This window comes from Neorhizobium sp. PAMB6716, from assembly GCF_058242805.1.
On sequence record NZ_CM177835.1, the window covers coordinates 1,240,049 to 1,353,968 of the forward strand.

106 protein-coding genes and 1 pseudogene (2 of these 107 cut by a window edge) are annotated in these 113,920 nt (G+C 61.5%); 68 read left to right on the forward strand and 39 right to left on the reverse strand.

Going from position 1 to position 113,920, the window contains the following annotated elements; translation table 11 throughout:
* The 6 genes from AC4CWH_RS05985 to AC4CWH_RS06010 all read right to left on the reverse strand — a co-directional run.
* Positions 1–581: the 5' end (the start) of an amidase gene (locus AC4CWH_RS05985; protein WP_491320807.1), read on the reverse strand. 838 nt of this gene lie to the left of the window's left edge; the window shows 581 of its 1,419 coding nt (coding positions 1–581); the start codon lies at positions 579–581; its stop codon lies beyond the left edge, outside the window.
* Positions 578–781: a hypothetical protein gene (locus tag AC4CWH_RS05990; RefSeq protein WP_491320808.1), complete on the reverse strand. Its 204-nt coding sequence runs from the start codon at positions 779–781 to the stop codon at positions 578–580. Before AC4CWH_RS05990 ends, AC4CWH_RS05985 begins: the two co-directional genes overlap by 4 nt.
* Complete coding sequence (locus AC4CWH_RS05995) at positions 781–1,791, reverse strand: ABC transporter permease (protein WP_491320809.1); 1,011 nt, start codon at positions 1,789–1,791, stop codon at positions 781–783. The genes AC4CWH_RS05990 and AC4CWH_RS05995 overlap by 1 nt, the downstream gene beginning before the upstream one ends.
* Complete coding sequence (locus tag AC4CWH_RS06000) at positions 1,788–3,335, reverse strand: sugar ABC transporter ATP-binding protein (RefSeq protein ID WP_491320810.1); 1,548 nt, start codon at positions 3,333–3,335, stop codon at positions 1,788–1,790. The genes AC4CWH_RS05995 and AC4CWH_RS06000 overlap by 4 nt, the downstream gene beginning before the upstream one ends.
* Before the next feature lie 24 nt (positions 3,336–3,359).
* On the reverse strand, positions 3,360–4,460 hold the full coding sequence (locus AC4CWH_RS06005) for a sugar ABC transporter substrate-binding protein (RefSeq protein WP_491320811.1): 1,101 nt from the start codon (positions 4,458–4,460) through the stop codon (positions 3,360–3,362).
* Positions 4,461–4,739: 279 nt separating this feature from the next.
* Positions 4,740–5,960, reverse strand: a complete 1,221-nt coding sequence (locus AC4CWH_RS06010) for an MFS transporter (protein ID WP_491320812.1) — start codon at positions 5,958–5,960, stop codon at positions 4,740–4,742.
* Positions 5,961–6,088: 128 nt separating this feature from the next.
* Here AC4CWH_RS06010 and AC4CWH_RS06015 point away from each other — a divergent pair, with 128 nt between their 5' ends.
* The 4 genes from AC4CWH_RS06015 (at position 6,089) to AC4CWH_RS06030 (ending at position 11,103) form a co-directional block, all read left to right on the forward strand.
* Positions 6,089–6,898 (forward strand): GntR family transcriptional regulator, encoded by an 810-nt coding sequence (locus AC4CWH_RS06015; RefSeq protein ID WP_491284829.1) that lies wholly within the window; start codon positions 6,089–6,091, stop codon positions 6,896–6,898.
* A gap of 257 nt (positions 6,899–7,155) precedes the next feature.
* A complete protein-coding gene (gene rutA / locus AC4CWH_RS06020; protein WP_491284832.1) occupies positions 7,156–8,238 on the forward strand; it encodes a pyrimidine utilization protein A in 1,083 nt (360 codons plus the stop codon).
* 1 nt (position 8,239) lies between these two features.
* Positions 8,240–9,799, forward strand: a complete 1,560-nt coding sequence (locus AC4CWH_RS06025; RefSeq protein ID WP_491320813.1) for an amidase — start codon at positions 8,240–8,242, stop codon at positions 9,797–9,799.
* Positions 9,796–11,103, forward strand: coding sequence for an amidase (locus AC4CWH_RS06030; RefSeq protein ID WP_491320814.1), 1,308 nt, complete (start codon positions 9,796–9,798; stop codon positions 11,101–11,103). The genes AC4CWH_RS06025 and AC4CWH_RS06030 overlap by 4 nt, the downstream gene beginning before the upstream one ends.
* A gap of 256 nt (positions 11,104–11,359) precedes the next feature.
* Here AC4CWH_RS06030 and AC4CWH_RS06035 read toward each other — a convergent pair whose 3' ends face one another.
* A complete protein-coding gene (locus AC4CWH_RS06035) occupies positions 11,360–12,310 on the reverse strand; it encodes a helix-turn-helix domain-containing protein (RefSeq protein WP_491320815.1) in 951 nt (316 codons plus the stop codon).
* Positions 12,311–12,525: 215 nt separating this feature from the next.
* On the opposite strand from AC4CWH_RS06035, the gene AC4CWH_RS06040 reads away from it, so the two are divergent.
* The 9 genes from AC4CWH_RS06040 to AC4CWH_RS06080 all read left to right on the forward strand — a co-directional run bounded on the left by AC4CWH_RS06040 (position 12,526) and on the right by AC4CWH_RS06080 (position 24,570).
* Positions 12,526–13,398 (forward strand): FAD binding domain-containing protein, encoded by an 873-nt coding sequence (locus tag AC4CWH_RS06040; protein ID WP_491320816.1) that lies wholly within the window; start codon positions 12,526–12,528, stop codon positions 13,396–13,398.
* Positions 13,395–13,880: a (2Fe-2S)-binding protein gene (locus AC4CWH_RS06045; RefSeq protein ID WP_491320817.1), complete on the forward strand. Its 486-nt coding sequence runs from the start codon at positions 13,395–13,397 to the stop codon at positions 13,878–13,880. The genes AC4CWH_RS06040 and AC4CWH_RS06045 overlap by 4 nt, the downstream gene beginning before the upstream one ends.
* Positions 13,877–16,237, forward strand: coding sequence for a xanthine dehydrogenase family protein molybdopterin-binding subunit (locus tag AC4CWH_RS06050; protein WP_491320818.1), 2,361 nt, complete (start codon positions 13,877–13,879; stop codon positions 16,235–16,237). Before AC4CWH_RS06045 ends, AC4CWH_RS06050 begins: the two co-directional genes overlap by 4 nt.
* A 203-nt stretch (positions 16,238–16,440) precedes the next feature.
* On the forward strand, positions 16,441–17,421 hold the full coding sequence (locus AC4CWH_RS06055) for an AraC-like ligand-binding domain-containing protein (protein WP_491320819.1): 981 nt from the start codon (positions 16,441–16,443) through the stop codon (positions 17,419–17,421).
* A gap of 170 nt (positions 17,422–17,591) precedes the next feature.
* Entirely contained in the window at positions 17,592–19,619 is a 2,028-nt protein-coding gene (locus AC4CWH_RS06060) for a hydantoinase/oxoprolinase family protein (protein WP_491320820.1), read from the forward strand.
* A gap of 5 nt (positions 19,620–19,624) precedes the next feature.
* The gene (locus AC4CWH_RS06065) at positions 19,625–21,592 is read left to right on the forward strand and encodes a hydantoinase B/oxoprolinase family protein (protein WP_491320821.1); all 1,968 of its coding nucleotides are present in this window, start codon (positions 19,625–19,627) and stop codon (positions 21,590–21,592) included.
* A 345-nt stretch (positions 21,593–21,937) separates the two neighbouring features.
* A complete protein-coding gene (locus AC4CWH_RS06070) occupies positions 21,938–22,696 on the forward strand; it encodes a LamB/YcsF family protein (RefSeq protein ID WP_491320822.1) in 759 nt (252 codons plus the stop codon).
* A 360-nt stretch (positions 22,697–23,056) separates the two neighbouring features.
* Positions 23,057–24,439 carry an aspartate aminotransferase family protein gene (locus AC4CWH_RS06075; protein WP_491321364.1) on the forward strand — a complete coding sequence of 461 codons (1,383 nt, stop codon included), beginning with the start codon at positions 23,057–23,059 and terminating at the stop codon, positions 24,437–24,439.
* Complete coding sequence (locus tag AC4CWH_RS06080) at positions 24,439–24,570, forward strand: hypothetical protein (RefSeq protein WP_491320823.1); 132 nt, start codon at positions 24,439–24,441, stop codon at positions 24,568–24,570. Before AC4CWH_RS06075 ends, AC4CWH_RS06080 begins: the two co-directional genes overlap by 1 nt.
* Before the next feature lie 114 nt (positions 24,571–24,684).
* On the opposite strand, the gene AC4CWH_RS06085 is transcribed toward AC4CWH_RS06080, so the two are convergent.
* The 10 genes from AC4CWH_RS06085 to AC4CWH_RS06130 form a co-directional block, all read right to left on the reverse strand.
* A complete protein-coding gene (locus AC4CWH_RS06085) occupies positions 24,685–25,896 on the reverse strand; it encodes an ABC transporter substrate-binding protein (RefSeq protein ID WP_491320824.1) in 1,212 nt (403 codons plus the stop codon).
* A 40-nt stretch (positions 25,897–25,936) separates the two neighbouring features.
* Positions 25,937–26,878: a branched-chain amino acid ABC transporter permease gene (locus AC4CWH_RS06090; RefSeq protein WP_491321365.1), complete on the reverse strand. Its 942-nt coding sequence runs from the start codon at positions 26,876–26,878 to the stop codon at positions 25,937–25,939.
* Positions 26,879–27,022: 144 nt separating this feature from the next.
* Positions 27,023–27,928 carry a branched-chain amino acid ABC transporter permease gene (locus tag AC4CWH_RS06095; protein ID WP_491320825.1) on the reverse strand — a complete coding sequence of 302 codons (906 nt, stop codon included), beginning with the start codon at positions 27,926–27,928 and terminating at the stop codon, positions 27,023–27,025.
* Between the two features lies 1 nt (position 27,929).
* Entirely contained in the window at positions 27,930–28,664 is a 735-nt protein-coding gene (locus AC4CWH_RS06100) for an ABC transporter ATP-binding protein (RefSeq protein ID WP_491320826.1), read from the reverse strand.
* Positions 28,661–29,425 (reverse strand): ABC transporter ATP-binding protein, encoded by a 765-nt coding sequence (locus AC4CWH_RS06105; RefSeq protein ID WP_491320827.1) that lies wholly within the window; start codon positions 29,423–29,425, stop codon positions 28,661–28,663. Before AC4CWH_RS06105 ends, AC4CWH_RS06100 begins: the two co-directional genes overlap by 4 nt.
* Positions 29,426–29,682: 257 nt before the next feature.
* The gene (locus tag AC4CWH_RS06110) at positions 29,683–30,654 is read right to left on the reverse strand and encodes a 5-oxoprolinase subunit C family protein (protein ID WP_491320828.1); all 972 of its coding nucleotides are present in this window, start codon (positions 30,652–30,654) and stop codon (positions 29,683–29,685) included.
* On the reverse strand, positions 30,644–31,519 hold the full coding sequence (locus tag AC4CWH_RS06115) for a 5-oxoprolinase subunit B family protein (RefSeq protein ID WP_491320829.1): 876 nt from the start codon (positions 31,517–31,519) through the stop codon (positions 30,644–30,646). The genes AC4CWH_RS06110 and AC4CWH_RS06115 overlap by 11 nt, the downstream gene beginning before the upstream one ends.
* A gap of 12 nt (positions 31,520–31,531) precedes the next feature.
* Complete coding sequence (locus AC4CWH_RS06120) at positions 31,532–32,896, reverse strand: acetyl-CoA carboxylase biotin carboxylase subunit (protein WP_491320830.1); 1,365 nt, start codon at positions 32,894–32,896, stop codon at positions 31,532–31,534.
* The gene (locus tag AC4CWH_RS06125; RefSeq protein WP_491320831.1) at positions 32,896–33,129 is read right to left on the reverse strand and encodes an acetyl-CoA carboxylase; all 234 of its coding nucleotides are present in this window, start codon (positions 33,127–33,129) and stop codon (positions 32,896–32,898) included. Before AC4CWH_RS06125 ends, AC4CWH_RS06120 begins: the two co-directional genes overlap by 1 nt.
* A 72-nt stretch (positions 33,130–33,201) precedes the next feature.
* Positions 33,202–33,924: a LamB/YcsF family protein gene (locus AC4CWH_RS06130; RefSeq protein ID WP_491320832.1), complete on the reverse strand. Its 723-nt coding sequence runs from the start codon at positions 33,922–33,924 to the stop codon at positions 33,202–33,204.
* Positions 33,925–34,060: 136 nt separating this feature from the next.
* Here AC4CWH_RS06130 and AC4CWH_RS06135 point away from each other — a divergent pair, with 136 nt between their 5' ends.
* Positions 34,061–34,966: a LysR family transcriptional regulator gene (locus AC4CWH_RS06135; protein WP_491320833.1), complete on the forward strand. Its 906-nt coding sequence runs from the start codon at positions 34,061–34,063 to the stop codon at positions 34,964–34,966.
* 374 nt (positions 34,967–35,340) lie between these two features.
* On the opposite strand, the gene rhtA is transcribed toward AC4CWH_RS06135, so the two are convergent.
* Positions 35,341–37,596: a TonB-dependent siderophore receptor RhtA gene (gene rhtA / locus AC4CWH_RS06140; protein ID WP_491320834.1), complete on the reverse strand. Its 2,256-nt coding sequence runs from the start codon at positions 37,594–37,596 to the stop codon at positions 35,341–35,343.
* A 214-nt stretch (positions 37,597–37,810) separates the two neighbouring features.
* Between rhtA and AC4CWH_RS06145 the strand changes: the two genes are divergently transcribed.
* Complete coding sequence (locus AC4CWH_RS06145) at positions 37,811–38,758, forward strand: helix-turn-helix transcriptional regulator (RefSeq protein WP_491320835.1); 948 nt, start codon at positions 37,811–37,813, stop codon at positions 38,756–38,758.
* Here the strand turns inward: AC4CWH_RS06145 and AC4CWH_RS06150 are convergent.
* The gene (locus AC4CWH_RS06150; protein WP_491321366.1) at positions 38,730–39,932 is read right to left on the reverse strand and encodes a RhtX/FptX family siderophore transporter; all 1,203 of its coding nucleotides are present in this window, start codon (positions 39,930–39,932) and stop codon (positions 38,730–38,732) included. The genes AC4CWH_RS06145 and AC4CWH_RS06150 overlap by 29 nt on opposite strands.
* A 232-nt stretch (positions 39,933–40,164) precedes the next feature.
* Here AC4CWH_RS06150 and AC4CWH_RS06155 point away from each other — a divergent pair.
* A pseudogene (locus tag AC4CWH_RS06155) lies at positions 40,165–40,272 on the forward strand (short-chain dehydrogenase/reductase); the annotation flags it as partial.
* A 27-nt stretch (positions 40,273–40,299) separates the two neighbouring features.
* Here AC4CWH_RS06155 and AC4CWH_RS06160 read toward each other — a convergent pair.
* From AC4CWH_RS06160 to AC4CWH_RS06175, 4 genes are all read right to left on the reverse strand, one after another.
* Positions 40,300–41,307 carry a helix-turn-helix domain-containing protein gene (locus AC4CWH_RS06160; RefSeq protein WP_491320836.1) on the reverse strand — a complete coding sequence of 336 codons (1,008 nt, stop codon included), beginning with the start codon at positions 41,305–41,307 and terminating at the stop codon, positions 40,300–40,302.
* Positions 41,308–41,384: 77 nt separating this feature from the next.
* Positions 41,385–42,104, reverse strand: a complete 720-nt coding sequence (locus AC4CWH_RS06165; protein ID WP_491284882.1) for an SDR family NAD(P)-dependent oxidoreductase — start codon at positions 42,102–42,104, stop codon at positions 41,385–41,387.
* Positions 42,101–43,174 (reverse strand): 2,3-butanediol dehydrogenase, encoded by a 1,074-nt coding sequence (locus AC4CWH_RS06170; protein ID WP_491320837.1) that lies wholly within the window; start codon positions 43,172–43,174, stop codon positions 42,101–42,103. The genes AC4CWH_RS06165 and AC4CWH_RS06170 overlap by 4 nt, the downstream gene beginning before the upstream one ends.
* Entirely contained in the window at positions 43,174–43,707 is a 534-nt protein-coding gene (locus AC4CWH_RS06175; RefSeq protein ID WP_110801647.1) for a 2,4'-dihydroxyacetophenone dioxygenase family protein, read from the reverse strand. Before AC4CWH_RS06175 ends, AC4CWH_RS06170 begins: the two co-directional genes overlap by 1 nt.
* 257 nt (positions 43,708–43,964) lie before the next feature.
* On the opposite strand from AC4CWH_RS06175, the gene AC4CWH_RS06180 reads away from it, so the two are divergent.
* From AC4CWH_RS06180 to AC4CWH_RS06200, 5 genes are read left to right on the forward strand one after another with little or no spacing between them, the layout of a single operon-like run.
* Entirely contained in the window at positions 43,965–45,242 is a 1,278-nt protein-coding gene (locus tag AC4CWH_RS06180) for an ABC transporter substrate-binding protein (protein WP_491320838.1), read from the forward strand.
* The gene (locus AC4CWH_RS06185; protein WP_491321367.1) at positions 45,239–45,994 is read left to right on the forward strand and encodes an ABC transporter ATP-binding protein; all 756 of its coding nucleotides are present in this window, start codon (positions 45,239–45,241) and stop codon (positions 45,992–45,994) included. Before AC4CWH_RS06180 ends, AC4CWH_RS06185 begins: the two co-directional genes overlap by 4 nt.
* Complete coding sequence (locus AC4CWH_RS06190; RefSeq protein WP_491320839.1) at positions 45,991–46,725, forward strand: ABC transporter ATP-binding protein; 735 nt, start codon at positions 45,991–45,993, stop codon at positions 46,723–46,725. The genes AC4CWH_RS06185 and AC4CWH_RS06190 overlap by 4 nt, the downstream gene beginning before the upstream one ends.
* Positions 46,712–47,569, forward strand: coding sequence for a branched-chain amino acid ABC transporter permease (locus AC4CWH_RS06195; RefSeq protein WP_491320840.1), 858 nt, complete (start codon positions 46,712–46,714; stop codon positions 47,567–47,569). Before AC4CWH_RS06190 ends, AC4CWH_RS06195 begins: the two co-directional genes overlap by 14 nt.
* Before the next feature lie 11 nt (positions 47,570–47,580).
* On the forward strand, positions 47,581–48,582 hold the full coding sequence (locus tag AC4CWH_RS06200) for a branched-chain amino acid ABC transporter permease (protein WP_491320841.1): 1,002 nt from the start codon (positions 47,581–47,583) through the stop codon (positions 48,580–48,582).
* Positions 48,583–48,760: 178 nt separating this feature from the next.
* Here the strand turns inward: AC4CWH_RS06200 and AC4CWH_RS06205 are convergent, their stop codons facing one another.
* The gene (locus AC4CWH_RS06205) at positions 48,761–49,309 is read right to left on the reverse strand and encodes a TetR/AcrR family transcriptional regulator (RefSeq protein ID WP_491321368.1); all 549 of its coding nucleotides are present in this window, start codon (positions 49,307–49,309) and stop codon (positions 48,761–48,763) included.
* A 109-nt stretch (positions 49,310–49,418) separates the two neighbouring features.
* Between AC4CWH_RS06205 and AC4CWH_RS06210 the strand changes: the two genes are divergently transcribed.
* The 8 genes from AC4CWH_RS06210 to AC4CWH_RS06245 all read left to right on the forward strand — a co-directional run bounded on the left by AC4CWH_RS06210 (position 49,419) and on the right by AC4CWH_RS06245 (position 57,095).
* A complete protein-coding gene (locus AC4CWH_RS06210; protein WP_491284897.1) occupies positions 49,419–50,207 on the forward strand; it encodes an SDR family NAD(P)-dependent oxidoreductase in 789 nt (262 codons plus the stop codon).
* A 57-nt stretch (positions 50,208–50,264) separates the two neighbouring features.
* A complete protein-coding gene (locus AC4CWH_RS06215) occupies positions 50,265–51,356 on the forward strand; it encodes an alkene reductase (RefSeq protein WP_491320842.1) in 1,092 nt (363 codons plus the stop codon).
* A gap of 106 nt (positions 51,357–51,462) precedes the next feature.
* On the forward strand, positions 51,463–52,287 hold the full coding sequence (locus AC4CWH_RS06220) for an oxidoreductase (protein ID WP_491320843.1): 825 nt from the start codon (positions 51,463–51,465) through the stop codon (positions 52,285–52,287).
* Positions 52,288–52,336: 49 nt separating this feature from the next.
* Positions 52,337–53,200 carry an alpha/beta fold hydrolase gene (locus AC4CWH_RS06225; RefSeq protein WP_491320844.1) on the forward strand — a complete coding sequence of 288 codons (864 nt, stop codon included), beginning with the start codon at positions 52,337–52,339 and terminating at the stop codon, positions 53,198–53,200.
* Between the two features lie 29 nt (positions 53,201–53,229).
* The gene (locus AC4CWH_RS06230; RefSeq protein ID WP_491320845.1) at positions 53,230–54,234 is read left to right on the forward strand and encodes an NADP-dependent oxidoreductase; all 1,005 of its coding nucleotides are present in this window, start codon (positions 53,230–53,232) and stop codon (positions 54,232–54,234) included.
* A 74-nt stretch (positions 54,235–54,308) separates the two neighbouring features.
* Positions 54,309–55,319, forward strand: coding sequence for an aldo/keto reductase (locus AC4CWH_RS06235; protein ID WP_491320846.1), 1,011 nt, complete (start codon positions 54,309–54,311; stop codon positions 55,317–55,319).
* Positions 55,320–55,359: 40 nt separating this feature from the next.
* Positions 55,360–56,544 carry a thiolase family protein gene (locus AC4CWH_RS06240; protein ID WP_491320847.1) on the forward strand — a complete coding sequence of 395 codons (1,185 nt, stop codon included), beginning with the start codon at positions 55,360–55,362 and terminating at the stop codon, positions 56,542–56,544.
* Between the two features lie 173 nt (positions 56,545–56,717).
* Entirely contained in the window at positions 56,718–57,095 is a 378-nt protein-coding gene (locus tag AC4CWH_RS06245; RefSeq protein WP_491320848.1) for a LysR substrate-binding domain-containing protein, read from the forward strand.
* Between the two features lie 138 nt (positions 57,096–57,233).
* On the opposite strand, the gene hpaR is transcribed toward AC4CWH_RS06245, so the two are convergent.
* Together hpaR and AC4CWH_RS06255 are read right to left on the reverse strand one after the other, a co-directional pair.
* Positions 57,234–57,737: a homoprotocatechuate degradation operon regulator HpaR gene (gene hpaR / locus AC4CWH_RS06250; RefSeq protein WP_491284913.1), complete on the reverse strand. Its 504-nt coding sequence runs from the start codon at positions 57,735–57,737 to the stop codon at positions 57,234–57,236.
* Positions 57,738–57,809: 72 nt separating this feature from the next.
* Positions 57,810–58,736 (reverse strand): helix-turn-helix domain-containing protein, encoded by a 927-nt coding sequence (locus AC4CWH_RS06255; protein ID WP_491320849.1) that lies wholly within the window; start codon positions 58,734–58,736, stop codon positions 57,810–57,812.
* A 98-nt stretch (positions 58,737–58,834) separates the two neighbouring features.
* Between AC4CWH_RS06255 and AC4CWH_RS06260 the strand changes: the two genes are divergently transcribed.
* The 9 genes from AC4CWH_RS06260 (at position 58,835) to hpaI (ending at position 68,159) form a co-directional block, all read left to right on the forward strand.
* Positions 58,835–60,400 carry a 4-hydroxyphenylacetate 3-hydroxylase N-terminal domain-containing protein gene (locus tag AC4CWH_RS06260; RefSeq protein ID WP_491321369.1) on the forward strand — a complete coding sequence of 522 codons (1,566 nt, stop codon included), beginning with the start codon at positions 58,835–58,837 and terminating at the stop codon, positions 60,398–60,400.
* 10 nt (positions 60,401–60,410) lie between these two features.
* The gene (locus AC4CWH_RS06265) at positions 60,411–60,926 is read left to right on the forward strand and encodes a flavin reductase (RefSeq protein WP_491320850.1); all 516 of its coding nucleotides are present in this window, start codon (positions 60,411–60,413) and stop codon (positions 60,924–60,926) included.
* Between the two features lie 116 nt (positions 60,927–61,042).
* Entirely contained in the window at positions 61,043–61,435 is a 393-nt protein-coding gene (locus AC4CWH_RS06270; protein ID WP_491320851.1) for a 5-carboxymethyl-2-hydroxymuconate Delta-isomerase, read from the forward strand.
* A gap of 106 nt (positions 61,436–61,541) precedes the next feature.
* The gene (hpaE, locus tag AC4CWH_RS06275) at positions 61,542–63,059 is read left to right on the forward strand and encodes a 5-carboxymethyl-2-hydroxymuconate semialdehyde dehydrogenase (RefSeq protein ID WP_491320852.1); all 1,518 of its coding nucleotides are present in this window, start codon (positions 61,542–61,544) and stop codon (positions 63,057–63,059) included.
* Positions 63,060–63,122: 63 nt separating this feature from the next.
* Positions 63,123–64,103 carry a 3,4-dihydroxyphenylacetate 2,3-dioxygenase gene (hpaD, locus tag AC4CWH_RS06280; protein ID WP_491320853.1) on the forward strand — a complete coding sequence of 327 codons (981 nt, stop codon included), beginning with the start codon at positions 63,123–63,125 and terminating at the stop codon, positions 64,101–64,103.
* Positions 64,104–64,193: 90 nt separating this feature from the next.
* Positions 64,194–65,648, forward strand: coding sequence for an NADP-dependent succinate-semialdehyde dehydrogenase (gabD, locus tag AC4CWH_RS06285; protein ID WP_491320854.1), 1,455 nt, complete (start codon positions 64,194–64,196; stop codon positions 65,646–65,648).
* 13 nt (positions 65,649–65,661) lie between these two features.
* Positions 65,662–66,534, forward strand: a complete 873-nt coding sequence (locus AC4CWH_RS06290; RefSeq protein ID WP_491320855.1) for a fumarylacetoacetate hydrolase family protein — start codon at positions 65,662–65,664, stop codon at positions 66,532–66,534.
* Position 66,535: 1 nt separating this feature from the next.
* Positions 66,536–67,336 carry a 2-oxo-hept-4-ene-1,7-dioate hydratase gene (gene hpaH / locus AC4CWH_RS06295; RefSeq protein ID WP_491320856.1) on the forward strand — a complete coding sequence of 267 codons (801 nt, stop codon included), beginning with the start codon at positions 66,536–66,538 and terminating at the stop codon, positions 67,334–67,336.
* Positions 67,337–67,352: 16 nt separating this feature from the next.
* On the forward strand, positions 67,353–68,159 hold the full coding sequence (gene hpaI / locus AC4CWH_RS06300; RefSeq protein ID WP_491320857.1) for a 4-hydroxy-2-oxoheptanedioate aldolase: 807 nt from the start codon (positions 67,353–67,355) through the stop codon (positions 68,157–68,159).
* Between the two features lie 283 nt (positions 68,160–68,442).
* On the opposite strand, the gene AC4CWH_RS06305 is transcribed toward hpaI, so the two are convergent.
* Together AC4CWH_RS06305 and AC4CWH_RS06310 are read right to left on the reverse strand one after the other, a co-directional pair.
* Positions 68,443–69,921: an aldehyde dehydrogenase gene (locus tag AC4CWH_RS06305; RefSeq protein ID WP_491320858.1), complete on the reverse strand. Its 1,479-nt coding sequence runs from the start codon at positions 69,919–69,921 to the stop codon at positions 68,443–68,445.
* 75 nt (positions 69,922–69,996) lie between these two features.
* Positions 69,997–71,451 (reverse strand): APC family permease, encoded by a 1,455-nt coding sequence (locus AC4CWH_RS06310; protein ID WP_491320859.1) that lies wholly within the window; start codon positions 71,449–71,451, stop codon positions 69,997–69,999.
* A gap of 313 nt (positions 71,452–71,764) precedes the next feature.
* Here AC4CWH_RS06310 and AC4CWH_RS06315 point away from each other — a divergent pair, with 313 nt between their 5' ends.
* From AC4CWH_RS06315 to AC4CWH_RS06380, 14 genes are all read left to right on the forward strand, one after another.
* Entirely contained in the window at positions 71,765–72,532 is a 768-nt protein-coding gene (locus tag AC4CWH_RS06315) for an IclR family transcriptional regulator (protein ID WP_491320860.1), read from the forward strand.
* A 20-nt stretch (positions 72,533–72,552) separates the two neighbouring features.
* Positions 72,553–73,821 carry a Tm-1-like ATP-binding domain-containing protein gene (locus tag AC4CWH_RS06320; RefSeq protein ID WP_491284941.1) on the forward strand — a complete coding sequence of 423 codons (1,269 nt, stop codon included), beginning with the start codon at positions 72,553–72,555 and terminating at the stop codon, positions 73,819–73,821.
* A complete protein-coding gene (locus tag AC4CWH_RS06325) occupies positions 73,818–74,468 on the forward strand; it encodes an HAD family hydrolase (RefSeq protein ID WP_491320861.1) in 651 nt (216 codons plus the stop codon). Before AC4CWH_RS06320 ends, AC4CWH_RS06325 begins: the two co-directional genes overlap by 4 nt.
* Positions 74,469–74,485: 17 nt before the next feature.
* Positions 74,486–75,847, forward strand: a complete 1,362-nt coding sequence (locus AC4CWH_RS06330; protein ID WP_491320862.1) for an aspartate aminotransferase family protein — start codon at positions 74,486–74,488, stop codon at positions 75,845–75,847.
* A gap of 1 nt (position 75,848) precedes the next feature.
* On the forward strand, positions 75,849–77,132 hold the full coding sequence (locus AC4CWH_RS06335) for an aspartate aminotransferase family protein (RefSeq protein WP_491320863.1): 1,284 nt from the start codon (positions 75,849–75,851) through the stop codon (positions 77,130–77,132).
* 8 nt (positions 77,133–77,140) lie between these two features.
* On the forward strand, positions 77,141–78,145 hold the full coding sequence (locus AC4CWH_RS06340; RefSeq protein WP_491320864.1) for a phosphotransferase enzyme family protein: 1,005 nt from the start codon (positions 77,141–77,143) through the stop codon (positions 78,143–78,145).
* Positions 78,146–78,280: 135 nt separating this feature from the next.
* Positions 78,281–79,234: a helix-turn-helix domain-containing protein gene (locus AC4CWH_RS06345; protein WP_491284952.1), complete on the forward strand. Its 954-nt coding sequence runs from the start codon at positions 78,281–78,283 to the stop codon at positions 79,232–79,234.
* A gap of 115 nt (positions 79,235–79,349) precedes the next feature.
* Entirely contained in the window at positions 79,350–80,756 is a 1,407-nt protein-coding gene (locus AC4CWH_RS06350) for an aldehyde dehydrogenase family protein (RefSeq protein ID WP_491320865.1), read from the forward strand.
* A gap of 66 nt (positions 80,757–80,822) precedes the next feature.
* A complete protein-coding gene (locus AC4CWH_RS06355; protein WP_491320866.1) occupies positions 80,823–82,418 on the forward strand; it encodes a GMC family oxidoreductase in 1,596 nt (531 codons plus the stop codon).
* A gap of 75 nt (positions 82,419–82,493) precedes the next feature.
* Positions 82,494–83,753, forward strand: coding sequence for an ABC transporter substrate-binding protein (locus AC4CWH_RS06360; RefSeq protein WP_491320867.1), 1,260 nt, complete (start codon positions 82,494–82,496; stop codon positions 83,751–83,753).
* A gap of 11 nt (positions 83,754–83,764) precedes the next feature.
* The gene (locus AC4CWH_RS06365; RefSeq protein WP_491320868.1) at positions 83,765–84,640 is read left to right on the forward strand and encodes a branched-chain amino acid ABC transporter permease; all 876 of its coding nucleotides are present in this window, start codon (positions 83,765–83,767) and stop codon (positions 84,638–84,640) included.
* A gap of 1 nt (position 84,641) precedes the next feature.
* The gene (locus AC4CWH_RS06370) at positions 84,642–85,676 is read left to right on the forward strand and encodes a branched-chain amino acid ABC transporter permease (protein ID WP_491320869.1); all 1,035 of its coding nucleotides are present in this window, start codon (positions 84,642–84,644) and stop codon (positions 85,674–85,676) included.
* Positions 85,673–86,389, forward strand: coding sequence for an ABC transporter ATP-binding protein (locus AC4CWH_RS06375; protein WP_491320870.1), 717 nt, complete (start codon positions 85,673–85,675; stop codon positions 86,387–86,389). The genes AC4CWH_RS06370 and AC4CWH_RS06375 overlap by 4 nt, the downstream gene beginning before the upstream one ends.
* Positions 86,386–87,093: an ABC transporter ATP-binding protein gene (locus AC4CWH_RS06380; RefSeq protein WP_491320871.1), complete on the forward strand. Its 708-nt coding sequence runs from the start codon at positions 86,386–86,388 to the stop codon at positions 87,091–87,093. The genes AC4CWH_RS06375 and AC4CWH_RS06380 overlap by 4 nt, the downstream gene beginning before the upstream one ends.
* Before the next feature lie 110 nt (positions 87,094–87,203).
* Here AC4CWH_RS06380 and AC4CWH_RS06385 read toward each other — a convergent pair whose 3' ends face one another.
* Positions 87,204–87,518, reverse strand: coding sequence for a transposase (locus AC4CWH_RS06385; RefSeq protein WP_491321370.1), 315 nt, complete (start codon positions 87,516–87,518; stop codon positions 87,204–87,206).
* Between the two features lie 280 nt (positions 87,519–87,798).
* Here AC4CWH_RS06385 and dusA point away from each other — a divergent pair, with 280 nt between their 5' ends.
* Entirely contained in the window at positions 87,799–88,848 is a 1,050-nt protein-coding gene (gene dusA / locus AC4CWH_RS06390; protein ID WP_491320872.1) for a tRNA dihydrouridine(20/20a) synthase DusA, read from the forward strand.
* Here the strand turns inward: dusA and AC4CWH_RS06395 are convergent, their stop codons facing one another.
* Together AC4CWH_RS06395 and AC4CWH_RS06400 are read right to left on the reverse strand one after the other, a co-directional pair.
* Positions 88,849–89,256, reverse strand: coding sequence for a hypothetical protein (locus AC4CWH_RS06395; RefSeq protein ID WP_491320873.1), 408 nt, complete (start codon positions 89,254–89,256; stop codon positions 88,849–88,851).
* Between the two features lie 906 nt (positions 89,257–90,162).
* Positions 90,163–90,651, reverse strand: a complete 489-nt coding sequence (locus tag AC4CWH_RS06400) for a nuclear transport factor 2 family protein (RefSeq protein WP_491320874.1) — start codon at positions 90,649–90,651, stop codon at positions 90,163–90,165.
* Positions 90,652–91,050: 399 nt separating this feature from the next.
* Between AC4CWH_RS06400 and AC4CWH_RS06405 the strand changes: the two genes are divergently transcribed.
* Positions 91,051–92,808 (forward strand): AIPR family protein, encoded by a 1,758-nt coding sequence (locus AC4CWH_RS06405; RefSeq protein WP_491320875.1) that lies wholly within the window; start codon positions 91,051–91,053, stop codon positions 92,806–92,808.
* Positions 92,809–92,895: 87 nt separating this feature from the next.
* Here AC4CWH_RS06405 and uvrB read toward each other — a convergent pair whose 3' ends face one another.
* Positions 92,896–95,955 carry an excinuclease ABC subunit UvrB gene (uvrB, locus tag AC4CWH_RS06410; RefSeq protein WP_491320876.1) on the reverse strand — a complete coding sequence of 1,020 codons (3,060 nt, stop codon included), beginning with the start codon at positions 95,953–95,955 and terminating at the stop codon, positions 92,896–92,898.
* Between the two features lie 176 nt (positions 95,956–96,131).
* On the opposite strand from uvrB, the gene AC4CWH_RS06415 reads away from it, so the two are divergent.
* The 3 genes from AC4CWH_RS06415 to AC4CWH_RS06425 all read left to right on the forward strand — a co-directional run bounded on the left by AC4CWH_RS06415 (position 96,132) and on the right by AC4CWH_RS06425 (position 99,562).
* The gene (locus AC4CWH_RS06415) at positions 96,132–96,737 is read left to right on the forward strand and encodes a class I SAM-dependent methyltransferase (RefSeq protein WP_491320877.1); all 606 of its coding nucleotides are present in this window, start codon (positions 96,132–96,134) and stop codon (positions 96,735–96,737) included.
* A gap of 138 nt (positions 96,738–96,875) precedes the next feature.
* Positions 96,876–98,348, forward strand: coding sequence for a DUF1800 domain-containing protein (locus tag AC4CWH_RS06420; protein ID WP_491320878.1), 1,473 nt, complete (start codon positions 96,876–96,878; stop codon positions 98,346–98,348).
* A 2-nt stretch (positions 98,349–98,350) separates the two neighbouring features.
* Positions 98,351–99,562 (forward strand): DUF1501 domain-containing protein, encoded by a 1,212-nt coding sequence (locus AC4CWH_RS06425; RefSeq protein ID WP_491320879.1) that lies wholly within the window; start codon positions 98,351–98,353, stop codon positions 99,560–99,562.
* Positions 99,563–99,834: 272 nt separating this feature from the next.
* Here AC4CWH_RS06425 and AC4CWH_RS06430 read toward each other — a convergent pair whose 3' ends face one another.
* Positions 99,835–100,221, reverse strand: a complete 387-nt coding sequence (locus AC4CWH_RS06430) for an acyl-CoA thioesterase (RefSeq protein ID WP_491284989.1) — start codon at positions 100,219–100,221, stop codon at positions 99,835–99,837.
* A gap of 316 nt (positions 100,222–100,537) precedes the next feature.
* Between AC4CWH_RS06430 and AC4CWH_RS06435 the strand changes: the two genes are divergently transcribed.
* A complete protein-coding gene (locus AC4CWH_RS06435; protein WP_491320880.1) occupies positions 100,538–101,218 on the forward strand; it encodes an HAD-IA family hydrolase in 681 nt (226 codons plus the stop codon).
* 19 nt (positions 101,219–101,237) lie between these two features.
* On the opposite strand, the gene AC4CWH_RS06440 is transcribed toward AC4CWH_RS06435, so the two are convergent.
* On the reverse strand, positions 101,238–102,155 hold the full coding sequence (locus AC4CWH_RS06440) for a LysR family transcriptional regulator (protein WP_491320881.1): 918 nt from the start codon (positions 102,153–102,155) through the stop codon (positions 101,238–101,240).
* A gap of 108 nt (positions 102,156–102,263) precedes the next feature.
* Here AC4CWH_RS06440 and AC4CWH_RS06445 point away from each other — a divergent pair, with 108 nt between their 5' ends.
* A complete protein-coding gene (locus AC4CWH_RS06445; RefSeq protein WP_491320882.1) occupies positions 102,264–103,040 on the forward strand; it encodes an SDR family NAD(P)-dependent oxidoreductase in 777 nt (258 codons plus the stop codon).
* Between the two features lie 14 nt (positions 103,041–103,054).
* Positions 103,055–104,041: an aldo/keto reductase gene (locus AC4CWH_RS06450; RefSeq protein ID WP_491320883.1), complete on the forward strand. Its 987-nt coding sequence runs from the start codon at positions 103,055–103,057 to the stop codon at positions 104,039–104,041.
* Positions 104,042–104,149: 108 nt separating this feature from the next.
* Here the strand turns inward: AC4CWH_RS06450 and AC4CWH_RS06455 are convergent, their stop codons facing one another.
* The 4 genes from AC4CWH_RS06455 to AC4CWH_RS06470 form a co-directional block, all read right to left on the reverse strand.
* On the reverse strand, positions 104,150–104,716 hold the full coding sequence (locus tag AC4CWH_RS06455; RefSeq protein WP_491320884.1) for a hypothetical protein: 567 nt from the start codon (positions 104,714–104,716) through the stop codon (positions 104,150–104,152).
* Positions 104,717–104,801: 85 nt separating this feature from the next.
* Positions 104,802–105,002, reverse strand: a complete 201-nt coding sequence (locus tag AC4CWH_RS06460) for a hypothetical protein (protein ID WP_491320885.1) — start codon at positions 105,000–105,002, stop codon at positions 104,802–104,804.
* Between the two features lie 45 nt (positions 105,003–105,047).
* A complete protein-coding gene (locus tag AC4CWH_RS06465) occupies positions 105,048–105,314 on the reverse strand; it encodes a DUF1488 family protein (protein WP_491285003.1) in 267 nt (88 codons plus the stop codon).
* Positions 105,315–105,573: 259 nt separating this feature from the next.
* Positions 105,574–107,109 carry a sensor histidine kinase gene (locus AC4CWH_RS06470; RefSeq protein WP_491321371.1) on the reverse strand — a complete coding sequence of 512 codons (1,536 nt, stop codon included), beginning with the start codon at positions 107,107–107,109 and terminating at the stop codon, positions 105,574–105,576.
* 260 nt (positions 107,110–107,369) lie between these two features.
* Between AC4CWH_RS06470 and AC4CWH_RS06475 the strand changes: the two genes are divergently transcribed.
* The 5 genes from AC4CWH_RS06475 (at position 107,370) to AC4CWH_RS06495 (ending at position 110,102) form a co-directional block, all read left to right on the forward strand.
* On the forward strand, positions 107,370–108,026 hold the full coding sequence (locus AC4CWH_RS06475; RefSeq protein ID WP_491320886.1) for a thermonuclease family protein: 657 nt from the start codon (positions 107,370–107,372) through the stop codon (positions 108,024–108,026).
* On the forward strand, positions 108,023–108,667 hold the full coding sequence (locus AC4CWH_RS06480; protein ID WP_491320887.1) for a uracil-DNA glycosylase family protein: 645 nt from the start codon (positions 108,023–108,025) through the stop codon (positions 108,665–108,667). The genes AC4CWH_RS06475 and AC4CWH_RS06480 overlap by 4 nt, the downstream gene beginning before the upstream one ends.
* Positions 108,668–108,733: 66 nt before the next feature.
* Complete coding sequence (locus AC4CWH_RS06485; RefSeq protein WP_491285011.1) at positions 108,734–109,222, forward strand: Lrp/AsnC family transcriptional regulator; 489 nt, start codon at positions 108,734–108,736, stop codon at positions 109,220–109,222.
* Positions 109,223–109,285: 63 nt separating this feature from the next.
* A complete protein-coding gene (locus AC4CWH_RS06490; protein ID WP_491320888.1) occupies positions 109,286–109,486 on the forward strand; it encodes a hypothetical protein in 201 nt (66 codons plus the stop codon).
* Complete coding sequence (locus AC4CWH_RS06495) at positions 109,473–110,102, forward strand: ATPase (RefSeq protein WP_491320889.1); 630 nt, start codon at positions 109,473–109,475, stop codon at positions 110,100–110,102. The genes AC4CWH_RS06490 and AC4CWH_RS06495 overlap by 14 nt, the downstream gene beginning before the upstream one ends.
* An 11-nt stretch (positions 110,103–110,113) precedes the next feature.
* Here the strand turns inward: AC4CWH_RS06495 and AC4CWH_RS06500 are convergent, their stop codons facing one another.
* Positions 110,114–111,175, reverse strand: coding sequence for an NAD(P)-dependent oxidoreductase (locus AC4CWH_RS06500; RefSeq protein WP_491320890.1), 1,062 nt, complete (start codon positions 111,173–111,175; stop codon positions 110,114–110,116).
* Positions 111,176–111,274: 99 nt separating this feature from the next.
* Here AC4CWH_RS06500 and AC4CWH_RS06505 point away from each other — a divergent pair, with 99 nt between their 5' ends.
* The 3 genes in view from AC4CWH_RS06505 to AC4CWH_RS06515 are tightly spaced (at most 60 nt apart) and all read left to right on the forward strand, a layout consistent with a single transcriptional unit that may run on beyond the window.
* A complete protein-coding gene (locus AC4CWH_RS06505; RefSeq protein ID WP_491320891.1) occupies positions 111,275–112,240 on the forward strand; it encodes an aliphatic sulfonate ABC transporter substrate-binding protein in 966 nt (321 codons plus the stop codon).
* A gap of 26 nt (positions 112,241–112,266) precedes the next feature.
* On the forward strand, positions 112,267–113,442 hold the full coding sequence (gene ssuD / locus AC4CWH_RS06510; RefSeq protein ID WP_491320892.1) for an FMNH2-dependent alkanesulfonate monooxygenase: 1,176 nt from the start codon (positions 112,267–112,269) through the stop codon (positions 113,440–113,442).
* Between the two features lie 60 nt (positions 113,443–113,502).
* Positions 113,503–113,920, forward strand: the 5' portion of a protein-coding gene (locus tag AC4CWH_RS06515; protein WP_491320893.1) for an ABC transporter permease subunit. Its footprint extends 413 nt past the window's final position; the window shows 418 of its 831 coding nt (coding positions 1–418); the start codon lies at positions 113,503–113,505; its stop codon lies off the right edge, out of view.

Consider the following 113,920-nt stretch of genomic DNA (forward strand, 5'->3'; position numbering starts at 1 on the left):
GGCTTGATGCCCACGACGCCGCAGCAGGCGGCCGGCAAACGAATGGAGCCGCCGGTGTCGGAGCCGAGTGCGGCCAGCACCACACCACCGCCGACGGCCGATCCGCTGCCGGAGGAGGAGCCGCCGGTAATCCGCGCCGGATCAATCGGATTGAGCGCCCGGCCGTGATGAAAGTTGTGGCCGGTCGGCCCCATGGCAAATTCGCTCATGTTGAGCCGCCCGATTGACACCGCACCGGCCGCTTCAAGTCGCTGCATCACGGTCGAGGTTTCCGCAGCCTGATGGGTTGCGCGTATCTTCGAGCCGCAGCCGGTGACGAATCCCTTGCGGTCGTACATGTCCTTGTGGGCAAGCGGCACGCCGTGAAGGACACCCGTTGCCTCGCCGCGTGCCAGAGCCTCATCCGCGCGATGGGCCGCCTGCAAGGCTGGCTCCTCTTCAATGTCGATGAAGGCGTTCAGCCGCTCATGGCTTGATCTGGCGCGATCGAGTGCCGCTTTCGTCAGCTCCACGGCACTGATGCGGCGCGCCTTGACGGCGGCTGCCGCTTGCGCAAGTGAACCGGGATTATCAAGGCTCATCGGTCTGCCTCCGTCTGCAGGATCCGGTCGAAGGCTGCCGGTTCAACGGTGAACAGAGCGCCTCTCTGGCCTTCGGGGGATGCGGCGATTGCAGCAGAATCCCGGCGCATCTCACCGACCATGGCAACAAGTTCCGCATCAATGGCCGGGCGGCCCCAATAGGCTTCTGCGACCGCGTTCATGACGTCTTCGATATCCATCAGCTGAAATCCTGCGGTTGTCGGTTGCGGACCAACTGGCTGAGCGAGACAGCAATAACGAGCGCGCCGCCATAAAAAAGGTTCTGCACATAGGCATCGGCGCCCAGCATGGTCAGCCCGGTAATGCCGGTGACGAGAAAATAGACGCTGATCACCGCACCGAAGGCGTTGAACCGCCCAGGGGAGATTGTCGTGGCACCGAGGAAAGCGGCCGCGAAGGCCGGCAGCAGAAGGTTCAAGCCCGACAGCGGGTCGGCAGAACCGGTCATGCCGGCATAAAGCACGCCGGCGAAGGCCGAGATCAGGCCAGAGAGGATGAAGGAGGTGGCGCGCACCCGATCGACATCGATGCCGTTCAGGCGTGAAACCTCGCGACCGCGCCCGACAAAGAGCAGCTTGCGTCCGGGGATCGTGTATTCGAGCGCATACCAGAGGATCGCCGCCAGGATCATAGCATAGAAAAAGGCGAGCGGGATGCCGAGGAAGCGGTTGATGATCACCCACTCGACGAGATCCATGGAGACGCCTGAGATCGTCTGGCTATTGCTGACCCAGAGGATCAGCCCGTTGACGAAGGTGCCGATGCCGAGCGTCACGATCAGCGAATGGATGCGGAAATAAAGCACAAACACGGCATTGGCCGCACCGATGACGATGCCGCTTGCAAGCGCCACGACAATCACCGGGACGATTGGCCAGCCGAGCTTCACGTTCAAGACCGCGATCAACATACAGCTCATGGTGAGCGTGGAAGCGCCCGACAGGTCGAAGTCACCGGAGGTCAGCGGAATGATGATCGCAAGCGTGAGGACGACGAGGATGGCCTGAGAGCCGAACAGGGTGGAGAAACTGCGCCAGCTCAGGAAGGAATCCGGCATCAGAAATCCGAAGATGGCGATCAGCAGCAGCCAGGCAACAACGAGCGCGAAGCGTTCGGCCTCTGTCTTCAGCGTGAAGCGGCTCCTGGCCTTGGGGAGGGGTTTTGTCGTTGTCAGGTCGAGCGTCGTCATTCTGCAACCTCCGCTTCATGGCTGTGGAAACAGGCTTCGGTGATGGATTTGCGGGAAATCTCGGCCCCTTTCAGCTCGATGACCGGGCGTCCACGGGAAAAAACGATGATCCGGTCGCAGATCTGTTCGAGCTGTTCGTTGTCGGTGGAGGCGCAGAGGATGGCGGTGCCCTCTGCGGCCGCCCTGTCGAGCGCCTGGAAGATTTGCTGGCGGGCACCGAAATCCACGCCCTGCGTCGGCTCGTCGAGCATCAGCAGCTTGGGCTTGACCTGCAGCCACTTGGCCAGAAGAACCTTCTGCTGGTTGCCACCCGAGAGCGAGCCGAGCGGCAATTGCGGGTCCTGGGGGCGCACGTCATAGGCCTGGCCGAGGCGGCCTGCCTCCCTCACCATCCGGCGACGATCGAGCCCATAGGGTTTGAGCAGCCCATCCAGCACCGGGAGGGTGATATTGTCTGTCACCGACAGGCTGCCGATGCCGGCGGATCCCAGCCGGTCGCCCGGCAGAAACGCAATGCCAAGCTTTTGCGCCAGACGGGGGGTGATGGCGGAGAGGGCAACTGTCTGACCGTCGATCGAGATTGTGCCGGATCCTCTGAGCGCGCCGTAGAGCAGATATGGCAGCGATGCGAAACCCGAGCCGATCAGGCCGGTTACCCCAAGCGTCTCCCCCTCACGGATCTCGAAGTCGAAACCGGGCGACGTGCCGTCGCTGAGGTCGCGGACACGCACGGCTGCGGGAATGCCTTCCGTCGCCATGCGATCCTTTTGAAAATGATCGATGCGCGTGCCGACGATCGTATCGAGAATGGATTGGCGCTCGGCTGTTCTTGTGTCGAGGATGTCGATGAGTTCGCCGTCACGCAGCACGGCGACACGGTCGGTGATATCGCGGACTTCATCGATATCGTGGGTGACGATCACCACGGAGGCGCCGGTTTTGACGATGGAGCGGATCAGCGTGAAGAGCCTTTGAACGTCTTGCGCCGGCAGGAAGGGCGTCGGTTCATCGAGCACCAGGATGCCTTCGCCGCCATGGCCGGCATCGGAGGCACGTAGATCCTCGAAGGCCCTGATAATGGCAACGAAGGCGCGTTCAACCGGTGGCAGGCTGGCAATAGTCGCATAAGGGTCGATGTCGAGGCCGAACTCGGCAAAGAGGGTCGAGATCGCCTGCGCTTCCCGCTTCCAGTTTACGCCCCACGGTCTTTTCTGCCCGAGCGCCGTCACGCGCATGTTTTCAAGGACGGACAGCGAGGGGACAAGGCCGAGATGCTGATGAACGAAGGCGACGCCGCGTTTCTTGATATCCATCGGATCGAGAGGAAGGGGCAGCGCCTGGCCCCAGAGGACCACTTCGCTGCCCTCTTCGGGCTGATGGAAACCGGCGAGAACCTTGATCATCGTCGATTTGCCGGAACCGTTCTGGCCCAGCAGGCCGAACACTTCGCCGCGGCGGATAGAGAGCGATACGCCCTTCAGCGCATAATAGCTCCCGAACCGCATGCGAATATTGTTCATCCTGAGCACGGCATTTTCGGTCATCGCGCGGCTCCCGGTGACGTTGGGCTACTTCAGCATCCAGAGCTTGCGGAAACCGTCGAGATGGGCGTCGCCGTATCCGTCATTGAAATTGGCCGGGACACCGGCGGTCTTGATATTGTCCTTGTCGAAGACGAGAAGGGGCACGTTGAGCTTGGCCACTTCCGGCTTGCCGCAGAGCATGCGCATGATGTTGTCGATTGCCGCATACCCCGCCCAGCCAAGGCTTTCGCCGATATCCATCTCGACCTGCCCCTGGCGGATCATGTCGAGCACGAACGGCGTGCCGTTGAAGCTTGCAACCTTCACGGCCCCTTCGGAACCCGTGATGCGCAGGGCCGGAACGACGAACTGCGACATGGAATCATAGATCGGCAGGATGTAGTTGATCGACGGGTCGGCGAGCAGCGCCGACTGTGTGCCCGACTGGATCTTGGTTGCCCATTCGGAGACGGGGACATCGAGGTGCTTCTGCTTGCAATCAGGGCAAAGCGCTTTGAGCTGATCCTGGATCGACTTCACGAAGGGAATGGACGGAAGAACGTCGGAGGAGCCGATGATCAGCACGTTCGGCTTGCCTTTGGTCTGCTCATAAGCAAAGGCCGCCAGAAGCTTGCCGGCGCCGGTAAAATCGACCTTGCCGGAGTAGTCGACGCTTTTGATGGCGGGCTGTGTGACGTCGTAGAAGTGCGTGGTGCTGATCTTCAGGCCGGCCGCACGGGCCTCGGACAACTGCGGTCCCAGCACTTCCGGATTGAGGCCGCCCGCAAGGTCCACCACGTCGTATTTCTGGCTGATGGCCTGCGAGATGCCCTGAACCCACTGGTCGATCTTCAGCTGGTTGTCCCAGGTGGTGTAGCTGAAACCCACTTCGGCGGCTGCCGACGCCATGGCCTTTTGAAGTTCAACATTGAACGGGATTGTCATCGAAATCGGGATCGACAGAACCTTTTTGTTCGCCATGCAGGCCTTGGCATCGAAGGGCTCGCCGGGAGGGGCAAAGACCGGCATGGCGCGGTGCGCCGCGATAATGGCACTGGCATCGGCCATCGGATCTGCGGCGGCTGGCATGGAGGCGACCGCGAGTGTGGCGGCGGCCAAAAGCGAACTGGCAAGAATGCGGCGCATGATCGACGTTCCCCTGTCTGCGACCCGGGTTTCCCGGTGTCGATGATTGCGGTTCCCTTAACCGCTGACAGGTAATGTACGTACATAATCGAGATCAGGTCAACTCGATTTTGCCTAATTTTTTGCACTGCACATTTATTCGGCGAATGCCAAAAGGCCTGCCAACAGGGCGCTTACGCCATAGGCGCGTTCGGTGCGTTGGGTCGAGATTTGTCCATGCTTCGCAAGCGCAGCATCAGGGATGCTGCGCACTATGTCAGTACAAATGGAAGGCAATGACTAGCGGCTGGCCTTGTGGGCGCGCCAGGCGACAATGAGCCCTGCAAAACCGAAGAGCGAGAATGCCATGAAGCTGGCGCCGTAATGGCCGGTGAGTGCATAAACGCTCCCGAAGGTCGAGGGGCCCACGATGACACCGATGAAGGTATAGACCAGAACGCCGCCGGTAATCGAGCCGACCCGCCCCTCCGGTGCATTATGGGCGACCTCGGCCAGCAGGACCCCGTTCCAGCCAATGGTCACCGCGCCCATGGCGACGAACAGGATGACCTGCGCCACTGTCGGCAGATCCGTCAGCCAGAACAGCAGCGCATAACCGGTGCCGCCGAGCAGGCCGAGGAGGGCCAACGTCTTGAACCCGCCGCCGATCCGATCGGCAACGACGCCCCAGAAGATGCGGCCGACGGCGCCGGCAAGCTGCATGGCCGCTGCGACGGAGCCGGCCGACAGAAGCGACCATCCGGCGTCATGCACCAGCGTCACGACGGCAAAGGCGGAGACGGAAAGCTGCATGGCCGAATAGGCGAAACCCAGGCCGGAAAGCGCCCGCAATCGCGGGTTTTTCCAGATGATCGATTGTTCCTCGGCAAGCCCCTTCAGAAGCGACCGCCGTGGCGCCGGATTAACCGGCTCTGCGGCATGCGTCGCAGCCAGAAGTGCCATGGTGAGGAGTGGTGCGACCGCGCCGATCAGAAGTGCGATGTGCCAATCGAAGAAGCGCGTGAGAAACGGAAAGGCAAAACTTGCCAGGATGCCGCCCAGCGGCACGCCGGATTGTTTCAGCGAAAAGACGATGTTGCGCCTGTTGAAGGGGGTGACGCGGCTGAGCATTTCCGAAGAGGCCGGATTGTTCAGGCCGTAACCGATGCCGATAAAAAAGGAGGCGGCAATGATCAGCGGGATCTTGGCGCTGGCGATCCCCACGAAGCCGAGGGCGCAGCAGGCAAGTGCGACCTGCTCGATCCGCACCGGGCCGAAGCGCTGCACGAGTGTGCCGGCAACGGCCGAGGAAAACATGCCGGAGAAATAGATCAGGCTGATCTGATAGCCGATCCAGTAGGCGCCGATATCGAGGTCGGCCGCAACCGTCGGTGCGATGGCGGTCAGCGCAAGAACGCTGGCTGTCGCGACGATCTGGATCAACGTGGCTGCAAGGAGTGTCTGGGTGAGCGAGGAGGCGCGTCGCGCAGGCGAGGCTTCTCCGGCAATGAAGTCCGACATGGTGTCGCTGTCCCGGGGAGAGAGTCTAGAATAAGTACGTACTAATTGATTTGCGCGAAGTCTGCAAGTCGCCGCGGTTGTACGGCATAATCCCCCGGATTTCGTTTGCCTTTTGACTGGAAAGACGGTTGAAACACGGACAAGAGGAACTCGGCGTTGTGCCGATCGGGGTGTCGAGCTTGGATCAGAAGCGCATGGACTGGAAGCCGGAGGTGGACACGGCGCCGCTTTACCTGCAGGTCGCCCATCATCTGGAGAGCCGGATCAGCGACGGAGAGTTTTCGGTCGGCTCGCTTCTTCCGACGGAAAACGAGATCGCCGCTGCGCTCGGCGTCAGCCGGCAGACGGTCCGGCAGGCCATTGCCACGCTGCGCAACAAGGGGCGCCTTTCCGCCCGCAAGGGAGTTGGCACGCGGGTCGAGGCGGGATTTGATCCGGAAAAGAACCGCTTCATTGCCCATTCGCGCTCGGAGCTTTTCGAGATTGCAGCCGAGACGGAATTCGTCATCGACACCAAGGAAGAGATTTCCGCGCAGGGCAAGCTTGCCGTCGAACTGGGTTGCCGTCCGGGGCGCAAGTTCCTCCACATGGCCGGTATTCGTTATTCCGGCAATCGCAGTCGGCCATTCTCCTGGAACGAGGTCTATGTGGACGCCAAACTGGCGCCTGCCGTGAAGGATATCACAGTCGCGCGCAGTGCCATTTTCCATTACATCGAACAGTATACGGGCGAAAAGATCCAGGAGATCCAGCAGGATATTCGCCCGATGATCCTCGACGCCGAGGTTGCAGCCAGGCTGGATGTGAAAGCCGGCGATCTCGCCCTCGTTGTCACGCGGCGCTACTTCGGTTCGGGGCGACGGCTTCTCGAATACGCTTTCCAGGTGCTTCCCGCTGAACGTTTCACCTTTACCACGACGCTTCGCGCCGAGAGCTGAGCCTCTCGTTTCTGCTTTCCCGACCGACCCGAACTGCCGGTGCCTCCGGGTGCCGGTGTTGCCTTCGTGTGCCTCGATTGCTCAGCGCGCAACCGTTTGAACGGTTGATCGGCAATTTTCCCTGCGCGTGTTTTCGGCGGATGATCGAAAAATATGCAAGGCTAAACTTAGGGCATTTTTGTCTGGACAGCCTCAGAAAATTTTGCATTAGTTCGTACATACTGCTTGCGTGTAGGTCATACAAAAAGGGGAACCACATGGATATCGGTGTCTTCATTCCTATCGGAAACAACGGCTGGCTGATCTCGACGGCATCGCCGCAATACATGCCGAGTTTCGAGCTGAACAAGCAGATCGTCCAGAAAGCGGAAAAATACGGCCTCGATTTCGCACTCTCGATGATCAAGCTGCGCGGTTTTGGCGGCAAGGCTGAATTCTGGGATTACAATCTGGAGAGCTTTACCCTGATGGCGAGCCTTGCCGCCGTCACCGAGCGTATCAAGCTCTTCGCCTCCACCGCCGTCCTCACCCTGCCGCCGGCGATCGTCGCGCGCATGGCAACCACCATCGACAGCGTGGCGCCCGGCCGCTTCGGCGTGAACATCGTGTCCGGCTGGCAGATGGCGGAATACGACCAGATGGGCATCTGGCCGGGCAATGATTATTTCGGGTATCGCTACGATTATTCGACCGAATACGTGCACATCATGAAGGAGCTGTGGGCCAATGGCAGCTGCAGCTTCGAGGGCAAGCACTTCACCATGAAGGACTGCATGATGAAGCCGATGCCTGCGAACAAGATCGAGATCGTGGCGGCCGGTCAAAGCCCGCGCGGCATGGCATTTGCGGCCGAATATGCCGATTACAATTTCGTCATGGGCTCTGGCATCAACACGCCGACCGCCTATGCCCCGAACAACCGGACGCTGCTCGATGCAGCGGCAAAGACCGGCCGCGACGTGGGTGCCTATGTTCTCTTCATGGTGATTGCCGACGAGACGGATGAACTGGCCGAGGCGAAGTGGCAGACGTATCGCGAGGGTGCCGATGTCGATGCGCTCGCATGGATGGCCGACCAGGGCAGCAAGGATGCATCGGCAGACGCCAATTCGACCGCCAAACACATCAACCTCCCGGAAGGTGCGGTCAACTTCAACATGGGAACGCTGGTCGGCTCCTATGCAAAGGTCGCGCGCATGCTGGACGAGGCGGCCGACGTCGAGGGCACCAAAGGCATCATGCTGACCTTCGACGACTTCCTGTTGGGGCTCGACCAGTTCGGCGAGCGCATCCAGCCGCTGATGGCAAGCCGCACATCCACCCAGATCGCGGCGGAATGACGTGAAGGCCGATTTCCCGGCGCCGTTCGATGATCCTCGTCCGTCAGCGGGGGTCTCGTTCGATCCGATGTCGCTGGCCGACCCGACGCGTGTCGATCGCATCCATCGCGATGCGGCGACATCGGATGCGGACAAGGGTTCCGTGGCGCTTCCGCGGGCGTCTGCTCCGCTGGAGGGGCCTGCATTTGCCGCCGGGGTGACGGAACTGCTCTCGGCCTATGCCAGCGGCAGTTTGCGTCCTTCTCAGCTTTTGGGAGAACTCAAGGCCCGCATTGAAACCACACGGACGGGAGGAGAAGCGGTTCTCCGCTTCGTGCCCGACGCTGAAGAGGCGGCGCGAGACAGCGATCGGCGGCTAGTGGAAGGCCGTGCGCGGCCGCTCGAAGGCATTCCCTTTGGCGTCAAGGATATCATCGATGTCGCTGGAGCCACCGTCACCTCCGGTTCCCACTTCACGGGTGACCGTGTGGCGTCTATCGATGCGTCGGCGGTCTCCGCCTTGCGTGCCGCCGGTGCCATTCCCTTTGCCATGACCGCGACGACGGAATTTGCCGCCGGGTCGCCGCACAATCCGCGTTTCGGCACGGTCACCAATCCGCATGACCGTAGCCGCTGGACGGGCGGGTCTTCCACAGGGGCCGGTGCAGCACTTGCCGCGCGGCTGATGCCGCTTGCTCTCGGCACGGATACCGGCGGTTCGATCCGCGTTCCGTCCTGCTGGTGCGGCACAACCGGGTTGAAACCCAGCCGCGAACTGGTCTCGCGGCAGGGCGTTGCGCCGCTTTCCTGGACGCTCGATCATGTCGGCCCCATGGCACGCTCGGTCGAAGACATCGCCCGCGTTCTGCCCTTCATGATCTGGGACGGGGCGGGGCGGCTTGTTAGGCAAGTGGCGGCGCTGCTGGACAATGGCTCCATTCAGGGCCTCAGGCTCGGCGTGCCGGTCACCTGGTTTACCGAAACGGTGGATCAGCATGTGCTCGACAACTGGCAATCCGCCTTGCGGCAATTCGAGGCCCTCGGCTGTCGTCTGGTGCCGCTTGCACCGATCGATATGGAACCGTTGCATGAGGCCGGCTGGGTCATTTTGCAGAGCGAACTGGCAAGCCTTCACGCGGCACGCCTTGATCGCGCCGAACTTTTCGATGCCGGTCTTCTGCATCGCCTGAAAAACGGGCTTGGCTTTTCGGCCAGAGATTATGGTGAGGCCCTGCAGCGCCGGACCGTGGCACTGGAAACGTTTCTGTCGGCCATGGGTGAGGTCGATGCCATCGTCACGCCGGGACTGGGTGGCGAAGCCGGTGATCTCGACAATCTGACCGTGGATGTCGACGGCAAGCCCCATGCCTTCCAATCGATCATCTCGCGCAACACGATGATCTTCGATGTGACAGGGCTTCCAGCCCTGATGCTGCCGTCAGGTGTCGGCCGCTCCGGATTGCCGACCGGCATCCAGATTGTCGGCCATCCCGGTGCAGATGCGCTCTGCCTGCGTCTGGGGCGCGCATTTCAGGAGGAGACGGAGTTTCATCGAATGATGCCTGGGGAGGATGCGGCATGACCGTTCTATCGCCAATCAACCTGGATCCAGCCGCGCTGACGGCGACGGAAGCCTTGGGCCGGATGGCTGCGGGACGATTGACCGCTGGAGACCTCGTTGCGGCCTGCCTTGCGCGGATCGGCAAGCGGGATGCTGACGTCCGCGCCTGGCTCGCGCTCAGTGAGACGGCGCTTGAACAGGCAGACCAAGCCGACGCCGTGCCGCTGGCCGAGCGTGGAAAACTTCACGGCCTGCCGATCGGCGTGAAGGACGTCTTCGATACGTTCGATCTTGCGACGACGCATAACTCGCCGCTTTATGAGGGTTTTCGGCCCGCAGCCGATGCCGCTGTCGTCGATCTTCTGCGCAGTGAAGGCGCCATCATTCTCGGAAAGACCGATACCACGGAGTTCGCCGCTGCCGGACGCGATGCCAGAACCGGCAATCCCCATGACCTCGCGCATACGCCTGGCGGTTCATCCGCCGGCTCGGCGGCCGCCGTTGCAGACATGCATGTGCCGCTGGCACTGGCAACGCAGACCGGCGGTTCGACGATCCGCCCGGCGTCCTTTTGCGGTATTGTCGGCTTCAAGCCAAGCTTCGGGCGGGTAAGCCGCGAAGGGGTAAAGATCTATGCGCAGAGTTTCGACACTGTCGGCTGGTACGGCCGCTCGGTAGACGATGTGGCTTTGCTGGCCTCTGTGCTCGGGCTCGATGAAACGCTGGTATCGTCCGATTTGGCCGGGCAGTTCAGGATCGCGATCACGGCTGGGCCTTATCGCGACCGCCTGGCGCCGGAAAGTCTTGCGGCTCTCGACCTGTCGAAGGAGCGGCTTGAGAGGGAGGGCCATTCGGTACAGTCCATTGACCTGCCCGCCGGGTTCGAAGCGCTCGACCGCCACCACCGTGTGATCCTGCATCGGGAAGGGCAGGCGTCTTTCCGCAATCTCGCCCGGCGCCATGGGAAAACCCTCCATGATGATTTCCACCATCGGGTCGAAAATCGCGATGGTTCCAGCCTGCGAGAGCTTGCGCAGGCCTATGATGCGATGGCGCTGGGACGCATCGCATTTGACGCTTTGATGCAGGATTTCGACATTCTGATCGCGCCGAGCGCACCGGGTTTCGCGCCAGTTGGACGCCGCCCGGGCGACCCGGTCTTTAATGCGTCCTGGACCCTTCTCGGCGTTCCCTGCCTCAACATGCCGGTGCCGCTTGGCCACCCCACATTGCCTGTTGGCGTCACGCTGATTGCCACGCGTTTTGCCGACAAACACCTGATTGACGCGGCCAGACGTCTTGAGCCCATTCTCAATCCGATGTGAGCGCATCACCGAGAAAATGCCCTGTCCGGCACTGAAACAAAGCCTCGGCTCACTCCTGAAATAGAGGACGTGATCTCCGCATCTCGGCGCTGATCGCCCACCCGATAGGCTTCAAGGCGCTTTACGTCACCGGTGACGGGACCGTCACATCGACGTTTGGCATTCCGGATGCGGGGATTGCGACCGGGCGCGGCAGGATCAAGCGCATTGCCCAGATGACGAAGCTACCGGCACGCCCGCTATCGATGGATGATCTCTACTGCCTCGGGTTTGCACTCTTGCGGGTTTGCCGGGGCGTGCAGCCGTAATGATCCCGGTAGTGACGGCCAAACTGCGCCTGGTCGGCAAAACCCCAGCGATAGGCGATGACAGCGATCGTTTCTCTCGGTCCCGCTTTCTTCAGGTCTTCATGGCAACGGGCGAGCCGGCAGTCGCGGATGTAGCCGCTGACCGTCTGCTGCGCATCGCAGAATATCCGCTGCAGGTATCGCAGCGACAGGCCGCAGGCCTCTGCGACCTTCTGTGGCGAAAGGTCGGGATCCCTCAGATTGCGGCGGATATAGTCTTCTGCCCGATGGAGATGCGCGACCTGCGTTGTGCTGCTTTTGCTCTCCAGGAAACGCTCGTCCTCGGTCATCGCGATGCAGAGCAGTTCCAGAAGATGCGAACCGACCGCATCGCGCGCAGTGTCGTCGAGCAACGGCAAATGGTGTGCCGCATGACGCAGGCTCGAGAGGAAATAGGAGGCGACACCCTGGCGTGCATCGACCGTCAGCGCCACGAACCGATGCAGGTTGCCGATGCGTGCGGCCAGATGCACATAAGGCACCCTGACGACCGTCATCACGTCACCCTGCTTCTGGGTGAATTCGTAAGGGGCATCGCTGCGCTCGATGACGAAGCTGCCAGGCCCGCATTTCGCCTCGCGCGAAAACTGCCGGAACTCGATTTCTGACTGCGACGGCACGGTGATCAGCAGTGCGCTTTCCTGCTCATCGCGCACATGATTGGGCGTGCGCCGATAAAGAACGCTACTGCTGCGGATCTGCGTGAAGTCGATGACGCCGAGCGGGCAGATGTCGAGGCGCCCCCTGAAACTGGACGGTTCGGAACTCAGCGTATCCAGCGCGAAATAGGTGGACGAAATCGCCCGCGCCCATTGCTGCAGGCCGGTTGCAGACAGATGCTGTATCGCAGACGATGCCATGCACGACAGCCTTCCTGGCAACGCCCGAACCGCAGATATCCTAGTCGAGCCACTGTAGCCGGGTAAAGACTAGCGGAGGGTGGCTGGGCTGTCCAAACAAATCCGTCCTCTCAAGCGGCAGGCCGCTTACCTGCGAAAACTTGGGCGCAAAACACCATGAACCGGTCGCGCTGCGGTGGAATACTCCTGTTCCGACAGTGGCAGGGACGTTCCGCATGACAGACAATGCCGGCTTTACCGTTCAGGATACGGGGCTCAGGTCCCCGCAGACTGCGGAGGAGGCGCTGGCTCTTCTCGTGGCAAGCGACGGTTCAGGCCGCCTCGTCGCCGGTGCTACCTGGATCATGCGGGGCCATACGCGCGGCGAAATTCTGGCCCCCCATCTCATCGCCCTCCATCGGATCCCGGAACTGCACGGCGTTGAGTTTGGCGATGGCCATTGCCGGATCGGAGCGATGGCGACCCATGACCGGATTGCGCGCGCAATTCCGGCCGATGCCGGCGATCTCGCCGCGCTGAAGATCGCGACCGGCCACTCCGCCAATCCCGGCATCCGGCGGCTGGCGACGCTCGGCGGCAATCTCTGTTCCACCGGGTTTGCAAATGCCGACCTCATCCCGGCCCTGATGTGCCTTGATGCCCGTGTCGGCGTGCTGGACGCCGATGGCCGCCGCGCGTTCGACATTGAGGCATTCATGGCGCGCCGCCGCGAACCGGCACCATATATCGTCACCCATGTCGATTTTCGACGCCGCCGGTGGCTGACGGCGCATGCCCGCACGCCGGACCGTGACTATCCGGTCTGTATCATAAGCCTTGCCCTCACACTGGACGAAAGCGGCTGTCTGTCCGAACTGCGCCTGGCGGTCGGCGCCGTCGAGGCCGATGCGCGGCGGTGGCTGAGGTTCGAGGCGCAGGCGCTCGGCCGCCGCCCCGATCCGCTTGATATGGCGGAGATCGCCCGCGAACTCGCCGGTGAGTTCACCCCGGTTTCGGGCCTCGACGCGCCCGGCTGGTACCGGCTGCAGGTGCTTCCCGCCCTGGTGCGGCGCGCTTTCGAACACATCGCCATGGAGACGCGGACATGACGGTCGAATTTTTTCTCAACGGCGAGGACCGGGCGTTTTCCGGCGATCCGCGTACTCCGCTTCTCGACGTGCTGCGCGACAGTTTGCGGATGACCGGCACCAAAAGCGTCTGTCGCGCCGGTTTCTGCGGCGCCTGCACGGTGATGATCGACGGGGATGCGGTTCCTTCCTGCCAGCGGCCGATCGGCATGCTGGAGGGTGCGCGGGTGGTCACGATCGAGGGCCTTTCGCCGGCCGGCGAGCCAAACGGGATCCAGCGCGCGTTTCTGGAGTACGACGTCGTGCAGTGCGGCATGTGCTTTCCGGGCATGGTGGTGACGCTGACCGATTTTCTCGAACACAATACCGCCCCGACACGCGAAGACGTCAAGCAGGCGCTCTCCGGCAATATCTGTCGCTGCACCGGTTATGAGCGGATCATCGATGCGGTTCTTTCGGTAACCGCGCCCAGTATCATCCCGCAAGAGGTTGCCAGCCGATGAACATGAAGGTCGATCCGCACACTGCCGTCATGGACATGCCAAGGCGCGACGGGCGCGACAAGGTGACCGGCCGCACCCGTTATATGGTCGACATGGCGGCGAGCGACGTTCTGCGTGCGGTGACCGTACGCTCCACCGTCGGCTCGGCAAAAATCCTGCGCATCGATGTGTCTTCAGCTGCAAAACTGCGCGGCGTGCGGGCCATCGCAACGGCTGCCGATGCACCCGGCCTGCATGGCGTCGGCCTCAACGACCAGCCGCTGTTTGCCAGCGACCGCATCCGCTACAAGGGCGAGCCAATCTGTGCGATTGCCGCCGATACGCTGGCAATCGCACGGGCTGCCGCAGACCTCGTGGTGGTGGAACTGGAGGAAACGCCGCTTTCGGTAACCATGGAGGAGGCACTTGCGCCAGGCGCACCGCTCATCCACCCGCAGGTGAAGGCTTACGAGGCTCTCATCGACGGCGTGCCGCGTGGCGGCAATGTCGCCTGGGAGGCCACGGTGGTGCGCGGAGACGTCGACGCCGCCTTCCTGCGGCCGGACGTGACGATCGTCGAAAGCGCATTTCGCGTCGGGCGGCAAAGCCATTTCCCGTTTGAGCCGCGCGGTGCGGTCGCCTCCTACGAGGACGAGCGGTTCCACATCGTCACCTCGACCCAGGTGCCCTGGTCGGTGCGGGCAATCACGGCGCGCGTGCTGGGCGTCCACCCGTCGCAGGTGCGGGTCACCGTGCCGCCGGTCGGCGGTGCATTCGGTCTGAAGTTCGACACCTCCATCGAGCCGATGGCGGCGATCCTTGCAAAGAAGACCGGACGTTCCGTCTCGCTGGTCAATACCCGGGAGGAGGAAACGACCACCTGTCTCTGCCGGGAAAATGCCGATATCTGGATCCGTTCGGCAATCACCCCCGAAGGCGACATTGCCGGACGTGAGGCGGTGGTGCTGATGGATGCCGGCGCCTATAGCGGCGAGCAGGTCTTCCTGTCGACCATGACCGCGCATACGCTCGGCGCCAGTTACCGGCTGGGCTCGGCGCGGTTCCTGACCCGCGTCGTTTATACCAACACGCCGCCGAACGGCGCCTTCCGCTCCTGCAACGGTGCGTATAACGCCTTTGCGCTGGAGCGCCACACAGAGGAAATCTGCAAGGCGACCGGCATGGATCCGATGGTCTTCCGAAAACGCAACGTGCTGCGCGACAAGGATCTCGGCTCTACCGGTCAGGTCTTCGAGGGCGATGTACTCGGTCCCATGCTGGAGCGTATGGAGGCTTTGCGCGCCAAGGCTGAACCGAAGAAACATCTGGCCGGCAACCGGCTCTACGGCATGGCAACGACGGTCGGCACCTGGAACATCTTTGTCGGCCCGTCGTCGGCAACGATCAATCTCAACGCGGATGGATCGGTCACGCTGATCACCGCAAGCGTGGAAATCGGCTCCGGTTCGATCACGCAAGGGGTTCCGCAGATCGTTGCCGCCAATCTCGGCATTCATCCGTCCAAGGTCATCGTCAAGGCTGCCGATACCGACGCTGCCGGTTACGATATGGGCACCGGCGGCGGCCGCACCGTCGTTTCCATGGGGGCGGCGGCCACCGCTGCCTGTGCCGTCGTGCGTGAAAAGTTGTTCGAGACGGCCTCCGAACTGCTGCAGACCCGCCCCGACCAGCTGACGTTGCGGGAGGGACGGGTCGAGATCAAGGGCCGGCCGGGTTCTGGAGCCTCCATCGAAGCCGTGGTCGGCCGCGCCATGCAGACCAAGGGACCGATTTCCGGATCCGGCGCGTTTACCGCTCCAGGCATTGCCAAGGGAATGCCGGGATGCACGGCCGGGCATTTCTTTGATGCCATGGACATGCCCGTTTTCATCGTCCACGAGGCGGAAGTCGCCGTTGATCCCGAGACCGGCGAGACGGACGTGCTTGCCTACCGGGTCGTGCAGGATGTCGGGCGGGCCATCAATCCGCGCGCTGTGCGCGGCCAGATCCAGGGGGCCGTCATGCAGGGCATCGGCTACGGCATCCACGAAGAGATCACCATCGACGCCGACGGCGGGATCGAGCAGAACGGTTTCGAGACCTACCACCTGCCGCTGGCGCAGCATGCGGTGGATGTCGAGATCGACCTTTACGAAGGCGCTCCGTCCTGCGGACCTTTGGGCACCAAGGGCATTGCCGAAGTCGCGATCATGAATGGCGGCGCGACCATGGCCTGCGCCATCGCCAACGCGACGGGCAAACGCGTGCAGCAACTGCCGCTGACGGCGCCAAAGACCTTGGCACTGGTTTCCGACATGGAGCCGATGCTGTCCCATCCGCATATCCATCCGCGCTGGGCCGACAATCTCCTCACGTAAAGGCAATGGCCTTATCATGGGGACGGGCCGCGTCAGTATCATCTTTTCGTCGCGTTTTGACGAACTGCATTGGTGCTGTGCGCAAAAACAGCCCCGCCTGACGGCTAGGTTTTATGCGTTTTTTGCCAATACCGGCACCCGATTTGCTGTATTCTCACCTCAACAAGAAGAGACCGGCAAGCCCGGCGATAGGGGATCGAGGAATGAGATACGTCGTCGATAATATCGGCGGCCCGTCCGGCGGAGATGCCTGGCAGGCCGCAGTCACCGAAACCTATTTTCCGCTCGATACGGAATATCGCAACCGCCGCGAGTTTACCGGTGTGCTGGAAACCTGGTCGCTTGGCCTTGCCGGTGTCTCGAAGATGCAATGCGATGCCGTCGCCTATCGACGCCACCGCCGGCATTTCCTCAACGAGCGGGATGCCAGCCTGCTGATCACCATTCCGGAGGTCAGCGAGGTGAATTTTTCGCAAGGCTCCCGCAGCGTTCGTTGCAATCCGGGCGGGTTTCTTGTGGAGCGGGGCGATGCGCCCTACGAATTCTGGCATGGACGGCCAAACGCACTCTGGGTGCTGAAGGTGCCATCCGCCAGCGTCCGCTCTCGGATCGGCTCGACGGAACGGCTGAGCGCGCTTAGTTTTGATGCGACGCAAGGGGTCGCGGCGCTTTTCCTCGATACGGTTCGCTCGACGATCGGCCGTATCGGCGAACTGTCGGAGGCTGCGCGGGAAATGACCGGACGGCACATTCTCGAAATGCTGTGCCTCTCCATCGTCAGTGACGACCGTGTGCTCGACAGCAGCGTATCGTCGATCCGGGCGGGCCATCTGCACCGGGCCGAGCAATATATCCGCGACAACCTGAAGAATGTCAGCCTCGGGCCGCAGGCGGTGGCGGAGGCAGGTGGTATCTCCCTGCGGTATCTGCAGGGGCTTTTCCAGGACAGTCAGAAATCGATCAACGGGTTCATCCGCGACAGTCGCCTCGATCATTGTGCCGAGGATCTGATGGCGGTCACCAACACCGCGACCATCGCCGAAATCGCCTATCGCTGGGGGTTTGCAGACCAGTCGCAGTTCTGCCGACATTACCGGACGCGCTTCGGCTGTTCTCCAAGCGACACCCGTCGCGAAGCGATGCTGCGGGCCGGCCACGCTCCAGGAAGCCGCCGCCGGCACTGACCGCACCTCTCGGCGAAACCGCCATGGATCCGAAACCGGCCTGAGATGATCGGCCGGGACCGGCAGGGCATCCGAGCCCACCCCAACAAAACGACAACCAGAAACGCTGCCCGAAAGGGCGGGCGCCGCCCGGCTGTGGCCGGCAAAACCAGCCTGCAAGGGATAAGGATATGACGAAGACCAGAGTGGCCGTGGATGTGGGGGGAACCTTCACCGACATCTGCATCATGAACGAGGAGACCGGTGCAATCCGCATCGAGAAAACCGCATCGACACCCGACGACCCGATGCGGGCGATCCTCAACGGCGTAGAGCAGGGCGGCATCGACCTTTCAGAGGTGACGATGTTTTCGCATGGCACGACGGTTGCCACCAACGCGCTGATCACGCGCCGCCTGCCGCGGTCGGCCATGGTCTGCACGGAAGGATTTCGCGATGTGGTGGAAATCCGCCGCGCCAACAAGGAGGACCTTTGGGACACCTACAAGGATGTCGCCAAACCCTATATCCCGCGGCGCGACCGGCTGACGGTGCGCGAACGCGTTGATGCGGAAGGCGTGATCCTGCAGGCGCTCGACGAGGACGATGCGCGCCGCGTGGCCGACGTGCTGCGCCGGCGCGGGGTAAAATCGATCGCCGTGTGCTTCATGAATTCTTATGTCAACGGTGCCAACGAGCGGCGGATGCGCGAGATCCTGGCAGAGGCCATGCCCGACATTCCGGTCTCCATTTCCTGCGACGTCATGCCGGAAATCTTTGAGCACGAGCGGTTTTCGACCACCATGGCAAACGCCGTCTGCGCGCCTGTCGTGGTTGATTACGTGTCGCGGCTTGGAGAAAAACTGGCGGCGGGTGGTTACACCAGGGATTTGCTTCTGCTGCATTCCGGCGGCGGCGTGATGACGCCGGCCAGTGTGCGGGATTATTCCGCTCGCCTTGCCGGATCGGGCATTGCCGCCGGCGCCATCGCAAGCCGTTACATCGGCAATCTCTGCGGTTTCCCCAATTCCATCGGTTTCGACATGGGCGGCACCTCGACCGATGTGTCGCTCGCCTGGAACGGTCAGTCCCGCATCACCAAGGACTGGTATATCGAATATGGCTATCCGATCCGCTTCCCCTCGATCGAGGTTCTGACGATCGGCGCCGGCGGTGGCTCGCTTGCCTGGCAGGACGAGGGAGGTTCGCTGCGCAACGGTCCGCAATCGGCAGGCGCCACGCCGGGACCGGCCTGTTATGGCAACGGCAATCGCACCGCGACCAATACCGATGCAAACGTCGTTCTCGGCCGTCTCGGCACCAGCCTTGCCGGCGGCAAGATCACGCTTGATCCGCAGCGCGCGGCCGACGCCGTCGCCGAGACGGTGGCCGGACCGTTCAACATGCAATTGCATCAGGCGGCCGAGGCGATCATCGCTGTCGCCAATGCCAACATGGCAAATGCCGTGCGCCTGTTATCGATCAGCCGCGGTTATGATCCGCGCGATTTCGCTCTGGTCGCCTTCGGCGGCGCCGGCGCTCTGCATGGGGCAGCCGTTGCCAGGGAACTGTCCATCCCGACGGTCATCGTGCCGCCGAACCCGGGCGTCACCTCGGCGCTCGGCTGCCTGCTGGTCGATGTGCAGCACGATTTTTCCGAAAGCTTCATGACGGATGCCTCGACGGTGGCGCCGCAGGAGATGGAAGAGGCTTTTCGGCGGATGGAAGTGCAAGCCGCCGAACGGCTGGAGCATGAGGGCGTAGCAGTGGCCGACATGGCCCTGCAGCGCACGGTCGAGATGATGTACCAGGGCCAGTGGCGCTCGCTGTCCATCCAGGCGCCGGCCCACATCACCAGCATCGGCGCGCTGATCGAGGCCTTCCACGGGGAGCATGAGCGCGAGTTCAACTATCGCCGTGACGAGGCGCCGGTGTCGATCTTCCGGCTGGCGATCAAGGCGATCGGCGTTGTGCCAAAGGCCGACCTGCCGAAACATGCGGTGAGGGATTATGCGCCGGATCCGATTGGCCGGCGAAAGGTCTGGTTCGACGGCTCGGGTCATGATGCCGCCGTCTACCAGCGGGAAATGCTGGAGGCCGGCGCGAGGTTCACCGGCCCTGCCATTGTCGAACAGTTCGATTCCACCACAGTCGTTCCGCCGCACATGAGCGCTTCGGTCGACGCCTTCCGGAACATCGTCATCGCAACGAAAGGCTGATTTTCATGAATATCCAGGCAGATACGGAACGCAGTCTCGATCCGGTGACGTTCGAAGTGCTGAAAAATTCCTTCATCACCGCAGTCGACCAGATGGCCGAACAGATGTTGCGAACCTGCTATTCCTTCGTCATCTACAATCGCGATTTTTCCAACGCGCTGCATGATGCCGACGGCAATTCGGTCGCTCAGGGCAATTACGACATCGCCGTGCATGTCGGCACGCTGCACAATACCTGCAAGGACGTGATCCGCGTCTTCGAAGGCGAGATGGCGCCGGGCGACGTGTATGCCATCAACGATCCTTATGCCGGTGGCACCCATTTCAGCGATGTCCGGCTGGTGCGGCCGATCTTCGATGAGGACAAGCTGATCGGCTTTTCCCAGTCGAACGGCCATTGGTCGGATCTTGGCGGTTCCGTGCCCGGCTCCTTTGACGTGACCGCGCGCGACATGTTCCGCGAGGGCCTGCGCATCACGCCGATCCGTCTTTTTCGCGAAGGCCGGTTCTGCTTCGACGTGGCCAACATGATCGCCGCCAATACCCGCGATCCGGCCTCGATCATCGGCGACATCCATTCGCAGGCGCAGGCGACCCACGTGGCCGAACGCGAGCTGCTGCGGCTGGTTGGCAAGTACGGCCGCACACAGGTTACGCAGGGCATGGCGGAGGTGCAGGACTATGTGGAGCGGGCCGTGCGCAAGCGGCTGCTGGAACTTCCAGATGGCACCTGGGAAACGGTGGATTACATCGACCGCGATCTCGGCGGCGGCGAGGGGATGATCCCGATCCGTATCAAGATGACGATATCAGGCGACAGCATCCACTATGATTTCACCGGCAGCCATCACACCATTTCGTCGATGTATAATTCGGCGCCGGGTGCCACCTTCTCGGCCGTCGTCGCGGGCATGAAGACCTTCTTCCCCGACCTGCCGCTGAACAGCGGCTTCTACCGGATGATAAGGGTGACGGCGCCGAAGAACAGCGTCGTCAGTGCCGAATGGCCCGTTGCCGTCACCGGCTTTCTGATGCCGTTCGAAAAGATCATGAACGCGATCTTCGAGATGTGGTCGAAGATCATGCCGGAACGGGCAATCGCCTGCGCCTTCAATCTCGAATACCTGCTTGCCGGTGGCCGGGATGCGCGCAAACCCGAAAAGCCGATCTTCATGTTTTACGAATGGCTGCCGGGCGGCTGGGGTGGCCGCAATGGCAAGGACGGCGCCGACGTGACCACGGCCTGCTTCGGCACGGGGCTGATGTCGCAGCCCAATGAAGGCAATGAACGGGTCAACCCGACACGCACCACCGAATTCCAGATCAAGCAGGATTCGGCGGGGCCGGGAAAATGGCGCGGCGGCGTTGGCGTGCAGAAAACCTCGCTGCTTTTGGAAGCAGAAGGCGCTGTCATGTCCTATATCTGCGACCGTGAACGCGCCGTCGTCTGGGGCATCGAGGGCGGGCTGCCGTCCATGCCGCATGGCCTCACCATCCGGCGGGCCGGTTCCGAGGAAGCAACCTGGCTCGGCTCCGTCTTTTCCGACTATCCGGTCCATACCGGAGACGAATTTGCGCGGCCGACCGCCGGCGGCGGCGGATTCGGCGATCCGCTCGAGCGTGATCCGCAGAACGTGCTGGAAGACGTGATTGACGACTATGTCTCGATCCGGCGCGCCAGTCTCGATTATGGTGTCGTCATCCGGGAAATAGACCGCGATCTGTGTGCCTACGAGATCGACGTGGCGGCGACCGAGGTGGTTCGAAGCGAGATCCGGGCGAAGCGGACGGAATGGGCCCGGATGGACCCGGCCGAGGTGTCTCGCCAGTACAAGGCGGGCCAGATCGATGCCCTGGATGCGGTGCGCCGCCATGCGGTGATCCTCGAATGGGAGACCGGCGAGGTTTTGGAAAAAACCACCGCGCAGTTCCGCGAACGCTTTGAAAAGCGAACCGTCGCGCACTGGGCCTGACCCGACGGAACGGCACCGTGCTGCAGCCGGTGCCGTTTGCCCGTTGCTCAGGCAAGCCGCATCTGTTTTTTCGATAACGCTTTCCAAAAACAACTATTTCACACGTTTCGCGCCTTCGGACAGAATGTTGCAAGGCCGCAAAGACGGCACTTGAAGGGGTGAAGGACGATGGTGGAAGGGGCGCTGCGGTCTGTGGCCGTGACAGCATTCCGCGGCATGCGTCGCGCGGATGTCTGCCGATCTGTCAGAGGCTTTCGGCGCCGAGGACTACAGCCTCCAGCGATCACTGCCCCGCGCCCCTGCAAGGCTGGCCGGTGACACAGGAAGACGAGAGGATGCAATCTGATGACAACCGACACAGCTGACGTGCTGCAACAGGGCGCCGTGGTGACCCTGAATTGCGACATGGGCGAGAGTTTCGGCAACTGGCATTTCGGCGACGATGCCGGGATCATGCCGAACATCCATCTGGCCAATATTGCCTGCGGTTTTCACGCCTCCGATCCCTGGACGATGCTGAAGACGGTGCGACTTGCACTGGCGCATGGCGTCGAGGTCGGTGCGCATCCGTCGCTGCCGGATAAGGAAGGTTTCGGACGACGGGAGATGAAGCTGCAGCCGGAAGAACTGACGGCGGCCTTCCTCTACCAGATCGGCGCACTGTCGGGGATCCTTGCGGCGCAGGGCGGCACGCTGTCGCATGTCAAGCCGCACGGCATCATCTACGGCATGGCTGCGAGAGACCTCGATACGGCCCGCGCCATTGCGGCATCGGTTAAACCGTTCAACGTGCCGCTGTTCGGCATGGCCGGCACGTTTCACGAAGTGGCGGCCGCTGAATTGGGCGTCCCTTTTATTGGCGAATATTTCCCTGATTTATCCTATGCCCCGGATGGTTCTCTGATCATCCCGCGCGTACACAAAGCAGTCGATCTTGCCGCCATAGAGCAGCGCATGCGCCGTGCCTTGTTCGACGGCGAGATCGTCACCACGGATGGCAGCGTCCGGCCGATCCGGTTCGGCACCGTCTGCATCCATTCCGATCCCCCCAATTCGCGTGATGTCGCCGTCGTCATGCGCCGGGTCATCGAAGGCAAAGTGTAGAACGGCTGAGGACCACAGGGACTACGTTTCCCAAACCCTGCTGCCGAACGCGCAGTGCTCCTGATGGGCTGGACGGGTGCCATCCGTGCCCTCAAGGGCCGCTTGCCCCGATCTTCACGGAAAACAGGGCAAGGCACCGGGACGCAGGACGTCGAGTGAGCCAAAGTTATAAACGACGGGCTTGCGGCCTGTTTCAAAACAAGCGATGCGGACCGGATGTTTCGGGTTGCCGACCCGCTGGACACCGGCATGATCAGCATCAAGGAATGCGGTCTCGGGCGCGAGGGCTCCTCGCACGGGATCGAGGACTATCTCGACATGAAGCCCTTCACCATCAGCACCAAGATCCAGAGATCCGCCATGACACAGATTTCCAATTCCCTCGCGGCCATCGACATCGCGACCACGCTGCACCCCAACACCAACCTGCGCCAGCACGAACGCACCGGGCCGCTGGTCATCGACCACGGGGACGGCATCCGGGTCTATGACGACCGCGGCAAGGAATATATCGAGGGACTGGCCGGCCTCTGGTCGGTCGCCGTCGGTTTTTCCGAAAAGCGGCTGGCGGAAGCCGCCTACAAGCAGATGCTGAAGCTGCCCTATTACCACACCTTCTCGTCCAAGGCGCACGAGCCCTCGATCCGGCTGGCCGAAAAGCTGGTCGAGATCACGCCCGACAATCTCAGCCGCGTCTTTTACACCTCGTCCGGTTCCGAGGCCAACGACACGATCGTCAAGATGGTCTGGTACATGAACAATGCGCTCGGCCGGCCGCAGAAGAAAAAGTTCCTGTCGCGCATCAAGGGTTATCACGGCATCACGGTGGCGTCCGGCAGCCTCACCGGCCTGCCGATCAACCATCGCGACTTCGACCTGCCGGCCATCCCCGTGCATCACCTGACCTGCCCGCATTTCTATCGCTTCGGCACCGAAGGCGAGGACGAGGCGGCGTTTACCGCGCGGCTTCTGGCCGAACTCGAGGCGGTGATCGAAAAGGAAGGCGCCGACACGATCGCCGCTTTCATCGGCGAGCCGCTGATGGCGGCGGGCGGCGTCATGCCGCCGCCGGCCGGATATTGGGAGGGCGTGGAAAAGATCTGCCGCGCCAACGATATTCTCATCGTCTCCGACGAGGTCATCTGCGGTTTCGGGCGTCTTGGCACGCCGTTCGGTTGCCAGAAATACGGCTTCACGCCCGATATCATGACGCTGTCGAAGCAGTTGACCTCCTCCTACATGCCGCTTGCCGCCGTGATGGTTTCGGACAAGATCTACAGCGCCATCGCCGATAATTCCGAGAAGAACGGCGTTTTTGGTCATGGGTTCACGGCCTCCGGCCATCCGGTCGCGACCGCTGTCGGGTTGGAAAACCTCGCCATCATCGAGGAGCAGGACCTCATGGGCAACGCGGCGCGGCTGGAGGCAGAGTTTCAGTCAGGCCTTAAGTCCTTCGCGGACCATCCGCTGGTCGGTGAAGCCCGCGGTGCAGGCCTGATCGGCGCGCTTGAACTGGTCGCCAACAAGGAAACCCGCAAGCCGTTCGACAAGCTTGGCCGCGCCGGCGCCATCGCCAATGCCATCGGTCATGACGAGGGCCTGATCTTCCGCTCGATCGGCGACCAGCTGGCCTTGTGCCCGCCACTGATTGTGACGTCCTCGGATATTTCGGAGATCATGACGCGGCTTGGCCGCACCCTCGACCGGCTTCCGGCCGCGATCGCCGCCGAAGGTCTCGTCTGATGTCTGGGGGTGAAGACACGATGGAGCACCGCCGCCTTGCGGTGCTCGACCGGCTCTTCACTGCCAGGAATGGCCGGGACGTCGGCGACCTGATTGCGCTGAAGGGCACCGACCGCAAGATGCGGTCGTAAAGATCAGGCGACGTGATGCGCGGCACAACAAAGACCCCGGCAAAGCTGTCACGCTTTGCCGGGTTCTTTCGTTGAAGCCATCGGCCGGGAGCAGCCGATGGCGTCTGTCTCACATCACTTGACCAGTGCGCTCATCGGCACCGGTTCGGAAATCGTCCAGGAGCCGACGACGCCCGGCTTGCCCTTATCGACACCGACGATGAGGTAACGGGCCTTGTTCTGGTGGTGCAGTTCGGCTGTGAAGGTGCGCGGACCAAACAGGGTCGGCTCATCCTTCATCTTTTCCAGTTCGGCAACGACGCCATCGGCTTCCGTGGTCTTGGCACGCTCGACGGCCTTCGACCAGACGTCGATCATGGAATAGCCCGGATAGACATACTGGCTCGACGGATCGGTGCCGGTTGCCGTCTTGTAGGCGGCGTTGAATTTCTGCACGTCGGGGTTCGGGTCATCGCCATAGATCGAGCCCTGCACCGGGGTGTAGAAGTTCGACAGGTCCGGAACGGCCGACAGCCAGTAGCTGCCGTCGACGCCGGAGCCGTTGAGGATCATCGAGTTGATGCCGGCGGCGCGGATCTGCTTGATGGCGGAGACGGCGCCCGGCATCATCGTGCACAGCATGATCGCGTCCGGCTCCTGCGGCAGCGACTTGATGCGGGTGATCTGCGCGGCAATCGAGGCATCGTCGTTCTTGAACGTATCCTGTCCCAAGAGCTTTGCGCCCTCTGCCGTGATCTTCGGCATCATCCAGTCAAAACCGTCGCAGATGCCCTTGTTGTATTCGGTCCAGGTGTCGAGCAGGCGGTAGAAGGTCTTTGCCTTCTTTTCCTTGAAGGCCCATTCGGCCATCGTCGCACCCTGCACGGCGGCAAGAACCGAGGCGGAGAAGGAGTGGGGGCCGACGCCCTGGATACCGGCCTTCACCGATTCCGCGCAGAGAAAGAAGGAGACAAGGCCCGCATCTTCGGCGGCAAGCGCTGCCGGTGCGCCGAAATCGTAGTCGCACGAGACGACGACGATGTCGGCACCCTGGTCGATGACCGAAAGACCGGCCTTGGCGCCTTCGGCGCGGTCGGACTTGGTGTCGGCACTCACGACCTCGATCTGCTTGCCGAGCAGGCCGCCCGCGGCATTGATCTCGTTGATGCGGATCATTGCCGCATCCTGCGCCGGCTTGTCATAGGCTTCCATGAAGCCGGAGGCGGCGGTTGCAAAGCCGACGACGATCTTGCCGTCGTCCGCAAGCGCGGGGAACGCTGCCATAACGGCAGCCATGGCCATTGCCAGTCGTCGTGTCTTGCCCAGTATGCTTGTCTCGTATGCCATTGACGTCTCCTTTTTTGACCGACGGTTTCCTCTCCGTCGACTATTTGTTGCGTTTGACGCGGAACAGCGTGATTTCGCGATTGCCGATCAGTCCCGCCGGGCGTAGCGCGAGGATCACGATCATGATGACGCCCAGCGCGATCTCCTGGAGCCCCTTGGGAAGGGCGAAGGTGGTCGAACCGAGCGGAACGCCCGCCTCCAGCCAGCGCAGGGCCTGGATGAGGGCGGACAGCAGCAGCACCCCGATCACCGCCCCCGACAGGCTGCCCATGCCGCCGACGACAAGCATAGAGAGCGTGATGAAGGTGAGGCCGAGATAGAAGGTGTCCGGCGTAACGACGCCGATGGAATGCGCCATCGCCGCCCCGCCGAGACCCATGATGGCGCCGGAAATCGTGAATGCGACGAGGCGTTCCCTGGGGATGTCGACGCCGGAGGCTGCGGCTGCCGTTGGCTCGTCACGGGCAGCCCGCAGCGCAAGGCCTGAGCGTGAGATCGCGTGACCCCAGGCAATGAAGATCGCAACGACTGCAGCGCCCGCATAAGGCCAGAGGGTGCGCACGATCGGGATGCCGACGACGGACGAGGTGGCGCCGGTGACGCTTTCCCAGTTCGAATAGATGGTGTTGATCATCGCCAGAACCGCAAAGGTGGCAATCGAGGCGGCAATGCCCGAGAGCCGCATCAGGACCTTGCCGAAGATCAGCGCCGCAAGACCCGCAAAGAGCGCTGCGATGATTGCCGATTGCCAGTAGGGCAAGCGCGCCTCAAGCAGGAAGCTTGGCAGGCCGGGCAGCGAGGCCTTTTTCATCAGCGGATTGATCGTCAGCCATGCCGCCGCATAGGCGCCAAGGCAGGTAAAGCCGATATGGCCGAAGCTCAGCACCCCGGAATTGCCGATGAAGATATAGAGCCCGACGACGAGGACCACCCGCACCATGATGTCGATCATCGCCTGGTTGAAGGGGCGGGAGCCCAGCATTACCGTCAGCGCGGCAATGGCCAGGACGAGGAGCGACAGCAGGATCGGCGTGATGATCGTCTTGCGGGCAAGCGCGAACGGGGGCGGCTTGCGCGGATTGGCAAGGGTTGCGGGAAGGGTGGAGAGGCTGGCATCGGTCATGGGTCAGACCCTTTCCTTGGTGCCGCGGGCGGCGATCAGGCCCTGCGGGCGGAACAGGAGGACGAGGATGACGGCGCCGTAGACAAAGGCGTCGCGGAAGGGACGGGCATCCACAGGCAGCACGACCTGCATGATCACGGAGGCCGCGCCGAGCAGGAAGCCGGCGAGCACTGCGCCGGCAAGGCTGCCGAGACCGCCGATGACGGTGGCGATGAAGGCCATCAGCATGATCGAGGCACCCATCTGGATATCGACCGTGCCGGTTTGGCTGCCGAAGATCATGGCGATGGCGCCGGCGAGAGCCCCTGATAGTGCGAAGGCGCCCATGATGACCCGGTTGGCGCGCACGCCAAGCATGCGCGCCATCGAGAAGTTCTCAGCCGCCGCCCGCATTTCGAGCCCGAAGCGGGTCCGCCTCAGGAACAGCGTCAGGCCGACCAGAATGATGACGGTCGCGATGATGGTGATCAGCTGCAGGAGCGGCAGGCGGGCGCCAAAAATTTCCACCGGCTGCGACAGCATCGGCAGGAGCGAGATCGACTTCGGCCGGCTCGTAAACAGCATCAGCAGGAAATAGCGGATGACGAAGCCGAGCGCGAAGGAGGCAATCATCATCGTTGCCGGGCTGGCACGCCGGAAGCGGCGGAAGACGACGATCTCGCACAGCACCGAAAGCCCGGCGCCGATCAGCAGCACGAAGGGGATCAGCAGGTACCAGGGCAGTTGCCCGGCAAAGACGATCGCCAGCGCATCGGTTGATGGCCATAAAAGCGCGAAGATGGAAAAGGCGATGACGTCGCCATGAGCGAAGTTGACCAGCCGCATCACGCCAAAAATCAGCGCAATGCCGAGCGCGCCGAGGGCATAGAGCGAGCCGAGCGACAGGGAGTCGAAGACGATCTGCAGCATCTCAATGATCCTCGTAACCGAAATAGGCAGCTTGCACAGCCGCACTGTTGCCGAGTTCGCGGGCGTTGCCGTCGAGCACAATCTGGCCGCCGCGCATCAGCAGCATCCGACCGCCGACCAGGGTGGCGCGGGTGGAACTTTGCTCGACGATCAGAAGCGTCAGGGCCTTCTGGGATTGAAGCGCAATCAGCCGCTCGTAGACCTGGTCGGTGATATTAGGCGCAAGACCCAGCGACGGTTCGTCGATGGCAATCAGCCGCGGGTTGGTCATCAGCGCCCGACCGATGACGAGCATCTGCTGCTGGCCCCCGGACAAAAGCCCGGCCTGGCCGTGGCGCCGCTCCTTCAGGATCGGGAAGGTCTGGTAGACGGCCTCGAGATCCTCGGCAGTCTTTGCCTTCCAGCCACGATCCCTGGCCTTCATGCCCGTGCCGACCATGAGGTTTTCTTCGATCGTCAGCGAGCCAAAGACGTCGCGGCCTTCCGGCACCAGCGAGAAGCCGAGGCGGGCGATATCCTCCGGCGCCTTGCCGGTGATGTTGTAGCCGTCGAAGTCGATCGTGCCGCTGGAGGCTGGCGTGACACCGGCAATGGCGCGCAGCAGCGACGATTTTCCGGCCCCGTTTGGTCCGGTGATGAACACCGTGTCGCCATCCTTGATGGACAGCGAGACGCCGCGCACGGCGGTGAGGCGGCCGTAGCGAACCTCGATATTGGCAAGAACGAGCAGGCTCATAACAGCACCTCCGCAGCCGGCACGGCCGCATCTGCGGCGGTGCCCATATAGGCATGACGCACCTTTTCGCTCTGTCGGATCTCGGCGGGCGTTCCCTCCTCGATGACGGCCCCGGAATCGAGCACGACGATGTGGTCGCAAAGGCCGAGCACCAGCCCGACATTGTGTTCGATGATCAGCACACCGCAGCCGAGATCGCGCGCGATGCGCTTGACGAGTGCCGACAGCTCGGTCGCTTCCTGCGCGCTCATGCCGGCGGCCGGCTCGTCGAGCAGGATGAAGGCGGGCCGCCCCATCAGCGCCCGGCCGATGGCGACACGGCGTTCGTCGGTATAGGGAAGGGTGCCGGCGGTGCGGTGCCCGAGCGCCGAAATGCCGATCCAGTCGAGCATCGCCTCCGCCTCGGCAACCGCCGCGCGCCGGCTCATGCCGAGCCCGACGCCGGTGACTTCGAGATTGTCGATGACGGCAAGGTCGCGAAACAGCCGGCCGCCCTGAAAGGTGCGGGCAATGCCACGTCGCCGGACCAGATGCGGCTTCAGCTTGCCGAGCGGCGCGCCGTTCAGCTTCACCGCGCCTTCCGTCGGCATCTGGAAGCCGGTCAGCACGTTGACGAGCGTTGTCTTGCCAGCGCCGTTGGGTCCGATCAATCCGCTGATATGGCCAGGCTTGATGTCGAGCGTGACGGATGACAGGGCTTTCAGCCCCGCAAAGGCCACGGAGACGTTTTCCGCGCTGAGATGACCGCCAAGTTGAACCATGAACCCCTGTTCCTTTGTTGTAGACGGAAAAGGGCATGCGACATCGGGCCGTGTAGCGGCCATAAAACGTGTCGCGATGTTCCCCTTTTTCTCCGGCGATCTCTGCGGACCGCTCGGAGGTAAAATCACGCCGTTTGCCGGCGTCGTCTTGTCGTTGCGCGCGCCGGATCTTGATGCCCGGCGCGTCGGAGGGCCGGCATGCGCCGACCACTCCTCCCGATGCCTTCTCCGGTTCCTCTTCCGGAGATCCGACCGCCTCAGGCGGTCAGGGTGTCTTCCGCCTTGGCCAAAGCCGCGCGCCGTTCGGCGCGGGCGGTCAGCGCCTCGTCCAGCGTCACCGGCACGAAACGTGCCGGCGTATGCGGCTGCAGCTGGGCGATCCGGTCCATGTCGGCGGAAATGACCACGCCGAGCATCATGTAGCCGCCACCGGACACGGCGTCGCGGTGGAGCACGATCGGCTCGGTGCCGCTCGGCACCTGGACGGAGCCATAGGGGTAGCAGGCATCAACGATGTTGGACGGGTCAGAGCCGGCGCCGAAGGGCTGCTCGCGGGCGACGAATTCGAGCGGCGTACCACCCTTGAACCGGTAGCCGATGCGGTCGGCCTCGGGCGCCACTTTCCACGTATCTTCGAAGAAGCGCTTGCCGGCAGCTTCGGTGATGCGATGCCAGTAGATGCCGGGCAGCATTCGAAGTTCGATGGCGCCGGACACGCTGCCGCGAAGATCAGTCGGAAGCGACCGGCCGGGCGTGCCGGCGCCGGTGCCGACGGGGATTTCATCGCCAGCCTTTAGCACGCGTCCCTCAAAACCACCGAGTGCTCCGAGCATGTAGGTGGAACGCGATCCCAGCACGACCGGCACGTCGATGCCGCCGGAAACGGCGATATAGGCGCGGGCACCGGATTTCAGGTAACCGAAGGACAGGCGGTCGCCGGCTTTCACCGCAAAGCTTTCCCAGGTGGGGCGCTCTTCGCCGTTGACCTTGGGCGGCAGTTCGCCTCCGGTGACGGCGACCACGGCGGGTGCCGTAAATTCCAGCTCCGGCCCCATGAAGGTTGCCTCAAGGATTGCCGCACCCGGTTCGTTGCCGACAAGCAGGTTGGCGATGCGGGTGGCAAACCGGTCCATGCCGCCGCCTTCGGGAATGCCGACATGGTAATAACCGGGACGGCCGAGGTCCTGCACGGAAGTTGCAAGACCGGGAGTGATCACCTTAATGGCCATTGAGAAGCTCCATCAGGTTGGCGTTGGTGCCCAGCATGTCGCGGTTGAAATCGGTGAGGCTGAACGCGCAGTCGCGCACCGTCGGCTGCCAGCGGTTGGCATCGATCTCTTCCAGCGTCGCGTCATATTCGTCGCGGTTGATCGCCTTGAACTTGACGATGTCACCCGGCTTGAACAGTGCCATATCGTCTGTGAGGTAACGCACCGTGCGTGTCGGATCGTAGATCGGCGCAGGTGTGACGCCATACATCTGGTAACCGCCGGCACCGCGCACCGAATAGATCGCCGCAAAGCAGCCGCCGTGGCCAACCGTCAACTTGGGCGTATCCGTGCGGGGACGCAGGTATTTTGGCGCCTCGATCTGCTTCTTGCGCTCCACCATCTGATAGAGCCAGGGCAGGCCGGCAACGAACCCGACCATGGACACGAACCACGGCTGGCCGGAATAGGCGGCGATGAAGTCCTCGATCGTCGCATAACCGTTGATGCGCGCCGAATATTCAAGGTCTGTGGCACTCGGGTCCTGATGGCGCTCGCGAAACCGCATTTCCGTCTCATGCGTCCACGGATCCTGGAAATAGACCGGCAGCTCGATGATGCGGGTTTTCAGCGTCGCATCGGATTTCGACGCCGCATCCTCCATCGACTGCAATTCCTTCAGGAGGTCCTGCGGTGCGATGAGATCAGGATCGAAGCGGATCTGGAAACTGGCATTGGCCGGGCAGGTCTCGGTCACGCCGCGGATGCCGGCGGCGCGCACCGCATTGATCATCGACAGGCCGGTAAAAAATGAGGCGAGCGACATGTCCTCCGACACTTCGCCGAAGATATGCTCGTCACCGCCGAAATTGAAACGTATCGACATCGAACCTCCTTGTCAGCCGGCAAGCGCCGTGGCGTTGTCTTGAAGCCAGCCTTCCAGCCAGCGGGTATGCACATCTCCGGCCCGGACCGACGGATCGGCGGCAAGGGCCAAAAACAGCGGCTTGGTGGTTTTTACGCCGCCGATCTCCAGTTCACGCAATGCCCGCGTCAGCCGCATGATTGCCGCTTCGCGGGTCTCGGCATGGACGATCAGCTTGGCGAGCAGGCTGTCGTAGAAAGGCGGCACCTGGTAACCGTTGTAGAGCATGGAATCGAAGCGAACGCCGGGGCCGCCGGGAATGCGCAGGTCGCCGATCGTGCCGGGGAAGGGCGCAAAATCCTTGGCCGGATCCTCCGCATTTAACCGGACCTCGATGGCATGACCCTTGACGGTCACGTCATCTTGCGCGATCCGCAGCGGTTCGCCGCCGGCAATGCGCAGCATTTCGGCAACGAGATCAATGCCGGTGATCGCTTCCGTCACCGGATGCTCCACCTGAATGCGGGTGTTCATCTCGATGAAATAGAAACGGTCGGCTTCGTCGTCGTAGAGATATTCGACGGTGCCGGCGCCGGAATAACCGACCGCCTTGGCAAGCGCCACGGCCGAGGCGCAAAGCTCTTCGCGCAGGCTTGTGGAGAGCGCTCGCGACGGTGCCTCTTCCCACACCTTCTGGCGACGGCGCTGCAGCGAGCATTCCCGCTCGTAGCAATGGATTGCTTGCTTGCCATCGGCCAGAACCTGCACCTCAATGTGGCGCGCCTTGCCAATCACCTTTTCCATATAAAGGCCACCGTCGCCGAAGGCAGCCAGCGCCTCGGCTTGCGCCTGCGGGAAAGCCTGCTCGAATTCGGCCAGAGAATTGGCGATGCGAATGCCGCGCCCGCCGCCACCGGCGGCAGCCTTGATCATGACCGGAAATCCGGTTGCCTCCAGCACATGGCGCCCGGCCTCAATGCCATCGACGCGGCCCGTGGAGCCGGGAACGACGGGCACGCCAGCGGCAGATGCTGCCGTGCGGGCCGACACCTTGTCGCCCATTAGCCGGATCGCATCGCCCGACGGGCCGACAAAGGTGAGGCCGGCTGCCGTAACGGCATCGGAGAAACCGGCATTTTCGGCGAGGAACCCATAACCCGGATGGATGCTGTCGCAGCCTTTTTCCAGCGCTGCCGCAATGATCGCCTCGATGTTGAGATAGGATTTTTTGGCGGCGGGCGGGCCGATATTGACGGCTTCGTCGGCAAGTTGCACATGCAGCGCATCCGCATCCGCCGCCGAATACACGGCGACCGTGGCAATGCCGAGATCCTGCGCGGCGCGGATGACGCGCACGGCAATCTCGCCACGGTTGGCTATCAGCAGCTTCTTCAACATCAGTCGATATCCGCCAGCGGTGCGCCGGCCATGACCGGGTCTTCGTTCTCGGCGACGAAGCGGATGCTTTTGCCGGAAATTTCAGCCTTCACCTCGTGGAAGGACTTCATCACCTCGATCAACCCGATGACATCGCCGGCTGTGACATCGTCGCCATCCGCCTTGAACGGCGGCGTTTCGGGCGAGGAACTGCGGTAGAAAGTACCGGGAAGGGGAGAGAGAATCTGGGCCATGTCGATCTCCGGATCAGGCGATGAAGGAAAAGAGACGGGCATTAAAGACCGCCTTTTCGGCGGCTGTCGATGTCATTGCCAGGGCGCGATTGCGCGGCGCACGGTTCTCGCAATATCGATGGCATTCGGAGTGTCGGAATGCACGCAGATCGTCTTGCATCCGACCGGGAAGAGACTGCCGTCATTGGCAGTGCCCTGTCCATCGGTAAGGGCACGCAGGCACCGTTGCGCCATCAGGTCCGGGTCCATGGCGGGATGTTCGCGGGTGACGATCAAAAATCCCCCTGGCGCATAGTCGAGGTCCGCATAGAACTCGGGCACGAATTCGATGCCACGCTCGCTGTAGATCGTTTCGTGAAGCGTTGCGGTCATGCCGAACAGAGGCACACCATAGATCTCGGCGACGTCGCAGATCGCATGGGCGACCTCTTCCTGCCGTGCCGCCATGCCATAGAGGCTGCCATGCGGCTTGATATGGTTGAGTTCCAACCCCTCCGCCTTCAGGAAGCCAACCAGCGCGCCAACCTGGTAAAGCACCGAGTTGACCACTTCCGCACGGCTCATCTTCATCTCGCGGCGGCCAAAACCCTGGAGATCCGGCAGGGACGGATGGGCGCCAACCTTGACGCCATGCGCTTTGGCGCTCGCCACCGTGTTGCGCATATGATCGGGATCGGAAGCATGGAAGCCGCAGGCTACGTTTGCCACATCAATGAGTGGCATCAGTCCGGCGTCGTCGCCCAGCCTGTAAAGGCCAAAGCTCTCCCCCATGTCACAGTTCAACGTGACAGTCATCGATTTGGAACCCCTTGTATGCTGCCGTCTTTGCGGCGTTGCACAATTTTTGTCTCAGCTTGCTCCTCTTGTGAAATAGTAGTTTTTTGATTGTAATATCGAAAAAACAGATAACCAGAACAAGGGGGTGATTTCGATGAGCATCACGTTGAAACAGCTTGATTATTTCATTGCGACGGCAGAAAGCGGGCAGGTGAGCCACGCTGCGTTTAATCTCAACATTTCTCAATCGGCTGTCACGGCAGCGATCAAATCGCTGGAAATGGAGCTGAGCGTGAAGCTTCTGGAGCGGACCCATTCCGGGGTCAGGCTGACAATGGAGGGGGCCCGTTTCCTGGACCACGCGCGGGTCATCACGGGAGCGGTCGCTTCTGCCATGCGCAGCCCTTTGCGAGAGGAAGCGGGGCTTTCCGGAAAGGTCACGATCGGCATCACCTACACGGTCATCGGCTATTTCATGTCCAAATATTATGCCCGCTTCCGAAAGATCTATCCGAACATCGATGTGGAAATAAAAGAGCTATCCCGGCCTGCGCTCGAAGAGCAGATCAAGCGCGGCGATGTCGATATTGCCGTGATGCTGGTCTCCAATCTCGCCAGTTCCGATGTCATCGAGCAGGAGCTTTTGCTGCGGTCCAGCCGCCGGCTGTGGCTTTCGGCAGACCACAAGCTGCTGTCGCAGAGCGAGATCAGCCTCAAGGATGTGGCCGAAGAAGATTACATCATGCTGACCGTGGATGAAGCGAGCGCCACTGCCTCGCGTTACTGGGATGCGGTCGGGCTGTCTCCGCGAGCGGTCCTGACCACAAGTTCGATCGAGGCCGTCCGGTCTCTGGTTGCAGCTGGCGTCGGCGTGACGATCCTGTCCGACATGGTCTACAGGCCATGGTCGCTTGAAGGCCAGCGGATCGAGCTGCGCCGGCTGGTGGAGCCCGTACCGAGCATGAATGTCGGACTTGCCTGGGCTCGCAGCCATCCACTATCGCCGACCGCCACCACGTTCCGAGCCTTTATGTCCGTGACGATGGGCGGCGGTGGATGATCGCAGAGGGAGAGGGACGTCTCCCGTGCATCGAGAGCTAAAGTTCTTGTCCATGAAGGGAACAGCTGACGTACCAAATCATACCTTCAAGGTATAATAATGCACCGAAACGGTGTTGGACGAGCGGCGCGCCGACCCTCAATATCGCCCCATGAACGCAAACTTTCCATAGCCGATGACGGCACTAGCCGCAGCTCTTGGCAGGCCTGCATAGATGCCTATCTTGCTTTTTTGTATCTGGAAGACGATGGCGGGCTTGCCGCCACCCAGGTGTAATCCGGCGCCGCTGGCTGTGTGCCAAAACGTTCAATGGAGATACCACAGGTGAGGTCAGTCGTCCGGGCGCCGGGTCATTCCGGCGCCCTTGCCGATTTTCAAAATACCTTGGTGACCGAGATCGCGAAGGTGCGGCCACGGCCGTGGTAGTCGAAGACCGACTCGTCGACGAGGGCGCCGTAAAGCGCCTTTGCGCGTGAGCCCCAGACGGTGGTGTAATCGGTGTCGAACAGGTTCTGGATGCCGAAATTGATCGTGGTTGCCTGTTCGGCAAACGTGTAGCGACCGCCGAGATTGAAGAGGTTATAACCCTCGATCTCGTAGCCGGCATCGTCTTCAAGGCTGAAGACATGCTCGCCGGTCAAACGAACGGAAAAACGCTCGTTCCCCCAGCCGATGTGGCCGCCGGCCTTGGACGTGCTCGCCGTGCCGACCGATTCCTGGTACCAGCCGTCGGTGCCCTTCTTTTCCGACTTCACCCAGTGACCGAGGACACCGACATCGAAACCGTTGTCGAACTTGTAACCGGCCTCTGCCTCGATGCCGTAGACCCGGCGCTTCTCGTCCTTCATCTCGATGGTCAGTGTCGTGCGGTTGAGGCTGATCGAGCGGTCGGAGGTCGAATAATAGGCGGCGGCCGCGACATTCAACGCACCGTCGTCATGGCGGAAGCCAAGCTCGAAACTGTCGGTCTTGATTGCTTCGAGCGCCGAGGTGGAGACATTGACGCTGTCGGTCAGGACGTAGTGTCCATTGGACAGGGTGTAGGTGCCGACACCGTAATATTTGGCGGGATCCGGCAGTTCGAAGCCTTGCGAGAAGTTTGCATAGACCTGCTGGTCGGGGGTGACGTCAAAGGTCGCGCCGGCATTAAAAAGCAGCGCGTCGTAATCGACGTCCCCACCCGGGATGGCATCTGCCGAGGTGGCAGCACCATTAAGGATTGCCACCTGCTGGGCGGCGCCGACGAAATTGCCCACTTCCGTCTTGGTAAACTGGTAGCGCAGGCCGCCGTTCACGGTCAGCCGGTCAGTGGCTTCCCACGCGGCTTCGGCAAAACCGGCAACGGTGCTGACATCGATATCGGGATAGAGGCCGGTGATGCCGATCATGTCGAAATCCATGCCGCCTGATATCACCGCCGTGGTCAGGTTGAAGATCGACTGGCTGGCGGAGAAACTGTCACGGTCGGCATCCACGCCGTAGGTAAGCTTCACCGTGTCGGTCAGCTCCGACACCATGGCGGCCTTGAAACTGTAATAATCCGTCGTCTGCTGGCTGGCGCCGAAATAGGTGCCGGCAGCGCTGCCCGTGGAGGGGAAGGGATTAAAGACAATATCCTCTGATCGCACGGCTCCCTGCAGCAGCAATTGCTGGCCGAGGAAATCGGCATCGGTATAGCTGAGCGCCAGCATCTTGCGGCGGGTCTCAGGCTCGACATCGGACTGATAACCGGAGCGGGCTTCGAACAGGCTGGGATTGGAGAGACCCGATAGGAATGGTCCGTAATAGAGGCCGTAATCGCTGTCCTGGGCGCTGTCGAAATATTGCATGGTCGCGTCGAGGCGACGATCCTCGTCGATCTGAACGCCGACCGAACCCATCACGTCGATGCGCTTATTGAAGGCGGTCGAGGACTGGGTAATGTCAGGCGTGACCATGTCGCCCGCGCCATCGTAATAGGCGCCGGTGCGGTTGCCGGACACCGACAGGCGGGCGTCCCAGTCGGCGCTGTTATAGGTGACGGCGCCTGCCGCATTGCGGTCGAAATCCTTGCTGCCCTGGAAACCGCTGGCGACGCCGACCTGGGTTTCGGCATGCAGGCCGTCGCCCGCATCCCGGCCCTTTTTGGTGATGATGTTGATGATGCCGCCGGTGGCATTGCCGCCGTAAAGGGCGGTGGCGCCGGAGAGCACCTCGACGCGGGCGATGTTGAACGGATCGATGGAATCGAACTGGCGGCTGAGACCACGGGCGGAATTCAGCGAAACGCCGTCGATCAGGACGAGTGCTGTGCGGCCGCGCAGGTTCTGGCCGTAATTGGTGCGGGACCCTTCACTTGCGGCATCAAAGCTCGGCACGGTCTCAGCAAGGATCTGCTGCAGGCTCTTGCCCTGAAGGGCGGCAGCCTTGATCTCGGCCTCATCGACCACCTTGATGGTGCGCGCGATCTCGGAGATCTTTTCCGGTGCGCGGCTGCCGGTGACGACGATGCGGCCGAGAACGGTTTCGCCGGATGTTTCGGCAGCCGTCTCGGCATCGTTTCCGGCTGCATTCTGCGCAAGGCCCGCATCCGCTGCCCCCAGAAATGCCAGGACCGCAAGCGCCGTCAGCGACGTGGTCGAGTGTGCCAAGGCGCAGGTCCCGCTCAGTCCACGCTTTTGTTCCCCAAAGAATGTCATAGATCCCCTCATCACTCACATTTTCGAGACGCCCAAGACTTGAGCGAGTCGCGATAAAACATTACTGCTTCGGTCATGTTTAGAGCATGCCCGTGGCCCACGCTTGGATGGAGGCGAACGTGGCTTGGACCAGCGCGAAGTTCCCCAAGGAAAGTTGACCGTCCACATGAGCTTGATCCGCCCCTTGAAATTCGGCTCTGCAGCGCTTTCCGACACGGAGGCCCGCGCGCTCTGCGGCAGTATCCTGGTCGACATGATGGGGGGACTGAGCGTCAGCCTCGAGGGTGGCGACATCAGCGGATCGACGGGGCTTTACTGGCATGACCCGTCTCTGTTGCTCGCGACCCTCTATTTCCCGAGGACGCTTGTCCGCCTCACCTGCGAGGGCAGCGGCGACCGGGGCGTGGTTCTCCTGCGCTCGGTCGGCCAGTCGATGATCGTGGAGCATGGGCGATCCCGTATCGAGGCTGCCAGCGGAGATGTGGTCTTCCTTCCCGCGCAGAACGGATTGCGCATCATCATCTCCGAAGGCGGGCGCCTCGATTGCGCGTATCTGCCGGAACAGGCCGTTGACCAGCACCGGGCCTGCCTCGACGTGCTGATGCTGAAGACCGTGCCGGCCGCCTGCCTGCCTTTGCACATGCTGACCAGCTATGCCGGTTATCTCCTGCAACGCGAGCAGCAGACGGCCGAAGACGTGGCCATGATGGTCAGCCATTTCTACGATTTTCTGCCGCTGCTCTCGCAGGCCCTGGGTGGCGCGGCCAAGGAGGCGGCACCGGACAACCGGCTGGCGCGCATCCGGGCGCTGATAGACGCGCGCCTGGGCGACGGTGGCTTTTCAATCAATGACGTGGCGGAGGCCGAGGGCATTACACCCCGGGCCATCCAGAAACTGTTTTCGCGTGAAGGCACCACTTTTTCCCGCCACGTGCTGGAACGGCGGCTGGAGCGGGCAAAGGCGGTAATGATGGCCTCTGGCGAGCGCATGTCGATTGCCGAAGTCGCCTATCAATGCGGCTTCAACGACTTGTCCTATTTCAACCGGTCGTTCCGCAGCCGCTACCAGATCCGGCCGTCGGACCTCAAGCGGCAGGTTCGGCCGGCGGCTTAAGCCGACGCAGCATCGAAAGCGACAGCGCGATGCCGAGAACGGAGATGACCGTTGCCAGCGAGAAGAGTGAAGCGTAACCGACTCGATCGGCGATGATGCCGGCAATCGAGGTGCCGATGATATAAACCACCAGTTCTGCGCAGGCGAGAAGCGTGAAATCGGTGCCGGGCTGGTCGTTGGAGGCGGATTTCATGAAAAAGGAATAGATCGCCACCAGTTCCATATAGCGGATCAGCGTCTGGAAACCGGAGGCTGCGAGCGCCACGGCAATGCCGGGGGCAAGACCGAAGGCATTGAGCGAAAAGGCGAGGAAACACAGGCTGCGCAGTCCGCCGAGCAGAAGCAGCGTCGATCCGAGGCCGAGCCGGCGGATGACGAGCGCCGCGAGCAGCGCGCCGGCCATTCCCGCCGTAGCGGCCGCCGTGCCGGAGAGATAACCGATCCAGTCCGTGGGAACCTTGATATCGACGAGATAGGCGCCTTCCATGCCGCGCACCAGGCCTTCACTGGCCCGATAGCTGAGCGCAAAACCGAGGATCAGTAAGGCCTGGGGCCGCCGGAAGAAGGCGCCGAGACTGGGGCGCAGCCGATCGGCTGTTTCAACGCCTTCCTGCTGTTCCGCCATGAACAGGGTGGCGAGGAGCGGCAGGAGCGAGAGCACGGCGACGATGAGGATGGTCGGTGTCCAGCCGATCTGCTTGACGAGAACCAGAACCAGCGTGCCGCCGATGATGACCCCGAGCGCGACGGCTCCCGCCTGCACGGCATTGCCGATGGCCCGCGAGCCGCCCTTCAGGTGGCGCACGGCATAGCCGTCGGTTGCGATATCCTGCAGCGACGACAGAAGTGCGATCAAAAAGCCGAGGCCGAAGAGTGGCAGTGCCTGCGACGGATCGAAAAAGGCCATGGCGGCGATGGAAAGCGACACCAGCGCCTGCGTCGGCACGATCCAGCCCCGGCGATGGCCGAACCGCGGCATAAGCTTGTGGCGATCGACATAGGGCGCGACCGCGAATTTTAACACCAGCGGCAGCATCAGCAGCGAAAACAGCCCGATCGCCGTGCGCGAGGCGCCGGCTTCGCGCATCAGCGGCGGAAGCGCCACGAGCAGCAGATAGGTCGGGATCCCCTGCGCGAGATAAAGGCCGGCCAGCACGGCATAAAGCCGGACCATGGCACGGCGCGGGTGAGTGTCGGCCAGGCGCGCTGCGGACGGGGTCGATGATGAGGAAACGGAGAGTGACATGGCGGCTTCCGGCGGTCTTGCCTGCAAGAGAAAAGCGGAGTGCTTCGCTCTTCTTTAGCCGCCAGAAGAATTTCACGCTTGGACAAAAACGAACACGGTGCGGACTTGGGCGAACGGCCGGAGCCGGACGATTGCCCTATCCGCTGGCCGATTGCAGTGAACAGACAGGGTGATTGCGGACTACGACTGCCTCTTCGATCCGATCCGCGAGGCGCGTCAGGCCGTGAGCGGCCGTCAGCACTCCGACAGATTGGCAAGGGCCGTCCTCCTGCATACCGATCTGATGCGGTTTAAATCACCGCGCGTCGCAGGCCTGCGCTATTTCGGCGCATCTTGAGGGCGTTACACCGAACTCCTCCCTGAACCGTCTTGAGAAGTGGGACAGATTGCGGAATCCCCAGTTGAACGCGATGTCGGAGACACTTTTGGGGAAAGGACCCGGACGGGCGAGGTCTGCGCGACATTTCTGCAGCCGCCGCGTGAGGATGATCGAGGCAAGTGTGCTTGCGTCGCCTTCGAACAAGCGATTGAGCTGGCGCAGGCTCATTCCCATTTCATGCGCTATGCCCGTGGGACAGAGTTCGGGGTCCCGCAGATGTGATTCGATATAGTGACTGACGCGGGCGCGCACGGCGGTGTGATAAGATGAGCGCAACTTGCCATTCGAAAAGGCATGGGCGGTCTCAAGAACAGTCCACAGACGCTCCTCGAGAAATTGCCGCTGGGCGGGTGTCTCAACAAGGCTCAGATCGGTTTCCACGACCTCCCGGAGTGCCCGCGAAACGATCCGCGTGGGGTTGAGCAAGGCGTCGAAGCGGACGGCTTCGTTCAGTTCCCAGCGCGGAAATCTCCTGCGAAAATCCTCGCCCGGAATTTCGTAGATCACATGACGCATCTGGGCCGGGAAACCATGCATATAGGGCTTATTGGTGTCGTAGATGACCACATCACCCTCGCCGAGCAAGCTGCAGCATTCTGCCCGGTTAACGAATGCCGAGCCTCTGCGCAGGAATGTCAGGAAAACGCTGTCCTTCTCGAAGCGCCTTAACAGGGAAGGAGAGCGTTCGATGACGTGCTGATTGCCGGTGATGTCGATCATCTTGATCGAGCCGAAATCGCAATACTCGAAGCGTGCTTCCAAGCCGCTTTCGGACATGCTGGTACAACAGAGGCCGACGACGCGCTCCGCGCAACGCTCTTCCCAAAAACTGATACGATCGGTGATTGGGACATTTCTTGTGTCAAACGATATAGCCGGATGGGAGCCGGTCGTCCGCGGCACTACGTGCGTTCCATTGATCATTGCATCCTCCCCTTTATATACGGCCCTCCCAAGCCGCATCAGTTCTCATGATGATCATACTCAAAAACCAAAAGGGGTCAAACGGTGAGGTATCCTCCGTCAACCGGCAAAACTGTACCGGTGATATAGCTCGCGGCGGGGCTGGCGAGGTAGACGATCGCATCGGCAATTTCCTCAGCCTTGCCCCAGCGCGCAAAAGGAATACGCGCCATGATCGGGCCAGAGGCTGCCTCGTCGGCGAAGAGGCCTTTGCTCAGCGGCGTGACAATCCAGCCCGGCGCAACTGCGTTGACGCGCACGTCGGGTGCATATTCCTGTGCCAAGGATTTGGTCAGCTGGACGATAGCACCCTTTGAGGAGGAGTAGGCCGGCCGATCGGCGGCCCCGAAGGTCGCATACATCGAGGCGATGTTGATGATTGCCGAACCGCTCGCCATCTTCGGTCGTGCCAGTCGAGACGCTTCCATGACGGGGAAGAAGTTGATGGACATCACATCTGCAAACGTTTCGGGGTGCCACTCATTGCGGTCGCGACTGACGCCGGCGCAATTGATGAGCACGTCAATGCGTGGCAGCGGCTCGATGAGCCAGGCAATCGCTGCAGCGTCACGCACATCCAGTTCCGTCACAGAAACACGCGGTCCGGCAGGCACGTCCTTGCTGCCGGCGTTCAGACCGGCCGCATGCACCTCGGCACCCAGTTCCGCAAAGGCCGATGCCGCCGCTGCCCCGATACCCGATGTTCCGCCAATGACGACAACGGTCTTGTCTTTGAACAGACCCGGCACAAAGCTCATGGCCGCTCTCCTTTTGCGTGGGGATTGATAAGGATTTTCACGTCGCCGGTTGGCGCGCGCAGGCGCTCGAGACCGTCTGTCACGGCGTCAGTCAACGGGATTTCCCGCGTGACGATCCGCGACGGATCGAAGAGGCCGCTCGTGATCATCCCGATGAGGTCGGGGTATACGTCGCGGTAGCCGACGGAAGCGATAAGCTCCAGCTCGCGATTGACGATGTCGAAGCCATGGAGCGAAATCGGCCCATGGCTTAGGCCGACAAGGACAACGCGACCACCCTTGCGCACCGACGCAAGTGCCGCATCGAATGTGGATTGCAGGCCGACCGCCTCGAACGCGACATCTACGCCATTGGCAACCGTGGCTAGTTGCTGATCTTTGGCATTGACGATCTCGGTTGCGCCGAGATCGAGTGCCATCGCCAAACGGGCTTCGGAAACGTCGCTGACGACGACCCGTCTTGCCCCGGCAATGCAGGCAAGTTGTGTGATCAAGAGCCCGATCGGGCCGGCACCGGCCACCGCAACTGTTTCGCCGGCACGTACACGGCCGCGCCGCAAGGCATGAAGGGCAACGGCCGCCGGCTCCAGCACCGCCGCCTGGCGATCCGTGACGAGATCCGTCAGGGGATGCAGCATGTAGGCCGGGACGATAGCCTCCTCGGACATTCCTCCGGAACCCATCAGGCCGGCAAATCCCATGTCGACGCAGAGATTGTATTCACCCCGCCGGCAGGCTTCACAACTGCCGCAACGATATTCGGGCTCCACCGCGACCCGTGTGCCCACGGCAATAGTAACACCCGCTGCAGCTTCGGTTACTGTGCCGGCAAATTCGTGGCCAATCACAAGCGGTGCCGCTTCGCCGGAGAGACGATGCAGTTTTCTAACCGGGATCGCCTGCGGCCCATGGGTATATTCATGCAGGTCGCTGCCGCAAATGCCGCAATAGGACACGGCGAGGCGGACCTCGCCGCTCCGCAGCGGTCGGCGCTGGCGATGTTCGACCCGAACATCGCCAGCGCCGTGCCAGACAGCCGCCAGAAAGCCGGTGTCATTTTCCCTCGACATCAGCGTATCAGTGCATTGATGTAATCAGCGCCGAGCCCAACCTTTTCGTAATGCTCGCGGGCCATGCGGATGTAGTCATGGACGTCGAAATATCCGTTCGGCTCGCCGTCTTCATCCAGCCAGACCAGCGGCCCGGTGACCTTGAAATGTACCCGCATCGGCTCGTCGCTCTCGTAAGCGATCAGGGTGTGCCCTTCACCGGGCGTCTCGTAGACGAAGTCACCGGCTGTCGCGGTCCAGTCGTGTTCGAGGTAGCCCCATTTGCCGGAGATCGTGTAGGCAAACACTTCGTGCGGGTGATAATGGCGGTTCACCAGCCCAGCCTTCTTCGCCATGAGCACGTCGCACCACATGTTTTTCTCCGGAGAGATCCAGAGCGGTCTCGACGAAACCGTTTCCGTGAACGGAACGTAATATTTGTCGTCCTCGGTCGGAGCATTTGGAAGATAGACTTCCGGTTTCGCATCCGGCTGAAATACCTTCGTGATGGGCTTGATGTCGCGCCAAAACTCGCTTGTCGCTGCTTCGGGCATGGTGTTCCTCCCTGGATGCCTTCAAGAACGCGGCAAAACCGCCGCCAGTCATACAATAATGATCCTGATCAATCGGGCTTTGCTGAGAAGGACAGAGCTTTTTGCTCACAGGGAAGATTGCATTCCTGCGCCGCGACAAGGCGACTTTCTGGCGCTAACACCAAATTCGGCATGCATTGACGAGGGGGATGCGGGAGGAGCCCGGTCGCCGGGAACGTATCGTCTCGTCGGGCGAAACGCCGAAGGGAGGAACCATCATGACGATATCCAGGATACTGACGCGTCGCACGGCCCTGAAGGGGCTCGGCACCGGGGCGCTCGCCCTTTCTGCTCCGTCCTATCTGCGAGCAGCCTCCAACCCGACGATCCGCGTCGGCTTTGTCAGTCCGCAGACCGGTGCCATGGGCTCCTTCGGCGAGACGGACGCCTACGCACTGGAATTCATCCGCAAGCATATCGGTGCGCGGCTAGATATTCGCGGCAGGACCTATGCCGTCGAGATCATCGGGCGGGACTCGCAGTCAAACGCCAACCGGGCGGCGGAAGTGGCCGGCGAACTGATTCTCAACGAAGAAGTCCAGATCATCATTCCCGCCTCCACAACGGATGTGACATTGCCTGTCTCGGAGCAGGCGGAGCTGAACGGCGTGCCCTCCGTTTCCTCAACCGCGCCCTGGCAGGCGGTCATCATGCCGCGCGGTGGTGATAGCTTCGAATGGACCTACCACTTCTTCTGGGGTCTTGAAGACATCATTGCCTCCTTCGTCAACATGTGGTCGAGCGCCGAGACGAACAAGAAGGTGGGTCTGCTATTGCCGCGAAACACCGACGGCGAAGTCTGGGGCAGCGAGGAATTCGGTCTGCCACCCGCCTTGCGCGCTGCCGGGTTCGAGGTCGTCAAGCCATCTCTTTTCGAGCCGCGCACCAATGACTTCTCCGCCCAGATCTCCGCCTTCAAAAAAGTCGGCTGCGATATTCTCGGCGGGCTCGTCTTCCCCGGTGATCTGCGAACCGCAGCCATCCAGTGCGCGCAACAAGGCTTCAAGCCGAAGATCACCACGATTGCCGCAGGCCTTCTGTTCCCCTCTGCCGTCGAGGCGCTGGGCAACCTTGGCAATGGCATGTCGACGGAAGTCTGGTGGACACCGGCTTTCCCCTATGCGTCGACCCTGACTGGCGAAAGTTCGGCTGTCCTTGCGGCCACCTGGGAAGAAAGGACCCGCAAGCAGTGGACCCAGCCGCTGGGTTATTCGCATGCCATCTGGGAGGTCGTGCTCGATACACTGAAGCGCGCAGAAGATCCCCTCGATCGGACCTCGGTCCGTGATGCATTAAAGGCGACAGACCTCACCACGATAGTCGGCAAGATAAACTGGGCAAACGGCCCGCATCCCAATGTCTCCAAGACGCCGATCCTCGGCGGGCAATGGCGCAAGGGCGAGAAATGGCCCTATGATCTGAAGATCGTTGAGGCGAAGACCTATCCGATCATGGAACCTGAAGCCAAGCTGGAGATGATGTCTTGGCAGGGCTGACGTCTGCTGGTCCGGAGGGCCACGCCGGGAAAGCGGCGTTTTTTCACGCCAGAAGCCTTTGCAAGTCCTTTGGTGCCCTGCGCGTAACGCGCGACCTTTCGTTCGACGTGGGGCAGGGCGAAGTGTTCGGCATGCTCGGTCCGAACGGCGCCGGCAAAACGACGGTGTTCAATCTCATCAGCGGCGATATCACCGCTGATGAGGGGGCTTTGGTTCTGGACGGCCAAGACATGAGCGGAATTCCCGCTTTCAAGCGGGCGGCGCTGGGGATAGGCCGGACCTACCAGATCCCGCGCCCCTATGCACAGATGTCGACCTTCGAAAACCTGCTCGTTTCCGCAATGTTTGCAGGGCAGCTTCGAGGGCAGGCCGCCTACGATCATTGTGCGACAACGCTTGATGAATGCGGGCTTGGCGACAAGGCAAACCGCCCGGCCGGCAGCCTTACACTTCTCGACCGCAAGCGGCTGGAACTGGCCCGTGCCATGGCCGGCAAGCCGAAGCTGCTGCTGCTGGACGAGATCGCGGGTGGCCTGACCGATGGCGAAGCGAAGGATCTCGTGACGCTGATTGCCCGGTTGCGGGACCGCGGCGTGACGATCATCTGGATCGAGCACGTGCTGCACGCCATCATGGCTGTTGCAGACCGGATGATGGTGCTGAGCTTCGGCGAAAAGATTGCCGAGGGCAGGCCGGATGCCGTCATGCAGGATGCAGAGGTCCGTCGGGTCTATATGGGGATCGAGGCATGAACGAGGTGCTGTTGAAGGCCCGCGCGCTCTGCGGCGGCTACCGCGATTTCCAGGCGCTGTTCTCGATCGATTTCGATGTGGCCAAGGGCGAGGCCGTGGCGCTGGTCGGCGCCAATGGCGCTGGTAAATCGACCCTGTTCAAGACGATCGTCGGCCTGCTTCCGGTCAAGAGCGGGACGTTGACCTTCAATGGTCGCGACATTGCAGCCATGCCAGCCCACGCTCTCTCGGGACAGGGACTGGCGCTCGTTCCGGAAGGTCGTCGGCTCTTCAAGGGGTTGACGGTCGAGGACAATCTGCGTGTCGCTCTCGATCACGCGCGCACGATCGAACCGGGCGAAACCGTCTGGACCCTTGAGCGTCTGTACGATCTCTTCCCGATCCTCGCCGAGCGCCGGCGCCAGGCGGTGGAGAAGCTATCGGGTGGACAGCAACAGATGGTGGCCATCGGACGCGCACTCATGGCGCAGCCGAAGCTGCTCCTGTGCGACGAGATCAGCCTCGGCCTTGCACCGAAGGTCATCGGCGAGATCTACGCCATGATCCCCGAGATACGCGCGACGGGCACCGCCATCGTCATCGTAGAGCAGGACGTGTCCCTCGCGCAGCGGTGCGCCGACCGCATCTATTGCATGTTGGAAGGCCGAATCACGCTCACAGGCGCCTCATCGGAGATTTCCCGCGAGCAGATCACAGAAGCCTATTTTGGGGTGAAACATGCGGTGGATTGATGCCATCATCCAGGGCGCGCTGCTCGGCGGGCTCTACGCCCAGTATGCCATCGGCATGTCGCTGATGTTCGGGGTCATGCGGATCGTCAATATCGCGCATGGCGATCTCGTCGTCCTGCTGGCGCTCATCGGCATTTCCCTGGCGGCAGTCTGGGGGCTTGGCCCGGGGTTCCTGGTGCTGCTGCTGGTGCCGATCGGTGCACTTGTCGGGTGGGCGCTCCAGCGTTTCATCCTCAGTCGGGTTGTGGGTGAAGACCCGCTGCCCTCGCTGATCTCGACCTTCGGCATTTCGATTGCCCTGCAAAATGCCATGCTCGCCATCTGGTCCGCCGATACGCGATCGCTTGATGCCGGCGTGCTGGCCAGCAAATCGTTCCAGGTCGGCGAAATCTATATCGGCCTTCTGCCCGTTCTCGTGTTCGTGGCAGGCGTCATCCTGACGGCTGGCCTGTCCATTGTGCTAAAGAGTACGAAGTTCGGACGGGCATTGCGCGCATCTGCCGCCGACCGGGATGCTGCGACCCTTTCTGGTATCGATACGAAATCGGTCTACGCCAAGGCCACGGCGGTGGCGGTGGGCATTCTCGGTATCGCCGCCGTCTTCCAGGCCACCCGGACGACTATCGCGCCGGCCGATGGCGGCGGGCAGCTCATCTATGCCTTCGAGGCCGTCATCATCGGTGGCATGGGCTCCGTATGGGGCGCCTTCCTTGGCGCGATGGTTCTCGGGATCGCTCAAGTTGTAGGCTCCCGGATTGACCCCGGCTGGGGCGTTCTAGCCGGACATCTCGTCTTCCTCGTCGTTCTCGCATGGCGCCCGCAGGGCATCATGTCTCGCAAATAAGGTGGTGCGACATGACAGATCCTCATCTTGCGACGGTGCGCCGTCAGACACGCTCCAGCCGCATTGCCATCGCCTGCGGGCTTCTCCTCGTGTTGGCCATTCCGACCATGCCGTTCTGGGCATCTGGCGGTCATATTCGCTGGGCCATCGAACTTTCGTGTTTTATCGCCATTGCACAGATGTGGAACCTGCTTGCCGGTTATGGAGGCATGGTGTCCGTTGGACAGCAGGCGTTCATCGGTGTTGGCGGTTACGCACTCTTCGTTCTTGTCACCTTTCTCGGGATTGATCCTTTCCTCGCGGTGCCGCTTTCCGTCATCCTGCCTGCACTCGTCGCGGCTCTGGCCTATATGCTGCTGCGACGCCTCGATGGTCCTTACTTTGCCATCGGCACCTGGGTTCTTGCCGAAGTCCTCAGGTTGATAACTTCCAATATCGGGGCAGTGAATGCAGGCTCCGGCATGACGCTCAAGGCGATGGCGAAATACAGTGCCCATCAACGCGAGATCGGCCTGACGCTTCTGGTTGCGCTGCTGCTGTTGCTGACAATCGGCGGGACATATCTGCTGATGCGGTCGCGGCTTGGCCTTGCCCTCACAGCCATGCGCGACGATGCGGTCGCTGCGTCGTCGCAAGGTGTTGATGTCGGCCGCATGCGCTTTTCGGTCTATGTCTTGGCGGCTATCGGCACCGGACTGGCGGGCGCCATCTATTTCATGGCACAGTTGCGCATTTCTCCCACAAGCGCATTCGATCCTTACTGGTCGTCCATCTGTATTTTCACAGTCATGGTCGGTGGGATCGGGCGGCTGGAAGGCCCGATCATCGGCGCGCTTCTATACTTCTTCGCAACACGGCTTTTCGGCCAATACGGTTCCGCTTATCTGGTCGTTCTTGGTCTGCTGACCCTCGCAGCGGCAATATACGCACCAACCGGTCTCTGGGGCCTGATTTCGCGTCTAGGACAGTGGTCTTGGCTTCCCACTGGCTATATCCTTAAAAGGACGGATTGACGCGGTGTTGTTTTACCACTTTGCGGCTCGCCACCTACAGGATCGGTGGGGCGAGCTTGTCGATGTACACAGGCCATGAAATGCGCGAAACGGTGGTTTCCGATGGGCTCTCCATCGGTATGACACGTCAGGCAATGTCATCCCGTCGATCCTCGACTGGAGATCCAATCCTCAGGCTCTAGCCGGCGCTGGCATCGATCCATGCATGGGTCTGGTCCAGGATTTCATCGGAAAGCGTGGGGTCGTCTATAGCCCGCGACAGGATGACAGCTCCCACCATTGCTGCCCAACTTCCGATCGCTCGCCGGCGCTTGTCGGCCGGATCCTGCTCGGGGAGCGCCTTCTCGATGCGGGCTATCTGCGCGACGAGACCTTCTGTCATGGCGGCTTTCGCTGCAGGCGTCTGGTGACGAATTGCAGCGGCGAGACCTGCGGTCGGGCAGCCGCCGGCCGGGTTGTCACGATGGCGTGGCGCCAGATAGGAACGCACAAAAGCGCTGAAATCGCCGTCGCCGACGCTATCGGCGGCAAGGGCATTCGCCAGTGTCTGCGCTATCAGGTCGTCCTTCGAACTGAAATGACCATAAAAGCCGCCATGTGTCAGGCCCGCGGCCTTCATCACTTCCGCGACGCTGACGGCATCGAACCCCTTGTCCTTAAACAAGCGACTGGCGACGTCCAGGATTCGGCGTCGGTTCTCCGCCATCTGTTCTCGGCTGACCTTCATTGAAATTTCTCCGCGGCAATCGTTGACATTTACATGATGAGCATCATATAAAGAACCAATCATGATGTATGTCATGAATATAAGACCAATTACAGAAAAGAGCAATCCGATGAGCCAAATTCCTGCAGTTCTTGTGACGGGCGCCTCCACCGGCATTGGCGCCACCTATGCCGAGCGGTTCGCGCGGCGCGGGCACGACCTGGTGCTGGTTGCCCGCGACGTGGCGCGCATGGAGGCAGTTGCGAGCCGTCTGCGTCAGGAAACAGGCGTGGCGGTCGACATCCTTCAAGCCGACCTGACGCAGGCTGCTGATCTTGCCAAGGTGGAGGAACGGCTGCGCAACGATGCGCATATCGGCATCCTCATCAACAATGCCGGAACGGCAATGGGTGGATCATTCGTCCAACAGAGCACCGACGACATGGCCCGGCTTGTCGCTCTCAACACCACGGCCCTCGTGAGGCTTGCCAGCGCCATTGCTCCGAGGCTCGCCGCAGCAGGCGAGGGGGCAATCGTGAACATCGGTTCCGTGGTCGGTCTGGCGCCTGAATATGGCATGACGGTGTACGGTGCGACCAAGGCCTTCGTGCTGTTCCTGTCCCAGGGGCTCAGCCTCGAGCTTGGGCCGAAGGGCGTCTATGTCCAGGCGGTGCTGCCTGCCACGACCCGAACCGAGATCTGGGACCATGTCGGCGCCGACGTCAACGCGATGAAAAACGTCATGGAAGTGGGTGATCTCGTCGATGCGGCACTGGTTGGTTTCGACCGTCGTGAGGTGGTTACCATTCCGCCGCTTCCCGATGCCGGCCAGTGGGACGCGTTCGATCTCGCGCGCAAGACCATGATGGCCAATTTTGGCAATGCGCTTCCGGGCGAGCGCTACCGCAACCCTGCCTGAGCAATCGGATCTTGAGCCCGACACACACCGCTGTTGCGGTAACGATATAGGTATAGCATGACCAACAACACGCTTTTCGAGCCCTACACTCTCGGCTCCACGACTCTTTCCAACCGCGTCGTCATGGCGCCCCTCACACGCAATCGCGCTGGTGCGGGCCTCGTGCCGAGCGAGTTCGCCGCGCAATATTATGCCCAGCGCGCAAGCGCCGGTCTCATCATTACCGAAGCGACGCAGGTCTCCCGGCAGGCCCAGGGCTACCAGGATACGCCCGGGCTTTATACAAGCGAGCAGATCGCCGGCTGGCAGACAGTGACAGACGCGGTGCATGCCAAGGGCGGACGGATCTTCGTTCAGCTCTGGCATGTTGGTCGCGTCAGCCATGTCGATCTTCTTGGCGGTGAGGCACCGGTCGCCCCTTCAGCGATCCGTGCCGCAACCAAGACGTTCGTGAACAACGGTTTTGCTGACGTGTCCGAGCCGCGTGCGCTTGAGCTTGATGAGCTTGCAGGCATTATCGACGATTTCCGGCAGGCGGCAGCCAACGCCATCAAGGCTGGTTTCGATGGTGTCGAAGTCCACGGCGCCAATGGCTACCTGCTCGAACAGTTTGCCAAGGATGGCGCCAATGTTCGCACAGACGCCTATGGCGGCTCTGTGGAAAATCGTGCCCGCCTGATGCTGGAAGTCACTGCGGCGGTTGCACAGGAAATCGGCGCTGCCCGTACCGGCATCCGGATTTCGCCGGTCTCGCCCGCCAACGGGATTTCCAGCAGCGATCCACAGGCCCAGTATGACTATATCGTCGATCAGCTGGAAGCGCTCGGCATTGCCTATATTCACGTCGTTGAAGGTGCCACGGGCGGACCGCGCGATGTTGCACCTTTCGACTACGGCTCGTTGCGCCGGCGTTTCAGCAAAACCTACATCGCCAACAACGGTTATGATCTCGAACTCGCGACCTCGCAGCTTGCTGAAGGCAAGGCGGACCTGTTTGCATTCGGCAAACCGTTCATCGCCAATCCCGATCTGGTCGCACGTCTGCAGGGCGGGGCACCTCTCAACCAGATCGATCCTGCCACGATCTATGGTGGTGGCGCTGCAGGCTACGTCGATTATCCCACCCTTGCCGACGCATCTGGCAAGTGAAGTTTGGGCCGCATTTCGGTGCGGCCCCGCATCTGCGGATCATCACTCTTCGACAACTCCAACGGCACGGCGGCCAGATGCTGCGCGCCAGATCGAGAAGAAAGCTATGGCGCCCTTCGCATCGCAAGGACAGAAGACGGCTTTTGTAACCGGAGCTTCCAGTGGTATCGGCAAGGCGACCGCCTTTGCGCTTGCGCGTGCGGGCTATCGTGTCATTGGGACCAGCCGCAAGGTGGCATCCGGCGAGATCCGCGATGGCATACGCATGATCGCTTGCGATGTGACCTCTGACGCGTCTGTGTCTGCTGCTGTGGCGGCGGCCCATGCTGAACTGGGGCGCATCGACCTCCTGATCAACAATGCCGGTTACGCCGTGTCAGGGGCCGCAGAGGAAAGCTCGATAGAGCAGGTCCGTGCGCTGTTTGACACCAATTTTCTCGGCGTGGTGCGCGTGACGAATGCGGTTCTTCCGATCATGCGTCAGCAGGCCTCCGGCCGGATCCTCAACATCGGCTCGGTCGTGGGGCTGATACCGGGGCCTTTCGGTGCCTATTACACGGCGAGCAAGCACGCGATCGAGGGTTATTCGGAATCGCTGGACCATGAGGTGCGGCCGTTCGGGATCCGGGTTGCCGTGATCGAGCCTTGGGCCACAAAAACGTCCATCGAGGCCAACTCGCCGCAGGGTGATCGTCCGGTTGCAGCCTATCGCCAGACATTTGCCCGATACCAGGCCGCGTTTGAGGCTGCCATGGCGGCTGGCGACACGGCGGATGATGTCGCGGCAACCATCGTGAAGGCTGCGCAGGCCAGGGTGCCGCGGCTGCGCTACCCTTCAGGCAACGCTGCCCGCCAAACCTCGTTTGCAAGGCGTTTCCTGCCGCGCGCCCTATTCGACCGTATCTTGCGCAAGCAGTTCAATATCGCCTGAGATCTCAAGTCCCATTTGAAGGCCCGATTGCGGGCAATGCAGGACCAACATGACAGACGTATCCACATCGCCGCCGCCGGCGGCCCGCTACATCGATGCCCCGAACCGCTTCGTCACCGTCGGGGAAACCCGCTTTGCCTATCGTGAACTCGGTCCACGCGGCGCAGTGCCATTGGTGCTGCTGAACCACTGGGGCGCAGTACTGGACAATTTCGACCCAAGGATTGTCGATGGACTTGCGGTCTCCCATCACGTGATTGCAGTTGACTACCGGGGGATCGGCCATTCCGGCGGGTCTTCTCCGGTGACGATAGACGAGATGGCCCGCGATGCGATCGAGATGATCGGCAAGCTGGGTTTTGGCACGGTGGACCTGATGGGCTTTTCGCTGGGCGGCTTTGTGGCGCAGGATGTTGCGCTGAAAGCCCCCGGTCTGGTGCGCAAGCTGATTTTGACCGGCACCGGTCCAGCAGGAGGAGCCGGTATTGCAAGGGTGGGGTCTGTGTCCTGGCCGTTGATCCTCAAGGGCATGCTGACGCTGCGCGACCCGAAAACCTATCTGTTCTTCACCTCGACCGCCAAAGGTCGCCGGGCAGCCAGGGATTTTCTGGCGCGTTTGAAAGAGCGTAGACTGGATCGCGACAAGGGGCCGACACCCCGTGCCTTTCTGCGCCAGCTTGCCGCTATCAAGGCTTGGGGCCGTCAGGCACCACAGGATCTGGGCCGCATTCGGATTCCCGTTCTTGTGGCCAATGGCGACAATGACATTATGGTGCCGACGCTCAACAGCCACGATATGGCCCGACGCATCCCGAATGCTGAACTGTTGATCTATGACGATGCCGGCCATGGCGGCATCTTCCAATATCATGCTGAGTTTGTGCCGAAGGCCTTGGCGTTCTTGGCCGCGTGACCCGATAAATTTCAAACCGGAGAAAGCCTGTGAAAGCCTTCGTTGTCGACAAATACAAAAAGAAGGGCGCTTTGCGTCTGGCCGACATGCCCGATCCCCGCATGGGTGCGAACGATGTTCTGGTTCGGATCCAGGCCACAGCGATCAACCTGCTGGATTCCAAGATACGGGACGGCGAGTTCAAGCTGTTTCTGCCCTATCGCCCGCCCTTCATTCTAGGCCATGATCTGGCCGGAACGGTCGTTCGCGTCGGCGCCAATGTGCGGCAATTCAAAGCGGGTGACGAGGTTTACGCGCGTCCTCGTGATCAGCGCGCTGGCACATTTGCTGAGTTCCTTGCGGTTGACGCCGCCGACTTGGCGCTGAAGCCTGCCAACCTTTCCATGGAGCAGGCAGCCTCGATCCCGCTGGTCGGACTGACCGCCTGGCAGGCTCTCGTCGAGGTAGGCAAGGTCAAGCCCGGCCAGAAAGTGTTTATTCAGGCCGGCTCCGGCGGTGTCGGAACCTTCGCCATCCAGCTTGCCAAGCATCTCGGTGCTGTGGTGGCCACCACGACCAGTGCGGCGAATGTCGAACTGGTCAAGAGCCTCGGCGCCGATGTGGTGATCGACTACAAGACACAGGACTTCGAGCAGGTGCTATCGGGCTACGACCTGGTGCTCAACAGCCAGGATGCCAAGACGCTGGCAAAGTCGTTGAACGTGCTGAAACCGGGTGGGCGATTGATCTCGATCTCCGGACCGCCGGACGTTCCCTTTGCCAAGTCGCTGAAGCTCAACCTGTTCCTGCGTTTTGTGATGCGAATGCTGAGCCGGGGCGTGCTGAAGAAGGCAAAAAGCCGCGGCGTCGACTATTCCTTCCTGTTCATGCGGGCTGAAGGGCAGCAACTGGGCCAGATCGCCAAGCTGATAGAGGCAGGCGTTATCCGCCCGGTCGTGGACAAGGTGTTTGGCTTTGCGCAAACGGCTGAGGCTTTGGCCTATGTCGAGACCGGACGCGCCAAGGGCAAGGTCGTGGTCAAGGTCGCAGATTGAGGTTGCAGTCGAGATTGCAAATCATCACCAGGCGGGCAGGGCCATCACTATCTTTTTGAGGAGAGGAACAGTTCGTGAAATATACGCCATTCGGAAAAACCGGCCTTCGGGTCTCGCAAATTGCACTCGGCACCGGAAACTTCGGCACAGGCTGGGGATATGGCGCTGATCTCGACACGAGCAGGGCGGTCTTTGACGCTTATGCCGAGGCTGGCGGCAATTTTATCGACACGGCCGATATCTATCAGTTTGGGCAATCGGAAGAACTTCTGGGTTCCCTGTTGCAAGGTCGGCGTGAGAACTTCGTGCTCGCCACGAAATTCACGAACGGGGCGGTGCCCAATGCGGACCGGCTTGTTACCGGCAACAGCCGCAAGGCCATGATCGCTTCTGTGGAGGGCAGCCTCAAGCGCCTGAAGACAGATCGCATCGACATTTACTGGGCGCATCATCCCGATGGCGTGACGCCTGCTGAAGAGATCGTCCGGGGGTTCGAAGACCTCGCTCGCGCAGGCAAGATCCTTTATGCGGGCCTGTCGAATTTCCCGGCCTGGCGGCTTTCGCGCGCCGTCACGCTGGCGGAACTCACTCGTGCCGTTCCAATCGCCGCCGCCCAGTTCGAGCACAGTCTTGTGCATCGCGAACCGGAAGCGGATCTATTTCCGGCGTCCGAGGCTTTTGAGCTTGGTGTCGTGACATGGTCGCCGCTCGGAGGCGGCATGCTGACAGGCAAATACCGGCAAGGAGAGAAGGGACGCGCCGAGGGGCTGGGCGGTAATGTTTTCCAAGCCGAGAATACCGCGCAGCGCACGAAGATCCTCGACACCGTCCTTGAGATCGCCAAGGAATTGGGTGCCAGTGCCGATCAGGTGGCGATCGCCTGGGCGGGGAGCCATGGTGCTGTTCCGATGATCGGCCCCCGCTCGTTGACGCAGCTGTCGAGCAATCTCGGCGCGCTTGCTGTCGAGCTATCAGCCGACCAACTCGACAGGCTTGATACAGTCAGCAGCCTTGATCCGTCTGCACCCGCACGGAGGCCGCAGCCATGGGCGGGCGAGGAAAGCGCACGAAAGGTTGTCGCCTGAACTGCGCCAGTTCACCACCATTTCGATCGGGAGATCAGCCATGAGCAAACGTGACATCGTCCTCGCCCACCCCGTCCGGACAGCGATTGGCGCCTATAATGGAGCGCTGAAGGGTGTGCCAGCCACCGAACTGGGCGCGGTCGTTGTGCGAGAAACCTTGCGTCGCTCCGGGCTTTTGGCTGACGACATCGGCTCGGTCGTGATGGGCAACGTCATCCAGGCAGGAAACCGGATGAATCCGGCAAGGCAGGCGGCGATCGGCGGCGGGATTCCGGTTTCCGTCCCGGCCTTGACCGTCAATCGCGTCTGCGGGTCGGGTGCGCAGTCAATTCTGAGTGCTGCACTGGAAATTGCCGCCGGCGACACCAATGCGGCTATTGCCGGCGGCATGGAGAACATGGATCGGGCGCCCTATCTGATGGATGGCGGACGCTGGGGCTACCGCATGGGACCGGCCCAGATCCTCGATAGTCTGCTGACAGACGGGCTGAACGATGCCTTCTCCGGCGAGCATTCCGGCTGGCATACGGAAGACCTCGTCACGAAGTTCCAGATTACCCGTGAAGCGCAGGATGCGTTTGCGGCGCGGTCGCAGCAGCGTTTCATCGCTGCGCGGGATGCCGGCCGGTTCGCAGACGAGATCATTGCGGTGGAGATCAAGGGTCGCAAAGGTCTGGAAAACTTCTCAGTCGATGAGGCGCCGCGTCCGGATACGACGGTTGAAACACTCGCACGGCTCAAACCTGCCTTCCGTCCGGGCGGAACGATTACCGCCGGCAATGCGCCGGGGCTTAACAGCGCGGCAGCAGCCGTAATTGTGGCGGAACGCGGCTTTGCCGATGCCAAAGGCCTTGAACCGATGGCCCGCCTTGCCGGCTATGGGGGTGCCGCCGTCGAACCGGGTCTGTTCGGGCTTGGCCCGGTTCCGGCTGTTCGCAAGGCGCTGGAAAAGGCCGGATGGGCGCTTGGTGACATTGAGCGTATCGAGATCAACGAGGCCTTCGCCGCCGTACCGATCGCAGTGCTGCGCGAACTTGGGCTGCCGGAGGATATCGTCAATGTCGAAGGCGGCGCTGTTGCGCATGGTCACGCGATTGGTGCTACAGGGGCTATCCTCACCACACGGCTTCTCCACTCCATGAAACGCGACGGGCGCTCGAAAGGCATCGTCACGCTTTGCATCGGCGGCGGCCAAGGTATCGCCTTGGCGCTGGAAGCGCTGTAGTCGCGGTGTCTGCGGAAGAGCTAATGCTGCACGGCTTCACGAGCCTGCTTGCTCAAAGCCCTGCGAAGCCAGGCATAAAAGCCGATGGAATGGATGCGCAACGGCCGGCACACCGTCCGCGCGAGGGTTCGTCTGGATATAGAAACCCGGGTCGGACAGGAGAGCTTCGACCTTTGGATCAGCATCATGCCCCTCTCGCATTCGGCTTTCGAGACGGAAGGCTTTTGCGGGGCGATGCGATGGTTGCGATGCGTTCCGAACATGCCCTGGCGCGCCTCGATGTCGTGACCTTCGAGGACGATGTCGCGACTGATGTCATTGCCACCCATCCCCGCTCGATTATTCGCCAGCATCTTGAAAGGCGGTGTCGCGAATCCGGCAATACGCTCAAAATCCGGTTTGAAGCGACCAATGGTGTCATCGCCTGTCAATTTGCCGAACGGGGTTTGGTGTGCTGCCTATCCGACCTATTCGTCGCCCGTTCCAGCGGCACGCGCCACCTGATCCTGCGCCTTCGTGCCGTCTATCTCACTTGTGTATGCGCGTGCTGATGCGTCTGGGGCAGGGGATGAGGGGTTCATAAAGGCGCCGAATTGTACAAGTCTGCGCGCAGTCAGGCACCCCCAACGACTTTAGACCTGAAAGCCCAGCCGCCTCCCTCTGATGGGGCGGTGAATTTCCCCCGTATGTCAATCGTCGCCCAGCGACATGTCCCCTTCGCTGCCATAAGAAGCCAGTTCGTCGAGAAGTTCGAGCAGTATGTCCATGCGCTCGCGTCCGAAGCGGCTTTCGAGATCCTGGTAGATTTTGCGGCTGTCGGGCATAACGGCGCGGATGATGGTCTCTCCGGCCGGTGCGATCCGCAGGAGGACGCGGCGGCCGTCGGAACTGTCCTTGTGTTTCGAAATGAAGTCGCGCTCTTCCAGTGAGCGGATCATCCGTGTCAGGCTGGGCGCGAGGATGAAGGCGCGTTCGGCCACCTCCGAGGCATCAAGGGTCCCGGCTTCATGGAGAACGCGAATAACGCGCCATTGCTGCTCCGTCACATCATGTTTTGCCAGCATCGGGCGGAAATGGCTCATCACGGCCTCGCGAGCGCGCAGAAGCGTGATGGGAAGCGATCGCCGCGTGGCACGGGGCGCGGCCATGCCCTCCACCGGTCCAGCCTCCTCTTTCAGAGGTCCGTCAGCCATTCCAATCCGCTCTTTGCTGATGTCGTAATCAGGTTCATTGTTCTATTCTGCTGCGGTTCGCAAGCGTTTCCGTCATCTTTGTTGCGGTTTCTCGCCATTGACGGAATTTCCAACCGGAGCAGACGTCTGCGCCATCGATGCTTTGGGTCGGTTGGCTTGTTCATCGCGCCATTCACCTGGTGGCAAGCCGGTTCGTGTGCGGAAAAAGCGGGAAAAATACGCGGGGTCGTGAAAGCCGATCTCGTATCCTATGTCCTCGACCGATCGGACGGTGAAGAGCAGTAGGCGCTTGGCCTCCAACTGCCGGCGCTCATCGATATAGGCCTTGACGCTGAGCCCGAAGGCCTCTCTGCATGCCTTTGCGAGCAAATGCTGCGTGGTGGCCAGCGTCATGAGATACCGCTCCACCGGCCAGTTGTCGCGAAAATTGCGATCGACCAGACGGCGAAAGGATTGGGCGAGATCATTGCTGGTCTGGGTCTGCGTGTGTGCCGTCCGGGCCAGGGTCGCAATGTCGTTGGTCGCCACGGCCAGGAGCGCGGTCAGGGCTGCCGGCATGCCGCAGCGATAGTCGTCGTGCAGCCGTTTCATTATGTCGTGCAATTTCGCCCAGGCCGGATCTTGAGATTGGCCGGATACCAGGACAGGTCGGTCGAAAGGCAGTGTTGAGAGGGCGGAGATGGGGCCCATGGCACTGTCCGCGACGGAGGCAACAAGGGCATCCGTCTCATCCGGTTCGACGGTGAACCCATGCACAATGCCACTCGGCACGAAGCTCACGGCGGGTGCGACAAAGTCCAATCTTTGGTCTTCGATAAAATACATGCCGCGACCGCTGGTCCAGAAGGTGATCTGCGCCATTCTATCGTGCTTGTGGGCCGCAACCGCGCCGGAATGCAGCTGTCGCCGCTCCATCACCGTTTCCACATGCAGGAAGCCGATATCGAGCGGTCGGTCCGGTTCGCCGTAGACGAAAAAACTTGGAACGTTCTCGGCCATGCAATTCCTGAAAAAGTGCAATCGATTTCCCCATTCTGTCCATGGATGACCCGCTTGGCAAGGTCTAGGCTTTGATCATCGTCAAGGGAGGATAGATGATGAAAGCCGAAGATTTTCGCTCGGACAAGACGCGCCCGTTCACCGGTGCAGAATATCTGGCATCGCTGCGCGACGACCGCGAGGTCTATATCAACGGCGAGCGCGTGAAGGATGTCACGACGCACCCGTCGATGCGCAACTCCGCTCGCTCTTTGGCGCGGCTCTACGATGCCCTGCACGATCCGGCGAAGAAGGAAATCCTGACGACGCCGACGGATACCGGCAATGGCGGCTATACGCACAAGTTCTTCAAGCATGCCCGGTCTGTGGACGATCTCGTCGGTCAGCAGGCGGCGATCGCCGAATGGGCACGCATGTCTTATGGCTGGATGGGGCGTACGGCCGATTACAAGGCCTCGCTGATGAATACGCTCTCGGTCAATGCCGAATGGTATGGCGATTATGCCGGCAATGCCCGGACATGGCATGATCGGACCCAGGAAGCCGGGCTTTTCCTCAACCACGCCATCGTCAATCCGCCGATCGACCGCCACAAGCCGGCTGAACAGGTCAAGGACGTCTTCGTCCATGTGACCCGCGAAACCGACGCCGGCATTTATGTCTCAGGCGCCAAGGTGGTGGCGACCTCTTCGGCCCTGACGCATTACAACCTGCTCGCCCAGGCCTCGGCCACGGTCACCGAAGATCCGTCTTTGTCGCTCACCTTCATCGCGCCGATGAACGCGCCTGGCGTCAAGATGTTCTGCCGGACCTCGTATGAGGAAACCGCAAACCTGACGGCGCATCCGTTCGATTATCCGCTCTCGTCGCGCTTTGACGAAAACGACGCGATCCTGGTGCTCGACAATGTCTTCGTGCCCTGGGAAGACGTGCTGATTTACAAGGATGCCCGCCGCATCCTGTCATTTACCGTCCTGTCCGGCTTCATGCAGGGCTTCTGCTTCCAGGGATGCGGGCGTTTCGTCGTCAAGCTCGAATTCCTTGCCGGCCTGCTCGCCAAGGCGCTGCGGGCCACCGGCGGCGACGCCTTCCGGGGTAATCAGGCGATGCTGGGCGAAGTGATTGCGCTTCGCCACAAGTTCAAGGCCTTCTCCGACACGATGGCCCGCAACCCGGTCGACTGGGTGGGGGGGGGCAAGCTTCCGAATCTCGAGGCGGCGCTGTGCTACAGAACCTTCATGTCCGAAGCCTATCCGCGGATCATCGACATCGTCCGCCGTTCGATTGCCTCCGGTCTCATCTACCTGCCGTCCTCGGCCAAGGATTTTGCCAACCCGGAAATTGATCGCTATCTGGCGCAATATGTCCGCGGCTCCAATGACATGGGCCATATCGAGCGCATCAAGATCATGAAACTGCTCTGGGATGCCACGGGCACGGAATTCGGCGGTCGCCACGCACTTTACGAATTAAACTATGCCGGTTCGCCGGAGGACGTGCGCCTGCAGGTGCTCAAGGGTGCGGAAAAGGGCACGATCCTGCGCGACATGGAAGCGCTCGTCGACACCTGCATGGGTGACTATGACGAACACGGCTGGACCGGTGACACCTGGCTGCAGCCGCTCGGTGGCGACCGTGCCAGCTTGCTTGACGCAGCTGAGTGAGGGCGGGCCCATGACACACGTTCCTGTTGCCCGCAGCGAATTTCGTGATGCGATGGCGCGCGTCTGTGCGCCGGTCAATGTCGTCACCACCAATGGACCCGCCGGGCGCGGCGGGTTTACCGCGACTGCTATGTGTTCGGTGACGGACGAGCCGCCGTCACTGCTGGTCTGCATGAACAGTGGTTCGTCGCAGGCGGGGCTTTTCCTCGAAAACCGCCGCTTCTGCGTCAATGTGCTGGCGGGCGACCATAAAGAACTCGCTGGTTATTTCGCGGGTCGCGAAGCCGACATGGCGTCGCGTTATGCGGCCGCCGAGTGGGTAGACCTCTCTTCCGGCAACCAGGCGCTGGCGGACGCCATCGTGTCCTTTGATTGCCACCTGAAGGAGGCGCGGCTCATCGGAACGCACAATATCCTGATCGGCGAAGTGACGGAGATCCGGTCTCGGCCGGGGGGCAATGCGCTCCTCTATTTCGACCGCAGCTTTGTCAATGTCTCGTCGCCTTCCGTCTCACTCGCGGGCTGAAAAAATCGCCGCCGCCGCTTGACAGGCCCGCCAATATATTTAACATGCTAAGTATATTGGCGGGAGGCCAATTGGCCCGGCATTTTGGACAGGATGCCAGTCAGCGTGGAGGATACATGCCGCATTTCGTCTTCGAATATTCCTCCAACCTGGATGGGCAGGTGGATTTCGACGCCCTGTGTGGGCGCGTTCTCGAGACGATTCTTGAGAGCGGGCTGTTCGAAATCGGGGCCGTCAGGGTGCGCGCAGTGCGCTGCGAGGCCTATGCCATAGCCGATCGACTGCCGGAAAATGCCTTTATCGATATGTCGTTCCGCATGGGGGCGGGCCGCAGCATCGACGATCGCAAGCGTCTCGGCGATCGGATCTTTGCGGTGGTGACGGAGCACTTGTCGAGGCTGTTTGCCACGCCGCATTTTGCCCTGACGCTGGAGATCCGCGAGATCGATCCCGATCTCAGCTGGAAAAAGAACGCCATCCATCCGCGCCTGCGACAGGTATCCAGCTGACAACGGCTTTCAGGGGCTGATTTCAACACACGCACACAGAACATGACGCGGCACCGGCGGCGAGCCTGCACGCCAGTGCCTGGCAGAACGAAATACGGAGAGACCCATGTCGAAGCTCGAAGACAACATCAAGAAGGCGCAAGCCTATCTGGCCCGTTTTGCGCAGGACGGCGTCCTCAATCACATCAACGGCCAGGCCGTTGCAGCACTCGATGGCGCGAGTTTCGAGACCATCTCGCCGGTCGATTTAAAACCGCTCGGGCGCGTGGCGCATGGCAAGGCTGCCGATATCGATCTGGCCGCAAAGGCCGCACGTCAAGCCTTCCCGGCCTGGGCTGCCATGGGGGGAGATGCGCGCAAGAAACTCCTGCACAAGATTGCCGACGCCATCGAGGCGCGCGCCGAGGAAATCGCCTTCGTCGAGGCGATGGACACGGGGCAGTCGCTGAAGTTCATGGCGAAGGCTGCTCTGCGTGGCGCTGAAAACTTCCGCTTCTTTGCCGATCGGGCTCCGGAAGCGCGCGATGGCAAGAGCATTCGTGGACCCGGCCAGGTGAACATGACGACCCGTGGTCCGATCGGTCCGGTCGGCATCATCACGCCCTGGAATACGCCGTTCATGCTGTCGACCTGGAAGATCGCGCCGGCGCTTGCTGCCGGTTGCACGATCGTGCACAAGCCGGCCGAATTTTCGCCGCTGACCGCGCGTCTCCTGGTCGAGATCGCCGAAGGGGCCGGCCTGCCGAAGGGCGTGTGGAACCTCGTCAACGGGTTTGGCGAGGATGCCGGCAAGGCGCTGACCGAACATCCGCTGATCAAGGCCATCGGCTTCGTTGGTGAAAGCCGCACCGGCTCGATGATCATGAAGCAGGGTGCCGATACGCTGAAGCGCGTGCATTTCGAGCTGGGTGGCAAAAACCCGGTGGTCGTGTTTGCCGATGCCGATCTGGAGCGCGCAGCCGACGCTGCCGTGTTCATGATCTACTCGCTGAACGGCGAGCGCTGCACTTCCTCGTCGCGCCTGCTGGTCGAGGCGAGCGTCTACGACACGTTCACCGCTCTGGTGGCGGAAAAGGCAAAGCGCATCAAGGTCGGTCACCCGCTTGACCCGGAAACGGTCATCGGTCCGCTCGTACATCCCGTGCATGAAAAGAAGGTTCTCGAATATATCGCCATCGGCAAGTCCGAGGGTGCGACGGTCGCGGCCGGCGGTGCGAAATTCGATGGTCCGGGCGGTGGTTGTTATGTCTCGCCGACGCTGTTCACCGGGGCCAACAACAAGATGCGCATCGCCCAGGAAGAAATCTTCGGGCCGGTGCTGACGGCGATCCCGTTCACCGACGAAGCCGAAGCGCTGGCGATAGCCAATGACGTTCAGTATGGCCTCACCGGTTATCTCTGGACCTCTGACGTGACGCGTGCCTTCCGGTTCACGGAAGCGCTTGAAGCCGGAATGATCTGGGTAAATTCGGAGAATGTGCGTCATCTGCCGACCCCGTTCGGCGGCATCAAGAATTCTGGCATCGGTCGCGACGGCGGTGACTGGTCCTTCGATTTCTACATGGAAACGAAGAACATTGCCTTCGCCACCACGCCCCACGCCATCCAGAAGCTCGGCGGCTGATCATCAATCCAGGCACCAAGACATGTGTCCGCTTCTCAAGACGGACAGACGGAGGAGAACATCATGGCACTACCGCAACCGAACCTCTACCCGCCCTTCAACATCGTGCGCCTCAGCCATGTCGAATTCGGCGTCAAGGACCTCGCAAAATCGCGGGCGTTTTATGTCGATACGCTTGGCCTGCAGGTGACGGACGAGACGCCCGAAGTCATTTATCTGCGGGCGATGGAGGAGCGTGGACATCACTGCATCGTGCTGCGCAAGTCCGAGGTGTCGGAAGCACGCGACCTTGGGTTCAAGGTCTATGGCGAGGAGGAACTCGACAAGGCTGCACATTTCTTCAAGGGCAAGGACCTGCCGGTCGAATGGGTGGAGCGTCCCTATCAGGCGCGGACCTTCCGCACCCGTGACCCGCACGGCATTCCCCTGGAATTTTATGCCCGCATGGACCGCCTGCCGCCGATCCACCAGCAATATGCCCTCTACCGGGGCGTGAAGCCGCTACGCATCGACCATTTCAACTGCTATTCGTCGAATGTCGATGAATCTGTCGCCTTTTACAACGAGATCGGCTTCCGGGTGACGGAATACACGGCCGAAGAGGAGACGGGTCGTCTCTGGGCCGCCTGGACGCATCGCAAGGGCGGCGTTCACGACCTCGCATTTACCAACGGAACGGGCCCGCGCCTGCACCATACGGCCTTCTGGGTGCCGACACCGCTCAACATCATCGATCTGCTCGACCTGATGGCAACGACCGGCTGGGTGAAGAACATCGAGCGCGGCCCGGGCCGTCACGGCATTTCCAATGCCTTCTTCCTCTATATCCTCGATCCTGATGGCCATCGGATCGAGATATACTGCTCGGACTATCAGACGGTCGATCCGGACCTCGAACCGATCAAATGGGATCTCAAGGATCCGCAGCGCCAGACGTTATGGGGTGCGCCTGCGCCAAAATCCTGGTTCGAGCATGGCAGCCTGTTCGCCGGCACGGCCGTGCGGGCATCCGACCTCAAGGGGCAACCGATCATCGCGCCGTGATCGCGACGCTTGACAACGGGGAGGGGTGCTGGCGCAGGTTTCCCTCCTTGAACCCCTATTGTTCCTCACCGCAAGCGATGGATCCTCCCGATGACCTTGAACGACCCCACCCTGTTTCGCCATGCAGCGCTGGTCGGCAGCGACTGGATCGAGGCTGATCCGGCCAACGCCATTGCCGTCACCAATCCGGCGACCGGCGCCGTCATCGGCCACGTTCCAAGGCTTGGCACGGCGGAAACGAAAACCGCCATTGCCGCAGCAAAGGTGGCGCAGGCTGAGTGGGCAGCGCGGACCGCCAAGGAGCGTGCCGGCATCCTGCGCAACTGGTTTAACCTGATGATGGAAAACCAGGAGGATCTCGGTCGCATCCTGACGCTGGAGCAGGGCAAGCCGCTGGCGGAGGCCAAGGGTGAGATTGCCTATGGGGCAAGCTTTATCGAGTGGTTTGCCGAGGAGGCGCGTCGCGTCTACGGCGATATCATTCCCGGCCACCAGAAGGATAAGCGCATCCTCGTGATGAAGCAGCCGATCGGCGTGGTGGCGGCGATCACGCCCTGGAATTTCCCGAATGCCATGATTACCCGCAAGGCCGGTCCGGCCTTCGCAGCCGGCTGCGCCATGGTGCTGAAGCCGGCTTCGCAGACGCCGTTTTCGGCCATCGCGCTCGCGGTGCTGGCCGAACGTTCCGGTTTGCCGAAAGGGCTCTTCAGCGTGCTGACCGGGTCTGCGCGCGAGATCGGCGCCGAAATGACCGCAAACCCCATCGTGCGCAAGCTGACCTTTACCGGCTCGACCGAAGTCGGCGCCGAGCTTTACCGTCAGTCGGCCCCGACGATCAAGAAACTCGGGCTGGAGCTGGGCGGCAATGCGCCGTTCATCGTGTTTGATGATGCGGATCTTGATGCGGCCGTCGAAGGGGCGCTGATTGCCAAGTTCCGCAACAATGGCCAGACCTGCGTCTGCGCCAACCGGCTCTATGTGCAGGACGGCGTTTATGACGCCTTTGCCCAAAAACTTGCTGCCGCCGTCGGCAAGCTGAAGACCGGAAACGGTTTCGACGAAGGCGTGGTGCTCGGTCCGCTGATCGATGAGGCTGCCCTCAAGAAGGTCGGCGAGCATGTGGCCGATGCCGTGTCCAAGGGCGCGACGATCCTGCAGGGCGGCAAGTCGCATGCGCTCGGCGGAACCTTCTATGAGGCGACCGTCCTCGCGAATGTCACGCAGGAGATGGCTGTCGCCACCGAGGAGACCTTTGGTCCCGTCGCGCCGCTCTTCCGCTTCAAGGACGAGGCGGATGTCATTGCCAAGGCCAATGACACGGAATTCGGCCTCGCCTCGTATTTCTACGCCAAGGATCTCGCCCGCGTCTTCCGCGTCGCCGAAGCGCTGGAATACGGCATGGTCGGCGTCAATACCGGCCTCATCTCCACGGCCGAAGCGCCCTTCGGCGGGGTCAAGTCCTCGGGGCTTGGACGCGAAGGCTCCAAATACGGCATCGATGACTTTATCGAGATCAAATATGTCTGCCTCGGCGGTATCCAGTAAAGGAAGCCCATCCATGACCTATCCCCGGTTTGCCAGTTTTTCCACATCCACGCGCAAAGGTTATGGCCTGATCGTTGGCGATGGGTTGATCGACCTGTCAGCCCGGTTCGGCGCGAAATATCCGACGCTGCGCGAGGTGGTGGAGGCCAATGCCTTCACCGAGCTTCTGGACGCGGTCGCAGGCCACGCACCGGACTTTCCGGTAAGCGAGATCACCTATGAAATCCCGGTGCTGGCGCCGGAAAAGATCATCTGCGTCGGCGTGAATTTTCCGGACCGCAATGAGGAATACAAGGACGGGCAGGCGGCGCCGCCGAACCCGTCCTTGTTCATCCGGTTTCCGCGTTCCTTTACCGGCCATGGCCGGCCGCTGATCCGTCCGCCGGAAAGCCACCAGCTCGATTATGAGGGCGAAATCACCATCGTCATCGGCAAGGGTGGCCGGCGCATTCCGGAACAGGAGGCGCTTTCGCATATCGCGGCACTGACGCTCTGCAATGAAGGCACGCTGCGCGACTGGGTGCGCCACGCGAAGTTCAACGTCACGCAGGGCAAGAATTTCGACGCCTCCGGCTCGATTGGGCCGTGGCTGGTGCCCTTCACCGACGAAAGCCAGCTTGCTGACATCAAGCTCGAGACCCGCGTCAACGGCGAGGTTCGCCAATCGGATCGCACCAGCCGGATGATCTTCTCCTTCGCCAAGATCATCAACTACATCTCCACCTTCACAACGCTGGTTCCCGGCGACGTCATCATCTGCGGGACGCCGACGGGGGCCGGCGCACGTTTCGATCCGCCGATCTGGCTGAAACCGGGCGACGTGGTCGAGGTCGAGGCTGACGGGATCGGCCTGTTGCGCAACACCATTGCCGACGAGGTGTTTTGACATGACCCCAGAGCACATCGAAGCGGCAGCCGCAGCGCTGGACGAAGCCGAGCGTAGCCGTGTGCAGACCGGCCTTTTGTCCCTAAAACACCCCACCATCGGCATGGACGACGCCTATGCCATCCAGGGGGCATGGGTAAAAAAGAAGATCGCGGCCGGTCGCAAGGTGATCGGCTGGAAGATCGGACTTACCTCCAAGGCCATGCAATACGCCCTCAACATCAATATCCCCGATTCCGGCGTGCTGTTCGACGACATGGTGTTCGAGGATGGCGCGACTGTCCCCAAGGACCGCTTCATCCAGCCGCGCATCGAGGCGGAAATCGCCTTCGTCATGAAGGCGCCGCTGAAGGGGCCGGGGGTGACAGTCTTTGACGTGCTGAACGCCACCGATTACGTGACGCCGGCGCTGGAAATCCTCGATACTCGAATTCTTCGTGTTGATCCCGAGACGAAGAAGACGCGCACCGTCTTCGACACGATTTCGGACAACGCCGCCAACGCCGGCATCGTCACTGGCGGACGCGCCGTGCGCCCCGACCAGATCGACATGCGCTGGATGGGTGCCATCGTCTCGCGCAACGCGGAAGTCGAGGAAACCGGCCTTGGTGCCGGTGTCCTCAACCAGCCGGCGCGCGGTATCGCCTGGCTTGCCAACCGGCTTGCGCAGTATGGCGATGGCATCGAGGCGGGGCAGGTGGTTCTGGCCGGGTCCTTCATTCGCCCGATCGAGGCCCGGCACGGGGACACGATTGTCGGCGACTTTGGCCCTTACGGTACCGTCAGCCTGTTTTTCGCGTAAGGATAAGGATTAGGCAATGCCCGCACCGCAAAACACCTTCAAGCTGGCGCTCCGGGAAAAACGGACCCAGATCGGTTTCTGGCAGGCGCTCGCCAATCCCTATACGGTCGAGATCTCGGCGGATGCCGGTTATGACTGGCTTCTGCTCGACGCCGAACATGCGCCGAACGATATTCCGCTTCTGGTCGCGCAGTTGCAGGCGATGAAGGGCTCGTCGAGCCATGCAATCATCCGTCCGCCGATCGGCGAGACCTGGATCATCAAGCAATTGCTCGATATCGGCGCGCAGACGCTGCTCATTCCCATGGTCGAAAGCGGCGCGCAGGCGGCCGAGCTGGTCAAGGCGACGCGGTATCCGCCGCATGGCGTGCGCGGCGTGGGGGCAGCGCTGGCGCGCGCTTCGCGCTTTTCCCGCATTCCGGATTACCTGCAGACGGCAAATGATGAGATCTGCCTGCTGTTGCAGATCGAAAGCCGGGCCGGCCTTGCTGCCCTCAACGAGATTGCAGCAACCGAGGGCGTCGATGGCGTCTTTATCGGCCCGGCTGACCTTGCCGCCGACATGGGGTATCTCGGCAAACCCGGGGCGCCTGAAGTCCAGGCTGAGGTCGAGCGGGCACTTTTGAAGATCCAGTCGCATGGCAAGGCCGCCGGTATCCTCATCGGTGATCTGGCGCTGGCAAAACGTTATGTCGACCTTGGAGCCACCTTTGTTGCCATCGGCAATGACGTTACACTTTTCGCAAATGCCACCAGCAAGCTGCTTGCCGATTTCAGGGGTGCTGAACCGACCAAGGGCGCCGGGGAGGCCAAGGTTTATTGAGAAGCCTCATGCTCCGGCCGGTGTGGCGGTTGCAGCATTGCGCCTTGTCCGTTCGAAACCGGTGGATGCCGGCAGAGGCTTGCACTGTTGTCGTGGATGCGACGCGACTGCGACCCGCTGACGAAAACGGCAACCGTGTGCTTGCTGGTTTCTCTCGCTGACACGCCGCCTGGCCGATGCGAAAATTCTCCGCATGACATGCCATGGATGCCGGGCGCGGTGGAGAGGAAATAAATGGGGCCGCCCGTAGCGGCAGCCCCTTCTCTTGTCGTCACTGCAGCGTTCACAGCTGAAACCAGGCGGTCTTCAGATCGGTGTATTTCTCCAGTGCATGCAGTGACTTGTCATGGCCGTTGCCGGATTGTTTGACACCGCCGAGTGGCACGGTGTTATCAGAGCCGCCATAGGTGTTGACGTGCACGACGCCGGCCTTGATGCCACGCACCATGGTGTGTGCGCGGGAGAGATTGGATGTCCAGACGGCAGAGGCCAGACCGTAATCGGTGGCATTGGCCATCTGCAGCGCCTCTTCTTCCGTCTCGAAGGGGATGATCGAGAGGATGGGGCCGAAGACTTCTTCGCGCGCGAGCGTCATGTCCGGGGTCACGTCGACCACGGTCGGCTGCATGTAGAAACCGCCGGTCTCCTCGAGAATGCGTTTTCCGCCGGTCCGCAGGCGAGCACCTTCCGACACGGCCTGCGCGGCAAAACCGAGATCCTTCTTGAGCTGGATTTCGCTGGCGATGGCGCCGGATTCGGTTGTCAGGGACAAGGGATCACCGACCCTGATGGCGGCGGCGAGCGTGGCGAGCTTTTCCGCAAACTCCTCGTGAATGGATTTTTCCACCAGCAGTCGTGACCCTGCCACGCAGACCTGTCCGGAATTGCGGAAAATGCCTGAGGTCGAAACCTTTGCCGCCTTGTCGAGGTCGGGTGCGTCGGCAAAGACGATGTTGGGCGATTTGCCGCCCAGTTCCAGATAAACCCGCTTCAGATTGGAACGCGCCGAATATTCTAGCAGGCGGCGGCCGACACCGCCCGAGCCGGTGAAGACCAGCACGTCGATATCAGGGTGCAGGCCGAGCGCTTCACCGGTGACGGCGCCGCGGCCGGTGACGACATTAAGGACGCCCTCTGGAAGCCCGGCCTCGGCGCAGAGGCTGGCAAGCCTGAGGAGCGTCAGCGATGCGCCTTCGGCCGGCTTCAGCACGACGCAATTGCCGGCGGCCAGCGCGGGGGCAATTTTCCAGGCGCCGATCATCATCGGGAAATTCCAGGGCACGATGGCGGCGACCACACCGACCGGTTCGCGCTGGATCAGGCCGAGCACGTTCGGGGCGGTCGGTGCAATCTCACCATAGACCTTGTCGATGGCCTCGGCATAATAACGGAAGGTTGCGGCGGCACTGCCGGGTTCGGCCTTCAGCGCCATGCTGATCTCTGTGCCGTTGTCGCGCACGCCCAGAACGGCGAGATCCAGCGCGTCGCGCTCGATCAGTTCTGCAATGCGCAGCAGCACCTTCTTGCGCTCGGCGGGAGCGGCCTTTGACCATTGGCCCTTGTCGAAGGCCTTGCGGGCGGCTTTGACGGCGAGATCGACGTCGGCTGCTGCCGCATCGGCAATGGTGGTGACTTTCTGGCCGTCGATCGGCGAAATGACATCCATTGTGGCGCCAGTTTGTGGCTCTCGCCACGCGCCATCGATGAACAGTGCCTGCGGGGCGATGTTAAGCACCCGACGCTGATTGATCTTGTCCTGCATACGTGTTCCTCGCGCCTGGAAATCTGGCGGGCAAGATGCCCGCCAGGCGTTGTCATTCAATCCGTCATCCACCGATCAGGCGGACTGACCAGCCCCAAGGCGGGCAAAGCGGGCGGCGTCAGTCGACTTCAGACGCGCTGCCGCGATGAAGCCGATGATGGCGGCGATTGCGACCAGGCCCGGCAGGAACACCGCAAGGAAGCCGCTTGCACCGGCGATGCCCCCGAAGTTGAGGGCGATGTAGATGACCAGGGCCAAAAGGATGGCGCCGGTGACGACCGGGAGCACCTTGGTGACCAGAACATTGTTTTCCAGGCCTGGGTTGCGGCTGAAGAAGGCCACGATGGCAAACGCCGTAAAGGCCATCAACAGGATGATTGCCAGTGTTCCGACATTGGTCAGCCACGAGAACAGCGCCAGTACCGGATCCTGGCCGGTGGCGGCAAACAGCGCGATCACCAGGACGGCAATGACAGTCTGGATCACCGAGCCGACATGCGGGCTCTGGAAAAGCGGGTGGGTGGTACCGACTGCCCTGGGCAGCAGGCCTTCACGACCGGCAACATACATGTAACGGGCAACGCCATTGTGGAAGGCGAGCACGCCGGCAAACAGGCTGGTGACGAAGAGCGTGTTCATGATCGGGATGATCCAGGCGCCGACATACCGCTCGGCCAGGCCGAAGAGGAAGGTCGTCGGATCGGCAAGGCCTTGCAGTTCCGGCACGAGCTTGTCGACACCGGCACCGACGACCATCAACCACGAGGTCAGCATATAGAAGAGGCCGATGATCAGAACGGAATTATAGGTGGCACGCGGCACGGTCTTGTGCGGCTCGCGGGCTTCCTCGCTGTAGATCGTGGTTGCTTCGAAGCCAATGAACGCGGCAAAGCAGAAGAGGATGCCGATGGCCGGCGTTCCGCTCATCATCGCCGTGGGCGTGAAGGGCACGGTCGAAAGGCCGCTGTTGCCACCCTTGAAGAAAATGGCCGCATCAATGACCAGGACGACGAGGTATTCCAGGATGACGAGAACGGTCAGAACCTTGGCCGACAGATCGACGCTGCGATAACCGAGAACGGCGACGATGGCGATGCCGATATAGGTCCAGACCCACCAGGGGAGTTCCAGTCCCATGCCGGCAAAAAAACCGGATGTGGCGGCACCGAAGAGGCCGAAAACGCCGATCTGCATGGCGTTGTAAGCGAGGATGGCAATCAGGGCTGCCGCCCCACCCATCATGCCGCCGAGACCCTGTGCGGTATAGGCATAAAAGGCGCCGGCGTTGCGGATATGGCGTGCCATGGCGACATAACCGACGGCAAACAGGATCAGGATGCCCGTGACCAGAAGGAAGGTCAGCGGGATGCCGGCTCCGTTGCCGAGCAACATGGACAGCGGAACGCCACCGGCAACTGCCGTCAGGGGTGCCGCGGCCGAAACCACCAGGAATGTGACGGCGCCTACGCCGAGGCTATTCTTGCGCAGCTGGTTTTGCCCGCCTGCGCTCTGCGAGAATTGATTGTCCATGTCGCTAACGTTCCCCTTGTTGCGATAACCAGACGTTGCCCCGGCAGTGCCGAAGCCATTTCCTCATTCGAAGCCTCCTCCGATGCATGCCGATCATTTTTGTTGTGGTTTTCGGCTGTTCGGGCTATCGGTTCGTATAGTGAACCATAGCTTCAAATATAGACTTGCAAACATCGATCAACCCTGTCAAGTTAATTCGCATGTTAAGTAGATTGCGTCCGCCGCTTGGGTGGAATAGCGATCGACATGCGATGAGGAACGGAACTCAGGTGTTTGGCGTGCGGGTCTGGGGAAGCGAACAAGGAGAGACCTTATGAGCACCGTTGGCAAAGCCCTGTCCCTGCTGGACAGCCTCTCGCAATTGACCACAGATTCGGGACTGACGGACATCGCGCGGCTGTGCAATCTGGACAAGGCAACAGCCCGCCGCCTGCTGGTGGAGCTGGAAAAACACGGCTTCGTCGAGCAGGACACGGAGACCCGCAAATACCGGATTGGCGCGGCACCGGTCCGTCTGGCCCGCATCCGGGAAGCGCGATATCCGCTGCTGCGCGTAGCCGTTCCCTTCGTCAAGGCGTTGGTGGAGGCAGCGGAAGAGACGGTCCACATGTCGGAATTTGCCAGCGGGCGATTGGCGACGATCCATGTGGAGGACTCGCCGCGCGCGCATCGGGTGATCGTCGAGGTCGGCACCTATTTGCCGTTTCACGCGACCGCATCGGGTCTGGCCTTTCTGGCGTTTTCGTCGCCCAGCCTGATTGAGGCCGTTCTGGCCAAGCCGCTTCAGAGCTTCACCAGCCACACCGTGACGGATGCAGCCGTCCTGCGACGGATGCTGCAGGAGACGGTCGAGCGTGGATATTCGGTCGGCGACCAGGGCATGGAGGTCGGTGTTGTCAGTACGGCGGCACCGATCCTTTCTCCGAGCGGTCAGCCGATCGGCACGATCACCATCGCGGCGCCCGTTGCGCGGGCCAAGGCAACGACCCTTGCCCGTTTCGGTGCCTCCGTCACGGACGCCGCTAAGCGCATTTCAGAAAAATACTACGGGTCGGAAAGACCCTCGGGAACACGACAATAAAAACATGGGAACCGAGTTGAATGAGCCCTGGAGCACCAACCGCCAGCACGCATACACCGAATATCCTCGTCATCGGAACGGGTGACACGAAATCGGACGAGTTGCAGTTCATGGCCGATATCATCCGTCAGGCCGGCGGCGAGCCGGTCATGGTCGATGTCAGCGTCCTCTCGGACCCGCCGTATCGGCCGGATTATTCGCGCCATGACATTGCAGCCGCCGCCGGCACCACGATCGAGGCGATCATTGGCAGCGGCGACGAGCATTCGGCGATGGAATTGATGTCGGCTGGTGCCGCGACGCTTGCCAAGGCGCTGCATGCCGCCGGCAAGGCGGATGCGATCATTGCACTCGGCGGCTCCATGGGCACTGATCTTGCGCTGGATGTGGCGGCGGCTCTGCCGCTTGGCGTGCCGAAATTTGTCGCGTCCACCATTGCCTATTCGCACCTTGTTCCGCCTGAGCGTATTGCGCCGGATCTGATGATGATCCTGTGGGCGGGCGGATTGTATGGGCTGAACGGCATTTGCCGCGCCGTGCTCTCCCAGGCCTGCGGCGCTGTTGTGGGGGCTGCGCGCACCAGCGTCAGACCGTCGCAGGAGCGCCCTCTCATCGGCATGACCTCGCTCGGCGCGAGTTGCCTGCGCTACATGAAACATCTGCGTCCGGAACTGGAGCGTCGGGGCTATGAAGTGGCCGTGTTCCACTCCACCGGCATGGGTGGGCGGGCCTACGAGGCGATAGCCGCTCAGAAGGGTTTTGCCGCCGTTTTCGATTTCTGCATGCAGGAAGTCGTCAATCACCAGAACGGTACGGTGGTCACGTCAGGCCCGGATCGGCTGGAAAACGCCGGGCGTTTCGGCATTCCGCAGCTGGTAGCGCCGGGGGCCATGGACATGGTGGATATGCCTTCCTGGCAGGTCCGCCCGCCTGCGCTGGCAGAACGGCCCTATCATGCGCATAACCGACTGATCGGCTCGGTTACCACATCGCAGGACGGGCGACGGGCGACTGCGGCCCTGATCGGCGAAAAACTGTCGCATGCAACGGCGCCTGTTGCCTTTCTCCTGCCCCTGCATGGGGTGCAGGCCTGGGATCTGCCGGGCGAGCCGCTGCACGATCCGGATGGCCTGGCGGCCTTCAACGTCGCCATGCGCAGCGCGATCCCGGCTGGCGTGACGCTGCACGAGGTCGAGGCCCATATCAATTCTCCTCTTTTTTCTGAACGGGCCCTTGCCGTCTTTGACGCCTGGGTTTCCGAAGGCATTATTCCGGAAGGCAGACCATGACAGGCAACCGTGCTCTCATCCTCGATTTCGGCGGCGTTGTGACCCGCACGCTGTTCGAGACCCACGACATTACCGAGCGGGCGCTCGGTCTGCCGGCCGGCACGCTCTGCTGGCGTGGTCCTTTTGACACGACAACCGATCCGCTCTGGGTCTCCATGCAGAACCGCGAGATCACCGAGCGTGACTACTGGATGACGCGGACCGCCGAAGTCGGTCGTCTCGTCGGCGAAGACTGGACCGACATGAAGACCTTCGTACAGCGGGCCCGCGGTGCCGAGGCCGAACTTGTCCTGCGCCCCGAAGCGCGCGAGGCGATCACCCGGGCGAAGGCGGCCGGGTTGAAGCTCGCCATCCTGTCAAACGAACTCGACCTGTTCTACGGCGTCGAGTTCCGCAAGCGTTTTCCGCTGATCGATCTCTTCGATGTGATCGTTGATGCGACCTATACGAAGATCCTGAAGCCGGATCCCCGTGCCTATGAGCAGGTGATCACCGAGGTCGGCCTGGATCGCCAGGCCTGCGTCTTCGTCGACGACCAGTTGAAGAATATCGAAGGTGCGCAGGCGGTTGATCTGCCCTGTGTGCATTTCGACGTCACACGCCCCGCGGACGGTTATGCCCGCGCCCTCTCCATGCTTGGACTTTGAGAAAAAAGGACGGCGCCATGCGCGAAACCAACTTTCTGACTGAAAACAATGCTCGTCACGCCTGGCATCCGATGGCGCATCCGGCCGACATGCTGGCCAATCCGCCCCGCATCATCAAGGCGGCATCCGGTGTCGAAATCACTGATATAGATGGCAAGACGGTGCTGGACGGTGTTGGCGGGCTGTGGAACGTCAATCTCGGCTACTCCTCGGAGCCGATCAAGCAGGCGATCCGTGAGCAGCTGGAAGAACTGCCCTATTATTCGGCCTTTCGTGGCACGACGCATCCGCCGCTGATCGAGCTTTCCTATGAGCTTGCAGAATGGTTCAAGGCGGACGGCTTGACCCGGGCGTTCTTCACCTCGGGCGGTTCGGATTCGGTGGAGACCTGCCTCCGGCTCGCCCGCCAGTATCACAAGGTCAATGGTCAGCCGGAACGCACCAAGTTCGTTGCGCTGAAAAAGGGCTATCACGGCACGCATTTCGGCGGCGCCTCGGTTAATGGCAATGCCAACAACCGGCGCAACTACGAGCCGCTTCTGCCCGGCGTCTCGCATCTGGCCGCGCCTTACGCTTATCGCAACCCCTTCGGCACAGACGATCCGGCCGAGATTGCTGCTGCCATCGGCCGGCAATTCGAGGACGAGATCGCCTTCCAGGGCGCTGATACCATCGCGGCCTTCATCATGGAGCCGGTGCTGGGTGCTGGCGGCATCATGGTGCCGCACGAAACCTTCATGCCGCTGATGCGCGAGATCTGCGACCGACACGGCATCCTGTTGATCGCCGACGAGGTGATCACTGCTTTTGGCCGCACCGGTGCATGGACTGGGTCGCGCCTCTGGGGCGTGAAGCCGGACATGATGTCGACGGCCAAGGCCATCACCAATGGCTATTTCCCCTTCGGCGCCGTGATGATCGCCGACAAGATCGCCCAGGCATTCGAGGCGAACAAGAATACGCTCGGCACGATTGGCCATGGCTATACCTATTCCGGCCATCCGGTGGGGGCCGCAGCCGCGCTCGCGACGCTGAAGGAGACCAAGCGTCTCGATGTCGCGACCAATGCCGGGGCGCGTGGGGAGGAACTGCTGGCGGGCTTGCGCGAACTCCAGACCCGGCATGAATTGATCGGTGACGTGCGCGGCAAGGGGCTGATGTGCGCACTCGAACTGGTCAGCGATCGCGCGACAAAAACGGGTGCTTCAAAGGGCGTGGTCCAGACCGTGCAGGACAAGGCCTATGAGGCCGGCGTCATGGTGCGCACGTCCGGGACCAACGTCATCGTCTCCCCATCCCTGATCATCACCACCGAGCATGTGAACCGCATTCTTGCGGCTCTCGATGCCGGATTGACTGCGGCCGCGGGAGGTAAGTGAGATGACCGATAACGCAACCCTGCTGGCACGCCGTGAGCGGCTTTTGGGCCGTAACATGTCGACGTTCTATCAGGATCCGGTCCAGTTGGTGCGCGGAGAGGGCGTCTGGCTCTGGGATGCCGATGGCCGCAAATATCTCGACTGCTACAACAATGTGCCGCATGTCGGCCATTGCCATCCGCGCGTGGTCGAGGCGATCACCCGCCAGGCCTCGACGCTGAACACGCATACGCGCTATCTGCACGAGGGCATCCTGAATTATGTCGAGCGGCTGACGGCCACCTTCGACAAAAGCCTCGACACGGCGATCATGACCTGCACCGGCAGCGAGGCCAATGACGTGGCCTTGCGCATGGCGCAGGCCGTGACCGGCAAGACGGGTGTCATTGCCACCGACTTCACCTATCACGGCAATACCACGGCCGTGTCGCAGCTCTCGATCCGCATGCCCCCCGTCGGCGGTTATGGCGGCCATGTCCGCCATGTTCCGGCGCCTGACAGCTATCGCCCGCTTGGTGGCGAGCCCGGTGACGCCTTTGCGAAAGCCTTTGCCGCAGAGGTGGAAAAGGCGATCGCCTCGCTGCAGGAAAGCCCGTTCGGCTTTTCCGCGCTGATCATCTGCCCGTATTTCGCCAATGAGGGTTTTCCGGATCTGCCGGCAGGCTTCCTCGACAAGGCTGTCGCTGCCGTGCGCAAGGCGGGCGGTCTCGTCATCTGCGACGAAGTTCAGCCGGGATTCGGCCGGACCGGCGGTCACATGTGGGGTCACCAGCGCATCGGCATCCTGCCCGACGTGGTGACCCTCGGCAAACCGATGGGCAATGGCCATCCGGTCGGCGGCGTTGTCGCCAATGCCGATACGCTCAATGCCTTCCGCAAGGCCTTCCGTTATTTCAACACGTTTGGCGGAAATCCGGTGTCGAGTGCGGCGGCCATGGCGGTTCTCGATGTGATCGAGGACGAGAAGCTGATGGAGAATGCCCGCATCGTCGGTGCTTACGCCAAGGATGGCTTGAAGCGGCTGGCCGCAAAACACGACATTATCGGCGACGTGCGTGGCAACGGTCTGTTTTTCGGTGCGGAACTGGTGCTCGATCGGGAAACGAAAGCCGGTGCCGCCGATATCGCCACACGGGTGATCAACGAGATGCGTCAGCGGGGCGTGCTGATGGGCAAGCTCGGCATCCACCAATGCGCCACCAAGATCCGGCCGCCCATGCCCTTTTCCAAGGACAATGCCGACCTGATGCTCTCCACTCTTGACGACGTGTTGGCGGGGCTGTGACAGCGCAGATGGAACACAAGAACAGCGTTCCGACGCTTGAGGCACTGACAGCGCGCGCCCAGCAGGCGCTCGCTGCCTGGGGGCTTGCCGCACAAACGCCGGAACTTCTCAAATATCGCGAAAATGCAGTCTTTCGCATCCGCCTTGCCAATGGCGAGCCGGCGGCTCTTCGGCTGCATCGGCCGGGTTATCACGGTCAGCCTGCACTCGTTTCGGAACTGGCCTGGATGGCTGCCTTGGGCGAAGCCGGTCTGCGGGTTCCGGTGCCCGTGGCGACCACGGATGGACGTCATATCATCGGCCTGGATGAAAGCCATGATTTCGCCAGCCAGCATGCCGATATCGTCAGCTGGATGCGGGGGGCACCACTCGGTCGGTCTGGTGTGCCACTGTCCCATACACCGGATGCGCTCGTCGGGATCTTCCGGGCGCTGGGTGACGCCATGGCGCGGATGCATGCGATCAGCGATGCCTGGGCGTCGTCTGCGTCCTTTGTCCGTCCCGCCTGGAATGTTGACGGGTTGCTCGGGGAGACGCCGCTCTGGGGACGGTTCTGGGATTGCCCCGGCTTGTCGCCAGAGGAGGCACGACGCCTAAGCGAGTTGTGTGACAGTCTACGAAAACGAGTGGAGGAGAGCGGCGCCCTGGGGCTCGACTACGGTCTGATCCACGCAGATCTGGTGCGGGAAAACGTGCTCATCGACGGCGACAAGATCGAGATGATCGATTTCGATGATGGCGGCCATGGCTGGCGCATGTTCGACATCGCGACGGCGCTGTTCAAGAACCGGGACGAACCGGCCTATCCCCTGATGGCGGCGGCGTTGATCGAAGGTTATCGCACCGTCCGATCGCTGCCGGATAACCACCTCGAGACGCTGCCCCTGTTCATGTTGTTGCGCAGCGTCACCTATATCGGCTGGGCCGGGCATCGCTTGGACATGCCGGATACGGCCGAGCGGCTCAAGCGTTACGTCGCCGATACATTGGCATTGGCGGGTGAGGTCGCCTGACGTCTGGCGACTTTGGTCAGGCAAATTTGCGATGGGCCGTCGCCCGCCCCATTGCGGGCGCGGGAGGATTTGACATTCGCCAAAAATTGTTAACATGCTCACTAAATACGAAACCGGCTTTGGGAGGAGGCGGATATGTATCTGGAGAGCTTTGCGGGAAAAATCCCGCAGCAATGGCCGAGCCTGCATTTCGATGATTGGTCGGCGAACCTGAAATCGATCTGCGGCACTTTCAATCCAAGCCGGCTTGATCGCCGTGATCGCGTCGTTGGAGGAGCGGAGGTCTCGAATGCCGGTGGCATGGAAGTCGCCCAGGTCGCCAACAATCTCGATTTCATCCGCCGCGATCCTGACGATATCCGGGCGGACCATGGGGACAACCTTTTCCTGTTGCTGCAACTGGAAGGGTCCTGCGGGATAGAGCAATCCGGCCGCCAGGAGCGGCTCGACCCCGGGGAATGCATTCTGGTCGATTCGGCACGGCCTTCGATGTTCTATTTTGGCGGCTCGTTTTCCAACCATCTCTCCGTTCACATGCCGCGCCAGTTCCTTCTGTCGGACAGGTCCACGCGCATGTCGGTCAGCCGCAAGATCGGCGCCGACGATCCGATGTCGGTCATGCTCGGCGCGCTCATCGCAAAGCTGATGAAGACGTCGAACCACGACAGTCGGGCGCCCCATCTGCGCGAACTGCTGTTCAACACGACCCGTCAGGCCTTTGCTTCCGATCCCGGCGAAGAGCTTTTCCTGCGACCAGACAGCATGACCGGGCGGATCGAGGTGGTGCAGGTGCTCATCGACGAGAACCTGACGGAGGAATGGCTGACCCCGCAATGGCTGGCAAACAGGATCGGCGTGTCGCTCCGCACCCTGCAGGAAGACATGAATGCCCAGGGCACGACGGTGACCGGCATGATCAAGCTGAAGCGATTGCATCTGGCACGGGCCCGGCTCGAGAGCCTGCGTGGAACGCGCCAGCCGGGGGCCATCGCCGATGTCGCCTATTCAGTCGGGTTCAACGATATCTCCTATTTCAACCGGAGTTTCCGCAAGCTGTTCGATTGCTCGCCGAAGGATGTCGCATCCTGATTGTCGATTGCGCGGGTCGTCGCGTTTTTGTCCAATTCGGGCCGCGTCCCGTTCCAAGACGACGGCTCTGACGGGCGCTAACCTCCTCCCATGATCGTGCATGGGAGGATGCCTCGTGAAGGAATACGGACTCGTCATCGATGGACAGTCGATCGCTACCGCGCGCCACAGACAGGTAAAGAACCCGTCGACGGGTGAGGTGGTCGGGCTGTCGCCGCTCGCATCGCTCGATAACCTGGAAGCGGCCATCGCCGCCGCCAAGCGGGCCTTTCCGGGTTGGGCCGCGACCAGTTCGCAAGAGCGCGCCGCCTTGTGCGCGAAGATTGCCGAGACCATCGAGGCTCACGCGGATGAACTCTCCCACCTTCTGACCCTGGAGCAGGGCAAGCCGCTGAACGGCCTCGGCTCACGCTTCGAGATCGGCGGTGCGGTCGCTTGGGCCCGCTATACCGCCTCGCTCGAACTGCCGGTCGAGATCGTGCAGGATGGACCGGAAGGCCGGGTCGAGCTGCACCGCAAGCCCATCGGTGTCGTTGGCGCAATCACGCCGTGGAACTGGCCGGTGATGATCGCCTGCTGGCACATCATTCCCGCCATTCGCACCGGCAACACCGTCGTCATCAAGCCTTCACCGAACACGCCGCTGTCGACCATCCGGCTGGTGGAACTGCTCAACACTGTCGTTCCGCCGGGCGTGGTCAACGTCATCACCGATGACAATGATCTCGGCAGCGCGCTGACAACTCACAAGGATATCGCCAAGGTCACCTTCACAGGGTCGACGGCCACCGGTCGCCGGGTCATGGCGTCGGCGGCCGACACATTGAAGCGCCTGACGCTGGAACTCGGCGGAAACGATGCCGGCATCGTGCTGCCGGATGCGGATCCCAAGGCGATTGCCGAGGGCCTGTTCTGGGGCGCCTTCATCAACAGTGGCCAGACCTGCGCCTGCCTCAAGCGCCTCTACGTCCATGACAGCATCTATGATGCCGTTTGCGAAGCGCTTGCCGCCTATGCGGAGCAGATCAAGGTCGGCGACGGGCTGGCAGATGACAGCGTGCTCGGACCGCTTCAGAACGCGCAGCAGTTCGCCATCGTGTCCGATTATGTCAACGACGCGATCGAAAAGGGCGGACGGGTGCTGACGGGCGGACAACCGACCGCGGGGGCGGGTTACTTCTATCCCGTCACGCTGATTGCGGACCTGCAGCACGGCGCCAAGCTCGTCGATCTCGAGCAATTCGGTCCGGCGCTGCCGATCGTCCGATACCATGACATCGAAGAGGCCATCGCCATGGCCAATGACAATCCGAGCGGTCTCGGCGGGTCCGTCTGGTCCAGCGACGTGGCGCAGGCCAAAGCGGTCGCGAGCCGCCTCGAATGCGGTTCGGTCTGGATCAACAAGCACGGTGCTATCCAGCCCAATGCGCCCTTCGGCGGCGTCAAGCAATCCGGCGTCGGGGTGGAGTTCGGCGTCGATGGGCTGAAGGAATTCACGGTCATCCAGACCGTCTTTTCCTGATTTTGACCGGCAAGACGAAGTTGCTGGCTTGGCGAAACGGAAGCCTGCTTCCGGGAGGGGAGTTCCATGCGTGAATTTGACTATATCGTGGTCGGAGGCGGTTCATCGGGTTCGGTGGTCGCTGCCCGCCTGTCGGAAAATCCGGCCAACCGCGTGCTGCTGATCGAAAGCGGCCAGAAGGACAGCGATCGCTTCATCCACATTCCGGCGACCTTCTTCAAGGTCATCGAGAAAGGACGCGACGTCCATTTCTATACGTCCGAGCCGGATGCGGGTCTTAAGGGCAAGCCGAACATCGTGCCCCAGGGCAATGTGCTCGGTGGCGGCAGTTCGATCAATGCGATGATCTATATCCGTGGCCAGCGCCAGGATTACGACACCTGGGCGCAGATGGGCTGCCGATCCTGGTCCTATGACAAGGTTCTCCCGGTGTTCCGGGACATCGAGGGCAATCAGCGGCTGGCGGGCGAATTTCATGGCGGCGAGGGGGCCCTGAAGGTCTCAGACCGCAGGTTCGGCCATCCTCTGTCCTGGGCCTTCGTGCGTGCCGCCCAGGAAGCGGGTCTGCGCTACAACGAAGACTTTAATGGCCAGCTGCAGGAGGGCGTCGGTTTCTACCAGACGACGACCAATAACGGTCGTCGCTGGAGTGCGGCTCAGGCCTTCCTGCGCGACGCGGAGAACCGCTCCAACCTTGAGATCCTGACCGGAACCAAGGTTCACAAGGTGTTGTTCGAAGGGCGGACGGCGGCCGGCGTCCAGTTGTCGACGGGCGAGCGCATCAAGGCCCGCGGCGAGATCGTGCTGACGGCCGGGGCCATCGCGACGCCAAAAATCCTGCAACTGTCCGGCATCGGTGCTGCAGCGCAACTGGCTGCCCACGGCATCGACGTTGTCACTGACCTGCCGGGCGTTGGCGAGAATTATCAGGATCACCTGGAAGCCACGGTGCAGGCCGAGGTGCGTGACCCGATCTCGCTGTTTGGGCAGGATCGTGGTCTGCCTGCCGTCGGCCACATGCTGCAATACATGCTGACCAAGACCGGGCTTCTCACCTCCACCGTGGTCGAATCCGGTGGTTTCGTCGACACCGCGGGCACGGGGCAGCCGGATATCCAGTTCCATGTGCTGCCAAGCTTCAACGGTTTCGGCGAGCGTGAGGCGCACCCAGGACACGGCATTTCGATCGGGCCGTGTTTCCTGCGACCCCAGTCGCGCGGCACGGTGAAGCTGCGCTCGTCCAATCCGGACGATCCGGCGCTGTTTAATGCCAACAGCTTTTCAAACCCGGCCGATCTGGAGACGCTGGTTCGTGGCGTGGAACTTGCCATCCGGATCACCGAAGCACCATCGCTCGCCAGGCTAATCAAGCGGCGCGTTCTGCCCGAGCCGGGTGTCGAGAAGGATCAGGAGGCCTTGCGCGACTATATCCGCAGCGTGTCGAAGACCGTGTTTCATCCGTCTGGTACCGCCAAGATGGGGCCTGCCGATGATCGCATGGCCGTAGTCGGCGAGGATCTTAAGGTGTTCGGCGTCGACCGGTTGAGGGTTGCTGACGCCTCCATCATGCCGACGCTCGTGTCCGGTAACACCAATGCACCGACGATCATGATCGGGGAGCGGGCAAGCCGCTTCATTCTAGGAAAGGATCTTGCCGCCTGAGGAGGAGCGAGGGCGGCATTGATCGGCCATTTGGCCACGCGCCGGGATCATCCGGCTCCCATGGGAGGAAACAACATGCAGAGTGCGCATTTTCTTTATGGTGCGGCCGCAGTCGCGGCCCTGTTTTTTGCCAATGTCGGAACGGCTGTCGCTGCACCGAGCTGCGGTTTGAACACTGGTCAGGTGGCAAGCGGGGCGCCGATAAAGGTCGGTGCGATCGTCGGCCAGACGGGCCCGGACGACTTTTCGTCTGCATCAAAGGCGGCAAAGGCCTATTTCGACTGCATTAATGCCAATGGCGGCATCAATGGGCGCCCGGTGGAATATCTGGTCGAGGACGATCAGTGGAACCCGGAAGTCGCCGCCCAGGTGGCAACCAAGCTTGTGAAGGACAAAAAGGTTGTCGCCCTGGTCGGCAATGCCTCCTTCGTCGAGATGGGCGTCAACGCTAAGCTCTACGAAGAAGAAGGCGTGATGGCGATGGCCTCCGGCTGCGCGGTGGCGGAATGTTTTGAATCGCGCAACATCGTGTCGACCAATGAAGGCCCGCTTCCTTCGTCGGTCGGGGCTGCGCAGTGGGCGGTGGGTAATCTCGGCTCGAAGAACGTCGTCTGCATCGGTCTGACCATCCCGAGTGTGGGGCCCTATTCCTGCGGCTGGACGGAAAAATATATGCAGTCAAAGGGGCTTTCTGGCTCCAGCGTGCTGCTCGATCCATCTGCGGCCGACATGAACTCCGCCTTCCTGGAAGCCGTTGCATCGGGGGCCGATACCATCCTCGTCAACCTGCCTGCCGGCATGGCGGCTGCGCTGTTAAAAGTCGTGCAGGAATCGGGCCAGCGGGACAATTACAAATGGATCTCCTCCACCCCGCTTTATGATCGCGATGTGCCCGCCATGCTCGGCGACGGCTGGGCGGGTGTCTTGTATGTCAACGCCGAACTGACGCCGATCGACGGCACGGGTCCGGATGCCACCAACTGGCGCGATGTGCTCGATACCCATGGCAAACCCGAGGACCCGCGCGACACCTTCAGCCAGGCCGGTTATCTCTCGGCGCGCTTCTTCGTCGATGCGCTTTTGAAACAGGATCCGGCGAAGCTCGATCGTGCCAGCGTCACCGCGGCAATCCGCGGCATCAAGAACTATACCTCCGATCTGCTCTGCGGCCCTTATTATGTCGGCAATGGCGACCGCCACATGCCGAACCATGCCAATACAATGGTCCAGATGGTCGCGGGCGGCTACAAGGTGGTCGGTGAGTGCGCCGACGTCGACAGCGCCTATCTCGAGCCTTACCGCGCCGACGAAAAAGCGCTCGGCATTGGCAACTGAGGATGTCAGGTATGTTGGGCGCCTATGGAATGTTCCTGGTTTCGGGGCTTGCCGTCGGCGCCCTTTATGCGCTGGGCGGCGTGGGATTGGTGATCCTCAACCGCGCCACCGGTGTGCTTAACTTTGCCTATGGTGCCATCGGTGCCATGGGCGCCATGACGGCTTGGCAGATCCTCGAATGGCATTTGCCCGAACCGCTGGCCTGGGTTGCTGCGATATCGGTCAGCTTTGCCCTGTCGCTGGGGTTCGGGCTTCTCGTCGCGCCGAAACTGTCGCATCGCGAACCGGTCATCAAGGCCGTCGCGACACTTGGCTTTGCGCTCTGCCTGCTGGGGCTGATGAACCTGATCTGGGTGGTCACCTCCCGCAAGCTGGGGCTGTTTTCGGATCCGGTCGGGGTGCAGCTTCTCGGACTACGCGTCAATGGCACACGGCTGATCGCCTTTGGCGGCGGGTTTTTTGCCACGGTCGCCATGGGCATCTATCTCACCCGCACTCGCACGGGTCTCTTGATGCGGGCGCTTGCCGACAATCGCGAGGTATCCGGCGTGTTGGGTGTGCCCGTTCGCAAGGTCGAGGCGATCGCCTGGGGTATTTCCGGTGCTCTCGCCGGGTTCACAGGGCTGCTGTTCGGCGATCTTGTCCGGCTGGATCCGGCTGTGCTGACCTTTCTCGTCATCCCCGTCATCGCCACCACGATTATCGGCCGGCTGACGTCCATTCCTGTCACCTTTTCGGCGGGACTGGTCATCGGGATCACGGAAAGCATGCTGACCCTTGTCAAGCCGATCGCGCCGTTCCGGGTTGCCGCCCCCTTCGTCATCGCCACGCTCGCCCTGATGTGGCTGCAGCGCAGCCGCCGCCTGACTTTTGCCGGGGAAGATTGATATGTCCTTGCCACACGACCTGTCCTTCTCCGCGGCTGCCCCGTCAGAAAAACCCGCGATTGCGCGATCCACCGTTCCGGTGATTGCCTGTGTGCTTGCTCTGGCCTTCCTGCCGCCGCTCTTCCTGGCGGCACTCTGGCTTAAGGTTCTGACGGGCGTTGCCATCTACACGCTGACATCTGCGTCGATCGCGTTGCTTTATCGGCGGCTGGGCCTCGTTTCGCTGGCGCATGTGGCGCTGATGGGGGCTGGCGGCTGGGTTGGGCTGCGGTTTGCCTATGGTTTCGGCACGCCGTTCGAGGTCAACCTTTTGGCCGGCGGTATCGCGGCTGCCATTTTCGGCATGATCTTCGCCTATCCGGCGCTTCGCATGCGGGGCCTTTATCTGGCGCTGGTGACGCTGATGATCGCCGGTGCCTTTGCCATCCTGGTCAATGTCATTCAGTTCCCGAATGGCGGGGAGGGGGTTTTAGGCTTTGCGGTCAAGGCTGCCGGATACATGCCGCGCCCGGTTTTTGCGGGCTCGGACGCAGGGTATTTTAGCTACTGCGTCATTGTTGCGGCGCTCGGCATGGGGCTGATCCACTGGCATGAGAAGGCCAGACCCGGCAGGGCCTGGGCGATGATCCGCCGTTCGGAAGCCGCCGCCATGTCGGCCGGCGTCGATGTCACCCACTACAAGATCTGGGCTTTTGCATTGTCCGGCTTTCTGGCCGGCGTCGCCGGGGTGTTGCTCGCCGGCAATCTGCAGATGCTCGACGCGAGAAGTTTTCCGGCGGCGGAATCGGTGATGATTTTTGCGCTCACCATTGTCGGCGGGGCCTGGACCCATCTCGGGGCGATCGTTGCTGCTGGCCTCTATCGATTCGTGCCGGCGCTGCTCAACGATCTCGGGGTGAATGGCGATGCGGCCTATATCATTTTCGGCGCAGCGCTCATTCACGCCTTGGCCACGGCGCCCCGCGGCCTGGCCGGCCAGATCGAGGACCGCGCGCGTGGCCTCATTGCCCGGGCCAGAAAGGATCAGTCGCGATGATCGAGATCGACAATCTCACCGTCAGTTTCGGCGGCGTGACCGCGCTCCGGTCAGTTTCGGTTTCGCTCGATGCGCCGGTCGTCGGCATTATCGGACCGAACGGCGCGGGCAAGACCACCTTTCTCAACGTCCTGTCGGGCTTTGTTCGGCCCCAGGCCGGCCGTATTCTGGCCTTTGGCGATGACCTTACCGGGCTTTTGCCGCATCAGCGCGCGCGCTGGGGTCTGCGGCGTTCCTTCCAGAAGGAGCAGGCCGTCGATGAACTCACCGTCGAGGACAATGTGCGCGTGGTTCTCGACGCCTTGCCGCTGTCGCGCGGCGAGGGGGAACGCTTCCTGCAGCAGGCGCTGGAGTTCACCGGCATGACTGCCTTGCGCCGGCAGCCGGTCGCCACACTCAATTCCTTCGAACGGCGGATGACGGAACTGGCGCGATGTGTGGCCGGCCGTCCGAAGCTGATCCTGCTTGACGAGCCCGGTGCGGGCTTTTCACAAATTGAAGTTGCGCGGCTTCGCAGCGTGATCACCGAGATTGCGGGTACGATCGGCGCCAGGACATTTCTGATCGACCATGACGTGGATCTGATCCAGGCAACCTGTCAGCATACCATGGTGCTCGATTTCGGATCGCTGGTCACCTATGGCGAGACCGCGACGGTTTTGGCCGACGATCGCGTTCGCGCTGTTTATCTGGGAACGGAGGAGGTGGAATGAGCGTGCTTGAAATCCGCAACCTGTCGGTCCGTCGCGGCGTCAAGCGGGTCGTCGACGACGTGACCATGCAGCTTGCGCCCGGCAAGGTGACGGCGCTGCTGGGGCCGAATGGCGCGGGCAAGAGTTCGCTGGTGCTGGCCCTGGCCGGGGCGTTACCATTGGAAGCGGGAACCATCATGTTCGCCGGTCGCTCGCTCGGTGGCGCGAGCACGCAGGTCGTACGCTCTGCCGGCATCGCGGCTGTGCCTGAAGGCCATCGCGTGCTGGCGGGCCTGTCGGTCGAGGACAATCTGATGACCGCCGGCCACGGGCATTCGACGGCGGCACTCACCCAGGCTCTCGACGAGATCTATGCGATCTTCGGGGAACTGGCCGAACGCCGGAACCAGCGGGCAGGCTCCATGTCTGGCGGGCAGCAGCAGATGCTGGCGCTGGGTCAGGCGCTGATCTGCCGACCCAAATTTATCCTTGCCGACGAGATGTCGCTCGGCCTTGCACCGCTAATCGTCAAGCGCCTTATGGGCGTGGTCGCCCGTCTGGCCCGCGAAGGAACGGGTATCCTGCTGATCGAGCAGTTCACGGCCGTCGCACTGTCGCTGGCTGACGAAGCCCATGTCATGGCGCGAGGACGTCTCGCCTATAGCGGAGATCCGCATGTGCTCGTCAAGGATCCGGAAATCCTGCACAAGGCTTATCTGACGTAGCGCAGCACACATTGATGAGAGCCAGAAAATGACGGTAGCGGCGGTGCAAATTGCCGAAAAGAAGGTGTGAGCACAGAGGTCGTAGCGGGTAGTGATGCGCCGTCAGTCTTTCAGTTTGCGAACACGTTTTCGGGTTTGTGGCGCTGGCGATAGAGAGTTTCGTTGTAATCGATTGACTTGTTGCGGCTTTTTGTCGGCGGGATGTACGGTTCGATGCCCTTGTCGAAAAGGGCATGGCGGAACCAGTTGCTGTCATAGCCTTTGTCGCCAAGCAGGCTCGAAGCGGTTGGCAAGGCGTCGATCATGAGCCGATCGCCCGTGTGGTCGCTCATCTGCCCCTCACTCAGAAGCAGGATGAGCGGGCACCCTTCGCTATTGCGGGCCGCGTGCAACTTCGAGGCCAGGCCACTTTTGGTTCGCCCGATACGGCGACACCAGCCCGAGGTTCACTCCGGGCTTGTCGCCTGTGAAGCTGTCAGGGATCGAGTCTGCGCCTCAGTGTGCACCTTCACGCCATCTCGCATGATCCGAATTTGTGCGGTATAAGCGCGCGAACCATGCTTGCGCCGTCGCTCGACGATCGTGCCCATGTTTTGCTACAAAGCCTCTGCCGTTTGCTACGCCGTAGCAATAGCATGATCAAAACGGGCGTCAAAGGGAGCAAACGGCTGCAAACGATACAAATCTGAAAGAGCTTAAGCCCCTATGGTAAAAGGAAAATCCCTGCATTCTAAGGCACCCATCTTCGCCGTCGCACCCATGATCGACTGGACGGATCGGCATTGCCGGTTCTTTCATCGGCAGCTGTCGGCGCGGGCGGTGCTCTATACCGAGATGGTGGTGGCGGATGCGATCATTCATGGGCCGCGGGAGAGGCTTTTGGGGCATGATGCGGTGGAGCATCCTGTCGTGTTGCAGCTTGGAGGGTCGAGCCCGCAGAAGCTTTCCGAGGCGGTGAAGATTGCGGCGGATTTTTCCTATGACGAGATCAACCTCAATGTCGGTTGCCCCTCGGACCGGGTGCAGAGCGGCACGTTTGGGGCCTGCCTGATGAAGACGCCGGAGCTGGTCGCCGAGTGCGTTTCGGCGATGAAGGCCGTCTCGAGTGTGCCGGTGACGGTGAAGTGCCGCATCGGTGTGGATGACCAGCAGCCGGAAGAGGTGTTGCCGGCCTTTGTTGCTGAGATGGCGGATGCAGGCGCCGATGCGGTGTGGATCCATGCGCGAAAAGCCTGGCTGCAGGGGCTTTCGCCGAAGGAGAACCGCGATATTCCGCCGCTCGATTATGATCTGGTGCATGCGGTCAAACGGGATTTTCCTCATCTTTTCATTGGGATAAACGGTGGAATTGCGGATTTGAATCAGGCACTTCATCATTTGAATCATGTCGATGGCGTGATGCTGGGGCGGGCGGCCTATCAGAATGCCGGGCTGCTGACCGGCGTGGACGAGGCGATCTATGGCGCGCCGAGCCGTGAGTTTGACTGGCAGGCGCTGTGCGAAACGATGATGGCCTATGGCGAACGCGTGATGGCCTCCGGCGGGCGGCTGAACCATGTGACGCGCCATATGGTCGGCCTGTTCCAAGGTTTTGCCGGGGCGCGGCGGTTTCGCCAGATCCTCTCTTCGGAAGCGACAAAACCCGGCATCGATCCGGAGCTGATCGCGCGGGCCTTTGCCGCCGTGGATATTGCCGGCGGCCCAACGCGGGGGGCGGAGAGTGCCGCGCGCGCCGACATGGCCGCGAGTGCCTGATCAGGCCCCGGGGCTGATCTCCGCATCGGTTTGCGCGCTGGTCTCCGTCGTGATTTTTGTCAGATAGCGGTGAAGCCGGCGCCAGAAGCGGTTCGGCAGAAGCGAGCGCATCACGGCGGCTGCCGCCGCCATCTGATCGGGATCGGCGTGTTTCGCCCAATCGGCGGGCAGCGTGGGCTGGGCGAAACCGGCGAACATGTTTGAGCACAACCTGACGAAGCAATCGGAATAGGTTTTGTTGCAGGTGACGCTCCTGCCGACGCAGACGGGCAGCCCGTCATCGATCATGGCGCCGCAGCAGCGGCCCGCACGGCGGCAGGCCCGCAGCTTGCAACAGAACTGCGGGTGGCCGAGCCCCTCGGCCACCCGGCGGAGATAGGTCTCCTGGGTAAAAAGCTGCTCAGCCATGGTTCTTCCCCTGTTTTTCGCGCAGGCTAAAGACCCGCGCGGCCGCATCGGCCCGTGGTGAAATTTTTACGAAATCATCAAACCGGTCGGGGCGCTGAGAGCTGCCGCATAAGGTTTGGAATAAATGACACCTCTCAGCGTCCCGTTCGGCGGTTTATGCTCGCGATTGGGGCCTCTCTGCCTGAACCGAAGGCCAACACCTTTGCCGCCGCCCGCGCCGAAAACTCTCCCGGAGGGAAAAGATCCGGACGGATCACGGGCGGCCGATGCCCTCCTTCGGTTCCCCTGTGTGCCGCACAGACACGCCCGGCGCGCTTGCTGGAATGAAAACGGCTAAAGACATCCGATGCCCCGCCATTTCCCCCGTGTCGCCGGAGGGAGACCAATTTCCGCGAACCCTTGTCGGAAAGACCTGCGTCGTCTCTTCCCGCCAAGCGCCGGCCCCGCATCGCCGGCACGCCTGCCGGTGTATCCGCTGCGGGACGGGGGCATTATAGGGGCACGGGCAGGGGGTGGGGAAAATGGGAGCGTGGATTTTTTTTGGTGGGGGTGGGCGTCCGCCTGTTGCGGGGTACTGCCACGAAAGGTCGTCATCCTCGGGCTTGACCCGTGGATCTGCTGGCGGTGGATGTTTTTGGGGGGGGGATTGGTGCCAGTCGTCTCGCGTCGCGGCTGTGGTCACCCCCCTCTGGCCTGCCGGCCATCTCCCCCACAAGGAGGGAGATCACCGCGTGGTTGATGTCCACGTTCTCACCACCATTGCAGGCAATTGCCAAGGTTTTTTGGGGAACCGGGCGGCGGCTTCCGGCTGATCTCCCCACGTGTGGGGGAGATGCCCGACAGGGCAGAGGGGCAGGCCGCAGGTGCCGAACGTTATAGCGCGCCAAAAACCGTGACCCGTTGTCTTCAGGCATAACCGCCGGCGGCGCGCTGTTCGGCGGCGTCGCGCTGGGCGCGGTCGAGATCGCTGTTTTCAGGGGAGGATGTGGCGCTGCCTTGTCCTTCCGGCGCATTCGCCCGTCCGGCATGCGGCGAAGGCAGGTGGCGCGTATCGAAATAGGTGCGGAATGCGGTGATCTTGTTAACGTCATGCTCGAGGACACTCACTCCCCCGTAGGAAAAGCGCTCTCCGGCCATCGAGCCCTCGCTTCTCCACTCCAGAAAGGAAAGGCCGTCGGTATCCTGTACCGCCTTGAAGTCCGAATGGATGTCTTCAAACGTATCGCGATACTGCGACCAGAAATGCGTTGCACCGTCCTGCCCCTGTTCCGCCTGCCGCAGCAGCGGATTGGAGAGGCTGGCCTCCGGCGCAAAAAGCGCCGCGATGGTGGTTACGTCCCGTTCCTGTTCCAGCTGTTGCAGGGCGGATATGAAGGTTTTTGTCAGGTCGGCCATGGGGTTCTCCTCGTGATGGGGTCATGAGGCGAACCGGGAGTGGGGCGAGATGTTCCGGATGCGGCGGTGGATCCTCGGGTCAAGCCCGAGGATGACGGTGGGTGTGGTGGCGGTTGGTGCCACAAGAGAGGGCGGCGGGGGGGCTTTTGCGTTGGGGCAGAGGTCTCGTGCAGATTGGCAGAGTTTGATTGCCGGGAGATTTTTTGGGCAGGCCGCCAACGGCCGTCATCCTCGGGCTTGACCCGAGGATCTGCTGGCGGTGGGCGATGGCTATATGCGCTCTGGCCTCCCTTGCCACAATCAGTGTGAGAATTTTAGCTTGACTGCAACGGAGGATTAACTTCTGCTGCTACAAATAACGCCCAATAGATAACACAAACTCATATGGGTGGAGAGAAAATGAACCCCGTCATACGTGCTCAATTGAGAGAATTCTCTAACGCTAACAATATTGAATCCGAAAGCCAAGATTCTCAGTTCGAAATATACTCAATTTTTTGCGTTGTTACGGGGCTTCTGGGGGAAAATGTAGATGCTTATGACGTTCATTTGAAAGGTAACGAATTCGGAATTGATGGCGTTGCGATCACTATACAGGGCGACATAGTGAGAAATCGCCAGGAGGCAATAGAGAAAATATCGAGTATACAGAACCCTTTAATTGAGTTTATGTTCTTTCAGGCGAAGACGGGGACTGCATACGACTACGGAGATATATCGAAATTTTATGACGCAATTTCAGGTTTTTTCGATGGTGATCTGAAAAATGAAAGCAATACATTAGACGATCTAATGGATGCGGTTGAGGCTATTTACGAAAATGGCGTTGGAAAACGAAATCCAAAAATTAGCTGCTACTATATTACCACCGGAAACTACGAATCTCCTGCGAGGATTGAGAAACTCCGCGATAATTTTCTGTTGAAATTGAACGAAACAAACATATTTGATAGCAAGTCGATCGATGTTTCCTTTGTTGGCGCAAGTGAGCTGCAGAGATTTTACAGGGCTGCCACCAGCGCCGTCGAAGTCGAGATCGAGTTTCCGCGTAATGTGGTTATGCCAGTAAACACTCACGTGGAGGAGGCATATGTCGGTTATATTGATGCTTCGAATTTGCTCCAGCTCTATACTCTAGATGACGCGGAAGGCAATGTCATCGGTGTGAACAGGGCTGTATTTTTTGATAACATCAGGGACTACGACCCTAAATCAAAAATAAACATGTCTATCAAGGACGGGGTGCGGAAATCGGGAGGCTCTGAGTTCGTATTCAGAAATAACGGTATAACCGTGGTTTCGAAAAATATTGACAGGACAGGGGATAAATTCAGGCTCGAGGATTACCAAATCGTCAACGGTTGTCAAACGAGCAACATTATTTACGACCTTGTATACGGCGACGAAGATAATCCCTTAACAAATCTCGACCTTGCCCAGCAAATTCAAGTGCCATTCCGATTGATCGGTTCGAAAGACGATGAGTTTGTTTCTTCTATCATTGTTGGCACAAATCGACAAAATCCTGTTCGAGATGATCAATTCTGGGCTCTTCGGCCATTCATGAAGAGCTTTGAAGAGTATTGTAGGAATCTAGAGCCAGAAGAAGTTATTTACTTTGAGAGACGCGACAATCAGTATCGTCGGATGGATGTTGAACGAACGCGGGTGATGCCACCTGCGATTGTTATGAAGGCTGTAGCCGCCGCTCTGCTTTATCAGCCCCATCGCGCGGCTAGAGACTACCGTGGAATTATTTCTGAGTATGATGAATCGATATTTCTAGATAGTCATGATGTCCGCATATATCATGCGGTTTCATACTTATATTATCGGTTGGAATTTCTCTGGCGCAATCAGAAGCTTGCGAGTGAGTTTAAAACATTCCGATATTATATTCTTGCTGGCGTCGGCCTGTCGATAATTGGCCCAACACCCGTGTTCGGCCTGAAAAAAGCGAAGATAGCGCATCTCGCTCAGGAGATTTTAAACGTCTGCAAAGATGAAGAAGAGTTGAAGGCGCTGGTGGAAAAAATTGTGACGGTAGTAGAGGCGCGCTTGGTTGATATGGGTATTTCAAGCCAGGAGCGGATTCGCGACACAATTAGATCAGAAACTTTCGCCGCGAACTTCAGAGAAAAAATCCTAAAACCTTAATTATGTTTCGACGACGTTGACGCCCCCAGCCCCTCATCCGGCTGCCGCCACCTTCTCCCCGTCGGGACGGGGAGAAGGGCGATGGGGTTAGCGTCCCGGCCGCCCGGTTTTCCCCTTAGTCCGCGACTTGCGTTTCTGGTCGCCTGCGTCCTCGTAGCTGCCGGCGCCGACCTTGCCGCGGACGATGGGGCGGGGGTCGTCCTTGGGCGCGCGGTCGGGCTGGCCTTCGAGGAGGGGTGAAAAGCGTTTGGCGGAGGCGTCGGACGGTTTTTCCGGGAGTTTGCCGATCACGGGTTTTTCGGTGCGGCCGACGGTCATTTCGTCCAGCGTGTTCTTGCGGAACAGCGGTTTTGTGGCGTCTGTGCCGGGACCCATGTCGTCGAGGCTGGGTTTGGCGAAGTAGGAGGTGCCATTGCCTTCCTCCGCCGGGGCGGAATTCCCCTCCCCAACCCTCCCCACAGGGGGGAGGGAGCCGGTCGCATCCGCCGCACCCTTGTTCTTTCTGTCGCCTTCGGAGGCGCTGTGCCTGCTTTTCCCCTCCGGTTTTCCGCTTGTCCGCGGGCCTTCGGCGCGGGTTGCCTCCTGCCTTGCCATCGGGTCATCCATGGAGGCGAGTTCGACGGCTTTGAGGCGCTTGATTTCGTCGCGCAGGCGCGCGGCTTTTTCGAAATCGAGGTCGGCGGCCGCATCGCGCATGCTTTTTTCGAGCGCGTTGAGGTGGCTCTGCAGGTTGTTGCCGACGAGGTGGCCGCCATCGGCAAAACCCTTGCCGCCGCCCTGGACATTGGCGCCTGAAATATCGGCGCGCACGTGGTCGCGCTCGTAGACGCTGTCCAAAATGTCGGAAATGCGGGCTTTCACCGATTCAGGCGTGATGCCGTGTTCGCTGTTATAGGCGACCTGTTTTTCGCGGCGGCGCGCGGTTTCGTCCATGGCGCGCTGCATGGAGCCGGTGATCTTGTCGGCATAAAGGATGACCTTGCCATCGACGTTTCGCGCCGCACGCCCGATGGTCTGGACGAGCGAGGTTTCCGAGCGCAAAAAACCTTCCTTGTCGGCATCGAGAATGGCGACGAAACCGCATTCGGGAATGTCGAGGCCTTCGCGCAACAGGTTGATGCCGACGAGCACGTCAAAGGCGCCGAGGCGGAGATCGCGGATGATTTCGATACGCTCCAGCGTGTCGATGTCCGAGTGCATGTAGCGCACGCGAACGCCCTGCTCGTGGAGATATTCGGTGAGATCCTCGGCCATGCGCTTGGTCAGCACGGTGCAGAGCGTGCGATAACCTTTGAGCGCAGTTTCGCGGATTTCGCCCAAAACATCGTCCACCTGGGAGCGGGCGGAGCGCACTTCCACCGGCGGATCGATAAGGCCCGTGGGGCGGATGACCTGTTCGGCAAAGACGCCGCCGGACTGTTCCATCTCCCAGTTGCCCGGCGTGGCGGAGACGGCGACCGTCGGCGGGCGCATGGCATCCCATTCCTCGAAGCGCAGGGGGCGGTTGTCCATGCAGGAGGGCAGGCGAAAACCGTATTCGGCAAGGGTGGCCTTGCGGCGAAAGTCGCCGCGATACATGCCGCCGATCTGGGAAACGGAGACGTGGCTCTCATCGATAAAGAGGAGGGCGTTGTCGGGGATATATTCAAACAGCGTCGGCGGCGGCTCGCCGGGCCGACGGCCGGTGAGATAACGCGAATAGTTCTCGATGCCGGCGCAGGAGCCGCTCGCCTCCATCATCTCGATATCGTAGCGGGTGCGCTGTTCCAGACGCTGGGCTTCCAGCAGGCGGCCGCCTTTTTCAAGCTCGGCCAGGCGCAGTTTCAGCTCTTCCTTGATGGATTTGATCGCGCCGTTCAGCGTGGGGCGGGGGGTGACATAGTGCGAATTGGCGTAGATTTTCACCGATTTCAGGTCGCCGGTCTTGTGGCCGGTGAGCGGATCGAACTCGGTGATGCTGTCGATCTCGTCGCCGAACAGCGAAATGCGCCAGGCGGCATCCTCCAGGTGGGCGGGGAAAATCTCGATCGTATCGCCGCGCACGCGAAAAGAGCCGCGGACGAAATTGATGTCCTGGCGTTTATATTGCTGGGCCACGAGATCGGCGAGCAACTGGCGCTGGTCGATGCGGTCTCCCAGCTCCATCTGGAAGGTCATGGCGGTGTAGGTTTCGACCGATCCGATACCGTAAATGCAGGAGACAGAGGCGATGATGATGCAGTCGTCGCGCTCCAGAATGGCGCGGGTGGCGGCGTGGCGCATGCGGTCGATCTGCTCGTTGATCGAGGATTCCTTCTCGATGAACGTATCGGAGCGCGGCACATAGGCTTCCGGCTGGTAATAGTCGTAGTAGGAGACGAAATATTCCACCGCATTGTCGGGGAAAAAGTTCTTGAACTCCGAATAGAGCTGGGCAGCCAGCGTCTTGTTCGGCGCAAGGATGACGGCCGGGCGCTGCGTGGCCTCGATGACCTTTGCCATCGTAAAGGTCTTGCCAGAGCCGGTGACGCCGAGCAGGACCTGGGAGCGCTCGCCGGAGTTGATGCCTTCGACGAGATCGTGGATGGCGGTCGGCTGGTCGCCGGCGGGCTCGTAATCGGAGGCCATGCGGATCGGGATGCCGCCCTCGGATTTTTGCGGGCGCGAGGGACGGTGCGGCGTCCACATCTTGCCGTCCTTGAACAGCGGATTGCCGCTTTCGATCAGTTTAGATAGCGCATCGACGGTGGCGGTGACAGCGCCGGGGGCGAGCGACTGAGCGTCTTCGAGCGAGATATCCATGCCGGCGACCGGATTGAGGCCGGCAGCGGCGCGCGTCTTCGGATCGGACGACGCGCCGATGGAGACACCGCGCGACGTCTTTTGCGAGGTGGTGTTTTTCGCGGTGGTCGGTTTTGCCGCTTGGCGGATCGCTTCCTCGCGGGCGGCGATCTCGATCTTCTTGCGGTGTTTGCCGGCCTTGGAGGCGATCTCGCGCTGCGTCTCGATGCCGGAGAGTTCGGCTTCGGCTTCCAGCTGCTTCACCCAGTCGCTGACCGAGCCTTCGAGCGGCGCGCCTTCGAAGCCGGCCTGGGGCGCCTCTTCGAAACCGGAGATTTTGGCCGGACGGGAGGTCTGGGATACGGATTTTTTCGGAGCTTTCGACATGCCCGGAATATGGAGGGAGTCCTCTGGAAATGGAAGGGTGCAGCGAAACAAATTGGGAACGGATTTGACGAAAAGGTGAGGTTACGCTGAGTGGCGTTCCGTGTTTATAACAGGCTCGACTGCAAGACTCGTCCGTGGCTTCCCGCCGCCGACGTGCCATGAGAAAGAAAATGCCCATGTTGTCTCTCGAAAAGCGGCAGGCGCTGAAAAAGAGCATGCCGCGCACCATGCTGTCGCTGCACCACACGGAAAACTGCCGGCTGCTGCCCAACCGCACCGAGCTTCTGCACCGCCTGCCGCATGGTGGCGTGGCCGCGGAAATCGGCGTGGCCTTCGGTGATTATACGCGCGAGATCATGGCGTATAACAAGCCGCGCCAGCTGCATCTCATCGATGCCTGGGACCTCAGCCGCTACAATGAGGGCTATGAAACGGTGCGCTCGGCCTTTGCCGAGGAGATCGCGGCAGAGCGCGTAAAGCTGCATGTCGGCGGTTCCACGGACATGCTGCCAACATTTGCCGATGCAACCTTCGACTGGGTGTATGTCGATACCGACCATTCCTATGAAAACACCTGGAACGAGCTGGTTCTGTGCCATGCCAAGGTCAAGGCCGACGGGCGCATCTGCGGCCATGATTTCTGCACCGGCAATGTCATCAAGCCGGTAGTCTATGGGGTGGTGCAGGCGGTCAACCGGTTTTGCGTCGAGTTCGACTGGCAGTTCGAATTCATGACCGTCGAGCCGGACGCGCATTTTTCCTATTGCCTGAAGCGGCTTTAGGCCTGCTGCGGAACAGGTTTCCCGCCCATAGGGAACCGCAACCGTGGCCTTGCGTTGCAGTGCCGAAAAAGACCGCAATCTCAGACCGCTTCCGTCACAATCCTGCGTCATGGTCCGTGGGTTGCAAAGGGTGATCTCATGGCTCCTCCTCCATCCAGCCTCGAAACGACCGGCCTCTCCGCTGCCACGCTGGCGGCGCGCCGTTATGGCTACGGGCTGAAACCCGGCGAGGCGCCGGCCGCCGATGTGGAAGCGCTGATGCTGCAGCTGAAGCGCGGCAGCGCGGCAAAACCCCGTTTTCCCCGCGACGGCCTAACCGGCCGGCGCGAGACGATCGGCCGGCTCTTGACGGTGCGCGCCGTGGAGGCAAAGGCAGCGCTCGAGGGACGCCCGAACCCCGGTCTTCGCCGGGAGACGCAGCGCGAGGCGGAACGGTTTTTCGTGCGCGACGTGCTGGCGCGGATCGGCCAGGCCGTGGCGTCCGAAAACGGCTTTTTCGAACGGCTCGCCAGTTTCTGGATCGACCATTTTTCGGTGAGCGCCCGCAAGGCCTATGAGATGCGGATGATCGTGCCGCTGTTCGAGGCCGAAGCCATCCGGCCCAATCTGGCCGGCTCGTTCACAGACCTCTTGCGCGCCGCCATGCTGCATCCGGCCATGCTGATCTATCTCGATCCTGAACAGCCGGGCGGGCCGATGCCGACAGCACTTTTGCGCAGCGGCAAGGGGCTGAATGAGGCGCTGGCGCGCGAACTCCTGGAACTGCACACGCTGGGCACCGGCTATACGCCCGACGACGTGCGGGGCGCATCCCTCATTCTCGCCGGCCTTTCTCTGGACAGCCGCTCGCTGGAAGTGGCCTATCAGCCGCCGCCCGCCGAACCGGGCACGCTGGCGCTTCTGGGCAAGACCTATGGCGCGGAGGGGCGCAGCGGCAGCGACCACCTGACTATGCTGGAGGATCTTGCGGCCAGGCCGGAAACCGCGCGCAATATCTGCGCCAAGCTGGTGCGCCATTTTATTGCCGACCAGCCGCCGCAGGAAATCGTCGATCAGATGGTAGCGGCGTGGAGTGAAAGCGGCGGCAACCTGACGGCCGTCTACCGCGCCATGCTGGAGCATCCACGTGCCTGGTCGGGAGAGACCGGCAAGGTCATTCCGCCGTTCGATTTCGTCGTGTCGGGCCTGCGCGCCTTCGAGCAGAAGGGCGACGAATTTTCGACACTGGCCAAGGCTGCCGAGCTTGACGATACGGCGGAGGCGAGCGGGACGCCAGCCAAGGGGCCGGCCGTGCAGCAGCCGGCGGTGGCGCGCGCGCTGACATTCCAGGCGCTTTCGCGGTTGGGCCAGCCGGTGTGGCAGCCACCAAGTCCCGCCGGTTTTCCCGACGACGTGGAGGCCTGGCTTTCCGCCCGCCAGTTATCCGAACGGCTGGCCTGGGCACGGCTTGCCGCGCGCACGCTGGGCCGCGATCTTGACCCGCCGACGTTTCTTTCCGCAACGCTTGCCGATGCCGCGCGCGACAGAACGCGCCAGGTGGTGGCGGAGGCGCCGACCAAGGTGCATGGCGTGGCGATGGTGCTGGCGTCGCCGGAATTTAACAGGAGATGAGCATGGCCGGATCGGCTTTTCCCCCGCTGTCACGCCGCGGCTTTCTTCTATCTGCCGGCAGCGTTGCCGCGCTGCCGCTGATGCCGAACCTGTCGCTGGCCGCCACCCCCGGCGACAACCGCTTCGTGACCATCATCCTGCGCGGCGCAATGGATGGGCTTTCGCTGGTGCAGCCGCAGAACGATCCGCTGCTGAAAACGCTTCGGCCAAACCTTGCGCTGACGAGCGATGACGGTCTTGTCGATCTCGATGGCTTTTTTGGCCTGCATCCGGGGGCAGCGGCCCTGATGCCGCTCTGGCAGGCGCGGGAGCTGTCTTTCGTGCATGCGGTGGCGACGCCCTATCGCGGCGCCCGCAACCATTTCGAAGGGCAGGACGTGCTGGAGACCGGCAGTGTGGAGGGTAAGGCGCTGCGCACCGGCTGGCTCAACCGCGCGCTGTCTCTGGTGCCGCGCTCGGCCTCGCGCAAGGCGATGGATATCACCGCCGCCATGGAACTGGTTTTGAGCGGGCCGAGCGAGGCGGATGTGTTTGCACCAGCCGCCGATTTCGCACTGGCACCGGACGAGTTGCAGTTTCTTGAGCGTCTCTACGACGAGGATGAGGGATTTGAGACGGCTCTCTCGGGCGCGGTGACGGCGGGGGCCGCATCGGGCCATCTTTATGACGATGCACAGAGGCGCAGCGGCATGGTGGAGACGGCGCGGCTGGCCGGCAGCATGCTGAAGGCCGATTATCGTGTCGCCAGTTTCTCGATCAACGGCTGGGATACGCATGTTGATCAGGCAACGCAGTTTCCCAAGGTGGCCGGCGATCTCGCAGCCGCCATCCTGTCCCTGAAGGAGAGCATGGGGGAGGCGGCCTGGCAAAACACTGTGGTGCTGGCCGCCACCGAATTTGGCCGCAGCGTGCGCCAGAACGACAACCTCGGGACGGAGCACGGCACGGCAAGTGTTGCGATCCTCGCCGGCGGCGCCCTCTCAGGCGCGGCTACGCCCGAGGCAACGGCCCCCGGACTTGGCGGGCGCATCGCGGGCCGTTGGCCCGGCCTCTCGGATGACGCTCTTCTCGACGGTCGCGACCTTGCCCCGACCGCCGACCTGCGCGACATCGCCGCCGCCATGCTGCACCGCCAGTTCGACATCACGCCGGGCAATTTGACGAGCAAGGTGTTTCCCGGATTGTCGTTCGAGGGTGCCAAGGCGTATTTGTGAGGGGTTTGGGAGATGCTGCGGTGTCCGAGCTATTCGCTTCACCGAACCCAAGGCGGTGGGGCTTTACCCCCTCTGCCTTGCCGGGCATCTCCCCCACAGGTGGGGAGATGATCGTGTGGTGGACGCATCCACCTACAAAAACTGACGGTCGAAATTTCCAACGCTCGCGTAAAGCTGGGGCCTTATTTCCAGGCTGTTCTCCCCACCTGTGGGGGAGATGCCCGGCAGGGCAGAGGGGGACTTTCTGCTTTGTCAAAGGGGACCCGCCGCTATCACCCCGCCGGAATGGCCGTCGGTTGGCCGGCGGCGTCGAGGGCGACCATGATGAAGGTGCCTTCGGTGACCTTTTCGGGGCTGCCGATGCGGGCGCGGTTGACCCAGGCTTCCACTTGCAGCGTGATGGAGGTACGCCCGATGCGGGTGATGTCGGTATGGATGGAAAGCGTGTCGCCGATCTTGACCGGATGGCGGAAGGCCATTTCCTTGACCGCAGCGGTCACCACACGACAGCGCGACCGTTCGCCGGCGCGGATGCCGGCGGCAAGGTCCATCTGGGCCATGACCCAGCCGCCAAAGATATCGCCGGCCGGATTGGCATCTCCGGGCATGGCAAGGGTCCGAAGCGTCAGTTCTCCTTCGGGGGCGGCTTGGTCGGTCATGCGGGCTCCTTTTTTTCGCTCGATCAGTTGGGCCTGACAACTGCCGCATGGAACACGGTGTTGCACAGGCATAGACCGCGACTTTAGGAGGGGTCCGGGCGGCTGGCAATGGAAGTTGCGGAGAGGTCAGCCTTGCGCAAACGGCCGTTGTTGTGGCGCGGTCATGATGACAGGTCGCGATTTGTGCATGCTGGCCTGATCATGCGAGGCTCTGCCGGTGCGCGCATGAGGAGGCGACGGCCGGCGGCGGAATTGTACTTGCCGCGCGGCATCGAAACGTCGATGAAGGGGCACGATGAATTTTCAGGATTTGCCGATGACCGATCTTACCGCCGCCCGGCATGCCGTTCTAACACGCGCCTATGATGCCTTCCTGTTCGACATGGATGGCACTCTGGTCAACTCCATCGCGGTGGTGGAGCGCGTCTGGCGCGACTGGGCCGTGGCGTATGGTCTTGACGTCGAGGACTTCATGCGCCGGCTGCATGGCGTGCGCGCCATCGATGTTATTCGCCGCGAAAATCTGCCCGGTGTCGATGCCGAGGAGCAGGCGGCCATCATCCTTCAACAGGAGCTTGATGACGTCGATGGCATCGTGGAAATCGGTGGTGCCGTGGATTTCCTGCGCCAGCTGCCGGATGACCGCTGGGCCATTGTGACATCCGCGCCGCGGGCACTTGCCGTCAAGCGCATGGCGGCGGCGGGAATTCCGACACCGGATGTGCTGATCTGCGGCGAGGACGTGGCAAACGGCAAGCCGGACCCGGAAGGTTATGCCAAGGCCGCGCGTCTTCTCGGGTTTGCCCCGGAAAACTGCGTGGTGTTTGAAGATGCGCCGGCCGGTGTAGAGGCGGCCCGGACACTGCGGGCTGGCGTCGTGGTGATCACGGAGACGCATGAAACGCCTTTGGCCATCGATGAATTCTCGACACCTGATTATCGCGGTATCACCGTTGCGGTGACACCGGCCGGCGATCTCCAGCTCCGCCATCGCTGACCGTCTGGTCCGGGGCGGATCATCCGATGCGCGTCAGGCCGTTTTCGCTGCGGATGATGTTGACGAGCGTGCGCAGCGCCGGATGGCCGTGGCGGCGGCTGTCGTAATAGATGTGCAGCGGATCTCCGGGGGAGGCATGGCCGGGAAGCACGATCTCCAGGCTGCCTTCCGCAAGCTCGTCTGCAATACGCGCCTCCAGCAGGTAGGCAAGGCCCATGCCGGCCTTGGCCGCCGAAATCGTGGTCGCGGTGTCGTTGATCGTGATGAGGCCGGGCACCCGCACACGTGCGGCACTTTCATCCTGTCCCAGTTCCCAGCGATACCAGGAATTGTCGCCGAGCAGCAGTTGCAGGCCGGTATGCTCTGCAAGATCGGCGGGCACGGTTGGCCGGCCATGGGTGTCGAGATAGGCGGGGGCGGCGGCGATGACCCAGCGTTGCGGGCCGGTGAGTGCGACCGCCACCATATCTTCCGGCACGTGATGGCCGTAGCGGATGCCGGCATCATAACCTTCGGCGGCAATCTCGATCGGGCGATCGTCGACAACGACCGTCAGGCGCACGTCAGGGCATTGCCGGGCAAATTCCGGCAGCGCAGGCGCGATGAGGAGATGCGCGGCATCGGCAAAGACATTGATGCGCAGCTCGCCGAAGCGTCCGGCACCCGGTGCTTCCAAGGCTTCCAGCGCCGAGCCGATGGCATCAAATCCGTCACCGATCTTGCGGGCAAGATCGAGGCCGAGATCGGTGGGAGAGACCGCCCGGCTGGTGCGGTTGAGCAGTTTTGCATCCAGCCGCGCTTCCAGCCGGCGCATGGCATGGCTGGCCGCTGACGCCGTCAGGCCAAGTTCGATGGCGGCCATCTTGAAGCTGCGCCTGCGGACGATGGTGAGGAAAAGGCGAAGATCGGCAAAATCGATGCGGTCGAGCGGATACATGAACCGTGTTCATCGTTTGAATGAATAGACGGCAAGTTAAACCATGCGGCGCCCTGTGCCGCAACCGTTATGATGCATTCAACGAACCGGACCGCAGGAGGAGGAACCATGTCCACATTCGATCACATCAGTCTGCCCGATCTTCAGGGCAAACGTGTGCTGGTAACGGGAGGCTCGACCGGCATTGGAGCAGCCGTTGCGCTGGCTTTTGCCGCGCAAGGGGCCAAGGTTGCGCTGCATTACAATGAAAGTGGTGCAGCGGCTGCCGCCGTGCAGGAACATTATCCGCAGCAGATCATCCTCGTGAAGGGCGACATGAGCGCCGTGGGGGAAGCGGCCCGCGTGGTCAAGGAAGCCGCCGCCTCGCTCGCAGGGCTCGACGGGCTCATCAACAATGCCGGCGGCATGCTGGGACGCATCCCGACGACCGAGATGAGCGCCGACCATTTTGACCGGGTGATGGATCTCAACGCCAAATCGGTGTGGGAGGCGACGGTGGCGGCGCATCCGCATCTGGTGAAGGCCGGTGGCGGCTTCATCATCAACACCTCCTCGATTGCCGCGCGCAATGGCGGCGGAGGGGGTGCGGTGATCTACGCGGCCGCCAAAGCGTTCGTGAGCAGCCTGACACGCGGTCAGGCCAAGGAATTCGTCAAAGACCGGATCCGCGTCAACGCGGTTGCCCCGGGGCTGATCCAGACCCCGTTCCATGATCGTTACACCTCGCCGGACGTGATGGCGGCCCAGCGCGGCACCATTCCGATGGGACGGGAGGGAACGCCGGACGAATGCGTCGGCGCTTTCCTGTTTCTCGCCTCGGAAACCCTGTCCGGTTACATCACCGGTCAGGTGATCGAGGTGAACGGCGGACAATTGATGCCTTAAGGAGAATGACAGACATGCAGTACAGACAATTTGGAAAGACCGGCCGGGTGGTGTCGGATATCGGTTTCGGCGCCTGGGCGATCGGCGGCTCGTGGGGCGACGTGTCGGAGGCGGATGCGCGCGCGGCGCTGAACGCCGCGCTCGACGCCGGCACGACGTTCATCGATACGGCCGATGTCTATGGCGACGGCCGCTCGGAAAAGATCATTGCCGGCGTGCTGAAGGAGCGCGGAGGCGAGCGGCCTTTTGTGGCGACCAAGGCCGGACGCCGGCTCTCTCCGCATGTGGCGGAGGGCTATACGGCCGAAAACCTCACCGGTTTTGTGGAGCGGTCGCTCAAAAACCTTGAGACGGATTGCCTCGATCTCGTGCAGCTTCACTGCCCGCCGACGGAGGTCTATTACCGTCAGGAGGTGTTCGAGGCGATGGAAGGACTGATCAAGGCCGGCAAAATCCGCCACTACGGCGTCTCCGTCGAAAGGGTCGAGGAGGGGCTGAAGGCGATCGAGTATCCCGGCGTTGCCTCCGTGCAGATCATCTACAACATCTTTCGCCAGCGCCCGGCCGATCTGTTCTTTGCCGAAGCCAAGCGCAAGGATGTGGCCGTGATCGTGCGCGTGCCGCTGGCGTCTGGCCTCTTGACCGGCAAGATGAGCGCCGAAACGGCCTTTGCCAAGGACGACCACCGTGCCTTCAACCGCCATGGCGAGGCCTTTGACAAGGGCGAAACCTTTGCCGGCGTGCCTTATGACGTGGCGCTGTCGGCCGTCGAGGAAATCCGCCCTCTGGTGCGCGGCAACGAGACGATGGCGCAGTTTGCGCTGCGTTACATCCTGATGAGCGATGCCGTCTCGACCGTCATTCCCGGTGCGAAAAATGCCGCGCAAGCCAAGGGTAATGCCGAAGCAAGCGACATCGCCGCCCTCTCGCCGGAGACGATGGCGGCGCTCCGCGCGCTCTATGAAAACCGCATCGCGCCACACGTCCATCTCGCCTGGTAGGCGATAACATCCGATCCGCCGGGCTCATTTCGGGCGCGGCGGATCGTTCTTTCAGATGAGCGCAATTTCCATCTGCCGCCAAATGGTTTGGCGTGAAGTGCTCAGGCGTCAGCCGAGCGCCTTTTCGTAATCGAAGGTGATGAACAGGCCTTGTGCCGAGGCATCGTAGGTGCCTTCGATCTTGATCCCCTGCGTCAGGAGATCGGCGACGCGGCTGCGGAATTCGTTTGATTTCAGCTGCTGCCCGGCCTGGAGAATTCCGCCGTCGAAGCGCATGTCCAGCCGCTCGCCCACCGTATGGGCTGCACCCACGCCGCCGCTGCGAAACAGTTCGATGCCGTGCTTTGTGACCTTGATGGTGCCGACATAAAGCTCTCCAAGGCTTGCATGTTTGCCGACGACCATGGTGAGGACATCGTCGCTGAGGAGCAGCAGAAGGGCGGCCTTTGCTTTGTCCTGCGCCTTGCGCAGTTCGGCACTGACGCGATCGGCGGCCCTTTGCCGTTCGAGTTCCCGCTCGGCCTGCGCAGCAGTAACCGTGGCCGCGATCCGTTCGCGAAGGTTGGAGGCGGGGGCAGGCGCGGTCTCGATCAGCCGCGGCTTGCCGGTTTGTTCGGAAGCGTGCGGGGTATCGGACAGATTAAGGACCTGGCTATCCGGGCGGGGCGGGTTCATGGGCATATTCCTGTATTTGCAAGCTTTGCCCGATATCGGGTTCGCATGGATCGGCAGCCATTCAGCCGTCTGCAGGGAGCGCGGCTCAGAGATCGAGCAGATCCGACTGCGGTGCTTTTGCGTCCTTAGCCGGCTTTGCGGCTGGCGGGGTGCGCTTTTTCGGGCTCGAGGCTCCGGCATCGCCGGTTTCGTTCACGCCGGTCTCGGCAGCGAGATTCTTGACCTGTGCCGCCTTCTCCGCGGCTGTTGCCGGTGCGGCCGGCTGTGCGTTTTCAAACTTGATCATGGTGTTCTCCGACAGGCAGTAAGACGATGGGGCTCAAGGGCGGCGTCACTTCAGGTCATCGGCCGTCAGCGTGTACATCGAGCGCCGATTGCGCGTGTAGACCTTGAGCGCGGCATCCTGGATGCTGGTGCGTGCCGTATCGAAGGCATGGAGGCAGTCCGCTTCCAGGACGTCGCGTCCGCCAGCGCTTTTCATGAGGGCGGCAGCTTCGACCAGAAAACGCACCTCGAACATGCCGTCATAACCTTGAAAGCGGACGGTCTGCTTGGTTTCGTCAAAACTGCGGCTACGGTTTGGAAACTGGAGGGTCATCGAAAATTCTTTCGGGGAGGGCGCCGGACGAACAATCCGCACACCGCCTTTTGCAAAGCTCAATCGCTTTTGGCCTGCACCGCAAAGTTTGCACGGTCAGGCGAATTCGGGATTGTGCTGGCAGGGCAGCGGCGATCCGGCCGGGCGGCAAAGGCAAGAAGCCTTTCATCGCAACTAGCGCACAGATGGGCCGGCAAGTCCAACGCCAAATGGAATTGAGGGGCCGAATGCGCCCATCAGACGTTGCAACCTGTCGTGATCAGCCGAAGCTTTTGCGGCGGGGTTCCACGGCGGGCGTGCCGGCAACCGGGGCCAGCGATTGCAGCACACGGGTTGCGGGCAGGATGGCGATGACTTCGGTGCCTTCGCGCAGCTTTGATTTCAGGATGAACTGGCCATCATGTTTGGCAAGGATGGCCTGCACGATGGGAAGGCCGAGGCCGGTGCCCTGCTCGGCGCTCTTGATGGCAATGGAGCCCTGGCCAAAGGCCGACAGTACCACCGGGATTTCCTCCTCCGCGATACCCGGGCCATTGTCCTTGATCGCCACATACTGACCGCCGCCGGCCGTCCAGCCCACCTTGACCGTGACGGTGCCGCCCTGGCTGGTGAATTTGACCGCATTGGAGAGGAGATTGAGCAGCACCTGGCGCATGGATTTTTCATCCGCCCAGACCTGCGGCAGGTTGGGTTCGAACTGCTGCTGGATGCTGATATTCTTGGCGCGTGCGCGAAGCTGCACCATGCCGATGCAATCCTCGGCGATATCCAGAAGCGACAGCGCTTCCTCGCTCAGTTCATAACGGCCGGCCTCGATGCGCGAGAGATCGAGGATCTCGTTGATGAGGTTGAGCAGGTGCTGGCCGGAGCGGTGGATATCGCCGGCATATTCCCGGTAGGTCGGGTTCTGCAGGGGCCCGAGTACCTCGCCGCTCATCACCTCGGAAAAACCGAGAATGGCGTTGAGCGGTGTGCGCAGTTCATGCGACATGGAGGCGAGGAAGCGGGATTTCGCAAGATTTGCCTCTTCTGCGCGCCGGCGCGCCTCGTCCGACATGGACTTTGCCACTTCCAGCTCGGCAATCAGATCGTCCTTTTCCGACTGGTAGGACATGAGCGTCAGGTTGGAGCGGTGCAGCCGGTCGGAAATATAATAAAACAGCGCAAGGGCGGTGGCGCAAAGACCGGTAAGGCCCGCATCGAGCGCATTGCCGGATATGGCAGCGCCCGCCGCAAGGGCTGCAATGGCCGGCAGGAAGGCGAAAAGAAGCGCCTGGCGTAGCATGATATTGGCCATGGCGGTGATCGAGATCGCCACCAGAAGCACAGCGCCCTTGTAGAAATAAAAGCCTTGGCCCCCGCAGGCCGTGCAATCGGACAGCGTGAAGACCGCCCAGCAGCAGCCGAACAGAACCTGGGCGGCCAGCAGCCGGACACGCCATTTTTCCGTTCTTTCCACCGTCCAGTCGAGGCGCGCAGCGCGCTTGGCGAGCAGAAGATTGATGGAATGTGTGGCAAGGGTGAGGATGGCCCAGGGAAACAGGCGTGCATCGCCGCTGATATAGATGCCGATGGCGGCCACCACGACGATGAACACCGGCATGATCATGGCACCCTGCAACATGGTGCTGATATGCAGGACAAGCGTTTCCCGGTCGAAAACCAGCGGGCCCTTGCCGCTTGATTGCAGGCGTTCGCGCATGGCGCGCACGGCTTTCGACACCGCCTTGTTGCGGTGTGCGCGGGAACGGTCCACGATGATCTTGTCTGTGGATGTGCTGACGCCGCTACTCATGGCCATGGGTACTCTTCCGGATCAAGCCAATCTAGGGCCTAATTCTTAACAGTCTGTCCCATAATTCCCTTTGGCGGTCTGCAAATGGCAATTTCTGCGCTTCCGGTGCTCACGTACGTTCAGTACGCTCCGCTCCGGTTCTCAAAATTACCCTTTTCGCCGCGCCACAGGGAATTCTTGAACAGACTGTAAGAAGTTCCTGCCAGAAACGATCTGTTGTCCATGCTTGCCAAGGTTGCGTTTGCAATTGGGACCGAACCGTGACGAATGCCCGCCGCAACATCCGCGCCGTTCTGCGTAAAGGCAGGGTGCTGGGCGCCCTCATCGCCGTGGGTTTCGCCATGTTTGCCATGGCGATGGCAGCCCTTCGCGAAGAACAGGTCTTTGCCGGGCCGTTTCGGGTGGTGGATGGCGATACGCTGGCCTCGGGAAACCACCGGCTGCGGCTTCTCGGCATCGACGCGCCGGAACTGGCGCAGACTTGCGGCGGTGATGCGACAGGGGTTTCAGACTGGCCATGTGGGCGGCGTGCGCGCCAAGTGCTTTTCCAGCTGATAACGGAGGAGCCGTTTGCCGAGCGGGTGCGGGACAAAAGTGCGACTGACAACACTGCATTGGCCGCAGATGCGCTGGAATGCCGCGGCACATCGGTTGATCGTTATGGCCGCTTTCTCGTAATCTGTGAGCGCGCAGACCGCAGCATCAATGCTGCCATGGTGCGCGCCGGCATGGCGGTGGCGACCGGCAGCGGCCGCTATGAAGCCGAGCAGGCGCTGGCACAGAAGGCGCGCGCCGGGCTCTGGAGGGGATCCTTCGAGACGCCGCGCCTTTGGCGACAAAACCAGGGGCTTCAACAGGATGAGGAAGATGCAGGGCACATTTGGCAGAGGGTAACGTCATTTCTTCAGGCTTTGTGAACAGGAACAACGCGCAGGAAGGGCGGATAGACCTGCTGCGACACGCGATCGCCGGCTGCCGCATCTGCCGTGACGTGCCGGCGCGCGGCATTGAAGAGCGCCTGGCGCATGAACCGCGGCCGGTCGTGGTGATGTCTGCCCGTGCAAAAGTGTTGATCGCGGGCCAAGCGCCGGGGCTTCGTGTGCATGAAAGCGGATTGCCATTCAACGATGCCTCCGGCGACCGGTTGCGGCAATGGCTTTCCGTGACGCGTGAGGAGTTTTACGACGCCGAGCGTTTTGCCATCGTGCCCATGGGCTTTTGTTTTCCAGGCTACGATGCGCGCGGCAGCGATCTTCCGCCGCGCATCGAGTGCGCGCCGATGTGGCGCCGCGCGGTGATCGATGCCATGCCGCAGATTGAGCTGGTGCTGGCGATTGGCGCTTATGCGCAAGGCTGGCATATGGCGGGTCGCACACAGAAGACGATGACGGCGACGGTTTCCAATTGGCGCGCCGGCTTTTTTGTGAACGACGGGCCGAAAGTGCTGGCGCTGCCACATCCGAGCTGGCGAAAAAGCGGCTGGCTGAAGAAAAATCCCTGGTTCGAGGCAGAGGTTCTGCCGGTGCTTCGACAGCATGTGGACAGTCTGGTGCGCTGAAAGGAATTTCGGTTACAGGCGTAAAATTTCGCGCTAAGAAGAAAAATAATCCTTGAAGGAGTGAAAATGGACCGCCTTGACCGCAAGATCCTGCGTATTCTGCAGGAAGATTCAACGCTTGCCGTTGCCGATCTCGCCAAGAAGGTCGGCCTCTCCACCACACCCTGCTGGCGCCGTATCCAGAAGATGGAAGAAGACGGCGTGATCCGCCGCCGTGTGGCGCTGCTCGACCCGGTCAAGGTCAATACCAAGGTTACCGTCTTCGTCTCGATCCGCACGGCAAGCCACTCGATCGAATGGCTGAAGCGGTTTTCCGAAGTGGTGGTGGATTTCCCCGAAGTGGTGGAATTCTACCGCATGAGCGGCGACGTGGACTATCTGCTGCGCGTGGTGGTGCCCGATATCGCCGCCTATGACGCCTTCTACAAACGCCTGATCGCCCGCATCGAAATCCGCGACGTGTCTTCCGCCTTTGCCATGGAGCAGATCAAGTATACGACCGAACTGCCGCTGGATTACATGCTGCTGGACAACCAGAAGGCGGGCGAGGACTGAGGCCGCCACCTGTTCAGGGTGTGTGAGATGGTGTAGACTGGCGTTTCACTGGAGATTTCACCGATGCGTATGCTTGATGTGCTGAAATCCGCCGCTGGCGACGTGGCACAGATCGGGTCGGAAGAGCGGTCGAAGGCGCGTTCCATGGGCACGTCTTCGTATTATGCCGATCAACAGGGGCGCCTCATTGAGGAACGTCCAGACGGGCGCAAAACGGTGGTAGCGCGACAAGGCGACAAGACCAGCGCTGATGCCGCAGAGTGATCGGCTGATACCGGAATGTATGGTGCTCGGCGGGCCGAATGGCGCGGGTAAAACGTCTCTTTTTCGAAAACTTCGTCTGCCGGGTCAGTTCGTCAATGCCGACGAGGTGGCAAAGACGATAGATCCCGATCACCCGGAAACAGCATCGCTGGAAGCGGGCAGACGTGTTCTGGAAACGCTCGATCTGCTGTTGGCGGGCGCGCAGGATTTCACTTACGAGACGACACTGAGCAGCCGGCAGTCGGTCAACCTGTTGCGCCGCGCGAAAAAGCGCGGATACCGGACGCTGCTGGTGTTCATCGCGCTTGAATCCGCAGACCTGCATGTGTTGCGTGTCGCGCAGCGTGTCCGCATGGGTGGGCATCCCATTCCGGAAGAGGCCACCCGGCGGCGATACGAGGCAGCTTTTCGAAATCTTGGCGAAGTGGCCGGCATCTGTGATGCCGTCTCGGTGTTCGACAACAGCAGTGCGCAAGGCTACCGGCTGGTTCTGGAGCTTGAGGCGGGCACCGTCGCCTCCAACTCTCTCACCCGCGCGCTGCCCTTCGACCAGAAGATTGCGGCTTGTATTGCCCCGGCGCTTCATATGCGCGCCGAGGATCTGTTTGTCGGCTAGGGGCTGTCGGCTTACTTTTCGAGCCGTGCCAGGAGCGAGGACGTGTCCCAGCGGTTGCCGCCGAGCTTTTGCACTTCACCATAAAACTGGTCGACGACGGCGGTGACGGGGAGCGTCGCGCCGTTGCGTTTTGCTTCTGTCAGTACGATGTCGAGGTCCTTGCGCATCCAGTCGACGGCAAAGCCGAAATCATATTTGCTGACATTCATCGTCTTGTAGCGGTTTTCCATCTGCCAGGAGCCGGCAGCGCCCTTGGAGATGACTTCGATAACCTTTTCAATATCAAGGCCGGATTTCTTGCCAAAGTGAATCCCCTCTGCAAGGCCCTGGACGAGGCCGGCAATGCAGATCTGGTTTACCATCTTGGTGAGCTGGCCGGAGCCTGCCGGACCCATCAGGCCGACCATGCGGGCATAAGCATCGATGATCGGCCGGGCCTTTTCGAAGACGTCCTCATCGCCGCCGCACATCACCGTCAGCACGCCGTTTTCAGCGCCGGCCTGGCCGCCGGAGACCGGGGCATCGATGAAGCCGCAGCCTTTTTCCGTCGCTGCCGCGTAAAGCTCGCGGGCGACTTCGGCGGAGGCCGTGGTGTTGTCGATCAGGATCGCGCCGGGCTTCATGCCGGAGAGCACGCCGGTTTCGCCAAGCGTCACCGAACGCAGGTCGTCGTCATTGCCGACGCAGGTGAAGACAAAATCGGCGCCGTTGGCCGCCTCGCGCGGGGTGGCGGCAGATGTGCCACCGAATTTTTCTACCCAGGCATCGGCCTTGGCGGCGGTGCGGTTATAGACCGTGACCTCGTGGCCGCCCTTGTTCTTCAGATAACCTGCCATGGGAAACCCCATGACGCCGAGACCGATGAATGCAACTTTCGCCATGTCATGCTCCAACTGTGATGGGCGATGATTAGCCGATATCGCGGCAGGCGGAAAGCACCGGGACGATTTCTTCGGCCGGCAAGATGTCTCGATATCCCGAAATCCCGGCTTCGGATGGATTGCGGTTTCCGACGCAGAAAATCGCGAAATCTTGGAAAAATTTCTCCCGTAATCGATGTTTTTCGAAATCATTTAATGTCGACCATATCTGTCGTCTAACGCACCATGAGAGCTGCAACACACGAAAGGGCAACGGCCCACTGCAGCACTCCGGATCGAAGGATCGAGACCATGGTAAGACGCAGACAGGTATTGGGACTGATGGGGGCGGCCGCGGCCGCGACATTGCCGCTGGCGCGGGGCGCTTGGGCGGCCGCGCCAAAGACAATCCGCATCGGCTGGCAGAAGAATGGCGTTCTGGCGCTGGCCAAAAGCCAGGGTGCGCTGGAAAAGCTGTTTTCCGATCGCGGCATTGCGATTGAGTGGTCGGAATTTTCTTCCGGCCCGCCGCTCTTGGAAGCGCTGGGGGCGGGGGCTCTGGATCTCGGGCCAACCGGCGACGTGCCGCCGCTGTTTGCCCAGGCTGCCCGCGGCAACCTCGTTTATATCGGAACCTACAAGGGAAGCTCGGCGGGGTCTGCCATCCTCGTCAACAAGGATTCAGCCATCCAGACGCTCACCGATTTGAAGGGCAAAAAGCTCGCCTTCAAGCGCGGTTCGAGCGCCCATAACGTGGCGGTGCAGGCGCTGCGCAAGGCGGGCCTGTCACTGTCGGATGTGACGCTGGTCGATCTTTCGCCACCGGATGCGGCGGCAGCCTTCAAGACCGGCAGCATCGACGCCTGGTCGATCTGGGATCCCTATACGGCCGTGGCCGAAGCCGATCCGCAGACGCGGGTGCTGACGACGGCAGAAGGTATCGTCGACAGCTGGAGCTATTTCCTCGCCAATGGCGATTTTGCAAAACAGCACGGCGATCTCATTCCCGAACTCTTTGCCGAGCTTTCCAAGGTGGGCAAGCGGGCGCAGGCCGATCTCGACACCACGGTGCCGGCGCTTTCGGCCATCACCGGCGTGCCCCAAGATATCACCCGCATCACGCTCACCCGCAGCGGCTTTGATCTCGGCGCCGTCGACACGGTGTCGGATGCCGCGATTGCCTACCAACAGGCACTGGCCGACGAGTTCTTCGCGCTGAAAATCCTGCCGAAGAAACTCACCATCACCGACATCGTCTGGCGCCCCAAGGCCAGCTGAACCGAACCGTTTCGAGGAGACCCGACATGACCCGTACAGCCCAAAAGCCCATCGATTTCCTGTGGTTCATCCCGACCAGCGGTGATGGCACCTATCTTGGCGCAAGCGATCTCAACCGCGCGCCCGACAACCGTTACCTGCGCGAAATCGCTGTCGCCGTCGACCGCCTCGGCTATAGCGGTGTGCTGCTGCCGACGGGCGTTTCCTGCGAGGAAAGTTTTGTGACGGCAGCCTCGCTTGCGCCGTTTACCGAAAAGCTGAAATTCCTCGTGGCGATCCGCCCCGGCACCGCGTCACCGGCCTATTATGCGCGCCTTGCCTCGACACTCGACCGCATCTCGAATGGCCGGCTTCTGCTCAACATCGTTGTCGGCGGCAGCCCGGCGGAACTGGCCGGCGACGGCATCTTTCATCCGCATGACGAGCGTTATGCCCATGCGGAAGAATTCTTCCAGGTGTTCGAGGATCTGCTTGCGACCGGCAAGGCCGATCTCGATGGCAAATATGTGCAGGCCAAGGATGCACGGCTGGGCTTCCCCGCGATCCAGCAGCCGCGGCCGCCGCTTTATTTCGGCGGTTCCTCCGAGGCGGGCATCGAGTTTTCGACGGGCCGCGCCGACACATACCTGACCTGGGGCGAACCGCCGGAGCAGGTGGCGGAAAAGGTGGCGCAGGTGCGCAAATCCGCCGCCGCCAAGGGTCGCGATGTCTCCTTCGGCATCCGCCTGCATTTCATCGTGCGTGAAACCGATGATGAGGCCTTCGAGGCGGCGGACCGGCTGATTTCCAAGCTCGATGACGACACGATTTCCAAGGCGCAGGCGCATTTCGAAAAGGCGTCCGATTCGGTTGGCCAGAAGCGCATGGCCGCCTTGCATGGCGGGCGCCGCGACAAGTTGGAAGTGTCGCCGAACCTGTGGGCTGGGATCGGGCTGGTGCGCTCCGGTGCGGGCACCGCCCTTGTCGGTTCGCCGAAGACGGTGGCGGCGCGGCTTCGGGAATATCAGGAGATCGGCATCGAGACGGTGATCGGTTCCGGTTATCCGCATCTGGAAGAAGCTTACCGCGTGGCGGAACTGCTGTTTCCGGAACTCGGCATCGGCCGCGCCGAACAGCGCACGGGCTTCGGGTCGGAGTTTTCGCAAAAGACGGTGTTTGCCGGCGGCGGCCACCAGACGCTGAAATCGGTGGCGGCCTCTTAAAGGGCCGCGACCGCTCACATTCTCATCCGCGCTCCCATCCACCCTGAAGGAGATCCCGTCATGACCACAGTCGAATTCGAGGCAGGCCGTTCGCCGGCGCGCAGCACACCGCGTTTGCTTCGCCTCCCAAGACCTGACCGCGCGCGTCTGCTGCCGTTTGCCGTGCCGCTTGCCCTTGTTCTCTTGTGGCAGGCGGGATCTTCTCTGGGGCTGATTTCTGACCGGGTGATGCCATCACCTGTAGCTGTTGGGCAAGCCTTCTGGTCGGAGGCGTCGGACGGCAGTCTTGGCCACAACATTATGGTGAGCGGCGCCCGCGCGCTGGCGGGCCTCGCCATCGGCGGCTCGATCGGTTTCCTCCTCGGCATCGCAAACGGCGTGTCAAAACTGTCGGAGCAGCTGACCGACACGACGCTGCAGATGATCCGTACCATTCCGCATCTGGCCATGATCCCGCTCGTCATCCTCTGGTTCGGCA

Coding starts and splice junctions, on each gene's coding strand:
- AC4CWH_RS06055 (WP_491320819.1), top strand. CDS start 16,441: ATGAGATACGTCGTCGATAATATCGGCGGCCCGTCCGGCGGAGATGCC.
- AC4CWH_RS06415 (WP_491320877.1), top strand. CDS start 96,132: ATGTTGTCTCTCGAAAAGCGGCAGGCGCTGAAAAAGAGCATGCCGCGC.
- AC4CWH_RS06370 (WP_491320869.1), top strand. CDS start 84,642: ATGTCCTTGCCACACGACCTGTCCTTCTCCGCGGCTGCCCCGTCAGAA.
- AC4CWH_RS06440 (WP_491320881.1), bottom strand. CDS start 102,155: ATGTATCCGCTCGACCGCATCGATTTTGCCGATCTTCGCCTTTTCCTC.
- gabD (WP_491320854.1), top strand. CDS start 64,194: ATGACCTTGAACGACCCCACCCTGTTTCGCCATGCAGCGCTGGTCGGC.
- AC4CWH_RS06225 (WP_491320844.1), top strand. CDS start 52,337: ATGACAGACGTATCCACATCGCCGCCGCCGGCGGCCCGCTACATCGAT.
- AC4CWH_RS06145 (WP_491320835.1), top strand. CDS start 37,811: ATGAGCTTGATCCGCCCCTTGAAATTCGGCTCTGCAGCGCTTTCCGAC.
- AC4CWH_RS06100 (WP_491320826.1), bottom strand. CDS start 28,664: ATGAGCCTGCTCGTTCTTGCCAATATCGAGGTTCGCTACGGCCGCCTC.
- AC4CWH_RS06360 (WP_491320867.1), top strand. CDS start 82,494: ATGCAGAGTGCGCATTTTCTTTATGGTGCGGCCGCAGTCGCGGCCCTG.
- AC4CWH_RS06330 (WP_491320862.1), top strand. CDS start 74,486: ATGCGCGAAACCAACTTTCTGACTGAAAACAATGCTCGTCACGCCTGG.
- AC4CWH_RS06465 (WP_491285003.1), bottom strand. CDS start 105,314: ATGACCCTCCAGTTTCCAAACCGTAGCCGCAGTTTTGACGAAACCAAG.
- uvrB (WP_491320876.1), bottom strand. CDS start 95,955: ATGTCGAAAGCTCCGAAAAAATCCGTATCCCAGACCTCCCGTCCGGCC.
- AC4CWH_RS06010 (WP_491320812.1), bottom strand. CDS start 5,960: ATGTCGGACTTCATTGCCGGAGAAGCCTCGCCTGCGCGACGCGCCTCC.
- AC4CWH_RS06030 (WP_491320814.1), top strand. CDS start 9,796: ATGACCGTTCTATCGCCAATCAACCTGGATCCAGCCGCGCTGACGGCG.
- dusA (WP_491320872.1), top strand. CDS start 87,799: ATGGTAAAAGGAAAATCCCTGCATTCTAAGGCACCCATCTTCGCCGTC.
- AC4CWH_RS06290 (WP_491320855.1), top strand. CDS start 65,662: ATGACCTATCCCCGGTTTGCCAGTTTTTCCACATCCACGCGCAAAGGT.
- AC4CWH_RS06175 (WP_110801647.1), bottom strand. CDS start 43,707: ATGCCCGAAGCAGCGACAAGCGAGTTTTGGCGCGACATCAAGCCCATC.
- AC4CWH_RS06040 (WP_491320816.1), top strand. CDS start 12,526: ATGACAGACAATGCCGGCTTTACCGTTCAGGATACGGGGCTCAGGTCC.
- AC4CWH_RS06270 (WP_491320851.1), top strand. CDS start 61,043: ATGCCGCATTTCGTCTTCGAATATTCCTCCAACCTGGATGGGCAGGTG.
- AC4CWH_RS06060 (WP_491320820.1), top strand. CDS start 17,592: ATGACGAAGACCAGAGTGGCCGTGGATGTGGGGGGAACCTTCACCGAC.
- AC4CWH_RS06050 (WP_491320818.1), top strand. CDS start 13,877: ATGAACATGAAGGTCGATCCGCACACTGCCGTCATGGACATGCCAAGG.
- AC4CWH_RS06500 (WP_491320890.1), bottom strand. CDS start 111,175: ATGATTTCGAAAAACATCGATTACGGGAGAAATTTTTCCAAGATTTCG.
- AC4CWH_RS06400 (WP_491320874.1), bottom strand. CDS start 90,651: ATGGCCGACCTGACAAAAACCTTCATATCCGCCCTGCAACAGCTGGAA.
- AC4CWH_RS06365 (WP_491320868.1), top strand. CDS start 83,765: ATGTTGGGCGCCTATGGAATGTTCCTGGTTTCGGGGCTTGCCGTCGGC.
- AC4CWH_RS06375 (WP_491320870.1), top strand. CDS start 85,673: ATGATCGAGATCGACAATCTCACCGTCAGTTTCGGCGGCGTGACCGCG.
- AC4CWH_RS06420 (WP_491320878.1), top strand. CDS start 96,876: ATGGCTCCTCCTCCATCCAGCCTCGAAACGACCGGCCTCTCCGCTGCC.
- AC4CWH_RS06335 (WP_491320863.1), top strand. CDS start 75,849: ATGACCGATAACGCAACCCTGCTGGCACGCCGTGAGCGGCTTTTGGGC.
- AC4CWH_RS06260 (WP_491321369.1), top strand. CDS start 58,835: ATGAAAGCCGAAGATTTTCGCTCGGACAAGACGCGCCCGTTCACCGGT.
- hpaE (WP_491320852.1), top strand. CDS start 61,542: ATGTCGAAGCTCGAAGACAACATCAAGAAGGCGCAAGCCTATCTGGCC.
- rutA (WP_491284832.1), top strand. CDS start 7,156: ATGGATATCGGTGTCTTCATTCCTATCGGAAACAACGGCTGGCTGATC.
- AC4CWH_RS06005 (WP_491320811.1), bottom strand. CDS start 4,460: ATGCGCCGCATTCTTGCCAGTTCGCTTTTGGCCGCCGCCACACTCGCG.
- AC4CWH_RS06255 (WP_491320849.1), bottom strand. CDS start 58,736: ATGGCCGAGAACGTTCCAAGTTTTTTCGTCTACGGCGAACCGGACCGA.
- AC4CWH_RS06200 (WP_491320841.1), top strand. CDS start 47,581: ATGACAGATCCTCATCTTGCGACGGTGCGCCGTCAGACACGCTCCAGC.
- AC4CWH_RS06170 (WP_491320837.1), bottom strand. CDS start 43,174: ATGTCGAGGGAAAATGACACCGGCTTTCTGGCGGCTGTCTGGCACGGC.
- AC4CWH_RS06070 (WP_491320822.1), top strand. CDS start 21,938: ATGACAACCGACACAGCTGACGTGCTGCAACAGGGCGCCGTGGTGACC.
- AC4CWH_RS06090 (WP_491321365.1), bottom strand. CDS start 26,878: ATGCTGGGCTCCCGCCCCTTCAACCAGGCGATGATCGACATCATGGTG.
- AC4CWH_RS06435 (WP_491320880.1), top strand. CDS start 100,538: ATGACCGATCTTACCGCCGCCCGGCATGCCGTTCTAACACGCGCCTAT.
- AC4CWH_RS06310 (WP_491320859.1), bottom strand. CDS start 71,451: ATGGACAATCAATTCTCGCAGAGCGCAGGCGGGCAAAACCAGCTGCGC.
- hpaR (WP_491284913.1), bottom strand. CDS start 57,737: ATGGCTGACGGACCTCTGAAAGAGGAGGCTGGACCGGTGGAGGGCATG.
- AC4CWH_RS06085 (WP_491320824.1), bottom strand. CDS start 25,896: ATGGCATACGAGACAAGCATACTGGGCAAGACACGACGACTGGCAATG.
- AC4CWH_RS06395 (WP_491320873.1), bottom strand. CDS start 89,256: ATGGCTGAGCAGCTTTTTACCCAGGAGACCTATCTCCGCCGGGTGGCC.
- AC4CWH_RS06265 (WP_491320850.1), top strand. CDS start 60,411: ATGACACACGTTCCTGTTGCCCGCAGCGAATTTCGTGATGCGATGGCG.
- AC4CWH_RS06190 (WP_491320839.1), top strand. CDS start 45,991: ATGAACGAGGTGCTGTTGAAGGCCCGCGCGCTCTGCGGCGGCTACCGC.
- AC4CWH_RS06065 (WP_491320821.1), top strand. CDS start 19,625: ATGAATATCCAGGCAGATACGGAACGCAGTCTCGATCCGGTGACGTTC.
- AC4CWH_RS06455 (WP_491320884.1), bottom strand. CDS start 104,716: ATGAACCCGCCCCGCCCGGATAGCCAGGTCCTTAATCTGTCCGATACC.
- AC4CWH_RS06425 (WP_491320879.1), top strand. CDS start 98,351: ATGGCCGGATCGGCTTTTCCCCCGCTGTCACGCCGCGGCTTTCTTCTA.
- AC4CWH_RS06220 (WP_491320843.1), top strand. CDS start 51,463: ATGGCGCCCTTCGCATCGCAAGGACAGAAGACGGCTTTTGTAACCGGA.
- AC4CWH_RS06035 (WP_491320815.1), bottom strand. CDS start 12,310: ATGGCATCGTCTGCGATACAGCATCTGTCTGCAACCGGCCTGCAGCAA.
- AC4CWH_RS06485 (WP_491285011.1), top strand. CDS start 108,734: ATGGACCGCCTTGACCGCAAGATCCTGCGTATTCTGCAGGAAGATTCA.
- AC4CWH_RS06355 (WP_491320866.1), top strand. CDS start 80,823: ATGCGTGAATTTGACTATATCGTGGTCGGAGGCGGTTCATCGGGTTCG.
- AC4CWH_RS06505 (WP_491320891.1), top strand. CDS start 111,275: ATGGTAAGACGCAGACAGGTATTGGGACTGATGGGGGCGGCCGCGGCC.
- AC4CWH_RS06490 (WP_491320888.1), top strand. CDS start 109,286: ATGCGTATGCTTGATGTGCTGAAATCCGCCGCTGGCGACGTGGCACAG.
- AC4CWH_RS06130 (WP_491320832.1), bottom strand. CDS start 33,924: ATGACTGTCACGTTGAACTGTGACATGGGGGAGAGCTTTGGCCTTTAC.
- AC4CWH_RS06380 (WP_491320871.1), top strand. CDS start 86,386: ATGAGCGTGCTTGAAATCCGCAACCTGTCGGTCCGTCGCGGCGTCAAG.
- ssuD (WP_491320892.1), top strand. CDS start 112,267: ATGACCCGTACAGCCCAAAAGCCCATCGATTTCCTGTGGTTCATCCCG.
- AC4CWH_RS06110 (WP_491320828.1), bottom strand. CDS start 30,654: ATGGCCATTAAGGTGATCACTCCCGGTCTTGCAACTTCCGTGCAGGAC.
- AC4CWH_RS06000 (WP_491320810.1), bottom strand. CDS start 3,335: ATGACCGAAAATGCCGTGCTCAGGATGAACAATATTCGCATGCGGTTC.
- AC4CWH_RS06215 (WP_491320842.1), top strand. CDS start 50,265: ATGACCAACAACACGCTTTTCGAGCCCTACACTCTCGGCTCCACGACT.
- AC4CWH_RS06340 (WP_491320864.1), top strand. CDS start 77,141: ATGGAACACAAGAACAGCGTTCCGACGCTTGAGGCACTGACAGCGCGC.
- AC4CWH_RS06460 (WP_491320885.1), bottom strand. CDS start 105,002: ATGATCAAGTTTGAAAACGCACAGCCGGCCGCACCGGCAACAGCCGCG.
- AC4CWH_RS06305 (WP_491320858.1), bottom strand. CDS start 69,921: ATGCAGGACAAGATCAATCAGCGTCGGGTGCTTAACATCGCCCCGCAG.
- AC4CWH_RS06195 (WP_491320840.1), top strand. CDS start 46,712: ATGCGGTGGATTGATGCCATCATCCAGGGCGCGCTGCTCGGCGGGCTC.
- AC4CWH_RS05990 (WP_491320808.1), bottom strand. CDS start 781: ATGGATATCGAAGACGTCATGAACGCGGTCGCAGAAGCCTATTGGGGC.
- AC4CWH_RS06115 (WP_491320829.1), bottom strand. CDS start 31,519: ATGTCGATACGTTTCAATTTCGGCGGTGACGAGCATATCTTCGGCGAA.
- AC4CWH_RS06165 (WP_491284882.1), bottom strand. CDS start 42,104: ATGAGCTTTGTGCCGGGTCTGTTCAAAGACAAGACCGTTGTCGTCATT.
- AC4CWH_RS06160 (WP_491320836.1), bottom strand. CDS start 41,307: ATGATCAATGGAACGCACGTAGTGCCGCGGACGACCGGCTCCCATCCG.
- AC4CWH_RS06320 (WP_491284941.1), top strand. CDS start 72,553: ATGAGCCCTGGAGCACCAACCGCCAGCACGCATACACCGAATATCCTC.
- AC4CWH_RS06180 (WP_491320838.1), top strand. CDS start 43,965: ATGACGATATCCAGGATACTGACGCGTCGCACGGCCCTGAAGGGGCTC.
- AC4CWH_RS06445 (WP_491320882.1), top strand. CDS start 102,264: ATGTCCACATTCGATCACATCAGTCTGCCCGATCTTCAGGGCAAACGT.
- AC4CWH_RS05995 (WP_491320809.1), bottom strand. CDS start 1,791: ATGACGACGCTCGACCTGACAACGACAAAACCCCTCCCCAAGGCCAGG.
- AC4CWH_RS06075 (WP_491321364.1), top strand. CDS start 23,057: ATGACACAGATTTCCAATTCCCTCGCGGCCATCGACATCGCGACCACG.
- AC4CWH_RS06125 (WP_491320831.1), bottom strand. CDS start 33,129: ATGGCCCAGATTCTCTCTCCCCTTCCCGGTACTTTCTACCGCAGTTCC.
- AC4CWH_RS06150 (WP_491321366.1), bottom strand. CDS start 39,932: ATGGTCCGGCTTTATGCCGTGCTGGCCGGCCTTTATCTCGCGCAGGGG.
- AC4CWH_RS06470 (WP_491321371.1), bottom strand. CDS start 107,109: ATGAGTAGCGGCGTCAGCACATCCACAGACAAGATCATCGTGGACCGT.
- hpaH (WP_491320856.1), top strand. CDS start 66,536: ATGACCCCAGAGCACATCGAAGCGGCAGCCGCAGCGCTGGACGAAGCC.
- AC4CWH_RS06095 (WP_491320825.1), bottom strand. CDS start 27,928: ATGCTGCAGATCGTCTTCGACTCCCTGTCGCTCGGCTCGCTCTATGCC.
- AC4CWH_RS06240 (WP_491320847.1), top strand. CDS start 55,360: ATGAGCAAACGTGACATCGTCCTCGCCCACCCCGTCCGGACAGCGATT.
- AC4CWH_RS06045 (WP_491320817.1), top strand. CDS start 13,395: ATGACGGTCGAATTTTTTCTCAACGGCGAGGACCGGGCGTTTTCCGGC.
- AC4CWH_RS06315 (WP_491320860.1), top strand. CDS start 71,765: ATGAGCACCGTTGGCAAAGCCCTGTCCCTGCTGGACAGCCTCTCGCAA.
- AC4CWH_RS06430 (WP_491284989.1), bottom strand. CDS start 100,221: ATGACCGACCAAGCCGCCCCCGAAGGAGAACTGACGCTTCGGACCCTT.
- AC4CWH_RS06325 (WP_491320861.1), top strand. CDS start 73,818: ATGACAGGCAACCGTGCTCTCATCCTCGATTTCGGCGGCGTTGTGACC.
- hpaI (WP_491320857.1), top strand. CDS start 67,353: ATGCCCGCACCGCAAAACACCTTCAAGCTGGCGCTCCGGGAAAAACGG.
- AC4CWH_RS06210 (WP_491284897.1), top strand. CDS start 49,419: ATGAGCCAAATTCCTGCAGTTCTTGTGACGGGCGCCTCCACCGGCATT.
- AC4CWH_RS06205 (WP_491321368.1), bottom strand. CDS start 49,309: ATGAAGGTCAGCCGAGAACAGATGGCGGAGAACCGACGCCGAATCCTG.
- AC4CWH_RS06450 (WP_491320883.1), top strand. CDS start 103,055: ATGCAGTACAGACAATTTGGAAAGACCGGCCGGGTGGTGTCGGATATC.
- AC4CWH_RS06120 (WP_491320830.1), bottom strand. CDS start 32,896: ATGTTGAAGAAGCTGCTGATAGCCAACCGTGGCGAGATTGCCGTGCGC.
- AC4CWH_RS06345 (WP_491284952.1), top strand. CDS start 78,281: ATGTATCTGGAGAGCTTTGCGGGAAAAATCCCGCAGCAATGGCCGAGC.
- AC4CWH_RS06495 (WP_491320889.1), top strand. CDS start 109,473: ATGCCGCAGAGTGATCGGCTGATACCGGAATGTATGGTGCTCGGCGGG.
- AC4CWH_RS06105 (WP_491320827.1), bottom strand. CDS start 29,425: ATGGTTCAACTTGGCGGTCATCTCAGCGCGGAAAACGTCTCCGTGGCC.
- AC4CWH_RS06135 (WP_491320833.1), top strand. CDS start 34,061: ATGAGCATCACGTTGAAACAGCTTGATTATTTCATTGCGACGGCAGAA.
- AC4CWH_RS06080 (WP_491320823.1), top strand. CDS start 24,439: ATGTCTGGGGGTGAAGACACGATGGAGCACCGCCGCCTTGCGGTGCTC.
- hpaD (WP_491320853.1), top strand. CDS start 63,123: ATGGCACTACCGCAACCGAACCTCTACCCGCCCTTCAACATCGTGCGC.
- AC4CWH_RS06405 (WP_491320875.1), top strand. CDS start 91,051: ATGAACCCCGTCATACGTGCTCAATTGAGAGAATTCTCTAACGCTAAC.